Genomic DNA, 107,156 nt, shown 5'->3' with positions numbered 1-107,156 from the left:
AGGCGCCCGCAGGGGTCTCGCGATCAGGCGCCCGCAGGGGTCTCGCGATCAGGCGCCCGCAGGGGTCTCGCGATCAGGCGCCCGCAGGGGTCTCGCGATCAGGCGCCCGCAGGGGTCTCGTGATGGGGCGCCCGGCGCTCGGCACCGAGGGCAGTAGATGTCCATCGCCGCCGGCCCCCGGATGAATACTGCTGGGTGCGCCGGACAAGGCCGGCGAGCTCCGTGACGATCCGGCCGGCCCGCCGGCGGAGTTGTGGCCCGGCTGATCGAGACCATGCCGCCGTTCGCAGGCAGACGGGGCCGGGCACCAGCGCGCCCGACCGACGGGTTTTCCAGCAGCAACAGGGTGTCGGTGCCGCGGCTTCCGGCGCGCTCGGCGGCGAGATCGAACCATGACACATCTCGCCGGGGCACCGCCTCTCGAGGGGTGGCGCAGTCCTGGAACGGCTCGGGGTCGCAGGCCTGAGCCCTGCCGTGGCTCTGCTCGACGAGGCCGGGATTCCACGCCGACAACTCGACAACAGCGATCCCCACCGTTACCGACGCGGCCTCGTGGTGGAAACGGCGGGGACAGGCGCGGTCGCATGCGCCCGACCGGCGTGGGACTCGGAGATCTGGCCACAGGGAGAGGACGATGGCCTTGTGTCCGATGATTCAGTAACCCCCGCTACCCCCGATATGAAACCCCGCAGCCGCGATGTGACCGACGGCTTGGAGAAAACCGCCGCGCGCGGAATGTTGCGCGCGGTCGGTATGGGCGACGACGACTGGGGGAAACCCCAGATCGGTGTCGCCTCCTCGTGGAACGAGATCACGCCGTGCAACCTGTCGCTGGACCGGCTGGCCGGCGGTTGTAAAGACGGTGTGTTCGAAGCGGGCGGGTTCCCCATGCAGTTCGGCACCATCTCGGTGTCCGACGGTATCTCGATGGGGCATGAGGGGATGCATTTCTCGCTGGTCTCCCGCGAGGTCATCGCCGACAGCGTGGAGACGGTGATGCAAGCCGAACGGCTCGACGGTTCGGTGCTGCTGGCCGGATGCGATAAATCGCTGCCCGGCATGCTGATGGCGGCGGCCCGGCTCAACTTGGCCAGTGTGTTCCTCTACGCCGGATCCATCCTGCCGGGGATCGCGAAACTCTCCGACGGCAGTGAACGCGAGGTGACCATCATCGACGCGTTCGAGGCCGTGGGCGCCTGCGCGCGCGGGTTGATGAGCCGAGCGGACGTGGACGCCATCGAGCGCGCCATCTGCCCCGGTGAGGGTGCGTGCGGCGGGATGTACACGGCCAATACGATGGCCAGCGCTGCCGAGGCGCTCGGGATGTCGCTGCCCGGCAGCGCGGCGCCGCCGGCGACGGACCGCAGGCGCGACGGTTACGCCCGGCGCAGCGGGGCGGCGGTGATCGAACTGATCCGGCGGGGGATCACCACCGCCGATATCCTCACGAAGGAGGCGTTCGAGAACGCCATTGCGGTGGTTATGGCCTTCGGCGGCTCCACCAACGCCGTGCTGCATCTGCTGGCGATCGCGCACGAGGCCGGGGTCGCGCTGAGCCTCGACGATTTCGCCCGGGTCGGCCGGCAGGTCCCGCATCTGGCCGATGTCAAACCGTTCGGCCGGCACGTGATGACCGATATCGACCGCGTGGGCGGTGTACCGGTCCTGATGAAAACCTTGCTGGACGCCGGGCTGCTGCACGGTGACTGCCTGACCGTGACGGGCCGCACCGTCGCGGAGAACCTCGCCGAGATCGCGCCACCGGATCCGGACGGGAAGGTCGTGCGCGCGCTGACGTCCCCGATCCACCCGACGGGCGGTATCACCATCCTGCACGGTTCGCTGGCACCCGGCGGCGCCGTGGTGAAATCGGCCGGATTCGATTCCGATGTCTTCGAAGGCACCGCCCGGGTTTTCGACCGGGAACGCGCTGCCATGGACGCCCTCGCCGATGGGACGATCACGGCCGGTGATGTGGTGGTCATCCGCTACGAGGGCCCCAAGGGTGGCCCGGGTATGCGCGAGATGCTCGCGATCACCGGTGCCATCAAGGGCGCCGGACTGGGCAAGGATGTGCTGCTGCTGACCGACGGACGATTCTCCGGCGGCACCACCGGCCTCTGCGTGGGCCATGTGGCCCCGGAAGCGGTGGACGCGGGACCCATCGCCTTCGTCCGCGACGGTGACCGTATCCGCCTCGACGTCGCGGCCGGAACCCTCGACCTCTTGGTCGAACCGGTGGAACTCACCCGCCGCCGCGACGGCTGGTCGCCGCTACCGTCCCGATACACCCGCGGAGTGCTCGCGAAGTATGTACGCCTGGTCGGTTCGGCGTCGAACGGTGCTGTCTGCGACTGACTCCGGCATCTCCGGCCACTGGTGGGAGAGCTGAGCGCAATCGCGTCACGATGTCGTCCATCCGTGCAACTGTCCCGACCTGCAGGGCCCGGCAGTGGTACTCGCTGCCGGGCCCTCGAACGATTACCGGGCCGAAGCCGACCAGCCGTAGTGGGTCGCGGTGTGGCCCGCGGGGACCGTTGCCACGGGCACCCCGGTGCAATCCGGGGTGTTGTATACGCGGAAATCGCGAGTGCTTCGGTTCTCGAAGCGGATATCGCGCTGGAAGCCACTCGCCCAGCACGCATCGAGATCGCTGAGTTCGAGTGTGTTGTCGACGATCACCACGTCCCGGCCGTCGCCGAAACCGGCCGATCCGGTGGGGAAGGCAGCTGCGGCGGGCGCCACCGCGGTTACCGCAGCGACGGCGAGAACACCTGCGAGGGAGTATCTTTCGCTTCTCATCTACAGAATCCTAGCTGCGCTCCCGCGGACACCGCTCGGCACTACCATTTGACGTTGATCGGCCCGGGCGACCACAGACCGCCGTGCGTCTCCTGGTCGACCGACGGTTGCGCCGGACGTGCCGCGCGGTCGATCGGCGTGAACCGCTGCAGCTGACCCCAATCGTGGCTCCAGTCGTCCTTCAGGTAGGTCGCGAGGGTTTGTGAACGCAGCAGCTGGCGGGTCCAGCCCAGCGGGCCGCCGCCGTCGTGGCTCTGCCACAGCGAGGTGGTGTGCGAGGCCGGGCGGTTGGGCAGGATGCGCCAGCCGGGTGGCTGGGCGATCCCGTCCTTGTGGTCGTAGGGCCGCTGGCACGGGAACTGGAGGCCCACGGCCCAGTCCAGCAGCACCGGCTGGTCCGACCCGATCAGGTCGTTGAGAGTTTGCGTCCGCGGGATACGCGGTGGGGTGAGCGCCATCCACTCCTGGGCATCGACGGACAGATCCTTGGCCTTGATGCGGACCACATCGGCCTGCTCCGGGATCTGGTCCAGCGGCACCCGCAGGTTCCGCCAGGACGGGGTCGGGCCGATATCGATGGGCAGCACCTGGCCGAGGGGCCGGGCGCCGGTCGCCGATTCCGCGGTGCCGTATTCGATATCGATCGGCTGGCCGGGCATCACCGAACCGTCCTGGGTGGTCGCCCGGAAGCGGCCCGCCGCGGTGATCGCCATGATGCCGTCGCGGTCCTGCGGTTCGGGCAGCCGGTACCAGCCGGTGGTCAGTTCGGCCGCCTCCTGCCGGCCGGCGGTCCCGAGTACCGGGGTGGTGGCGGACAGGCCGAAGGGCAGGGGAGCGCCGCCGGTCTGCGTCCGGGAACTACCGTCGGAGCCCTCGTCTTCCAGAGCGTCGGCGATACTGCTCTCCTCGTCCTTCGACTGGTCGTCGTCGGAGGTCACGTTCGCGACGCCGTTCGGTACGAAACCGGCGCTGTCACCGGCGAAGGTGCTCTCGGCGTCGCCGGACAGCGGGGTGAGCATCGCGGCATTCGGATCGGTTTCGACGAGCACATCGTTGGCCATCCCGCACGGTTCGCCGCGGACCGCGTCGATATTGGACCGGGCCAGCGAGAACGCCGGGTATTGCGTGGCGGCGGCGGTCGCGAACGAGCCCACCTGGAACACCACGATCACCGCTGCCGCCACCGTCAGCGGCGGGATCTTCGCCAGCCGCCAGGCGCGGCGCGATACCCGATGCGGTGTTCCCGGTTCCGGGGCGCGCAGATGCCACCAGCCGGCGAGTATCAGGCACACCACGGCCACGGTCAGGAAGATCTCGCTCATCCCGAGACCGGCGATCGAGGGCGGCTCGTTCCACCACGGGATCCCGTGATCGGAGGCGTAGAACCATTTGTTGACGCCGGTGAAGATCTGCGCCATCGCCACCGCGACAACCGCCGCGAACAAGGCCCGGTAGCGCGGGGCCCGCATCACCTTCGGTCCCACCGCCACCGCGGTGACCACGGCGACGGCCCCGGCGAGCCCGGCGAAAACACCGTTGTGGTGGGTGAACTTCGTCGGGACGGTCGCCATCAGCAGCATCGCGCCGAAGGTGATCCCGAGCAGCCGTTTCGCCGGGCCGGGCGCGACGAACGGGATCCGGCCGCCCTTACGCAGCATCACGAACGCGCACACCAGCAGCCCCAGCCACATCGCGACCATCCCGAACCGGCGCCCGATCGAACCGTCGGCCGTGGGGGTGAACAGTCGCTGGTAGGCGACATAGTCGTCGTACCAGGGAATGGAGGGGCCCACCTCGTTGTGCACCCGGGTCATCTCGAACATCGCCGACAGGGGCTGGACGGCGAAAGCGAACACCAGGACGAGGGTTCCGGCGGCGGCCAACGGTGCCAGTAGTGCGCCGTAGGCCATGATCCGCGCGGACCAGGGCGGTCCGGCCGACATCTTCCGTGCCCGGGCGATACCGAACCGGACGACCGATCGCGCCCCGGCCGCCAGCGGCGCGAAACAGATCACGCCCGACGGCGCCGCGGTCAGGCTGAACGCGGCGATCAGAATGGCGATCGCATATGGCAGCAGCTGCCTGGTCGCGATGGCACGTTCGACGAAGCACCAGGTGAGCAGCACCGCGACCGCGATCACCGGTTCCGGGCGCAACCCGTTGTTGTACGGCAGCCACACCGCCAGGAATCCGAGCGCACCGGTCCAGACGACGACCTTGTCGTGCCGCAGGACGACACCGAGCCGGGGGATCACTTCCCGGCTCAGGGTCAGCCAGGCGAGGAACCCGGCGAGCAAGGTCGGCAACCGCACCCAGGGGCTGGCGATGCTGAGTTCGGTCATATGGGCGATCACGTCGTAGGGCGGCGTGCCGACCGGGTTCTCGGGGACGCCGAAGAACCGGAAATAGTTGGCCATATAACCGGATGCCAGCGAGGTGCGGGCCATCCCGAACTGGTAGCCGTCGTCGGAGGTCGTGGATCCGATGAAATGCCAGACCACAAGGGTCGTGAGCACCGTGGCGTCGACAGCGGTGAAGGTCAGCCAGCGCTGCGGTAGCAGGCGGCGTATGCGCCGTCCTGCCGAATGGTCCAGCCGGAACAGTGCCACGAGGGAGACCAGCGCACACAGCACCGCCAGCACTCCGGCGGCCCGTTTGACGAAGGTCGGGACGACCGAGAAACGGCTGTCCACCTCCGCGGTCACCGTCGTTCCGGCCGAATCGGTGAGATCGCTGAAAACACCCACCAGCTGTGGCCGGAAATCGCCCGCGAGGAACACCGGCTCGGTATCGGTTCCGGTGAGCTCGGCGGTGGTGCCGGAATTATCGGAGTGCACGGTGAGGGTCGCGTCACCGAGTTCGGCGACCGGGACACTGAACATCGACTGGCTGCGCAGCACCACCTCGAGGCGGGCGGGCGAGCCGTCCGCCGCGGGCTGGACCCGCGCAACGAATCCGTACTTCTCCAGATCGGGCGCGTCGGCGGGCATGGTCGCCGCCGCCAGGCCGCCCTCGTCGGTCAGTTGCTGTAGTGCCGGGCCGGGGATGTCGGCGTCGAACGAGACCGGTGCGTAGGAGATCAGCGGGGCCGCGATGCTGTCCGTGGAACCTTGCTGCGGCCAGGTGAGTGTCGTCTTGTCGACATGGACCGGCAGGAGCGGGACAGCGAGGGCGAACAGGGTGGCGAGGAGGCCGGCGAGCAACGCCACCGGGCTCGCCCATTGTCCGCGTGCGGACCGGGTGGCCCGAGATTGCTCCGGGGGCGTCAGGTCCGCCCTCACCATGGTGTCGGTCACGGGGGGCGATGGTAACGTGACGCATTCGTTACCGGCGAAGTCGGGCAAAACATCCACCGTGGTCCCGTTCCTCTGCGGCCGTGTGAGCAGGGACGATTCCGGATCGGTGGTTTTGCGGTCGGAATGCTCCCCGCAAACATGGGCCTGAAACGAAACTATTTCTGTTCGGGCCGGTTTCTTCCGGAACGGCCCCGTTGCCGTCCATGTCCCGCCGTTGTCGCGGAGCCGGAGTCTTGCGCCTCGCAGGCGGTCGGTCGGCCGGGTGGTCGGGTGCGCGGAGCGAGGTGGATCCAGACAACTATCGCAATCCGCAGGCATGGAGTCGGCACAATGGGTAACGTCGTTACCGAATGATAGAAATGGGGTTCTTCTCGCCGTGATGCTCCCGATCGTGGAACGTCGCAAGACCCCCGCAGCGATCGAAGGAGCTCGCCGTGGCCCGTGCAGACCGGATCTATTGGGACCCCTTCGATCGTGATATCGCCCGCGACCCTTACCCGATCTACCGCCGGCTACGCGACGAAGCACCGCTCTACTACAACGACGAGCATGATTTCTACGTGCTGAGCCGCTACGACGATGTCGATCGCGCCCTGCTGGACTGGCAGACCTTCTCCTCGTCGCGCGGACCGATCCTGGAGATCATCAAGGCGGGAGTCGAGATCCCGCCGGGCACCCTGCTGATGGAGGACCCGCCGGCGCACGATATCCACCGCGCGCTGCTCGCGCGGGTGTTCACGCCGCGGCGGGTGCTCTCCCTGGAACCGCAGATCCGGGACCTGTGCACCCGGTCGCTGGACCGCCTCGCCGGCACGGGGCGTTTCGACCTCATGACCTCGTTCGCCAACGAGGTACCGATGCGGGTGATCGGCATGCTGCTCGGTATCCCGGAATCCGACCAGCAGGGTGTCCGCGATCGGGCGGACGCGAATCTGCGCACCGAACCCGGACAGCAGATGCAGGTATCGGAGCAGGCGATCCCGCATACCGATACGTTCGCCGAATACATCGACTGGCGCGCCGAGCATCCTTCCGACGATCTGATGACCGAGCTGCTGAACGCGCAGTTCGAAGACACCGAAGGCGTGACGCGCACCCTGACCCGGCAGGAGATCCTGACCTACATCACGGTGGTCGCCGGCGCCGGCAACGAAACCACCGCCCGGTTGCTCGGCTGGCTGGGAACACTACTGGCCCGCCACCCGGAGCAGCGTGCCGAACTCGTCGAGGATCCGCGGCTCATCCCGAAGGCGATCGAGGAAACCCTGCGTTTCGAACCCACCGGCCACGCCATCGCCCGCTACGTCACCACCGATATCGAACTGCACGGCACCACGGTGCCGGCCGGCAGCGCCATGATGCTGCTGGTCGCCTCCGCCAATCGCGACCCCGGCCGCTGGGACGATCCCGACACCTTCGATATCCACCGCCGGATCAGCAATCTGCGGACCTTCGGCTTCGGCACCCACTACTGCCTGGGTGCCTCGCTGGCCCGGCTCGAGGCGCGGGTCGCGCTGGAGGAGTTCCTGAAACGCTTCCCGGCCTGGGAGGTCGACTGGGACGCGTTGGAGCTCTCGTCCACCTCGACCATGCGCGGCTGGGAAACCGTGCCGATCACCGTCGACCTGCCCGCCGTGCACGCCTGAATCCGGCGCGATATCGGCAAGCGGCCGGGGCTCTCGGAGAATGCCGAATACGCTACGCAGCGATACGGGACGGGCGTAGGCTTCGGATTCGATCGACCCGAATCTGGAGTGCAACATGGCCGGTGCTGCGGAAATGATGTCCCGAGGAATGAGCGCAGGCGATCAGCTCGCCCGCCACGCACGGAAGGCGCCGGACACTCCGGCCTTGCGATTCGGTGGAATATCGCGTAACTACCGCACGTTGGACGAGCGGGTTTCCCGGTTGGCGAACGCATTACGGGACCGTGGCGTCGGCCCGGGGGACCGGGTCGCCGTACTCGGCCTGAACTCGATGGAGGTCGTGGAGGCGTTTCTCGCACCGATGCGAGCCGGTGCGATCTGCGTCCCGATCAACTTCCGGTTGACCGCCGCCGAAATCGCTTATCTCCTGGAGGATTCCGGCGCGGTCGCGGCCGTGGTGGACGCCCGGTTCGCGAGTGTCCTGGCCGATGCGCGGCGCAAGGCGCCCGGATTGCGGACCTGTCTGGTGAGCGGCGGCGAACCCGGCGCCGCCGGGGAGTACGGCGACGATTACGAGACCGCGCTCGCCGCGGCCGATCCGGAGTGCCGGGCGAATCCCGTCGACGAGAATTCGGCGGCGTACATCATGTACACCTCGGGCACCACCGGCCGCCCGAAGGGTGCGGTGCTGACCCATACCAACCTGCTGCTGCACGCTTTCAGCGTCAGCCTGCACCAGGGCACCGCCGGCGATGTCGACCCGGTGGCGCTCAACGGCGCACCGCTGTTCCACATCGCCGGGTTGTCCAGTTATCTGATGTGCCTGCTGCCCGGCGGTACCTTCGTGATCACGGCCTCCGGTGGATTCGATCCCGCGGCCTCGGTGGAACTCCTGGCGCGGGAACGTGTTTCCAGCTGTTTCTTCGTCCCGGCGCAATGGCAGGCGATCTGCGCGCTCCCGGATATCGGGAAGTACGACCTCTCCGCGCTGCGACAGATCTCCTGGGGCGCAGCGCCCGCCTCGACCACGTTGTTGCGCACCATGATCGAGACGTTCCCGCAGGCATCGGTGTCGACGGCATTCGGGCAGACCGAATGCAGCCCGGTGACCTGCACCCTGCGCGGGGACGACGCGATACGCAAAATCGGCTCGGTGGGGATGCCGATCCTGAATGTCGAGATGCGCATCGTCGACGACGAGATGAACGATGTGCCGGCCGGGGAGGTGGGCGAAATCGTCTACCGGGGTCCGACGGTGATGAAGGAATACTGGAACAAACCCGAAGAGACCGAACGGGCCTTCGCCGGCGGCTGGTTCCACTCCGGTGATCTGGTGCGCCAGGACGAAGACGGCTACCTCTTCGTCGTCGACCGGAAAAAGGACATGATCATCTCGGGCGGGGAGAACATCTACTGCGCCGAAGTGGAGAACATCCTCGCCGCGCACCCCGGGATCGCCGATGTCGCGGTGATCGGTGTCCCGCATCCCACCTGGGGCGAGGCACCGCTCGCGGTGCTCGTCGCGGCGGACCCCTCCACACCGCCGACCGCCGCGGGAGTCGAGGAATTCGCCCGCACCCAGCTGGCCGGATACAAATGCCCCAAGCAGATCGCGGTGGTCACCGAGCTCCCGCGCAATCCCAGCGGCAAAGTACTGAAAACCGTTCTTCGCGAGACGTATGCACAGGGTGTTCCGGAAGGTTCGGAGCATGAGACCCGGAGGTGATCGGCCGGTTGTGACTGCGCGGTGGGTGGGCATCCGACAGAGCGTGATCGCCGGCGTTCCGCACGCGGGTATGAAATCACTGCGATGGTAATGGGTCACGGCAGCACGGGGCATGGGATCGCTGCTGGTGCGACAGGTATATCCCGCCGCGGCGCGGGATCCGGTGCCCCACCCACCGCGTGCCGTACCCGGTCAGGTGCCCGGATTTCGGTTAGTGTGGCGACTCACGCGTCTGTGAATTCGCGCGGGCCGGTGCCGGGCCGATCCGCCGTCGACGAGGGGAATCCCCGTGAATCTGTGGAGTTACGTCCAGGGGCGAGGTGAGACGCTGGCGTTCCTCACTTATCAGCATGCGTCGCTGGCCTTCCAGACCGTGCTGGCCGGCAGTATCGTCGCGGTCCTCATCGCGGTCGCGGTCTACCGGCTGCCGCTGCTGTCGGCACTGTCGCTGACCTCGAGCCGGGTCGCGCTGACCATTCCCTCCCTGGCTCTGCTGGCGCTGCTGCTGGTGCCGTTCGGGCTCGGTGTGGTGCCTTCTTTCCTGATGCTGGCGTTCTTCGCGGCGCTGCCGGTGATCGGCAACGCGATCGTGGGATTGCGTTCGGTCCCGGCCTCGGTCGTCGAATCGGCCCGGGGTATCGGCTTTTCCCGGTGGCGGATACTGCTCACCGTCGAACTGCCCATCGCCTGGCCGGTGATCCTCACCGGTATCCGGGTGTCCACGCAGATGATCGTCGGCGTCGCCGCCATCGTCGCCTACGTGCTCGGTCCGGGCCTCGGCTCGCTGATCTTCAACGGCCTGTCCCGGCTCGGCGGTGCGAACGCGCTGGAAATGGCGTTGACCGGCACCATTCTCATCGTCGCCATCGCGCTGGTTTTCGACGCGCTGCTCGTCGGGCTCGGGCGTTTCACTATCGCAAAGGGATTGTCATGAGCGAGGCTGTGACCGGCCGGCCCGCGCCGGCGACACCGGAACGGGCGGTGACCGGCGCGTCCATCACCCTGGATTCGGTCGTCAAACGCTACCGGGGCCAGGAGACTCCCGCGGTGGCCTGCCTGGACCTGGAGATCGCGGCGGGGGAGATCGTCGCCTTCGTCGGGCCGTCGGGTTGCGGTAAGACGACCACACTGAAGATGATCAACCGGTTGATCGAACCGACCGAGGGCCGGATCCTCATCGGCGACCGTGATGTCACCCGGGAGGACCCGGACAAACTGCGGCAGTCCATCGGCTATGTCATCCAGTCCGGTGGGCTGTTCCCGCACTGGACGGTCGCCAAGAACATCGGCGCGATTCCGCGGGTTCTGGGCTGGGACAAACAGCGGATCGCCGAACGTACGGAATACCTGCTCGACCTCGTCGGTCTCGACCCGGCGGAATTCGCCGGCCGCCTGCCGAAGGATATGTCCGGCGGGCAGCAGCAGCGCGTCGGGGTAGCGCGCGCACTGGCGGCCGATCCGCCGGTACTGCTGATGGACGAACCGTTCGGCGCGGTCGACCCGATCACCCGGGCCCGCCTGCAGGACAGTCTGCTGGCCATCCAGCACGAACTGGGGAAAACCATCGTGGTGGTCACCCACGATTTCGAGGAGGCGACCAAACTCGGCGACCGGGTGCTCATCCTGTCCGAGGGCGGTCATATCGAGCAGTACGCGACCCCGGAGGAAATCCTCACCGACCCCGCGACCCCCTTCGTCGAGGAATTCGTCGGCTCGGGGGCGAAACTCGCGTATCTGACCGTATCCCGGGTGCGCGATGTCGAAACCCACGACGTGATCACCGCCCGCGTAGGTGAACCGGCGCCCGCCGTGATCGAACGCGCGAAAGCCGCCGGGCACAGCTGGGTGGTGGTGGTCGACGGCGCCGGGCGACCGCGGTCCTGGCCGACACTCACGGAAATGGAGACCAAACCCGTGATCTCCGATTTCCTGGACCGGCGGCTGCCGGTGGTCGCCCGGTCTTCGACCCTCAACGACGCACTGGACGCCATGCTCGCGACCAGCCAGGGCGCCGCGCTGGTCACCGACGGCCGCGGGGCGGTGGTCGGATCGCTGAGTATCGGTTCGGTGACCGAACTGATCCGGGACAAACTCGCCGAAGTGCGCGAGGAGGACGCCGAGGTCTCCTACACCACCTACGTGGACGGTACGGATCCGGCGCCGACTCCCGTGGTCGCGGCCGACGACGAAATCCCCGCCGCGCCCGGTGGCGAACGCTCCGCACCCGGAACGGGCGCGCAGTTCCCGGCGACCGGCACCGCGCCCGAGTCGGCCGGCTCCGCGCGTCCCGAGTCGACCGCAGGCGGCACCGCGGAATCCGGTGGCGAAGACAGTGATTCGGCCGGGCCGTCATGAACCGGCTACGCCGCGTGCCGTTGGATGTCTGGTTCGAACCGCTCATCATCGTGGTCATCGGCGCCGGTTACCTGCTGTGGTACCGGTCGACGACCTTCACTCCGACCGAGCAGGCGTCGCTGAGCTGGGCGAACCTGCAGACCACCATTCTCGAGCACATCAAACTGACCGTGGTGGCCACGGTGATCGTGGTCGTGGTGGCGATACCGCTGGGTATCGCGCTCACCCGGCCCGCGCTGAAACGATTCGAACCTCTCGCCGTCAATATCGCCAATATCGGCCAGGCCGCGCCCGCGGTCGGCCTGCTGGTGCTGTTCACCTTCTGGCTGGGCACCGGATTCCGGACGGCGATCGTGGGCCTGGTCGTGTACGCGGTGCTGCCGATTCTGCAGAACACGATCGTGGGGCTGCGGCAAGTGGATCAGCGCACGATCGAGGCATCACGCGGGATCGGCTTCTCGGGCGCCCGCACCCTGCTGCAGGTGGAACTACCGCTGGCGGTGCCGGTGATCCTCAACGGGGTGCGCACCGCACTGGTGATCCTGGTGGGCACCGCGACACTGAGCACCTTCATCGGCGCCACCAGCCTCGGCACACTGATCACCACCGGGGTCACCCTGTTCCTGCCGAAACTGCTCGTCTCCGGCGCGATCCTGGTCGCGCTGCTGGCGTTGATCATCGATTGGCTGGGCCGGCTCGTCGAACTGGCCGCGACTCCGCGAGGTATCTCATGACCGCGCCACGCGCCCGGCTGCTCGCCCTGGTCGCCGCGCTGGCGCTGCTGCTCACCGGGTGCGGGCTGGTGAGTTCGTCGGGGACCTTCCACGATGCGACCCTGCCCGGCGGTGCCCGCCCGCTGGACGGCGCGCGGCTCACCGTCACCTCCAAGAGCTTCACCGAAGGGGTGCTGCTGGGCAAGATCACCGCCACCTATCTGGCCGCGGCGGGTGCCGAGGTCACCGATCTCACCGGCGCCCCGGGATCGGCGTCGTCGCGGCAGGCCCAGTTGAACGGTGACGCCGATGTGCTCTGGGAATACACCGGCACCGGCTGGGTGAATTACCACAACCAGACCGAGATCATCCCCGATCCACAGGAACTGTGGCAGGCCGTCCACGATATCGAGAAAAGCGAATACGACCTGGAATGGTTGCCGCCGGCCAACTTCAACAACACCTACGCATTCGCCGCGTCGGCGCCGGCAGCCGAACGGCTGGGTGTGCGCTCACTGTCCGATGTGGCCGCGCTTCCGGTCGCCGACCGCACCTTTTGCGTCGACGACGAATTCTTCAGCCGCTCCGACGGGTTCCTGCCGATGCTGGAGAAATACGGGATCCCGTACAACGATCCGAACGGTGTGCCCGCCGCGAACGTCACCCGGATGGACGCCGGCGTCGTCTACACGGCAACCGCCCAGAGCGCCCCCTGCAACTTCGGCATGGTCTACACCACCGACGGCCGGGTGAAGAACCTGAAACTGGTGGTCCTCGAAGACGACCGGAAATTCTTCCTGCCCTACAGCGGCACCGCGGTGGTGCGCGGCGAGATCCTCGAACGATATCCACCGGTGCGCGCGCTACTGGGCACCATCTCCGAACGCCTCACCGACGATCTGATGCAGGACCTCAACGCCCGCGTCGATATCGACGGCGAGGACCCGGCCGATGTCGCCTACGACTGGCTGAAGAGCGAGGGGCTGGTCGAATAGTCCGGCACGCGACCTGCCGGGCGTCCGGACCCGTCGCGGGATTTCCGTGCGCCGACGATATTCACGCCGCGATCCGCGTGGTGAAGGATCCGTGCAGTCCCAGGGGAAGATGATGGCGTAACCCGCCCACATAGACCGGCCCCCGCTCGGGATATCGCGCATCCAGCACCAGCAGCCGCGACCGGTGTTCGTCGCGCAAGTACTCGACGGTGAGCAGCCAGCCGTCTCCTTCCGGAGCGCCAGGAAACCGCGGCGCGAACACCGTCTCGCAGACGGAACCGTAATTCGGTATCTCGTAGGTGGCTTCGGCGCCGCGCTCGTGGTCGAGGACGGTGACCCCGCTGGGGACCACCTCATAGCCGGCGTCCTGGTCGCCGGAGACCTTGCGGTGGTGGGCGACATCGACGGAATAGGAATAGCGGTGCCGGCGGCCGGTCATCCGGGCGTCGATCTGCGGAAACTCCGCGATCCGGTCGGTGAGATCCTCGCGGATGACCCGGCCTGTCCGGGTGACCCGCAATCTGGTGAGCGGTCCGCCGACGGCCGGCTGTTCCGGTGCGGTGCGGAACCCGTGCTGGAAATGATCCCAGAGCGTATCGAAATCCGCTGTGTAGCGGATTAATTCGATCACGGTATCGGCGCCGTCGTCGTAGCAGTTGGTGAGATGGAAATGCAGCATTGCGTCGGTGTGCAGATGTATCCGGCGGCCACCGTCGCGCGGGACCAGCACGATCTCGGTGCCGATTTCGGGTCGGAAGCCGAGGGCACTGCCCAGCGGTCGCAGGCCCAGGAAAACCGGCAGCATACCGGCGGGTGAGACCGTCATGGGAGGCACGACGAAGACCAGGTACCTGTCGGTGAGCCCGATATCGTGATTGAGCCGCGGCACCGGGGTGCGCCAGCGTGCGAGGGTGTGCAGGGTGCCCGTCGTATCGACCCGGTAGGCGGCGAGCCCGGGAAACGGCAGGAAGGTGGTGCCGAAATTGAACAGTTCGCCGGTGCGTACGTCGATCTTGGGGTGGGCGGAGAAGGATCCGAAACCCCGCAGGCCGCCCGCGAAATCGTGAATACCCTTGGTTTCGAGGGTGTCCGGGTCGATGGCGTGCGGTTTCCCGCCCTCCCACAGCGCCAGCAGCTCACCGGCGTGCCAGACGACGTTCGTATTCGCCTGATTCGACAGCGGCCACCGAAAGGCGTTCGCGCGAAAGCTGCCGTCACCGCGCAGGGTGCCCGTGCCGCGGCCGGCCGGGCCGCGGCTGTGCTGCCCGCGAAGAAAGTGGGTGGTGCGGACATAGCGATTCCGGAACCGGACGCGCTGCCCGTCGAAGGCGAATACCGATAGCATGCCGTCGCCGTCGAAAACATGCCCGACCGGTGAGCCGCCCGATTCCCAGCGTCCCATTCCGTTGCGATAGAGCGTTCCGCGCAGACCTGCCGGTAGGGTGCCCGATTCATCGGTGAGCACATAGTCGTGCTCGGCCTCGAGGGTGTCGAACTCGCGCAGCGGCATGCCGGGAACCATCGGTTTTCCGGCGGTGGTCGTTGGGGTGTGCGGGGCCATCTCGGCCTCCCTCGCTACTCTGGTAACAGGTGTTGCCAGAGTAACCCCGGAGGCGGGGCTCGGCAAGGTGATCCGTGCGCACAGAAATGAGGAGGTCCGCGAGATGACCGGTCCCGAGGTATCCGGCCAGTCGTACGGTGGCGTTCCTTTCTCCGATCGGCAGCACTCCCGCCGTGAACGGTTGCTGGACGCCGCAGTGCATCTGCTGGACTCCGCAGGAACCTCCGGCGTGACCGTCCGCGGCGTATGCCGGGAAGCCGGGCTGAACAATCGCTACTTCTACGAGAACTTCGCTGATCTCGACGCTCTGCTGGACGCGGTGGTCGATCGGCTCGAACAGGGCATCGTCCGGCGGGTCGCCGAACTACTGACACCGGGTGAAGCGGCGGCCGCCGACGAGGCCATCGCCATCATGGTGTCGGCGTTCGTCGACGATCCGCGGCTACTGCGCATCCTGCACACCGCGGGAGATCCGGCGCTGGCCCGCCGCCGGGAGGCGCTGCTGCTCCGTTCGGTCGCCGCCCTGGGGCCTTACCTCGCGGCGGCGGCCGGTGAGTTCGGGCGCGCGGATCCCCGCATGCTCGAAACTGCGGGGTATCTGCTGGTCGGCGGCTGGTCCGATACCTTGTGGGCGTTCTCCGTGGGGGAGTTGGCGCTGGACCGATCCGAACTGGTCGAGCAGTTGACGGCATTGTTCGTGGGGGTTGCGCGGAGTATCGCCCGGTAATCGTGACCGACCGGCCCGTTCGGGTTCGTTCGGGCGAAACGCCGGTCGCAACCGGCCCGTCCGTAGTACTTTTCAATCAGTTGATTGAACGAAGAAGGATCGGGTGCCAGTGGGTACAACGGATCGGTTGTTCGGCATGCTCCGGCCGGAGCTTCCGGTGGTGGATTTGGACGAGTGGGGCCGCGGCACCAGGGCGGAGAAGATCCGGCCGATGGCGCGGCACTGGGCCGAGGTGGGTTTCGGCACGCCGCCGTCACTACACCTGTTCTACGTGGTCAAGATCGCCCTCTACATCCTGGGCGGAATGCTGTTCGCGCTGACCACCACCGGCATCGACGGGTTCACCGCGGTCGGGTCGTGGTGGTCGGAACCGATCGTGTTCCAGAAGGTCGTGCTGTTCACGATGCTGTTCGAAGTCGTCGGCCTGGGCTGTGGTTTCGGACCGTTGAACAACCGCTTCTTCCCGCCGATGGGGTCGATCCTGTACTGGTTGCGGCCCGGCACGATCCGGCTGCCACCGTGGCCGGGGCGGGTGCCGCTGACGCGGGGCACGACCCGGACCCCGTTCGACGCCGCGCTGTATGCGGCGCTGCTGATCATGCTGCTGGTCGGGTTGTTCTCGGACGGTACCGGGCCGATACCCGAGATCGGGTCGTCGGTGGGCCTGCTGCCGGCCTGGGAGATCGCGGCGGTTCTCGTCCTGCTGGCCGTGCTCGGCTTGCGCGACAAGGTGATCTTCCTGGCGGCGCGCGGCGAGGTGTACGGGGCGCTCACGGTCACCTTCCTGTTCGGTGGTGCCGATACGATCGTCGCCGCGAAGGTCGTGTTCGTCGCCATCTGGGTCGGCGCGGCGGTATCGAAGCTGAACAAGCATTTCCCGTTCGTGGTGTCGACAATGATGTCCAACAGTCCGGTGGTGCGGCCGCGCGCGCTCAAACGCCTGTTCTTCGAACGGTTCCCGGACGATCTGCGACCGGGACGGCTGTCGCGGCTGTTCGCCCACGGTGGTACTGCGGTCGAGATGCTGGCCCCGCTGGTGTTGTTCTTCAGCGATGGGGGCCTGCCGACCACGGTCGCCGCGATCGCCCTCATCTGCTTCCACCTGGTGATCCTCACCGCGATTCCGATGGGAGTGCCGCTCGAGTGGAACGTTTTCATGATCTTCGGGTTGTTGACGCTGTTCGTCGGGCATGCGGATGTGGGCCCGGCCGATCTGGGTAATCCGCTACCGGTGGTGCTCCTGTTCGTGGTCCTCGCGGGAACGGTCGCGATCGGGAACATGTTCCCGCGCAAGGTCTCCTTCCTGCCTGGAATGCGGTACTACGCCGGCAACTGGGACACCACCCTGTGGTGCATCAAACCGTCGGCCGATGCCAAGATCCGCGCCGGAATCACCGCCGTGGCCGCCATGCCGGCCGCCCAGCTCGAGCGCTACTACGGCAGCCGGGAGGCGGCCCAGATCCCGCTGTATCTCGGATATGCCTTCCGCGCATTCAACACCCACGGCAAGGCGTTGTTCACCCTCGCGCATCGGGCGATGGCCGGGGGTGACGAGAAGGACTACGTCCTCACCGACGGTGAACGGATCTGCTCCACCGCACTGGGCTGGAACTTCGGCGACGGCCACCTCCACAACGAACAACTGATCGCCGCCCTGCAGCAACGCTGCGGTTTCGAACCCGGTGAGGTGCGGGTGGTGCTGCTGGACGCCCAGCCGATCCAGCGGCAGCAGCAGAACTACCGCCTGGTGGACGCCGCGACCGGTGAATTCGAACGCGGGTACGTGCGGGTCGCCGATATGGTGGTCCGCCAGCCGTGGGACGACGACGTACCCGTCTATCCCGAGGGCAGGAGCTGACGACCCCGGTTCAATGGTCGGGCGTGAGCCGGCGCACCGCCTCGTCCAAGGTTTCCGGGCGCTTGCAGAAGGTGAACCGGACGAGGTGGCGCCACGACGCGGGATCATCGGTGAAAACACTGACCGGCACCGCCGCCACACCCAGCCGTTCGGGCAGTTCACGGCAGAACCGGATATCGTCGTCCGCGCCGAGCGGGCGGATATCGGCGCAGACGAAATAGCTACCGGCACTCGGATGCACACGGAACCCGGTATCGGCCAGCGCCGCGGACAACCGCAACCGGCGTTCGGCCAGCGAATCCCGAAGCGCGGCCACCCACTCGAGTTCGTGGGTGAGGGCATGGGCGACAGCCGGCTGGAACGGGCCACCGCCGACGAAGGTGAGGAATTGTTTGGCGGCCAAGACGCCGTCGATCAATGCGGCCGGTCCGCAGATCCAGCCGATCTTCCAGCCGGTGACGCTGAACGTTTTGGCCGCGCTGGAGACGACCAGTGTCCGCTCCGCCATCCCCGGCAGGGTGGCGATACTGATGTGTTCGGCGCCGTCGTACACCAGATGCTCGTACACCTCGTCGGCCAGGACCAGCAGATCGTGCTCGCAGGCGATCTCGGCGATGGCGGTCAGATCGGCGCGATCCAGGACGGTGCCGGTGGGATTGTGCGGTGAGTTCAGGATCAGCATCCGGGTGGCCGGGGTGATCGCGGCGCGCAGACTGTCGTGGTCGAGAACGAACCGGTCGCCGTCGGCGGTGAGCCGGGCGGTACGGCGGCGGGCACCGGCCAGCGCTATCGCCGCGGGATAGGAGTCGTAGTACGGCTCGATCAGCACGACCTCGGCACCCGGCTCGACCAGCCCGAGGACCGCAGCGGTCACGGCTTCGGTCGCGCCGACGGTCACCAGCACTTCGCTGTCGGGGTCGTACCGGGTGCCGTAGCGCCGGGCCCGGTCCGCGGCGATCGCGCGCCGCAGCGCCGGCACACCCCGGCCCGGCGGGTACTGGTTACCGCCACCGGCGATGGCCTCGCGGGCGACCTCGAGCATGGCCGCGGGGCCGTCGCTGTCCGGGAAACCCTGCCCGAGATTGACCGCCTCGTGCCGGACGGCGAGTTCGGTCATCTCGGCGAAGATCGTGGCCGCGAACGGCCGCAACCTGGTGACGGTGGGGGACGGGTCAGGCATGAGACGAGGGTAGACGGCGGTTCGGATGCCGCGGTCGGCTCGGTGCCGCCGAGCGTGGTTGCGACCCGGCGGCGTAGCGGTGTGCGGTTCGGCGCCGCGGTTCCCGTCGCGACGCGTAAGCGCCGTTCGGCAGGGATGCGACGTGTCGCCGGGCCGCGGTCGATACAGTCGCAGGTGATGCGTATCGATCGGAAAGTCCTCGTACTGCTGACGATCCTCGGCCTGGCCCTGGCCGGTTGCTCCTCCGGGCCGCCCGAGCCCGAAACCACGGCCGGCAGTTTCGCCGACGCGCTCAACCGCGACGACATCGCCGCGGCGGCGCAGCTCACCGACGACCCCGCCCGCGCGGAGCAGACCGTCGGCGCACTGTACGAGGGTCTGGGTAAGGAGGTGACCTACACGGTCGCCGGGACCGAAGACGATACGTTCACCCTCGAGGCCACCTGGAAGCTGGGGAAACAGCGCGCCGAGTGGAAGTACACGACCACCGGCACCGCCGTGGAGACCGATGCGGGCCACCGCATCCGCTGGAACCCGGCCGTGCTCGCACCCGGTCTCGACCAGGGGGAACTGACCTATGCGCCGGTGTATCCGGAACCGGCGCGCGTTCTCGACGCGTCGGGCGGGGAACTGCTGACCGAGCAGGTGGTGACCCTGGTCCAGCTCGCACCCGGCGCCGATACCGCGGCCGTGGCGAATCTGGTCTCGCCGATCGCGCCGGGCATCACCGCGACCTCGCTGGACGCCGATCTGGCCGCGGCCCACGGCGGCTCCGTGACCGCGATCAGTTTGCGTGAATCCGATATCGCGCCGATCCGCGAGGCGCTGACCGCCACCGCGGGGGTCACGCTGGCCCCGCAGACCCGGCTGCTCACCACCGACCGCGAACTGTCTGCGCAAACCCTGTCCGGTCCGGCCGAACTGTGGCAGGAGCAGGCCGACGCTGCCGCCGGCTGGGTGGTCCAGGCCCGCACCCCGGAAGGCCCGGTCCGGATCGCCGGCCGGGACCCCGGGCAGACCTCCGATATCCACACCACCATCGACGCGGGCCTGCAACGCGCCGCGGAAACCGCGCTGGACCCGATCGGCCGGACAGCGGCCATCGTGGCGATCCGGCCGTCCACCGGTGAAATCGTGGCCGCCGGTCAGAACTCCGCCGCCGACGCCGAAGGACCCATCGCGTTCACCGGCCTCTACCCGCCCGGTTCGACCTTCAAAACGGTAACCACCGCCGCGGTCCTGGATGCCGGTATCGCGAACCCCGATACCGTGCTGCCGTGCCCCGGCGTCGCCGATATCGAGGGCCGCCGGATCCCCAACGACGACAGTTTCGACCTGGGCCAGGTCCCGCTGCACACCGCCTTCGCGCAATCCTGCAATACGACCATGGCCGGCCTGGCCGTCCAGTTGCCGCCGGAAGCGCTCACCACCACCGCCGAACGCCTCGGCCTCGGCGTCGACTACGTGACACCCGGACTGACCACCGTGACGGGCAGCGTGCCGGTGCCGGCGAATTCGGCGGAGCGGGTGGAGGCCAGTATCGGCCAGGGTGCAGTTACGGCCTCCCCGTTCGGGATGGCGCTGGTCGCCGCCTCGATCGCCGACGGCGCGACCCCGGCACCGGTGATGGTGGCCGGCCAACCCGGCACACCGGACCGCACCCCGCCACCGCTGCCCGCCACCGTGACCGACCAGCTGAAAACCATGATGCGTGAGACCGTCACCGGCGGTACCGCCACCCAGCTGGCCGATATCCCCGGCCTGCTCGGCAAAACCGGTACCGCCGAATACGGTGACAACACGAACGCGCACGGCTGGTTCGTGGGTATCCGCGGCGATCTCGCCTTCGCGGTCTTCGTCGCCGATGCCGGCAGTTCGGGCCCGGCCGTCGAGGCCGCGGGCCGCATGCTGCGCGGTTCCTGACCGAACGGATCGGGAACAGGCTCAGGCGGCCTGTTCTCGTGCGGCGCCGAGCAGCAGTTCTACCGCGTAAACCACGACCTGATCGAGGATCTCGGCGGGTTCACCGTCGAAAATCCGATGGTGCGTCCGCACCGAGCCGTCCACGGATACGGCGAACCACACCGACCCCGGCTCGTGCCCGTCCTGCGGATCGGGACCACCGGCACCCGTGACACCAACAGCTAGGGACGCTTCGAACAGTGTGCGCACACCCTCCGCCATCGCGGCGGCTGCCGGCGCACACACCACCGGCCCGTCCGGCACACCCAGCACATGATGTTTGACCGCTCTGCTGTAAGCAACCACGGCCCCCCGGAACCACTCACCCGAGTGGCTCGCCGCGCCCAGTGCCGCCGCCAGCTGCCCGGAGGTCAGCGATTCCGCGACCGCCACCTGCAACCCGGCCCGTCCGGCAATCTCCGCCAGTTCTTCGGCCTCTTCATGCGCTCGCCCCAAGACAGCCGGCACCAGCAGCTCCTCGGAATCAGATTCGGATGGCATCGGCATCCTCCGGCCGGGACCGGCGCACCACCACGCCGCCGGCCTGCTGCGTTCGGTCGCAGATCATGAACGCCATCGTAACGGCGCCGCCATCTGCCGGCGTCCCACATCGCCGGGCCCGCCTGTCCTGTCCCAGGAAAACGCCATCCGATGTCTATCGGCCGGTTCGCAGCGAAGCTCGCGAACTGCCGACCACCGGCTCGCAGCGGCCGATTGCGCAACAGTCATGCCGGGGCGCTGGGTGGCTCGGCGAGGGCAGCTTCGGCGGCATCGAGGATCGTGTCGAACGCCTTGGCCACCACTGGCCCGAGCAACCGCATCGCTGCGGCGCTCAGGGCAGGAAAGGGAAGCGGGAGCTCGGAGGTCGTGCTCCAGACGACTCGGGTCCCGCCCGGCACCTCGATGAAGGTCATGCTGCCGCCTTCATGGCGTGCGGGCGGAAAGCTGCGCTCGACGAGGTAGTCGAAGCCGTGCGGGGCGTTGTACGCGGTGATGCGTTCGCGGAACCATCCGATCAGCCAGAGGTGAACCCGAACCGCACCGACGCCGTACGGCCTCTCGTCTCCCAGGCGGGTCCAGCGGTTGCTCAGCACTACCGGCGAGCGAGCGTAGTTTCGTGAATCGGCGAACCAGGCGAAGACCTCGCCTCTCGATGCCCCGATAATCCGCTCGACTGTAATCGTATGCATGGCACGCCCTCCCAATGTCTACTACAACTGATAGTAGATGGTGGGTATGGCTGCCACAATAGAAATTTCAGTGCTTTGGTTGCGTTCGTCGCCGCACCGCGAGCGTCGCAGAGCGGATCTGACAATGCATGGTCACTGGCGCGAGCCGTGGGGCCTGAAGTCGCGCAGCCTGCTATACACAGCGCATGCCGGAGAATTTCTTCGACGCTCTGATCGCCGCGGCCGACCCGCCGGTGTTCGTGGTGACACTCGCCGCCGATGGGCGGCGGGCCGGGTGTTTGGTGGGGTTCGCCGCGCAGGTGGCGATCGAACCGCGGCGGTTCCTGGTGTGCTTGTCCGAGGTGAACCACACCTACCGGCTCGCGCAGCGCACGGAATTCTTGGGCGTGCATCTGATCGGCAGCGACCATGCCTCGCTTGCGCTGCTCTTCGGCGGGGAGACAGGCGACGAGATCGATAAGTTCGCGCACTGCTCGTGGCGGGCCGGTCCGCATGATGTGCCGGTGCTGGACGATGCCGCGGCCTGGTTCTGTGGCCGTGTTCTCGCCCGGCACGATTTCGGTGATCATATGGGATTCGTGCTTGCGCCGGAGGTGGGAGAGGTTCGGCAGTCGCAGCCGGGGGCGCTGCGTTATCACCACGTCGCAGATCTGGAACCCGGGCATCCGGCCTGATTCCGTCGGCACCGCTTGTTTACGTGGCCGGTCGATGGTTACCCGCGCCGCAGACCGGCCGGATCGGGCAGGCCGGTCGCCCCGACGAGAGGAGTCCGGCTGTGAGCGGAACCGACAAGGTCAGCAACAAGGCCGAGGAGCTCGCCGGTCAGGCCAAGGAGAAGTACGGCGAGGCCGCCGGTGACGAGGACAAGAAGAACGAAGGCAAGGCCGATCAGGTCAAATCGAATCTGAAGGATGCCGGCGAGAAGGTGAAGGACGCCTTCCGCGACTGATCGCCTCGCCTGCGGTGGCCGGGATCGGCGGCGGCTCGTTCGATCCCGGCGCCGTCGTCGCGGATATCGCCTGTGCTGTCTGCCGTAGCAGGCCGTGACCGTGATCGGTCGAACGGGATGCGTGTGCGGCTTCGATGGTCGTGGCAATTTCGCGGCGAATAGCATTGCGGCGAACTGTCTTTGCCGCTTCCTGTGAACACCGCGCCTCCAGCCGTATTTCATGCTACTTTTCGTTACATATACCCCGGCTGGTGTGGAGGTCCAGTGCCGTACAGCGTGCACGAAATGATCGGGCGGTCGCTTGCCCAAGGGAACGAGGGCGGTGGCGCGGCGCTGGATCAAGTCGCCATCATGACCGGGTCGGCCGGAGTGATCGCCCTCGGATTGATGTGGGTGGGCTACCTCCACCGCACCCGCCGCATCACCTGGTTACAGCGGACGGCGGACCGGCTCGGAAGCTGGTTCGATCAGCCGGGCTGGGTGGCGCTACCGCTGGCGATGTTCCTGGCCACCATCCTCACCGCGCTGCTCGGCTTCATCTGGGATGTGAGCCTGCACATCGGTAACGGCCGGGACGAGGGTCCGCTGGCCAATCCGGCGCATTATTTCATCCTCGCGGGCCTGTTTTTCCTGTTCACCGCCGGTATGGCGGCGATTGTGCTGCCCCTCGACGAGAAGCCCGGTCCGGCGGCGGTGCGGATCACCCGCACCTGGTACGCGCCTGTCGGCGGGATCCTGCTGGCCGGTGCCGGACTGTATGCCTTGATCGGGTTCCCGCTCGACGATCTGTGGCACCGCATATTCGGGCAGGACGTCACACTGTGGGGTCCGACGCATCTGATGCTCATCGGCGGAGCGGGGCTGTCGCTGGTGGGTGTGCTGCTGCTCGAATTCGAGGGCCGGCGCAGCCGGCCGGACCCGGTCGAGCCGCGGCCACGCCGGATGTGGTGGATGCGGGCCTTCGCCTTCGGGGGCCTGCTCATCGGGCTGTCGGTATTCCAGGTGGAGTACGACTTCGGCGTCGAACAGTTCCGGCTGGTACTGCAGCCCATGCTGATGGTGGCGGCGGCGACCGTTGCGCTGATCGCCGCCCGGATGACGCTCGGAACGGGCGCGGCACTGGTGGTGGCGTGTTTCGCCGCCGTGGTCCGTCTCGTGGTGGCCTGGCTGGTCGGCGGGCCGATCATCGACGCGCCGCGTAACGTCTTCCCGCTCTATCTCGGGATCGCCGTCGTGGTGGAGGTCCTCTGCCTGCTGCCGGCGGCCCGGCGCCGGATCCTGTGGGGCGCGCTGACGGGTCTGGTGGCCGCAACGGCCGGGATCTGGCTGGAATCCCTGTGGGTCGCTGCGGTATTCGTCGATCCCTGGCCTACGGCGATGTGGCCGGAACTGTTGCTGATGACGATCCCGACCGGAATCGCAGGCGGTGTGGTCGGCGCGATGCTCGCGACCGTACTGCTGGGTGAACCGTTACCGCGCCCGGCGGTGCGGCGCACACTGATCACCGCGGCCGTGGTCGTGGTCGCCGCGGCCACCGCCAACGGTCTCATCATCGATATCCCGCAGGACGCCCGGGCAACGGTGCAGTTGCGGGAAGCCCCCGCGGACGGCGGCCGCATGGTGCACGCCGATATCCGCATCACACCGGCCGACCTGGCCGGCGACGACCCGGAATGGGTGCAGATCCTGGCCTGGCAGGGCGGTGCGGGCAGTGACAGTCCCGGGCGCGGGCTCGTGGTGGATCAGCTGCGCCGGGTGGGCGAGGGACATTACGTGACCACGGAGGCCGTTCCGGCCCACGGCACCTGGAAGACGCTCCTGCGCGTCCAGGACGGGCGCACACAGACCGCGCTGCCGCTCTTCATGGCCGCCGATCCCGGTATCGGTGCGGAGGAGGTGCCGGCGCTGGACGAGTTCACCCGCCCGTTCGTCGCCGAGATCACGGTGTTGCAGCGGGAGCGTTCGTTCGATCATCCCGCCTGGCTCTTCACCGCGGCCTCCCTGATCGTGCTGCTGTGCAGCCTGACGCTGATTGCCGCGTTGTGCTGGGGCGCTGCCCGGATCAACGACCGCTACCCGCGGTCGTCCGGGGTACGGGTGCCGGAGCAGGCACCGGTGTCGTGAACGACCGGTACGACGATGTGGTGGTCCTGGCGGACCATTCGATCCTCTTGGCGATCCCCGCCTTCCTGCCTGCCTTTCTCATCGCCGGAGTCGTCCTTTTCATCGCGGTGCGCGACCGCAGGAACGGCGGGGACGAACCGGCTCCGCCGCACGAGGCGGAGACCGCGTCCGATACCGACGAGGAGAACTGATGCCCCTATCGCGGCTATGCCTGCCACTGCTCGTGGCAGGGCTGCTCACGGCCGGTTGCGCGGCCTCCGAACCGCAGGGCCCCGGCGCGGAGAAGACGCCCGGCGTGACGGAATCCGCGGCGAGCGTGCGCCTGACCGTGCGGATCGCGGACGGGGTGGTGTCGCCGGTGGACAGCAGGCTCGACGCACGTGTCGGTCAGCCGGTCGAAGTGATCGTGGACAGTGATATCTCCGACGAACTGCATGTGCACGCGAATCCCGACCATACGTTCGCCGTCGCCCCGGGGACGGGCCGGCGTTTCCGGTTCGCCGTCGAGGTGCCGGGCCGGGTGGAGATCGAACTGCATCATTCCGGGGTCACGGTCGCGACCCTGTTCGTCCGCCCGTGACCACGCTGGCCCACGGGATCGGCGGGGCGTCGGATCTGCCGATCCCACTGACCTACGCGTTGATCGGCGCGGCCTGGGCGCTGGCCTTCTCGTTCGCGGTGCTCGCCTTCGCCTGGCGCGAACCCCGGCTGGACCCGGCCGCGCGCGGGAAACCGGTATCGGAAACGGTGCGTGCGGTCGTCGATTCGCCGGTTGTCCGTGCGGTTGTCGCCGTGGTGAGTGTCGCCGCGACCCTGCTGGTCCTGGCGGTCGGCGTATTCGGTTCCGCCGATCCCGCCGCGAACCCGGTGCCCGGTGTCGTCTACGTACTCGTCTGGGTCGGGGTGATGGTGGCTTCGCTGGTCGCCGGACCGGTGTGGAAGCTGCTGTCCCCGGCACGGGCCGTGCACCGCATGTTGTGCGCGCTCACCGGTCGCGCCCCCGAGTCCGGACGGCTGCGTTATCCGCGGGCGTGGGGCCGGTGGCCGGCGGCGTTCGGGCTGTTCACCTTCGTCTGGCTGGAACTGGCGTCCCCGGACCCCGGTTCGGTGACCACCGTGACTGTGTGGGTGGCCGGGTATCTGATCGTCACTGTGGTGGGTCTGTGCGTTTTCGGCACCGAATGGGCCGAACACGCCGACCCACTGGAGGTGTACAGCAGCCTGCTCGGCCGGTTGAGCCCGCTCGCCCGGGGCTCCGGCGGTGCCTTCGTCGTGCGCTCGCCGCTGGCGAACCTGGCCGGCACTCCGGTGGGCCCCGGGTCGGTGGCTGTGGCGGCGACGCTGCTGGGTTCTACCGCGTTCGACAGCTTCTCGCTGTTCGAATGGTGGCGGGGACTGCTCGCCGAGGCGGGCGGCGCCCTCGGGCGCACCCTGGTCAGTACTGCCGGTCTGCTGGTGTTCATCACCGCCGTCGGGGTGAGTTTCCGGGTCGCCGCCGCAGCCACCGGTGGGCTCGCCCGCGCCGAACGCCGCCTGCTCCCGACCCGCCTCGCGTACACCCTGACACCGATCATCGCGGGCTATGTGGTCGCGCACTACCTGAGCTTTCTGGTCGAGAAGAGCCAGGCCACCGTGATCCTGTTCGCGGATCCGTTCGCCGCCGGGTGGAACCTGTTCGGCCTGGCCGACCGGGAGGTCGCCTACCTCCTGTCGGCGCATCCGGCGGTGCTGGGCACCCTCAAGGTCGTGGCCGTGGTGACCGGTCATGTGCTGGGTGTCGCCGCCGCCCACGATCGTTGTCTGCGAGTGTTGCCGCCGGCGCATCGGCTCACCGGCCAGCTCGCGCTCATGCTGCTCATGGTCGGCTACACCTTCACCGGTCTCTATCTGCTCTTCGACGCCTGAATCCGCGACAGACCCGGTCGCGAAGTGGACCGGTACCCGGGCTCAGCCGATCAGTCGCCGTTCGGGCACCGGGTGCGTGCCGGATATGTCCCGCAGGACCGCGCCGGGGGCGCGCTCATGCAGCGGGCGGATTGCTTCCACGGCATTGACGCAGGTCAGATGGTCGGCGGGATGGACGCCCGCCATACATTTGAAGCGGACGTTCGCCGTTCCCTTCGCGGTATCGGTGGTCGTGGTGAGCCGGTAGCGCAGGGGCGCCCGGTCCGCGGTGGCCGCCGACCAGATGGAACGGTAGCTCAGCACGGGGCCGAGATCACGGTCCACGATCACCTTTTCGGCCCTGCCCGTCGCATCGGTGACCACATCCACCGTGCAGGCCGGTGATTCGGTGGTGCCGGTCGTGCTGCCGAACACCGCCTCGTCCAGAACATGGAGCCCGGCCGTGTAATAACCGTCCACCAGCGCCGCGGCCCGCGTGGCAACGGCGGTGTCGACGGCGCCGATCCCGACCGCAGCCGGTGGGCCCCACGGGTAGACACCGGCACCGGTGAAGTCCAGTTCCTCCACGAGTTCCACCCGGCGGATATCCCGGGTGACCTCGGTGATCGACCGGATGAGGCGGGCCGGCACGGTGGTCTGGAAGGCGCCTGTCGCATGAAAAGCCGAGTTCCCGCTGTGGCAGGCATCGGCGAGCGCGGCGTCGGGACCGTGGCTGTCCTGCGGTGCCGTGGAGATCACGTCGTACCCCGCGCGGAGCAGGCGCGGCAGTAGTGCGGCCGGTGCGTCCGCAGCGATCTCGGCGAAAGACGGTACGTAGACGAGGCATCCGGTGCCCACGGGCGGTACCTGCGTATCCGTGATCAGTGCGGTGAGCTCCAGATCGGCCCGGGCGGCGATCCGGTCCGCGATCGGTTCGGCGAGCAGGCCGGCGCCCAGCACCGCGACGGCGACGGTGGATGAACTCATGCGGACTCCAGACGGTTGTGCGGACGCAGGTCCGGTGTCGGGGCATTTCGATACCGGTCGGGCCGCCGTCGAGGGGACCCACCGGCGAGGCTGCTTCCCGTACAAAGCGTAGGCAACCGGCGCCGAGTACGGCATACGAATGGGCGGGTTGTCCCGAACTGATCGCGTGGACGGAATCGACTGCGTGCTGCGGTATTCCGGTCCCGGAGTTCGCCGGTCCGTACCGTCGGGAGTCCGTGTGGCCTCGACCGCAGGCCGAGGCCACACGCGCCGCCCGGGTCGTCAGACCTCGGCGACACAGGTGACGAGTTTGCGTTCGTCGTAGGTGTAGTAACTGGTGGCGTCTGCGGGGCAACCGGCCTCATCGGTGGTGCCGGGCAGGATCGCGAGCACTCGCACCGTATCGGGCTTACCCGCGGTGCACGGGCTGTGCGTGGGGCTGTCCATACCGGCCGGAATGGTCATGCACTGTCCGACGACCCAGTCGATATCGAGGCACAGGGCACCCTGTTCCTCGCCGCCGAGGGTGACGTAATAGGTCTGGTCGACGTCGGCGGCGCAGTCGTCCTGGGTCGGCGCCTTGGCGACGACCTTGTAGTTCGACTTCTCGCTACCGCATTCGGCATGGTCGATCTCGGCGTCCATCATGGTCCCCGACAGGGTCACACACTGGCCGATCTCGGCGTCGAAGGATACGTCGCCGCCCGCGTCGGTTCCGTTCTGGCCCGGAACGGTGGTCGCGGGTGCCGGGCTCGCGGAACTCGACGAATCCGTGCCGGAACACCCCGACAGTGCGAGTACGGCGCAACCGGCCACGACGAACCCGGTGAACAGGTTCCGGACCCGGGATACGGGCGCGCGTCTGGACATGACAATTCCTCCATCGATATCGATCGCATGAGTGGATAGGGGGAGAACTCATGAATCGCTCGACGAGGCACCATGATGTACGCACTACTCGCCGCCCCCGACCCGATCAAGATCATATCCGGTGGGCGCGCAGCGTGATTGTGGACCGGCAAACCGGGCGTGACCTCGGTATCGCACCAGGTCGCGCCACGGTTTCGGAATCGGTGGATCCGCCGGGTGGCCGGCCCGTGCGGGCAGGCCACCCGGTCGATCACCGAGTGGTCCCGCGTGGACTATTCGGTATCGGCCGATCCTTTCGGATCCTTGGCTTCCCGCAGGGCGGTTTCCAGTTCCCGCCGGAGCCGGGCCGCGGTGGCTTCGTCACCTGCGTCCTCGGCGGTGGTGATGTCCTGGTTCAGCTGGGCGATCGTATCGCGGGTGCTCATCGAACCTCCCTTCTCGTCGGGGCGCCGGGCCGTGGGGTCCGCTCCGGCATCCTCCACCGACCGCGTGTCCGATTTCCGGCGGTCGAAACATGCCCGTGGCGGCGTTCGGGTAGCTGCGCCCGGCGCCGCGGGGTGCGAGTATCTGCCGTATGAGTGGAGCCAAGCGCATGCGGTGGCAGCCGGTCGCCCAGGGAGCCGCGGTCACCCAGCTCGAACTGTTCTTCGATCTGGTGGTCGTCTTCGCCCTCACCAAGGTCACCGATCTGGCCGCCGAGGACACCTCGGCCGTGAACATGCTGCGGGCGCTGCTCGTCCTGGCCGTGATGTGGTGGGTCTGGATCGCCTACAGCTGGCTGGGCAATGTGGTGCGCGCCGACGAAGGCTTGGCCCGGGTGGCCATGTTCACGGCCATGGGCGCCGCGTTCATCGCCGCACTGACCATTCCCGAGGCCTTCCACGACCTGCCCGGCGGTTGGTCGGGACCGCTGGTGTTCGCACTGGCCTACCTGGTGGCCCGCCTCGTCCATCTGGGAATGTTCTGGCTCGCGAGCGCGCAGGATGCGCAGTTGCGCGCGCAGGTGATCCGCTGGGGGCTGGGGTCGATCACGATCGGCACCGCCCTCCTGGTGGTCGCGGCGACCACCACGGGCGCCGTGCAGATCGGGTTGTGGATCGCCGCGGTGGTGGGCGATATGGCCTGGACCCTGTTCTCCGGTAACGGCTGGCGGGTCAACTCGGCCAAACATTTCTCCGAGCGCTACGGGCTGATCGTCATCGTGGCACTGGGCGAATCCATCGTCTCGATCGGTATCGGGGTGGCCGCGCTGCCCATCTCATGGCCGATCACCGTGGGCTCGCTGCTGGGCCTGGCGATCTCCGGCCTGCTGTGGTGGGCGTACTTCGACGTCGCCGCACTGTCGGTGGAACATGCCCTGGCCGCGGCCGCGGGGGAGCGGCGGATCAAGATCGCCCGCAACTGCTACACGTACCTGCATTTCCCGATGATCGCCGGCGTCATCGCGCTGTCCCTGGGCCTGAAGAAGGTGCTCTACTACGTCGGGGACAGTTCGCATCACCGGCTCACCGACGCGCTGCACGGCATACCGTTGTTCGCGCTCTACGGCGGTGTCGCGCTGTTCCTGATCGGCCTCGTCGGTGGTAAGGCCTACGCCACCGGGCAGGTCACCGTTTCCCGCGTTGTCGCGATCGTGGTGCTGCTCGCCCTGATCCCGCCGGCGGCGGCCCTGCCCGCTCTTGCCGCCCTCGCGATCCTGTGCGCGGTCCTGCTCTTGCTGATCGTCTGGGAGACCGTCCGCTTCGCCGCGCCGCGCGACGAGATCCGGCACGGCGAGCATCATTCGTAACGATTGCGGCACAGGCAGTCGCCGTCGCCGCCGGGCGGCGCCCCTCTTCGGCCGGAGTTCGCGGCGCCGGCCGACAGCTGTACCGGCGCAGCGTGCCCGGAGTATGTTCGCCGGAAGGCGGCCGGGAACCACGACGCGTTCCGGCCGGCACCCGACCGTGTACCGGAACGAAGGAGCCTGCTGTGCCGAGGGAACTGGACCTGACCACGGACGAACTGCTGTCGACCACGCGAGCGGTACGTAAACGGCTCGACCTCGAACGCGAGGTCCCGCTCGAGGTGGTCCGGGAATGTATCGAACTGGCGGTGCAGGCGCCGAGTGGGTCGAACCGGCAGGGCTGGCACTGGGTCGTCGTCACCGACCCCGCGCAGCGCCGATCCCTCGGTGAGCTCTACCGCAAGGCATTCGAGGAATACGCGTCGTCCCGGTATTTCCCCGGCAACCAGCTCAGCGGTGAGACCGAAGCGGACGCGGCCCGGCAGCGAGTCGCGGATTCCGCGCGCTATCTGGCCGAGAAGATGGGGGAAGTGCCGACTCTGGTGCTCCCGTGCCAGTGGGGCCGGCTGGACAACGCGTCGAGTGCGGAGAGCGCCTCGTACTGGGGGTCGCTGTTTCCCGCGGCGTGGAGCTTCTGCCTGGCGGCGCGTTCGCGCGGTCTCGGAACGTCCTGGACCACACTGCATCTGCGATACGAGCGGGAAGCGGCGGAAATTCTCGGGATTCCCTACGACAAGGTCTCCCAGGGCGCGCTGCTCCCGGTGGCCTATACGCTGGGCACGGATTTCAAACCCGCCGCGCGGACCGATCTGGATCGGATCGTGCACATCGGCGGCTGGTAAGCCGGCGTCTCGGCCCCACCGCCCACGGCGTCCCGGTTCCCCGGATGGATGGCGAAACGTCGCTGGATACAGCGTATTTCGCGAGGTCGTCGACCGGTCTGCGGACGCCCGGTGACGGGTACCGGCCGGTAGGTCACGTTTCGATCACGTCGAATCGGGTAGTCCTGAAGGAAGTCGAGCCGATCAGCGAGCCGATTGGGAAGACCCGAGGAGCCACCGATGAACGAAACGACCGCAGTCACCATCGACAAGCCCGCCGTGCGCCGCAACCCCCGACCCGGACGGGTACGCGGCGGGGACAGCTACGACAATCTCGAACCCTGGTTCGACAAGCTGGCCGGCCTGGAATCCGACGATCCGCGCCGCCAGGAGATCCGCACCGAGATCGTGCACCTGGGCCTGCCGCTCGCCGACCATATCGCCCGGCGCTTCAGCGGTCGCGGCGAGGCGTTCGACGATCTGCTCCAGATCGCCCGGATGGGTCTGGTGCAGGCCGTGGACCGCTTCGATGTGAGCCGGGGCAGTTCGTTCCTGTCGTTCGCCGTGCCGACCATCATGGGTGAGGTGCGCCGCCATTTCCGCGACCACACCTGGGCCGTGCGGGTGCCGCGCGGTACCAAGGAACTGCATCTGCGTATCGGCCCGGCCTCCGAAGTACTGTTCCAGCGGCTCGGCCGGACGCCGACCGCCCGCGAGATCGCCGCCGAACTCGGGGCCGAACTGACCGAGGTCACCCAGGCCCTGATCGCCGGTAACGGGCATACCAGCAACTCCCTGGACGCCGCGGTCCGCGAGCACGACGACGACACCCCGCCTCCGGCCGTGCTCACCAAACTGGGCACCGAGGAACCCTGCTTCGGGCTGCTCGAGGACGCCATGGCGGTGCGCCCGCTCATCGAACAGTTGCCGCGGCGCGAACGCCAGATCCTGGTCTGGCGCTACTTCGGCGCGATGACGCAGAACCAGATCGCGCAGCGGCTGGGTATTTCGCAGATGCAGGTTTCCCGGATTCTCGGCAAAACCCTGGAAACTCTGCGCGAACAGGCCCTCGCCGAACCGGACACCGCCGCCCCCATGGCCGCCTGAGCGAACGCGACCCGGCGGTTATCGGGGCAGCGGGATCGACACCACGAAACGAGCCCCGCCCGGTACGCCGTTCTCGACCCGGATCGACCCGCCGTGCCGTTCGACCACATCGCGGACGATGGCCAATCCCAGACCGGCCCCGCCCTCGTCACGGCTGCGGGCCTCGTCGAGCCGGACGAAACGCTGGAAAATCCGTTCCCGATCCGCTTCGGGCACCCCGGCCCCGTCGTCGGCGACCACGAGCACCGCGACCCCGTCCGCATCCTCCAGCGAGACCCGGACCAGCGTCGCGGTATGCCGCTGCGCGTTGTCCACCAGGTTGCCCAGTACGCGGGCCAGCTGGGTGCTGCTTCCGGTGAGTACGACCGGTTCGTCCGGGAGCACGGCCTCGACCGGCACGCGGTCGCCGGTACGCCGCGACAGTTCATCGGCGATGAGGGCCGCCATATCCACCCGGCCGGGCCGGGGGCGTTCCCCGGCGTCGAGGCGGGCCAGCAGCAGCAGGTCCGTCGCGAGATGTTCCAGTCGCACGGTATCGCCGACCAGCCCCTCGAACTCGAGCAGCTCCGGATGCGCCTGCGCGACCTCGAGCTGGGCGCGCAGACTGGCGATCGGGCTGCGCAATTCGTGCGCCGCATCGGCGATGAACCGGCGCTGCCGGTCGGCGGACTGCTCCAGCGCCGCCAGGGTGTCGTTGGTGGTCGCCGCGAGGAGCGCGATCTCGTCCCGCGCCGGCGGTTCGGGTACGCGCCGCGACAGATCGCCGTGCATGATCTCGGCGAGTTCGCGGCGAATGGCTTCCACCGGGCGTAAGGCGCGCCGGGTCACGAACCAGGTCACCACCGACACCACCGCCAGCACCGGGAGCAGGCCGAGCAGCATGGCGCGCCGGGCGTCGGCGACCGCACTGTCGGCGGTATCGAGTGCGGCGCCCGCATAGACGGTGACCGGTTGCCCGTCGGCGGTGGTTGCGGCGAGTGCGGCGACCCGGAAATGGTCGGGGGTCGAAGCATCGCCGACACGCAGATAGGCCTCGCCCAGGACGGCGTCGGTGGTCGACGGCGCCGCCGCGACAGCGCTTCCCGCGGATGCGGCGATACCCGCGGCGGTGGCGGCGTCCGGAGTGGCGTCGCCGCCGGATTCCTCGTCCGACCCCTCGTCCGAATCGTCGTCCGCTTCGGCTGCGTCCACTTCGGCTGCGTCCGCTTCGTCGTCGTTCTCTTCCTCGCCGTCCTCCGGTCCGTCGTCCGGACCGGATTCCTCCGCCGCGTACGGACCGAAATCGGCCATCGGCCGCCGGCCCCGCAGTTCGTCGTCGGCGGCCAGCACCCGGCCGTCCGGCGCGACGATCTGCACCGGTTCGTCGTCCGGATCGGGGAACCGAAGTGCCGCGAGATCGGTGCCGCGGCCGATCCGGTCGGCGATATCACGGGCGGTGTGCTCGGCCTGTGTGCTCGCACTCTCGACGAGGTTGTCGCGCAGCACCACGAGCACGATCAGGCCCGCCGCCACCAATGCCACGGCCACGACAGCAGTGGCGGCGGTGGTGGTGCGGGCCCGCACCGAACTCCACCACCGGCGGCGGCGGTCGCGCTCAGCCACGGTCGCCCGCCAACCGGTATCCCGCGCCACGAACGGTATGGATGGTGCGGCACCCGAAGGGCGCGTCGATCTTGCGGCGCAGGGCGCTGATGTAGACCTCCACGATGTTCGGGTCGCCGTCGTAGGCGAAATCCCAGACATGGCAGAGGATATCGGCCTTGGAGACCACTTCCCCGGCCCGTACCGCGAGGTGTTCCAGTACCGCGAACTCCTTGGCGGTGAGTATGACATCCCGGTCACCGCGGCGGCAGGTGTGACTGCCCGGATCCACCAGCAGATCACCCACGCGCAAGACCCGGGCGCCGCCGCGGGTCCGGCGGCGCAGCAGCGCCCTGATCCGGGCCACCAGCACCACATACGAGAACGGTTTACGCAGATAGTCGTCCGCGCCGGTATCGAGCCCCTCCGCCTCGTCGTATTCGCCGTCCTTGGCGGTGAGCATCAGCACGGGCGTCTCGTGCCCCGCGGCGCGCAGTGTTTCGCAGACCCGGTAGCCGTTCATCCCCGGCAGCATGATGTCGAGGACGATCAAGTCGTAGTCGGTACTGGTGGCCCGGTGCAGGCCGGAGACACCGTCGTGCACCACATCCACGGCGAATCCCTCGGCGCACAGGCCCTTTGCCAGTGTGTGGGCCAGACGCTTCTCGTCCTCCACGATCAGCAGACGCATTCGTCAAGAGTGTCAGATCTTTGCTGAAACGATCTTCAGGTGGCTTCAGGCGGGTTTCAGCATCCACTTGCCACAGTGGTGAAACATTCGCTCATACAGGAGGTTTGCACCATGGGAACATTTTTCCGCCACGCGGCTTCGGCCCTGCGCTGGTTACTGGTAGGCGCGGTGGTGGCGTCGGTGGCGGCCGGCGCCTGCCTCGGTGTCGCCGCGGTCGCCACCGGTCCCGGTGCCCATGACGACAACGCGCCGTGGTCGCTGGTGGCCGACCCGGGGATCGATCGGCAGACGGCCATGGATGCCGCGGTCGCCGCGGTCCCCGGCAGCACGGCGGTTTCGGCGGAACTCGATTCCGAGCGGCGCACCACGGTGTGGGAGGTGGAGGTCGCGACCCCGGACGGGGTGGAGTACGAGGTATCGGTCGATGCGAATACCGGTGTCGTCCTCGGGACCGCCGAACGCGACTGATGCCCGGGCTCGCGTCGCGGTAGCCCTCGAATCGGCGCCCGTTTCCCCGGTTGCTGCACCGATCGGGCGAAACGGTGGAGCCCGGAAACGAGCCGAGGACCTGGTATCCGGCAATACGGATACCAGGTCCTTTCCTCGCGGTTTTCGGCTGGATACAGAGGATGCGGGAGCCGACGGTGACCGCTCGCGCTGCGTTGCCCGGATACGGGGCTGGAGTGCAGGTGCTTACCGTCACGGGGAAGGCGATCATGATTTCATATCGGTAAACAACGTACCGTTAGGTGACGGTATGAAAGCCCCGCAGGATGCGGCGCTCCGTGGATGGCGATAGGAGAGCGCGATGGGATCCCGATTCCTGGGTTTCATGATGTTGATGTTCGGCGCGATGATGCTGATGTAGTGGACCCTGTGGCCGGAGCAGCTCCCCGACGCGGCGGCCGCGGTCCGCGGGCGGGGTCAGTCCTCGGGCTCGGGCTCGCGTAAATGCGCGTCGAAGAATGCGGTGATGCGGTGCCAGGCATCCTCGGACTCCGGTTCGGAGTAGGCCAGCCCCGCGGTACGTTCCACCACGCGCAACGGTGCCGGTGTCGGCCAGTTGTTCATGAACGAGTGGCCTACGCCCGGGTATTCGTGCACATCGTGCGGTACACCACCCTCGGTGAGTACCTTCTCCAGCTTCGCCGCGGCGCCGGGAAGCATGCGGTCGCGCGCCCCGTAACTGGCCACGGTCGGGCACGCGTCGCGTAATGCGTCCAGACCCCGTGGCGCGACACCGTAATTGGGTGCGGTCGCGTCGAATACCCCGCGCGGCGCCAGCAGCAGGCAGAACCCGCCGCCCATACAGAACCCGGCCGAGGCCACCCGGCCGGTGCACCGCCGGTCGGCGGCCAGATGATCGCGGGCGGCGACGATATCGTCGACGGCGTCACCGTCCCCCGCGGCCAGGGCCTGGAAGGTGCGCACCACGCAACCGACCCGGTTACCCCGCCGGAACAGCGCGGGCGCAAGTGCCAGGTAGCCGTGCTCCGCGAAGCGGTCGGCGATCCGCCGGATATCGTCGCTGAGCCCGAACGCGTCGTGCACGACCACCACCGCCGGCCACGGCCCACCGCCCTCGGGCACCGAGAGATATCCAGGCAGCGGACCACTCGGTGCGGGAAATTCGATCATCGGCACAGGTCTGCTCCTCGCGGACGGGGATCGTCGAGAGTTCCGATGCTCCCATATCGCGTCGCACCCCGCGCCCGCAAAGTATCCGCCGAGTCGCCGCCGGAATGTTCAGCCGGGCGCCGGACCACCGCACTTGCCCGACTCCTCGGCGGCGGCCGGGACTTCGATACCGCCGGGCCACGCCGCTCAGGGCCCGTTCCCGAGCCCGTGCCGGTACTTATCCTGCGCGGTGAAACCCTCCGCACGCGGTTGCCGCGGTGACTGCTACTCGCCGCAGCGGTGGGCGCAGCTTCCCGACGAGGCGAGGTGGGGCATCGACACCCGTATACCCTCGACAGATGGGTGACGAGAAGTCGATGCGGGAGCGCATGCTCGCCGGTGAGCTGTACCTGGCCGACGATCCCGAGATCAGGGAACAGAGCCTGCGGGCGATGGAACTGATGGAGGCCTACAACAGCACCCCGCCCCGGGATACGGCGCGGCAGCGCAAGGTACTCACCGAACTGCTCGGGGCGGTGGGGGCGGACACCGAGATCCGGCCGCCGCTGCGGGTGGACTACGGCAGCAATATCACGATCGGATCGGGGTGTTTCGCCAATTTCGGGCTCATCGCCCTCGACGTCGCGACCATCACCCTCGGTGACGATGTGCAGATCGGGCCCAACGTCCAACTGCTGACGCCCACTCATCCCTTGGATCCGGACCTGCGACGTGCGAAATGGGAAGCGGCCGAACCGATTGCGATCGGCGACAATGTCTGGCTCGGCGGCGGTGTCATCGTGCTGGGCGGGGTATCGATCGGGGAGAACACCGTGGTGGGCGCCGGTGCCGTAGTCACTCGCGACCTGCCCGCGAACGTCGTCGCGGTGGGAAATCCTGCGCGGGTGATCCGCGCCCTCGACTGAGCGGGTGCCGGACCGCGCCGGCACCCGCCCGGACTACATCTGTGGTAGCCGGTCGCCCTGCACCACCTGGATATCCAGGTCGAGCTTGACAGTCGTCCCCACGGCCGCCACGCCGGCCCGCACCATCGCGTTGTAATCGATCGCGAAATCGTCGCGGCGTAATACCGTTTCGGCGTGGAACGCGGCGCGGACACCACCCCAGGGGTCGGGTCCGAAGCCACCGTAGGTGATATCGAGATCGACGTTCCGCCGCTGCCCGTGCAGGGTCAGTTCACCCGGCATGATCCAGGTATCGCTGCCCGTGCGCCGCAGGCCGTTCCCGGTGAACGAGATCAGCGGGAAACGTTCGACATCGAGGAAATCGGCCGACCGCAGATGGTCGTCACGCATGGCGATACCGGTATCGATACACGACGCCTTGATCTCGGCGTAGCCGGTGGACCGTTCGAACGGCTCACCGATATCGAGGCGTCCGCTCACCTCGGCGAACCGCGCCTTGATACTCGAGATACCGAGATGGCGGGCGGTGGCGATCACGGTCGAATGCACCGGGTCGATCGTCCACGGCCCCGACAGCGGCAACGCCACCGTTTCCGCGACGGCCACCAGCGTGATATCGCCGAGCGTCCCCGTACCGCTGGACGAGATCTGGGCGGTCCGGGCCACCGGCTGGTAGCCGGGCGCGGTGAGCACGGCGGTGTGCAGACCCGGCGGCAGCGAGGCGGTGGTGACGGCACCGGTATCGTCGGCGACCGCGCGGCCGATCTGGCGGCCGGTGCTGTCGGTGACGGTCAGTACCGCCTCCGGTACCGGCCAGTTCTCGGCATTGCGAAGACGAGCGGTGAGTCCGGTCATGAGTGCTCCTCGGTGTCGTAGCCGAGCCGCACGTCGAAGTCCGCTTGCGCGCCGGTCACCGACACCTGGCCGGTGGCCGGCGGATAACCGCGGGCAACGACCGTGTACTGCCCTTCGGGCAGATCGGTCACGACGTAGCGGCCGTTTTCGTCGGTCCGCACGGTGGCGTTCACCTCGCCCGCGGCGTCGAGCACGGTGATCTGGATATCCTCCAGCGATCGGCCGCTGTCCGACCGCGCCGATCCGGTGAGCACGGCCATCGGCGAGAGCTCGATATCGTGGCGCAGCAGGCCGCTGTCCGGCACGGTCAGGGCGGTGGCACTGGGTCGCATATGTCCGGCGACGGCGACGAGGGTATAGATCCCCGGGACCACACCGTGGCAGAGGTAGGAACCGGTGCCGTCAGAGGTGGCCGAGGCCACGACCTCACCGCGCTGATCGGTCACCGTCACGGTCGCGCCGGCCAGCGGTTCCCCGGCGGGCGCGCGGCGGACGGTGCCCGACAGTTCGCCGAGCCCGGTGAGGGTGAGATCGGTGCGGACCGCACGATCGGCGACGGTCACATTGACCGCGATGGGCCCGTGTCCGGTGGCGGAGGCGATCAGCACATAGTTCCCGGGGCCGGGTGCGTCGATCGAATAGCCGCCGTCGGAGGTTCCGATCGCCCGGGAGACCTGCTGGCCGCGCTGGTCGATCAGGGTGAGCGCGACGCCCGGCACCGGCCGGCCGTCCTCACGCAGGATCCGCCCTTCGGCCGCTGACCGGCCGGATCCGCCTTCGGAGAAGCCGGCGACGGGCAGCGTCTTCGCCAAGCCTGCGGCCGAGTAGCCGCCGTGCCCGTTGCGGTCGGCCGGGACGGGCCCGGCCGGCGCGCCGACGGCGACGGGCACGCGGTCGGTCCGCGGCGCCTCGTCCTCGGCGTAGCCGGTATCGCGGGCGGCGGGCTCGGTCACGGCGTACGCCGCGGTATCGAGCTCGGCGATATCGTCCGGGATCTCCGCCTTCGCCTCCATATCGGTGGCGGTCGCGGGGTCGGTGGCCGGCTGGATATCGATCGTGCGGCGCAGCGGGCGGTTCGGCAGCAGGATGGCCGCCAGCAGCGCCACGGTGGTCGCGCAGGCCGCGATCAGGAAGATCCGGCCGGTGGCATCGCCGTAGGCGAAGCGCACGATCTCGGCGATCGGTGCCGGCAGGGCACCGAGGTCGAGATTGCTGCCACCGGAGGAATCGGCGTGGATGCCGAGTTCGGCGAAGCGGGCACTGGACAGCTCGCCGACGCGACTGGCCAGCACCGAGCCGAGCACCGAGACGCCGATCGCGCCACCGAAGGTGCGGAAGAACGCGACGCTACTGGAGGCGGCGCCGATGTTCTGCACGCTCACGGTGTTCTGCACCGCCAGGACGAGGTTCTGCATCATCATGCCGACACCCATGCCGGTCACGGTGATGAAGGCGCCGAGCAACCAGATGTTGGTGGCGTGGTCGACCGTCGACAGCAGCGAGAACCCGATGACCAGCAGCGCGGCACCGGAGACGACGAACGGCTTCCACTTGCCGAAGCGGGTGATCAGCAGACCGGACGTGACCGAGGCAACCAGCATCCCGGCGACCATCGGCGAGGAGAGCAGCCCGGCGGCGGTGGGGGAGTAGCCCCGAGCGGTCTGCAGGTACTGGCCCAGGAACGTGGTGGCGCCGAACATCCCGATACCCACGGCGATCGAGGCCAGGATGGCCAGCGCGGTGGTGCGTTCGGTGACGATCTTCAGCGGGATGACCGGGTCCTTGACCTTGGCCTCCACCAGCACGGTGGCGATCAGCAGCAGCACACCGCCGCCGACGTACAGGGCCGATTCGGTGGACCACCAGTCGTAGTAGCCGGCCTTACCGGCGAACGAAACCCAGATCAGCAGAACCGAGACGCCGGCCGTGAGCAGCGTGGCGCCGAGCCAGTCGATGGATACGTTCTCCTTGCGGGTGGTCGGCAGCTTCAACGTGCGCTGCAGCAGGAACAGGGCGATCAACGCCAGCGGCACGCAGATGTAGAAGCACCAGCGCCAGCCCAGCGGGCTGTCGACGATAACGCCGCCGAGGATCGGTCCACCGGTCATCGATACGGCCATCACCGCACCCATATAGCCGGAATAGCGGCCACGTTCACGGGGCGGGATGATGCTGCCGATGATCGCCTGCACGAGCGCGGTGAGCCCGCCCATGCCGATACCCTGCAGGGCCCGGGCGGCCAGCAGCAGAGCGACGTTGTGGCTGAGGCCGGCGATCACCGATCCGATGACGAAGATGATGATGGCGGATTGCACCAGCGTCTTCTTGTTGAACAGGTCGGCGAGTTTGCCCCAGATGGGAGTCGAGGCGGCGTTGGTGAGCAGCGCCGTGGTGATGACCCAGGCGTAGGCAGTCTGTGATCCTTGCAGGTCGCCGATGATGGTGGGTAGTGCGTTGGCGACGATGGTGGTGCTGAGTAGCGCCGTGAACAGGGCGGCCAGCAGTCCGGTCATCGCCTCGAGGATCTGGCGATGGCTCATGGCGAGCGGATCGCGAGATGGCGGTGCCTCGGTGTCAGACATCAGTTCTCTCTTTCGGAACCTGCGGGTTCTCGCTCGTCGAGGCGCAGCGGGAACGGGCGTTGAGGGAATTACGGAGTCGTCGTACGGCCAGATAGGCCTGTTCGGCGTCGTCCTCGGACCAGTCGTCCAGGGTTTCCTGAAGATGCCGGGTATGGGTTTCCCGCGCCCGGTTCAGGAGATCCAGGCCCTCGCCGGTGAGTTGAACCAGTGCGGCACGGCCGTCGCTGGGGTCGGCCCGGCGGACGATATATCCGGCGGCGACCAGTTCGGTGATATGCCGGCTCAGGGCCGACTGCGTGATGCGCATATCGGTGGCGAGGTCGACCTGCCGGCAGGGGCCGGACGCGTCGAGGGTGGTGAGAACGGCGAGCCCGCCGGGCGGTAGCTGACCTGCGTCGGTGAAGAACAGGGCGCTGCGGAGGGCACGGCCGATATGGAACATCTCACCGAGGAGGTGCTGAGCGGTATCGGATGAGATGGGCACTCGGACTCCAATGGGGGAATAGTTTCTTTCGCTAATCAACTTTAGAGCAGTTGCTTTCGCTAATCAACTAACCGGGTCCGGTGAACGAGCGCGCGAGGGTGTGGCGTTGTGCACAATGGAGAAGCCCGGGACGGCCGCCGCGCAATACTCGGGCGGGGTTCTCCGGAGAGGCCAGATTAGTACTCGGCCCGGACGCGCACGGTGCCGGGGTGGCATGAAAGCGCGGCGACGCGTGGTGGCGGTGATTTCCGGGCGCCATGTGAAAAACCCGGCATCCCACAGTAATTGGACATTCGAGACATTTATCCCGCGCGGGAGAATCCGTGGGTGCAATCGTTCCCGTGCGCCGGTCCGGCTATACGAGACATCTGCCGGTGTGGTTCGGTCGACGATGCCTGAGCCGACACGGCGGGCTCCGCGAGAATCGCGCAGGGGGCCCGTTGCCTACGGGCGCCGCGGTCTCGTCGGGCCCGGCCGGGAAATCGAGGTTCGGCCGGACGTACCTCTGGCCGGCCCGCGCCGTGGTCCCCATCGGGGCGGGAGGCAAAGCCTGTGAACGCACCGACTGCGCACAGCGTGCGTTCCCGCAACACGGCCGCGCGCTCGCCGTCGACGAGCACCGCGCCGCCGATATTCCGTACCTGCCCGCGTGGGGGAGCGCACCGCGCTGAACCGGCATCAGTGTGTCACCGGTCCGGGCTAGCATCGGCGGTCATGGTGACCGACGCAGCGGGCCCGGCCGGGCCGGATTTCCAGATCCTGGTGATCGGGGCCGGTCAGTCCGGTTTGTCGGCCGGTTATCACCTGCAGCGGCGCGGGCTGGTTCCCGGACGCGATTTCCTCATCGTGGATCATGCCCCGGGCCCCGGCGGCGCCTGGCAGTTCCGCTGGCCGTCGCTCACCCTCAGCACCGTCAACGGGGTGCACGATCTACCGGGTATGCCGTTCGCGGAGAACCTGCCGCCCGGTGCCACCATGACCTCCGAGGTACCGGCCGCGACAGCCGTCCCGTACTACTACCGCCGCTACGAGGAACGTTTCGATCTGCGCGTACACCGGCCGGTGACCGTCCGTGTGGTCTGCGATCGCCGCGAACGCGACGGGCTGCTGCACGCCGAAACCGATACCGCCGGCACCCTGCGCGTCCGGGGCCTGATCAACGGCACCGGCACTTGGGAACGCCCGTTCATACCGCATTATCGCGGTGCGGAAGTCTTCGCCGGCCGCCAGCTGCACACTCGCGACTATCGCGATGCGCAGGAGTTCGCCGGGCAGCATGTCGTGGTCGTCGGGGGTGGTATCTCCGCGGTCCAGTTGCTCGACGAGATCTCCCGGGTCACCACCACCACTTGGGTGACGCGGTCCGCGCCGGCCTTCCGCGAAACCCCGTTCGACCAGGACGCGGGCCGGCGTGCGGTGGCCATCGTCGAAGACCGGGTGCGCCGCGGGCTACCGCCGGGTTCGGTGGTATCGGTAACCGGACTGGTCCTGACCGAACGCCTGCGCGCCGCCCGTGACCGCGGCGTCCTGCACCGCCTGCCGATGTTCGAGCATATCGAGCCGGACGGTGTGCGCTGGTCCGACGGGACGTTCCAGCCGGCGCGGGTGATCCTGTGGGCCACCGGTTTCCGCAGCGCCCTCGACCATCTGGCCCCGCTGACGCTACGGGGCCCCGGCGGCGGGATCACCATGACCGGCCGTTCGGCGACCCAGGTCGCGGCGGACCCGCGGATCCATTTGATCGGCTACGGCCCGTCCGCCAGCACTATCGGCGCGAACCGGGCCGGTCGTTCGGCGGCCGTCGAACTCACCGCACAACTCGGTCTCGTGGACCGTCCTGTCCGAAGGTGACCGCCGAATCCGCGGCCGGAATCGCGTCGGGCACGAGGTGCCGGGGGCGTCGTGCCGGGCACGGGTACCGGGCGCGATGTTCGTGTGCCGGGACTGCTGAGGCGATCCGGGGTGGGCTCGATCGCGTCGACGCGACGATCGTGGACGAGCCGCAGTCACGGCGAGGGGTGGCACCTGCGCGGTACCGGCCGGGACGGTCGCTCGGACCGTGGCACAGAGCGGTGGCCCGGCCCGTCCGGCGGCGCGGAATCCGCCGGCCTGTCGGATTTCGGGTAGCGCCGATCGTCTAATGGGTGAAGGAGGTGTTCGAGCATGAAATACGTGCTGATGTTCTGTGAAACCGAGCAGTGGGAGAAGGACTGGGAGGCCATGGACGATACCGCGCGCGAACAGGGGTTCGCCCGGGTCCAGGCCTGGCTGTCGGAATACGGCGACCAGATTCTGCACAACCGTAAACTCGCCGGCGGCGATACCGCGACCACGGTCCGGCTCGACGCGGCCGGTGGGCCCCTCGTCACCGACGGCCCGTTCGTCGAGGGCAAGGAGATCGTCAGCGGATATGTGGAGGTGGAGGTCGCCGACCTGGACGAAGCGCTCGCCATGGCCCGGACCTGGCCGGGCTGCCCACTGGTGGAGATACGACCGGTCCTGATGTGACCGGCGCCGACCCCGGCCGGGTCCTCGCCGCGGTGCTGCGCGAGCACGGCAGTCGGCTCGCCGCGTCGCTGGTCACCCTGCTCGGTGATTTCGCCGCCGCCGAGGACCTGGTGTCCGATGCGGTCGAGAAGGCGCTGCGCACCTGGCCGGTCGACGGTGTCCCGGACGATCCGCAGGCGTGGTTGTTCACCGTCGCCCGTCGCCGCGGCCTCGACATACTGCGCCGGGAAGCCAACTATCGCGACAAACTGCGGCAGTTGCGGTGGCCGGTGCAGGCCGCGGCCGACGACCGGCTGCGACTGATGTTCATCTGCTGCCATCCTGCGCTTGCGCGTGAAGCGCAGGTGGCGCTGACCCTGCGGATGGTGTGCGGGCTGGATACCCGGCAACTGGCGCGGGCGTTCGTGGTATCGGAAAGTACTGTCGGCCGGCGGATCACCCGCGCCAAGCGCAAGATATCGCAGGCCGGTATCCCCTTCCGCACCCCCTCGGACGCTGAACTCGCCGAACGCCTGGACGAGGTACTGGCGGTTGTCTACCTGCTCTTCAACGAGGGCTACCTGGCGACCGAAACCGCCGGCGACCCCAGCCTGGCTGCCGACGCCGAATGGCTGGCGGCCCTGCTGGATCGGTTGCTACCCGGCGAACCGGAGGTGATGGGTCTGCTCGCGCTCGTCCGCTTGCATCGCGCGCGTGCCGCGGCGCGTTTCGACGATGCGGGCCGTATCGTGCTGCTCCGCGACCAGGACCGCGCCCGCTGGGATCATGCGGCGATCGGGCGCGCGATCGATCTGCTCCTCGCCGCCGGCCGCCTGCGACGGCCGGGCCCGTACCAGGTGCAGGCGGCGATCGTGGCCTGCCACGCCGAGGCGCCGGACTGGACCGCCACCGACTGGCCACAGATCGTGGTCCTCTACGACCTGTTGTCGGCGATGACGCCCTCGCCGGTGATCCGGTTGCATCAGGCGATAGCCCGCGCGCAGGTGGAAGGTCCGGACGCGGCATTGGCGACCGTGGACGAGCTCGCCGGACGACTCGGCGGCTACCACTTGTTGCACGCCACCCGGGCCGAGTTGCTACGCGAACTCGGTCGCGCGGACGATGCCGCGGCGGCCGACCGGCAGGCGCTGGAACTCACCCGGAATCCGGCCGAACAGGCGCTACTGGAACAGCGCCTGCACCGGGCTCACACGTCGCAGGCGGAAGGAGAAGCGCGATGAACGTCATGACTATGGCGCGTGCCGAACGCGACGATATCGCCGCGCTACTGGCGAGCTTGACATCGGACCAATGGGAGGCGCCGACCCTGTGTGTGGGGTGGCGAGTGCGCGATGTGGTCGCGCATATGGTGAGTTACGACCACCTGGATGCGCGGGGTCTGGCCGGGCGGTTCGTCAAAGGCCGTTTCGTGCACGCCAACGAGGTGGGGGTCGACGAGTTCCGCGCCTACAGCACCGGCGAACTACTGGAATTCTTTGTCCGCCACCGGCAGCCGCGGGGACTGACCGCCGGCTTCGGCGGAATGATCGCGCTGGTCGACGGCCTGATCCATCACCAGGACATCCGCCGCCCGCTCGGCGTACCGCGCACCGTTCCCGAGGACCGGTTGCGTTATGTGCTGGCGCGGACACCGGGCAACCCGCGGCTCGGCGCCCACCGGCGGATCCGCGGGCTGCGGTTGTCGGCAACCGATCTCGAGTGGTGCCACGGCCGGGGCGCCGAGATCTCCGGACCGGCCGAATCGCTGCTCATGGCGATGGCCGGACGGCAGGGCATCACCGGTGAACTCGCCGGCCCGGGGGTTCCGATCCTGGCGGCCCGGCTCGGTGACTGACCGGTGCGGACACTGTCGGCCCGGAGGTCCGAATCCGGCAAAAGCCGCCGGAATTCCCGATTACGCAGTGCTGTGAGCCGCTGAGCGCTACTTTTCCGTGGCGCCGCGAACTGTTCTGTCCGCGTCCGCCCCCGTCTGCGAATGGCGCACTCGGGACGCATTACTGCGTTCGCACGACATAGTTCGCAAGGTCTGTGTAGTGTCTCAGCAATCTGAAACACGGATGAACAGATTGAGGCGCAGTGATCGGTATCGATGGATGTCTGGAACGGATCATGGACATCCCGGGGGCGCGCAGCGTGACCTTGGTCGACGGGGCGAGCGGGCTGGCAGTCGCCGGGGCCGGGCGCCATGAACTGGTCGACCAGCACGAGGACGCGGCCGCCACCACCGATATCGTGCGCGCCGTACTCGGTTGCCCGGCGCTCGCGACCGGCGCGGACGAGGACGACATCACCGAGATCATCGTGTGCGGCACCGGGGGATACCACCTGATCGACCTGGTCCGCGGTGATTTCGAGGGCCGACTGTTCGTGCACGCGCTGTTCGACGAGGATTCGGGCAACCTCGCCATGGCCCGATTCCGGTTACGCGGCATCCTCGCGGAACTGACCGGGGGCGGTGGGACGGAACCGGACCAGGGCGATCGTGAGGCGGCGGAACCGGACGGGGGCGTTCGGCCGGCGGCGGCGCCGACCGGGGTCGGGCATGAGGCGAAACCGGCCCAGGGCGGTCGCGAGGCGAAACCGGCCCAGGGCGGTCGCGAGGTGGAACCGGCCGAGGACGGTTATGGGAACTGAGCTCGCGGACGAGCTGCGGCGCCTGGAAGACGAGGGAAGCACCGGCGTGCTGCGCGCGGGCGACGGGGTTTTCCATCTCGCGGACGGTGCCATAGCCTCCGCCGAATGCCGCCGCACCACCGGCCTGGATCGGCTGGCCGCGGAAGCCGGGGTGGCCGGTGCCGACGAGTGGCAGCGCGCCGCCGCGGGCACCGCCGGGCCCGCGCTCGGCGGCCCGATGTTCGAGACCTTGGCGCTGCTCTCGGTTTTCGACGCCGCCTATTTTCTGCTGTCCGCCCCGGTCGTCGCCGAATTCCGGCCCGCGCCGCCGCATTGGCTGGCCCCGGTCTGCCGTATCCGGCCGCGGGTTCTGATCCGCGAATGCGCACGGCGCGGGGACCCGAATTCCGGGCCGTGGCCGGCGCGGCTGGCCGACCGGGTGCCCGTGGTCCCGGCCCGCCGGGTTCGCCGTAATCGTGTCGTACTCACCGGAGGCCAAGCCGAGGTGCTCGCCGCCGCCGATACCCACCGCAGTGTCACCGTTATCGCTCGCGACCTCGGGCGCACCGTGTACGGCTGCCTGGAGGCGGTGCGCGACCTCACCGCGGCGGGGTTGATCGAACCGCCGCAGGACCCGCGCGCGCAGACCGCGCCCCGGCACGCCGCCGAACCGGCCCTGCGCCGGCGGGTGCGGCAGGCGGTGCCGATTCCTGAGGACGGCGAGTGGGAGCCGGTGGATCAGCAACTGCTCCTGCGGCTGCGCACGGCACTGGAGGATCTCGCGTGACGGCGCGCAGGAAATTGCTCGGCGATCTGAGGGGGAGGTTGACGAAAGTGCCGATGCCCGAACCGGACCCGGCGGTACACGCGGAGCTCGCAGGGCTACGGGCCCGAGTGCCCGGACTGATCGGGGCGCTGGTGGCCTCCAGCGACGGCCTGCTGGTCACCCACGACCTACCCGGACATATCGAACCCACCGGAATGGCCGCGCTCGCCGCGGCACAACTGTCGCTATCGGACCGGCTGGCGGGTGTCGCGCACGGTGGCGGGTTCCAGGAGGTCGTGGTGGACGGGTCGCGCGGGCATATCGTCATCTACGCGGCGGGCTGGGCATCGCTCACCGTGCTCGCGGAACCGGACGTGAACATCGGCCGGTTGCATCTCGAATCCCGTCCGGTGGCGCGCAGTATCGCCGAACATCTTGCGGGCACCGCCCGCGAAACCGGCCGAACCGACGGAAGACCCGGATAACCGATCGAAAGGAAACACCTGTGTCCGATATGGACTTGGCGCTGAAGGACATGATGTCGATCGACGGCGCCGTCGGCGCGGCAGTCGTCGACTACAACAGCGGTATGGCGCTGGGGACACTCGGCAGTTCGAAAGCGCTCGACCTGAATGTCGCCGCCGCCGGTAACACCGAGGTGGTGCGCGCGAAACTGCGGACCATCGAACAGCTCGGCCTGCAGGAGGATATCGAGGACATCCTGATCACGCTGAGTTCCCAGTACCATCTCATCCGCCCGATGACCGGCCGGAAATCGAAAGGTTTGTTCCTCTACCTCGCGCTCGACCGCGGCCGCGCGAATCTGGCCATGGCCCGGCACAAGCTGCGCGGTATCGAAGAAGACCTCGAGGTGTGATCCGTTGCCGGGTCGCGGTGCGCCACCGCGACCCGGCAACCGGTTCTAGCGGTTCGCCGGTACCGCCGCGGGTTCGCGGACTTCAGCGGGTGGTTCGGTGCGGTAGAGATCGGCGATCCGGCCGGCGTATTTCTCGGCCACCACCGTGCGCTTCAGTTTCATGGTGGGCGTGATCTCGTCGCCGCCGGCTTCCCAGAAGACCGGCAGGACGCTGAAGCGTTTGATCTGTTCGACGCGGGCCAGCCGTGCGTTCCCGGCGGCGATACCCGCGGCGATCGCCGCCAGTACCGTGGGGTCGGCGGCGAGTGCGGCGGGCGAGGCATCGGTGAGACCGTGCTGTGCGGCGTAGGCGCCGGTGGTTTCGGCGTCGAGGACGACGAGCGCAGTGTTGTAGGGGCGGCCGTCACCGATCACCGCCATGGCGCCGATCAGCGGGGTGGCCGCCTTGACGGTGTTCTCGATATGCGTCGGCGACATGTTCTTACCGGACGCGTTGATGATGATGTCCTTCTTGCGGTCGACGACGGTGAAATAGCCGTCCGCATCGACGGTCACGATATCGCCGGTGGCCAGCCAACCGCCGGCATCGATCGCCTCCGCGGTTTTCTCCGGCAGTCCGCGGTATCCCTTCATCACCAGCGGCCCGCGCACTTGGAGCTCACCGTCGGGCGCGGTCCGGGCTTCCATACCGGGCAGCAGCGTCCCGACCGTACCGAGCCGGACATCGCGGGGGTGACTGACCGTGCAAATACACGACAGTTCCGACATTCCCCAGATTTCGGTGATCGGCACCCCGAGGCCGGCGAAGAAACCCAATGTCCCCGGCGGGATCGGCGCGGCGCCCGACATCGCCCAGCGCATCCGGTCGAAGCCGAGTGCCGCCCGCAACCCCCGCAGGACCAGTTCATCGGCGCGCTGCCAGTCGGCGGCCAGGTCGGCGGGGAGTTCGCGGCCCGACAGGGCGTATTCGCCGCGGGTGGCGGCCACCGATAGTGCCCACTGCAGGGCGGCGCGTCGTTCGGCGTCGGGCTCGGCGGCGACCCCGAGTTCCACCGCGGCCCGGACCTTCTCCCACACCCGGGGCACCGCACCCCAGATGGTCGGGTGCAGATCGGCCAGTGCGGCCGCGATCCCGGACGGGTCGGTGACACAGGTCACCTGGACGCCGAGCACCTCCTGCGCGTAGAGCGCGGTGAGCCGATCGGCGATATGCGCCGAAGGCATATACGAGGTGATGGTGTCGCCGAATTCGATACCGAGCACCTCGGCGACCCCGTAGACCTGGAACAGGAGGTTGGCGTGGGTGGTTTCCACACCCTTCGGGGCGCCGGTGGTGCCGGAGGTGTAGATCAGGGTCGCCACATCGCCGGGTCGCACCGCGCGCCAGGCCGCGTCGAAATCGAAATCCGCTGCCCCCGCGGCGCGCAACCCGCTCACCGGCAGAGTGCCGGCGGGGACGTCGTCGAGGCAGATCAGATGCTCGAGCGTGATCCCACAATCGCGTAACCGCGGCACATACTGTGGTTCGCAGATCACCACGCGGGCTCCGGCATTGCCGAGAACGTACCCGAGCTGATCGGGCGGCAGGGTGTTGTACACCGAGAACGAGGTCGCGCCCAGATGCTGGGCGGCCACCTCGAGCGGGTAGAAGTCCGGCCGGTTACCCATCATCAACGCGACCGTGTCCCCACGGCGCACGCCGAGCGCGGCGAGCCCGGCGGCGAATTCGCGGACCTGTTGCGCGTATTCACGCCAGCTGACTGTGTGGGTGTCACCGGGTGTGCGGAGTGCGACGGCGGCCGGGTCCACGGCGGCGATATGCTGGAACGCGGCGGGCAGGGTGTCGAAACGAACTGTGCTCACGGGGGAGTCTTTCGGATCAGACCGCGGCTGCGGTGGTATCGAGAACGGCGGCGGCGAAACGGCCCGCGGACCGGTAGGCGAGCCGCGATTCCGGAATGAGAACGGGCAGCACCTGGAAGGCATGGATCTGGTCGGGCCACACCTGCAGTTCGCAGACTGCGCCGGTGGCGGTCCACCGCTGGGCGAGGACGACGGCGTCGCCGCCGAAGAATTCGGTATCGCCGGCGTGGATGAGCGCCGGTGGCAGCGGTGTACCGTGGGCGGGCAGCAACTCGTAGGGGTCGGGGGTGAAATGGGTGACCGCGCGGCGCGACAGGCCGGCCGACAGCAGGCCACACGCCTGCGCCCCCTCGTAACCGGTGGCCACCCCGAGGCTCAGATCCGCCATCGGCGAGAACAACACCACTCCGCAGGGTGCGGGCAGACCGGTGCGTGCCCGGGTGAGGACGAAATCGGCGGCCAGGAACCCACCCGCGGAGTCTCCCGCCACCAGGATCCGGCCGGGGGCGTAACCGCGGCCGGTGAGCCACCGGAACGCGTGGTCGATATCCTGCGGCGCCGCCGGATACGGGTGTTCGGGCGCGAGACGGTAGTCCAGGGTGAGAACCGGCAGCCGGGTCGCGGTGGACAGTCGCGAGGCCACCCCGCGATACCCGGCGGCGGATCCGGCGACGAATCCGCCGCCGTGCACGTACAGCACGACGGCGTCGGAGCGGCAGGCCCGTGGACCGCGCACCCATTCCCCGGCGACCCCACCGTCGCGAATCTGTTCGACCGTGGTGCCGGACAACGCCGGTGCGACCGTCCGCAACGCCTGATCGATCAGCGTGCGGGCGAGCGGGAGCGTGCAGGCGTTCACCGGCGCGGCCGCCGCCAGCCGGCGCGCGGTGAGCGCCGACACCTGCCGGACGGTGCGGGCCTGCCACGAACCCCGCACCGGCAGTGCGGTCATCGCCTCTTCTCGATCGCGCGCACGATATCGTGCACCGACGAATCGGCGGCCAGCCGGCCGTCGAGAACGGTATTGATCACCCCGCGCAGCAGCGCGTAGGGCTGCCATCCGCTGGGCGCGATGGTGCGCGGCGCGCGCCGGGAGATCCCGTCGGCGATGGTGCGCGCGGCCTGCGCGGCGGTGATCCGCACGCTCAGCGGCCACGGCAGCAGATCGTTGATCCGGCGGCCGAGATCGTCGGCGTCGAGCACGGCATGGGTCATCGGTGTCTCGACGAGACCGAAATAGGCGATCCCCGCGGTGGCGCCGGAGGCGGCCAGTTCGACCCGCAACGCCCGGCCGAGCTGTTCGACCGCGGCCTTGCTGATCATGTACGGCGAACCACCCATCCCCGGTGCGAACGCCGCACACGACGACACCACCACCACATGCCCGCCGCTGCGGACGATCTCGTCGAGCGCCGGATGCACGGTATTGAACACCCCGGTGAGGTTGATGTTCAGCACCCGGTCGAAATCGCCGGGTTCCATGGTGCGCAGTGTCGCCGGTACCGGGGTGACCCCGGCGTTGGCGACGACGATATCGAGCCGGCCGAACCGGTCGGTCACCTCGCCGATCACCTGTTCCATCCGGTCCCGGTCGGTGACATCGGCGCCGATACCGCAGGCCCGCGATCCCAGCTCGTCGGCGGCGCGCCGCGCGGCGGCCGCATCGATATCGACCGCCGCGATCACGGCACCACGCCGGTGCAGAATACCCACGAGTTCGCGGCCGATACCCTGCCCGGCGCCGGTGACCAGCACGACTTTGTCCCGGATATCGAATACCGGCCCGGTGAGCCGGTCCAGCGGGGCGGGTAGCGGCGGCTTCATGTACTCACCTCGTAGGATTCGGCATCGAAACGTTTTGTGCGGCGGCGGTATTCGAAACTCCAGCTCGGGTACAGACCGGCATTGCGGCCGTCGGGCGTGGTGTAGTACGTCTGGCAGCCCCCGGTCAGCCACACCGTATCCGCGCTGCGCCGTTCCATTTCCCCGACGAAGGCGTCCTGGGTTTCCCGGCGCACCTCCACCCGGCGGGCGCCGCGTTCCCGCAGGGTGCTCAGCGCGTCGACGATATAGGCGATCTGCGCTTCCAGCATGAAAATGGCGGACTGGTTGCCGGCCGCGCCGAACGGGCCCAGGGTGCAGAAGAAGTTCGGGAATCCGGCCATCGCGGTGCCCAGGTAGGTCTGCGGTTCCTCGTAATAGAGCTCGGCGATGGAGCGGCCGTCGCGTCCGGTGATCCGCTCGAATGCGGTCGGGATGGGGGTGAATCCCGTGCCGTAGATGATCGTGTCGACCTCGATCTCGTCGCCGTCACGAGTGACGATCGATCGTGGCCGCACCTCCGCGATCCCCTCGGTGATCACCTCGACGTTGCCCTTGTCCAGTGCCGGCAGGTAGGCGTCGGAGAAGATCGCCCGCTTACAGCCGATGACGTAATCGGGGGTGGCCTTGCGGCGCAGCCGCGGATCCCGGATCTGGCGCAGCAACTGGAGGCGGCCGAGTACCTCGAAGGGGTGCCGGAACCGGTTGTCGACGAAGCCGACCAGGCCGAAACTTTCGATCAGACCGTACCAGGTACCGCGAACGGCCTTCTGCGCCAGCGGGAGACGGCGCAGAAGACGCCGTTCCAACCCCAGGGTGGGACGATCCATCCGGGGCACGATCCACGGCGCCGACCGCTGAAACACCGTCAGCGCGGCCACCCGCGGCTGGATCTCCGGAATGAACTGCACCGCGGACGCCCCGGTGCCGATCACCGCGACCCGCTCACCGGCCAGATCGTGGTCGTGATCCCAGTGCAGGGAATGGAACGCGGTACCGGTGAAGCTGTCGCGGCCCGGCAGATCCGGGTACTTCGCTTCCGCGAAGATACCGGCGGCAGACAGGAAGTAGTCCGCCGTGAGCGAACCGCGGGAGGTGTCGATCCGCCAGACGGCGTTCGCCTCGTCCCAGTGCGCGCCGGTCAGTTCGGTGTTCAACCGGATAGCGCGCACCACATCGTGCTCGGTGGCGACGCGGCGCAGGTAGTCGAGGATCTCCGGCTGCCGCCCGTAGGTTCGCGACCAGTCCGGATTCGGGGCGAAGGAGTAGCTGTACAGCTGGGACGGGACATCGCAGGCACAACCCGGATAGGTGTTGGCCTGCCAGGTGCCACCCAGATCGGCGGCGCGTTCCAGCAGCACCACATCGTCGAAACCGGCTTGCCGCAGTGCGATGGCCAGCCCGATACCGCCGAAACCGGCCCCGAGCACGACGATGCTGTGATGTTCGGATACCGCGCCGGGCTCCGCCGCGCTCATCGTCGCGCCCCCACCGCGTCGCGCCGGACCCGGCCGGTGATGCCTTCGGCGATGGATTTGGTGACCAGGCGGTTCACCGGGCTCGCCGCGGCCAGTACGGGCCGCAGCAGCGGAGTGCCTTCGAGGGCGAAAGTCCAGACCAGCCGGGTCGCGGTGCCCAGTGACAGGAGGGTGAGGTCCTCGGCGAAACGGTGCAGGCCCGGTACGGACGCGGAATCGACGGTGAAGGTCATCCGGGTGTTCTCCTCCCAGCGGTAGAAACGCTCGTCGAGGCGGAGTGCGCCACCGAGGGTCACCTGCCGGGTGGTGCCGGCGCCGAACGGGCGCGGCGAGGTCCAGCGGGCGGATGTCACCACCGGCGACCACGACACCAGGGCGTCGTCGGCGGTCAGGGTTTCCCAGACCTGCGCCCGCGAGGCCGGGATATCGACGATATGGGTGTAGCGCCGGTCGGTGGTGTTCAGGAAGGTGTCATCCGCCGGTTCGAGCGGGAAACTGGGAGACATTGTGCTGGTGGGCCTTTCGCTTCAGAGGTCGAGAACCAACGGCCCGCCCGCGGACCGGGAGACACACGGAAGCATGTGGCCGGGGCGTTCGGCGTCGGTGAGGGTGCGGTCGCGATGGTCGATATCGCCCGCGACGACCCTGGTCTTGCAGGTTCCGCAGAACCCTTGGCGGCAGGAGAACACGGCGCCGGGATGTATCCGGCGGATCGCGTCGAGCGCGGATTCCGCGGCACCCACCCGCACCTGCTTACCGGAGGCGGCGAGGGTCAGGTCGAATTCCCGGCCGTCGACGATCGGTGGCGCCGAGAATCGTTCGGTATGCAGCGAGCCGGTCGGGTTCAGTGTGAAGAAGCTGCGCTGCGCGGCTTCGAGAACCGGCGGCGGGCCGCAGACGTACACCGCGGCCCCCGGGGGCGCGTCCGCCAGGATCGCCGGGATATCGGGGATGCCGAATTCGTCGTCGGGCCGGATATCGGTGCCGGTCGGGAGCTCGCCGAGGAACGGCATAGTGTCGCGGGATCGGCCCAGATACACCAGCCGCCCGCGGTCGCCCGCTGCCCGCACCATGGGCAAGATCGGGGTGATACCGATACCGGCGGCGACGAACAGGTAGGCGGGCGCGGTCTCCACGAAGGTGAACGCATTACGTGGACCGCGTATCCGCAGTACATCACCGGGCGCGAGCGTATGCACCTCCGTCGACCCGCCGTCACCGCCGGACAGCCGGCGCACGGCAATGCGATAACGCGAGAGATCCCGCGGGTCACCGCACAGGGAGTACTGGCGCTGCCGCCCGGAAGGCAGGAATACATCCAGATGGGAACCGGGACGCCAGGCGGGTAGCCGCTGCCCGTCCGGACGTCGCAGGGTCAGCGAAACCACGTCCGATGCCTCGGCGTGGACCGCTTCCACCGTGACATCCATATCGAAACCGCTGCGCCGCACCGGGTTCGACGGGGAGAGCGCCGGTGTGGTGAACACCTTCTTGTAGAGGTCCATGACAACGCCCAGCACCTGCAGGCTGCGCGACGGCGCCGGTTCGGTGGTGTTCATCGGCGGGCCGCGGGGGAGTGCGCCAGATAGCGCAGGGCGTTGTCCATCGAACCCAGCTGTGAAGGATGGAACCCCGGCCGCAGATAGCGCGGCATCTCGGTGAAGAACGTGGTGAAACTGGGAATCACACCGCGCACCGTCGCGCTGAGGAACTGCTGTCCCCAGAAACGTCCCTTCGCCGGGCTCGGATCCTTGCGGTAGAGGTAGGCGGTGGACACCACGAACAACGGCAGCAGCAACCCACTGGCGAGCAGACCGGTGCGGACCCGGCGCGCATAGCCGCCGTCGAGGTGCATATAGGCGTCGAATACCACGCTGCGGTGCTCGACTTCCTCGGCGCCGTGCCAGCGCACCAGGTCCAGCATGGTCGGGTCCATGCCGAGTTCCTCGAGCACCTTCGATTCGAGTAGCCATTCACCGATCACCGCCGTGAAATGTTCCATCCCGGCGAACAGGCCCATCCGTTCCTTGAGCCACTCCTGTTCGGCGCGGCCGGTGAGCCCGTGGTCGCCGAGTACCCGGTCGACCAGCCAGGCGACCTTGGTGACATAGGATTCGACATCCAGCCCGATCGACTGCAGATGGTGACGTGCGCCCTCGTGGCTGCCCGCGTGCATCGATTCCTGGCCGATGAACCCGGTGACCTCCTCGCGGAGTCGTTCGTCGTCGATATGTGGCAGTGCCTCGGCCAGGCAGGTCGCCATGGCGCGTTCGCCCTCGGGGAGCACCAGGTGCATCACATTGGTGACATGGGTCGCCAGCACTTCCCCGGGGATGTAGTGCATCGGGACGCCGGAGAAGTCGAAGTGCACATCCCGCGCGTGGATCGCGTGGGCTTCCTCGCGATAGGTGCGCGGCGGTGCGCTGTCATCAGCCATGTCCTGAACCGTACAATGCAACATATTGTCTTGCAATGTGGTCGCAACAAAATCTTCTGGATTGTTGCCGATCGGGTGCGCACTGCTAGCGTGTCCGGCGTGCCCGCTACCGCCCCCACCTCGAAAGACCCCCTTCCGGACGATCTCGAAGAACGTATCCTCGACGCCGCGCGACGACAGTTCGAACGACTCGGCGTGAAGAAGACAACGATCGGAGATATCGCCCGGGAGGCGGCTGTCGACCGCGGGACGGTCTACCGGCGCATCGGGTCACGCGACGAACTGGTCCGTGCGGTCACCACGCGCGAGGTCCGCGCGCTGCTCGACGAACTACACGGGATCCCCGCGCGGCACACGACGGTCGACGCCGTCGTGGCCGACCTCTTCGTCACCGTGATCGACCGGTGGCGCGGCCACCCCATGGTCAACCGGGTACTCGCGGTCGAACCCGGCCGGCTGCTACCCCAGCTCACCACCGAGGGTGGTGCATTCTTCGCCATGGCGATCACCACCGCCACCACCGTGGTGGGTGATGCGCTGCGCCGGTTGCGGCTACCGTATATCCCCGATCTCGCGACCCGAATCGAGATCGCCGCCCGGATTGTGCACTCGTTGATTCTGCAGCCGATCGGTGCGGTCGATCTCGAATCCCGGGACCGGCTCACGCAATTCGCCCACCGGCATATCGTGCCGCTGATCACCGGCGGGTATCCCGCCCACTGAAGGTCCCGGGCCGGTACCTCGCACGACACCGGAACAAGAGTGTGCGCCGGCCGAATCCGGCCGGCGCACACCCCGATGCTGCGATACCGGCCGCGTATGGTGCGGCCGGTATGATTCAGCGGCTTGCGTAGACGACGAGAAGGTCGCGCATGGCGCGGATTTCGCGATTCGCCTCACTCAATGCGGTACGCAAACGGAGATTCTCGTCGAGAAGATCGTCGAGATCGCCCGTGGCCTCCGCGGTCCGGTCGGCGGTGCGGATATGCACGAGTTCGGCGACGGACGCCGTTGCGGATTCCGTCAGCGATTCGGCCTGGGCGCCGGTGTCGCCGGTGGCCTCGGCCGCCGGAACCGCAGCGCTCTCGGTCACCGGAATCTCGGACTGTTCGGCGGGTGCTTCGGGCACCGTATTCTGTTCGGCCTCCGGTACTTCGGGCTCCGATTCCGGCTCCGCAGTCACGGCGGCCGGCGCCGATTTCCGGGTGGCGGTCCGGCGGCGGCGTTTCTTCGGTGCTGCCGGAGCGGCCGGTGCGGCCTCTTCCTGGGTGGGCTCGGCTTCGGGGAGCCCTGCCGCCTTGAGCCAATTCGCGAGTGTGTTCGCCGCGGGCTGCCCACCTTCACGTTCGGAAACCGAAGTGCACGCGGCATTGACCGTTTTGCCCTGGGCGATAAGTTTTTTCACCCGATTGACGAGTTTGGTCTGTTCCCTTTTCGAGTAGCGCACTGCCATCCTCTACCTCCTGCACTCCGAGCGCTTGCTGCGAGAATTGAACCATTGTGCAGTCGTTCTCGTTCGGCCGGGGGCAATGGATTTCCACAGAAGGGTGTGCTGTCATTCGGCCGGCCCCCGCCGAGGACCTTTTCCGGCAATGATTTACGAAGGCAATCCGGCCACCGGCGACGCGCTGCGGATCGGCCGGGGCCGATGAATTTCCCGGCGGCGACGAGATGCCATTCGGTCCGGCAGCGATCGGGATCCGGGCGCACCACGTCTCGTCTTGGCAACAGACGTTCACGCGATCCCGCCGCGGCTGTTAGTTTGGGGCTGCTTTCCGTCGATTTCCGGCACCACGAGCGTGCAGAGGAGGCAGGTGGATGCACAGCCCGGAACGCACGATGATCACCCGGCTGGTGGTGTTCGGCGGAACCGGTGATCTCGCCGGGCGTTATCTCCTGCCCGGGTTGGCCGCACTGCGCGCCGCGGGCTATGTGGACGACGATTTCGAACTGGTCTGCGTGGACCTGAAGGATTGGGACGATTCGCGCTTCGAGACCTGGGCGCTGGACCAGCTCGATCGGCACGCGGCCGGGATACCGATCGAGGCGCGCCGGGCGCTCGTCGGCGCCGCCCGGTACCGGCGTTCCGATATCGGCAATGCCGTCGAGGTGGCCGAACTGGTCACCGGCGAGGGGCCCGTCGCGGTGTATCTCGCGCTGGCACCGAACCTATTTCCGGTGGCGATCCGCACCCTGCATGCCGCGAGGATGCCGGCCGGTAGCCGGATCGTGCTGGAGAAACCGTTCGGCGAAGACCTCGCCACGGCGCAGAACCTGAACCGTCTGCTCGCGGATCTGGTCCCCGAACGGGCGGTGTTCCGGGTGGACCATTTCCTGGCCATGACCACCGTGCAGAATCTGCTCGGCAGCCGGCTGGCGAACCGGGTGCTCGAATCGATCTGGAACAGCGCGCATATCGCCAGGATCGAGATCGTCTGGGACGAGACCCTCACCCTCGAGGACCGGGCCGGCTATTACGACCGGGTGGGAGCGCTCAAGGATATGGTGCAGAACCATCTGCTGCAGTTGATGTGCCTGGTGGCCATGGAACCACCGATCTCGTTGTCCGAGCGTGATCTGCGCGACCGCAAGGTGGATGTGCTGCGCACGGTGCGGCCACTCGCGGAAGCCGATATACCGTACCGGACCCGCCGCGGCCGCTACCGCGCGGGCACGATCGGCACCCGGGAGGTCCCGTCCTATGTCGACGAGCAGGGCGTGGACCCGCAGCGGGATACGGAAACCTTCGCCGAAATCGAACTGAGCCTGGACAACTGGCGTTGGTCGGGCACCAGCTTCGTTCTGCGCAGCGGTAAGGCATTGGCCGAGGATCGCAAGGAAGTCGCGGTCCACTTCCGGCCCGTCCCCTCGATGCCGTTCGGCCGCGACGGCGCCACCCGGCCGAATGTGCTGCGGTTCGGGCTCGACCCGGAATGCCTGACGCTGGCTCTCACCGCCGCCGGTACCAGCGCGGACACCCTGGAACCGTTGACCATGACGGCGCAGATGGAGCCGCCGGAGCTTCCCGCCTACGGAACCCTGCTGCTGAACGTCCTGGCCGGCGATCCCGCCTTGTCGATCCGTGCCGACGAGGCGGAGGAGGCGTGGCGGGTGGTGGCCCCGGTGCTCGCGGGCTGGGCGCGCGATCTCGCGCCACTGGAGAATTATTCTGCGGGGTCACGCGGCCCCGGCGATATCGACCGGGGTGGATGAAGCCGGTGGACGTTGCGGGGGCTTCGCCGCATTCGCCGCTGCCGTGTGTCGTCGTGATGGGCGTTTCGGGCAGCGGGAAGAGTTCGACGGCTCGGTTGCTCGCCCTGCGCCTCGACGTCCCGTTCGCCGACGCCGACGATATGCACCCACACGCCAATATCGCCAAGATGCGGTCCGGCCGCCCGCTGGACGATACCGACCGCGAGCCGTGGCTGGCGGAGGTCGGTCGCTGGTTACGCGATCGGGCGGCGGACGGAACCGGGGGAGTGGTCGCCTGCTCGGCGCTGAAGCGGCGTTACCGCGACAGCCTGCGAGCCGCCGCGCCGCGAATATTCTTCCTGCTGCTGACCGCGGACCGCGGCGAACTGCTGGAGCGGTTAGCGCAGCGAGGCGAGCACTTCATGCCCGCCTCGCTGCTCGACTCCCAGCTCGCCGCACTGGAACCGCTGGCACCGGACGAGCCCGGTACGGTCCTGCACGGCACCCGCAGCCCCGGCCAGGCCGTCGATCTGGCGATCTCGAGCCTCGACGAGGTCATCGCGAGTGATCAGGGCTGATCCGAGCGCTCGGTCAGCGCGATCAGCAGCCCATCGGAACATCCTCACCGCGGAACCGGGCCTCCACGAATTTCCAGGCATCGGCGAATCCCGCGACCGCGGCCGTCATATGCTCGGCGATATCGTAGGTGGTCAGTTTGACCGGTGCCCCCGCCTTGCAGGCGCGGTCGGCATATTCGGCCACCCCGTCGTACGGGGTCAGCGTGTCGAAACGGCCGTGCCACAGGTAGGTGGGCATCGCCGGTACACCGTCGAAATAACGCAGGCTGTTCTCGTGCAGCACCTCGCGCGCCTCGGGACTGTCCATCAGGCTCTTCGACGCCGCCATCTGCTCCGCACTGCGGAACGCACCGTGGAACAGCAGGAATCGGCGGCAGGCGTCATGGGTGAACTCACGGAACCACAGGCCGTTCTCGTTGAGCTGATCCGATATCGGCAGCCGGTGCGGGTATTCGCGTTCCAGCCCCATGGCCGCGGCGAACGCCAGCCCGAACCCGGGATGCGGGGCGAAACCGAGGCCCAGCGCCATCTGCTCCAAATCCGCCGGGATCCCACCGGCCACGGCCGCGTCGATCTTCAGCTCCGGGGCGTAGGACGGCTGCAGCGCCGCGGCCCAGCCGGTGGCGAGGCCGCCGCCGGAATAGCCCGCGATGGCGACCGGGGCATCCGCCAGGCCGAGCTCGGCGACCTGCTGAACGGCGCGGATACTGTCGAGGGTGATCATGCCGCTGAGCCGGCCCGCGGCGTAGGCAACGGTCGGCCCGAGGTAGTCGGGTACGGAGATGGCCCAGCCGCGGCCGATCGGGAGCATCGCCCCGACCGCGTCCTGCAGTTCGCCGTTGAACAGCGACCGCGACGGATTGCACCGGGTGCCGAGCGAATTGATCAGCGCCTGATAGGAGACCAGCGGCGGATTGTCGACACCGACCGGCATGAGTACGGTGGTGACACCCAGGATGGGCTGGTTACGGGAATTGGTGGACCGGAAGGCGATCTGATGGCCCTTGGTCCCCAGGTAGAGGCCGGTATCGATGGTGCGGGTCCGGACCACATCACCGGGCTGGAGATCGCCCAGGTTATCGGGTTCGGCGTAGAAGGGGTCCGGATCGGGCTGGGGATACAGCGGTTCGGCTTTCGCCTCGACGCCGAACAGCGCGACCGAGACGAGGGTCAGCAGCAGGATCAGGATTCGGGTGGAAACTCTGAACACGATCTTCTTTCGGACAGCAGGAAACGACCCGGCGACGGGCCGGGCACTCGTGATGCCGTTCGGCCCGTCGCCGAGGGATAGGCGAGGTATGCGGGCGACTGCCGTCGCCGCGAAACTGCCGCCGCGGCGGCCCGGAGGCAGCGAGCGCGGTGATCGCTCGAACGAACTGTCTCCGTTGGCTTGTGGCCGTGGCCCCAGTTCCGCGCGTGGCGGCTTACTTTACGACGCGCACCGATCGTAGCGGTCGGCTCCGGCCGCGTATACGCCCGATTCTGCGTGAGGTCACAAGGAAGTGGCGGGACCTTCTCCATCGGTCCCAAGATCATCGGTGCGCGCCGGTGCCCCCTGCGACAGGCACGGCCCAGGGGCGCGCCGCGCCTGCTTCCCGGTGAAATCGCCGGTGCGGCCGGGCGAGGCCTGATCTACGTGGATTCGCACGACCACCGTGCACCCGGAGGCGCCGATCCGGGTGGGCCGATCAGGTGGTGGCGCCGTAGGCGTAGTCGTCGAGCGGGAACCGTACCGCTTCGCGGTGGGCGTTGACGGTACTGGTAGGACGCAGTAGCGCGGCTTCGCCGTGCTGATTGAAATAGTAGCTGCGGGCGGTGGCGCAGTCGCCGCCGTAGAACACCGAGGAATCGAGTTTCCCGGTCACCCGTTCCAGGAATTCGGTGTTGGCGCGTTCGGTGACCTCGAAGGTCGTTTCGCCGCGGCGCCGCAACTCGCCGAAGAGCCGGCCCATATGCTTCATCTGCGCTTCGATGGTCGTGAAATACGATAATCCGCTGTAGGAGTACGGGCTGTTCAGGCTCAGGAAGTTCGGGAATTTCGGCACCGTGATTCCCTCGTAGGCCTGGAAGCGGTTCTCGCGCCAGAATTTTCCGAGGTCCACCCCGTCGCGGCCGACGATCTCGAAGGCCGGGAAGTTGGCGTCCCACAGGTTGAATCCGGTGGCCAGGACCAGGGTATCGATGGGGGTCCGGCCCCCGTCGGCGGTGACGATACCGTCCGCCTCCACCCGTTCGATCGGGTTCGTTTCCAACCGGACGTGCGGTTTGTTGAACGTGGCGAAGTAGTGGTTGGAGAACGTCGGCCGCTTACACCCGAAATCGTAGTGGGGTGTCAGTTGCTCGCGGAGCCGTTCGTCGCGGACCTGAGCGCGCAGATGTGCCTTGGCCAGCAGTGCCGCGGCCTTGTTCAGCGGCCGGGCCTGTTTGTAATGCAGCACGCCGACCACCATCAAGGCCTCCAGCATGGTCGTATTGACCATCCGGGCCGCCTTCTGCGTCGCGGGTATCCGGGCGAAGAGCCGCTGCACCGCGTCCGGAATAGCCGTATCGATCTTGGGCACCACCCAGATCGGGGTGCGCTGGAAAACGGTGAGTTCACGGGCGCGGGCGGCGATCTCGGGCACCAGCTGCACACTCGTGGCGCCGGTGCCGATGATCGCGACCCGCCGATCGCCGAGATCATAGGATTCGTCCCAGGCGGTGGTGTGGATGATCTTGCCGGCAAAGGTGTCGATCCCCGGGAAGGGCGGCGTGTAGGGCTGGGAGAGGAAACCGGTCGCGGTCAGCAGATAGCGGGCGGTGAGCGTTTCCCCACCGGCCACGGTGGCCACCCAGTGCTGCTCTGCGGCGTCCCAGTGGGCGCTCTCGACCGTGGTGTCGAAGCGCATCCGTTCCCGGAGCCGGTACTTGTCCGCGACGTGGTCGGCGTACTTCTTCAGTTCGGCACCGGGGGCGAACAGGCGCGACCAGAACGGGTTGGGTTCGAAGGAGTACGAGTAGGTCACCGAGGCGATATCGACGGCGAGACCGGGGTAGTGGTTGACGAACCAGGTACCGCCCAGATCGGCTTCCCGTTCGAGTATCACGAAATTGCCGAGGCCGAGACGGTCGAGCTCGATACCCGCCCCCATACCACCGAATCCCGCACCGATCACGACGGCGTCGTACCGAGGTGCCACGTCGAACCTCCCAGCGAACTGAATCACACGTCACGGAATGACACCTCATTCCGTTTGTGATGACCGTATCATCGGGAGCGTGACGAAGCCACAGACGCGGGCCGAACGCCGTAAGGCCGAACTACGGCGCGAGATCATCGATACCGCTTTCGTCTGCTTCGCGGAGAAGGGCTACCACGCCACCGGTATCGCCGATATCGCCGCCGACCTCGGTATCGGGCACGGCACCTTCTACCGGTACTTCAGCAACAAACGCGACATCATCGACCACGTGATCGACGATCTGTCCGCGCGTATCGTCGAGGCGCTCGGTACCGACAACGCCCCGGACGCGGCGAGCACGCTGGACGAATACCGGGACCAGATCGAACGGATCGGGGACGCGCTCACCCGCATCCTGCTCGCCGATCGCCGGGTGGCGCAGTTGCTGCTGTTCCACGCGCCCGGTATCGACGACGAGCTGACCCGGCGCCTGTACGGCCTGCTCGACACCGCCGACGCGCTCACGGCCGGATATCTCGATCACGGGGTCGAGCTCGGCTATCTACGTGCCGATCTGGACACCCGAAATACTGCCCGCGCGGTCACCGGCATGCTGCTGGCCGGGGTCGTCCACGGTCTGCGTGACCCGGACGAACAGGCCATCGCGGAGTTGAACGAGGCCATCCGCCGGTTGCTGATCGAGGGGGTCGCCAAGGGGTGACCGGCGCCGCTACGGCCGATCGGCGCACCGGTCGCGGACCCGATGGACGCATACAGTGGAGTCCATGTCGCCGATGGACGAATGGCATCCGTCCACCGTCGCGGACTGGAGCGATGAACGCCGCCGGGCCCGGTTGCGCGAAACGCGCCCGAGTTACCGGTGGAAGGCATTGTCGCGCACCAGACAGGCGTTGCTGCGGGTTGCCGTACTACTGACGATCGCCCTGGTCGCCTTCGCGCAGTACTGGGAGCACGATGTGGCGCCGGAGCGGCAGCGCCTGGCCCGCACCGAACCCGCGCTGCTGCCGGTCGCCGGACCGGCCGAACCGGCTCTGCGGGATACCGCGGTCATCGATTTCGTCGGGCTGGGCGGTCTGAACGCCAGCGATACGGCCGCCGCACTGCCCGCGCTGCGCGAGATGGGTTCGGTGTGGGCGATCCGCTACGACAATCGCGGTATCGATACCGAGGTGATCGCCGAACTGGTCATTCGCGCCGCCGTCATGTCGGGGGTGCGCAATATCGTGCTGGCGGGGCACAGTATGGGCGGAGTGATCGCGCTGGAGGTCGCGCGGCATATCCACACCGGCAGCGACCGGCGGCTGCTGGCGGTACTGCTGGATTGCACACCCCTGGACCTCGATGCCGTACGCCCCGAAAGCCGGGGTCTCGGTGAGGATATGGTCCGGTGGATGGGCTGGCTGCCCGGCGCGCGGGAAAGTCGCGGCCTGCGGATCGCGGTGGAGACCTATGCCCGGCGCGAACGGTTTCTCGACTTCACAGGCGTCCCGGGAATCCGGTTCGACCAGTTGGGTGCCGCGGTCGAACAGGTGTTGCGGGACAAGATCTTCAACGCCGATGCCGCCAGCAACGGGCTCATCGAATCCCAGTTCCTGGCCATTGTCGCCGGCGGCGCCACCGACGACCTCCGGCACCTGTCCGGTGCGGCGCGCGGTAAACCGCGCCCGGCCATCGTCTTCCTCCGGCCCCACAACGCCACCCGCGACCGCGTGGTCGACGTCGCCCGCACCCATCAGGTGCTGATCGACCAGGTCGGTGGGGTGAACGGCAATCTGCTGGTGGTGAAGCCGCGTGGCACGGGGCACGCCGATCCGCGGCAGCATCCGGCCGAATACAACAAGGTGATCGGCCAGCAGGTGCTGCCCTTCGTGGAGCGGTACCGGGCGGAGATCACCGCTGCGAGTTCGGCAGCGCCGCCACCGCGGTGACGTCCGATTTCGCGGTGCCGGTGAGGTAGCGCTGAACTGTCGGGCCCAGCCAGGCGATCACCTCGTCCCGGGGCATGGTGACCAGCGGCGGAAAGCGCAGAACGAACCGGCACAGGGCCATACCGAGGATCTGGGTGGCGGCCAGGCCGGCGCGGATCGGGGCCTCGTGCGGGTCGTTGCCGGCTGCCGTGATCACGGGTCCGAGCTGGCCGGCGAAGATCGCGCGCATCCGTTCGGCGACGGCCTCGTTGGTGACACCTGCCCGCAGCAGGATGAGCAGGGCCTCGTCGCGTTCCCAGCGCTCCAGGAAGTGGGCGACGAGTGCGGTACCCATGTGTTCGCGTGCGACGGCCGACAGATCCGGTAGTTCCAGATCGAATTCGGCGGCCGCGGCGAAGAGCCGCTCCTTGTTGCCGAAGTAGCGCATGACCATGGCCGGGTCGATCGAGGCGTCCGCGGCGATCGCACGGATGGTCGCGCGTTCGTAGCCGTCGGCGGCGAAACGCTCACGCGCCGCCGCGAGGATCAACTCTTTCGTTTCCGCTGCCGATCTCTTCATGTCAACAAGTGTAGGCCAACAAATGTTGACATAGCTTTCCGGGTCGCTCTATCGTTGATGCCAACAGTTGTTGACTTCACGGAAGCGCAGGTGGGAGACATGTCCACACCCGAAATCGACGTGATCGTCGTGGGCGCCGGGCCGGTCGGCCTCACCGCCGCGATCGTCCTCACCCAGCACGGGCACCGCGTTCGGATGGTCGACGATCAGGCCGCCGGCGCGAACACCTCCCGCGCCGCCGTCGTGCATTCGCGCACCCTCGAACTCCTCGAGCCCTACGGCGTCGTCCCGGCACTGGCCGGTCGCGGAATACCGATCCCGCGCTTCACCATCCGCGACCGGGACCGGGCGCTGGTATCGGTGCCGTTCGCCGGACTGCCCACCGCCTACCCCTACACGCTGATGATCTCGCAGGCCGATACGGAGAAATTCCTGCTGGCACGGGCGACCGAACTGGGCGTTGTCGTGGACCGCCCGGCCACGGTGAGGGCCATCGCCCAGGACGACGACTCGGTCACCGCGACGCTGTCCACCGGCGCACCGGTATCCGCCAGGTATCTGATCGGCGCGGACGGGATGCACAGCACGGTACGCGAGCAGGCGGGGATCGGATTCACCGGCGGCAGTTACGCGGAATCGTTCGTCCTGGCCGATATCCGGTCGACCGGAGGTATCCCACGCGACGAGGTGATCCTCTACTTCTCCCCGGCGGGCCTGGTAGTGGTGGCACCGCTGCCCGGCGATATGTACCGGGTCGTCGCCGTCGCCGTCGCCGACGACGCACCGCACGATCCGGATACCGGTTTCGTGCAGCGGCTGCTGGACGACCGTGGCCCGCGCGCCGTTCCGGCGGCGGTCACAGAGGTGGTGTGGGGGTCGCGCTTCCGCGTCCACCACCGCCTCGCCGACAGCTATCGGCGCGGCCGGATCCTGCTTGCCGGTGACGCCGCCCATGTCCACTCGCCCGCCGGCGGACAGGGAATGAACCTCGGTATCGAAGACGCCGTCACCACCGGCCGGGTCCTGTCCCGGGTCCTGCAGGGCGAGACCGCGACACTGCTCGACGAGCATGCCGCCGCGCGGCGCACCACCGCCCGCTCGGTGATGTCGACTGCCGGGCGGCTCACCGATGCCGCCACCATGCCGGCCACTGCGCGGCCGTTACGCAATATCGGGCTACGCATCGCCGGTGCCGCCCCGACCGTCCGGCGCCGGCTCGCCTACCGGCTGTCCGGGCTCGACCGCCGCTGAACCGAACCACTCGAGGAGTCCACCATGCGCGTCGTCAACCAACAGCACGCGAGCAAAGCCCGTCTCGCCGCCCCCACCGGCAATGGGTTCCTGCTGCTCGCCGCCGAGATCGGTGACTGGGCCGGGGCCCTACCGCGGCCTTCGGCGGCGCGCCGCCGGACCCTGGCACGGATCGGGCGGCCGGTCGAGCGGCTGGCCGCCCGGCACGATGTGCTCGAGGTGACGGCCTTCCGCGCCGCGCTGCGCCCTCCGGGGGAGGGCGCGGAGATCCTTCACGGCGCCGGTATGACTCCCGCACGTTTCGACGTCGTCGTACTCGTCAGGTCGGAATCGGTGGCCGATCTCGCCGCCATTCGCGCCGATCCGGCCTGGCTCGAGCTTTCCGGCCTGCTGGGAGACGCGGCCCGCCGTACCCATCTCGTCGCGGCGAGCGGTCCCGCCCGGATCGCCGATGTCGACCACGGCCCCGACCACTGGTTTCTGTTCAACTACTTCTACGGCGACGATCCCCGGACGGTGCACGATATCTGGGAGTGCACCGCCGGCTGGTTCCAGCGGAAGACGGCCTTGCCGAATTCGGCGCCCATGCGCCCGCTGCCGGGTGAGCCCGCCGACTATACGCTGATCAACCACGCCTCCTGGCCGGCGCTGCGCACCTTTCTTCCCGGGCTGCTCCTGCGGCCCACATTCCGTTCCTTCGTCCTCGCGAATTTCGCGGCGAACGGTATCGCCGCTCAGCCGATCATCTACCGGCGACTGCCCTGATCCGGAACCGGTGCTCGCCGGGCGCGGTAGCCGGCGATAACGCCGCCCGCACGGGCCGGGATTCCGAAAATTTTCCGGCGGCCCTGTTTGCCCGGAAATAACCCGGGTAGTTGCCGGGGATGTAGCCGATCGGCACTCCGCACTGAGTGCCCGCCGGTTACCCGAGAAGAGCCGAAGCCGCGCCCGATGCGGAACCGAACACCGGGAGCGGCGAGCACGCCGAATCGCGGCGGCGACCGGCACCCGGGTCCGGGGACAGCCACCCCCGAAGCGCCCGGATCCGGGAACGGTCCGCGTGACGCGACTCGGTTCGCCGATCACGTATCGGACGAGAAGCTAGGAGGAGCCATGGCTCAACAGGTGGAAGAACTGATCGGAGACGCCGTCTACGACCTGGACGGCGACAAGATCGGCAAGGTGAAGCGGGTCTACGTCGACAATTCTTCCGGCGCCCCGACCTGGGCGTCGGTGAGCACCGGACTGTTCAAGGACGATTCACTGGTCCCGCTGGCCGGAGCCCAGCTGCGACAGGACACCAGAGAACTGCAGGTCCGGGTGCACAAGGAAGCGGTGAAATCCGCGCCGCATCTGGAACACGACGGCCTGATCAGCCGCGAATCGGAGGACGAACTGTTCGTCCACTACGGAATCGACCCCGGCCACCCCGGCTGGGACGACTACGGGCGCCACGCCGAACGACCCGGCGGCGAGACCACCGGTACAGGTACAGCGGCCGGTATGGGCACCGCCGCAGGTATGGGCACCGCTGCAGGGATGGGCGGGACCACCGCGTCGCCCGCGGATCGGGAGTCCATGGTGCGCTCGGAGGAACAGCTCGACGTCGGCACCGAACAGCAGGAGTCCGGCCGGGCGCGGATGCGTAAATACGTGGTCACCGAGGAACAATCGGTCACCGTGCCCACCAGCCACGAGGAGGTGCACGTCGAGCGGGAACCCATCACCGATCCCAGTTCGGTGAACGCGGACCTGGGCGACGAAGAACGCGAGGTCACACTGCACGAAGAGCGGGTGACCGTGAACAAGGAATCCGTCCCCGTCGAACGAGTCCGGCTCGCGGTCGACGAGGTCGAGGACGAACAGACCGTCTCCGATACCGTCCGCAAGGAACGGATCGAGACCGAAGGGACCGACCCCGACGACCGTCGCTGAGTGCTGCACTCCAAGGGATCCCGGGTGACAGGCCCGGGATCCCTTCTCGTCTCTTGCGGCACCGATGACTTTCGGGTGGACCTGTCGTCGATATCTCCGGATGAACCGGCAGACAGGAGTTCAGGAATGACAGGACCGTCTCGATCGGGCATGACCTCGGTGCGGGCAAACGGTGTCGAACTCGGCGTCGAGAGCTTCGGCCGTGCCGGGGATCCGCTGGTCCTGCTGGCCGGTGGCACAACAATGTTGTCCTGGCCCGACGCACTGTGCGAGCGGCTCGCCATGGAGGGACGGCGCGTGGTCCGGTACGACCTGCGCGACTCCGGCGCATCGACAACCCTCGACCCGGAGAACCCGGCATACGACCTGCGGGATCTCGTCGCCGACGCGGTTGCTCTGGTCGAGGTGCTCGGCGCCGGGACCGCCCACCTCGGTGGGGCCGGCGTCGGCGGGATGGTCGCTCAGGTCGCAGCGCTGGACCACCCGGACATATTCTCCGCGCTGACCCTCGTCGGCACCCGGCCGGTGGCGCCGGGCCCGGTCGACAAGGACCTGCCCGACCACGACCACGCGGTCATGGGCGCGATATTCGCCCGCCCACGGCCGGACTGGACCGACCGGGACGCTGTCGCGGCGTTCGCCGCCGAGGGCGCCGAGCCGATGGGCAACGATCCGCAGCAGGCACGGGCGACGGCGACCCGGATCTGGGACCGGACACCGTCGGGCGATCCCGCGGTGCACCAGGCGAACCAGCTCGGGATGGTGTTCTCGCGGATCGACTGCACCCCGCGCTGGCGGGAGCGGCTCGGGCAGCTCGATATGCCTGCGCTCGTGGTGCACGGCCGCGCCGACCCGTTCTTCCCGCTCGGCAACGGCGAAGTCCTCGCCGCCGAGATCCCCGGGGCGCGGCTACTCGTCCTCGACGACATGGGCACCGCCCTGCGCCACGCTTCGGCCGACCGGATAGCGGCCGAAATGCTCGCCCTGTAACCACACCCGGACCCCGAGACATCTCGCGCCTGCACCGACCGCATCGTGTCTCCGGCCGGCGCGCTTCGGCGCATGCCGTCAGGTGATCCGACGAGGTCGGCAGAGCGCTCGAGCCGTTCCGTGCTCATGGCCCTTCGGTGGGCGGCGAGACCGGTTTCGCGTCCTACTCGACCTCGGCCGGTTCGGCGTTGTCCGCCGCGGTGAGCGATTCCTGTTCGCAGTCGGTTAAGGCCGGGGTGTCGGCGCGACCCGTTTCCACGCCGGGAAGCAGTCGGGGGAGCAGTGCGGATCCCGCGGTGGCACCCGCGGCCGCGGTGGTCGCGACGGACCAGCCGATCGGGCCGAGTGGGGTACAGCCGAAGTAGGCGCCCAGCCCCGGTGTCATGACGACGATCCCCAGCACCGCACCGCTGGCGGCGGTAGTGAGCCAGACCAGTGGACTGCGGTAGCCGGCGACCAGGGTCTGGCCCAGCTGGGTACCGATCAGCGCGACCAGCCCGATGGTGTCGGCGCGCCGCTGAGTGCCGGTGTAGCGGCCGACCAGCCAGGCGGCCGACGCGCCGGTCGCGGTGGCGACACCGCGGACGGCGATCGTCCGGATCAGATCGGAGCCGAGGCTGGCCGGTGGGATCGCGGCGAGCTGACGTGCCCGCTCCTCCACCCAGTCCGGGTCGTCCTGCGTTTCGACACCTTCCTGGCCGCCGGCCAGCGCGAGCGCCAGGGCCGGGAACATATCGGTGAGCAGATTGACCAGCAGGAACTGGCGGGTGCCCAGCGGTGCCCGGCCGCCGACCGCGGTCCCGAACAGGGTGAACGCGATCTCGCCGGCGTTACCGCCGACCAGCACCGCGACCGAATCGGCGACCCGCTGCCACATACTGCGGCCTTCGACCAGCGCGTGTAGCAGCGCCCGCGGGTCGGGTTCGGTGAGCACCAGGTCGGCGGCATTGCGGGCGGCCGCCGAACCGTGCGCGGCGATACCGATCCCGATATCGGCGGTGCGGATCGCGGCGGCATCGTTGCTGCCGTCACCGGTCATTCCCACGACATGGCCGCTGCGGCGCAGCGCTGTGACGATCCCGACCTTCTGCTCCGGGTCGATCCGGGCGAACACGGTGCTGCGTTCGATCAGCTCCCGCCGCTCGGTGTCGTCGAGTTCGTCCAGGTCCGCGCCCGTGGTGACCGTGCCCACGGTGATCCCGAGCTGCCGGGCGACCGCGGCCGCGGTGACCGGGTGGTCGCCGGTGATCATGCGGACACCGACCCCGTTGTCCTGCAGCGCGCGTACGAGATACGGAGTCTGCGGGCGCGGGGTATCGGCGATCCCCAGGAAGCCGAGCAGGGTGAGTTCCTCGACAGCGTTCTCCATATCCTGCGGATGCTCCGGCAGGTCGCGGCGGGCCACCACGAGGACCCGCAGCCCCTGTTCGGCGAGGTCGTGCACCTTGGCATCGGCGCGTTCACGCAGCTCGTCGGACAGGGCGGGATCCGGTTTCGTACCGGTGCGCACCCGCGTGCAGCGCGGCAGGACGACCTCCGGTGCGCCCTTCACCATGAGCCGCAGTTTGTGCGCGGTCTGGCCGAAAGCCGCGGCATATCCGCGGTTGGATTCGAACGGGATCTCGTCGAGGGGGTCCCAGCGGTGTGCGTCGGACCCGAGCGTTTCGGCGGCGGCGTCGAGAACGGCACGGTCGGTGGCGTGCAGCACCGGCCCGTCGTCGGGTTCGGGGCAGGCCCGGGCGGCGGCCCGCAACAACCGTTGCGCCGTGGCGGATTCGCTGTCGGGCCGCCATTGCTCGTCGAGATCGGCAAGTGCGGTGAGCCGCAACCGGCCCTCGGTGAGCGTGCCGGTTTTGTCGAAGCACAATTCGTCGATCCGGCCCAGGGCCTCCACCGCGCGGTTGGAACGGACCAGGACCCCGTAGCGGGACAACCGCCGCGCCGCCGCGAGCTGCGCCACCGTCGCCACCAGCGGCAACCCTTCGGGCACCGCGGCCACTGCCACCCCGACACCGTCGGAGATCGCCGCGCGCAGGGTGCGCCCGCGGAGGCCGCCGAGCGCGGTGACGATCGCGCCGCCGGTCAGCGTCAGCGGTAGCGCCCGGTCGGTGAGTGAACGCAACTGTGCCTGCACCCCACCCTTGTCCGGGGGGACCGCACCCGCGGTCGCGCGGCCGGCCTGCGTATCGGCGCCCACCGCAACGACCACCGCCACTGCGGAACCGCTGACCACGGTGGTGCCTTCGAATACGAGGCAGGCGCGGTCGCCGACAGCGGTGCCGGGAGTGGCCTCGACCCCCTTGGGAACCGTCACCGATTCACCGGTCAGCCCGGATTCGTCCATCTCCAGGTCTTCGGTGCGCAGCAGCCGCGCGTCGGCGGGAACCACCTCGCCCGCGCGGACGACGAATACGTCCCCGACCTCGAGGCAGTCGGCGGGGACCTCGGTGCCCGCGGGTTCCGCGGCGCCGATTTCGGCCCGGTCGATCACCCGGCCGGTCAGCCGCTCACCTTCGAGCAGTTCCTGCAGTTCGTTCTCCGCGGCCTGCCGCTGACGGGCGGAGATCATGGCGTTCACGGTGAGTACCGAGGACAGCAGCACGGCATCGGAGGGGGCGCCGAGAATCGCGGTCGCCACCGCGCCCACGCCGAGCACCGGAGTCAGCGGGTCGGCCAGCTCGCGCCGCATATGGCCGAGATAGCCGGTGACCGGCGCGAGCACGCTCGGTATCGCGCCGCGGCCGGCGGGCTCGTCGGTCTGCCGTTCCGCCGGGCTTGCGGGCTCCGGCAACCGGGACAGCACCTCGTCGGGTTCGAGGGCATGCCAGGGCAACAGTGGTGCGGGCGCGCCCACGACCTCCGGCTGGGCGGCCCGCAGACCGGTGACCGCGCCGTTGAACAGTCCCGCGAAGTTCGCCGCGATCATCGGTGCGGTCCGGGACCGGGCGGCCGGTGCGGCGGCCAGGATCAGCCCCGTGAGGCTGCAGGCCGACAATGCCAGGGTGCGACCGCGTTCGCTGACCTGCCGCGCCGGTCCGACCGCCGCCAGCGTGCGCCGCACCTGCTCCAGGTTGCGGCACAGCAGATCCGCCGACCACGGCACATGGATACCGCCGCCTTCGCACCCGATGAGACCGATCGCGACATCGGCGTGATCGAGCGCCTTGTGCGCCCGGGTGCTCAGCACCGCCACCGCGTGACCGTCCTGCTGCAGGCGTTCCACATGCCCGCTCAGCGATCCGCGCGCGGCGACGAATTCATCCGCGAGACCGCGTAATTCGGCGGCATCGCGGTGACCGGCGAGCACGATGCGCAAGCCCGCACGCCGGGCGGCGTTGAGCACACCATGTGCGCGCGGATCCAGTTCGCGGCCGACCACTACCCGTCCGACGACCCGGTCGCCGTCGCGCAGTTCCCGCTCCACCGGGCGGCTGGTGGTGCCGCGGTCGCGGGTTCCGGAATGCGGGTGCACCAGCCGCAGCGGATGGCCGTCGGCGCCGGTGTTGTCCTGCGGTTCCCACAGCAACCGTTGCGCCGTACTCCAGACCCGCGCGTCCGGCCACTCCGCATCGGCACTCTCGGCCTCGAGCACCACCCGCCGGGTGGTGGCCAGCGATTCGGCGTCGACGACCACCGCCGTCAGCCTGTCGAAGCGCCGCCACGCGGCCGGGTGCAGCGTCAGGACACCGGCGGCGGACAGGGTGGTGGATACGGTCGCCGAGTAGACCTCCCGCCCGGCCCGCGCCGCTTTCGGCGCGCCGAGGATGAGAGCGTCGGCGATATCGCCCGCCCGGCCGAGTCCGGCGAGGGTGGTGGCACCGGCGAGCGCCGCGGCGGAGGTTTCGTCGGCGACCCGCTCCACCGGCCCGCGCGGCATATCGGCCGGCCGGGTGAAACGCGGTAGCGGTTTGTCGACCCGGAAATGTTCGGCGTCGACGATATCGGCCTCCCATTCGCGCCACTGCGCGTGCCGGGCCACGGCTTCGGTGAGGGCGAAACCGCGCTGGACGGTATCGGCCACCAGATTGGTCACGCCGCCGGCGGCGCCCTCGCCGAGCGCCGAACCCGCGGCATTGGCCACCGCCAGCAGGAGGTCGGTGCGGGTACTGCCGAGCCGCTCCTCGAGGTGCCGGCGTAGCCGGGGCTGGGCGTCGGTGAACGCCGCCACCGAGCGCACACCGCGCATGACCCCGCGCAGCGGGGGTACGGTGCCGGCGGCGGAGATCGCGATCGCGCAGATATCGCCGGCCACCTCGATCGCGGCCGCGATCACCGGTTCCCGGTCGGCCGGGAATTCCACGGCCCGGCTCCAGCCGGCGTCGGCGACCTCGGATTCGCGCTCGACCTCCTCGATCTCCGCCAGCAGCCGGTCCAGGTCGGCGCCGCTGGACAGCGCCGTCACGATCCGCCCGGTCACCGCGTTGACCCGCCACCACTGCACGCCGCGCAACCGGCCCAGATGCTGTTCCAATGCCCCGGTGACCGCGGATCGGTGGCTGTCGTCCAAGCCCTGGATCTCGATGGTCGCCATATCGTCGGAGAATGCGACCCGGCGTTGCGCGCGCCGGTCCCGCGGGTCGAGCAGTGCGGTCAGATCGTCACGAAGCCCGCTGTTCTGGCCGGGTAGCAGGGGCGCGATCCCGGAGGCCACCGTCGTGGCCATCTTCTCCGCGGTCCGCACCGGGGTTTCCACCACCTGCCACCCGGTGTCGACTGCCCGCTGTGCCCCCGACCGCATCGCCCCGGTCACCGTGGCGACAGGTGTGGTGATCAACCGGGGAGAAAGCAGTGAGCGCACAGTCGGGGCCATACCGGGGCGCTACCCTGCAGACGCCGCCGCAAACGCGCCCGACGGGTTTGCCGGGATGTCGGAGGGCGTCGATAGTCTCGCCGCATGTCTTCGGCATGGTTGCGCGCGAACGCGGTGTCCTGGTCCCTGCCCCGTACTCCCGAAACGCTCGCCGGCGCCCTGGCCGATATGGAGTTCGTCCAGGCCGATCCGATCCGCGCACCGGCGCGCGCCCAGGATCTGATCCTGCGTCAGCGGGTCCGCGGTTACCGGGCCGGGGATCTCGATCGCCGCTATCGCGAACTCGGCATCGACGAAGATATCGTGTACGCCTACGGCTACACCGTGCCGCGGCTGCGCCCGATCCTGCACCCTCGGCGACACCCGCGGGCGACGAACGGCGCCTACCCGCACGACACCCATTCGGCAGAGGTCCTGGAATTCGTCAGGGAACGCGGGGTGGTGCACCCGCGCGAACTACAGGAGCATTTCGGTCATCGCGGGGTGGTGAACGCCTGGGGCGGTACCTCCTCGGCGACCACCGTGCTGCTCGAGGAGTTACATCGCTACGGGCTGCTGCGGGTGGCCGACCGGGTCTCCGGGATCCGGCGTTACGAGGCGGCTCCGGCCCCCGAGGAACCGGAATGGGATCCGGCGGCGCGGCGCCGGGCGCTGGCGCTGCGTATCGCCCGCACCCTCGCCCCGGCGGCGGAATCGACGCTCACCGCGACGGTCAACCGGGCGGTACGCCCGATCGGCGACGCCACCGGTTCGGCCACGATCCGGGAACTCCGTGCCACCGGCGAACTCGCCGCCCGCACCGTCGACGGCGTGCGGTACCTATGGCCGGCCGATCTGGTACCCACCGACCGCCCGGCACCGGCCCGGGTGCGTTTCCTGGCACCGTTCGACCCGCTGGTGTGGGACCGGAAGCGGTTCGGCGCGATCTGGGGATGGGATTACCGGTTCGAGGCCTACACACCCGTCGCGAAGCGGGTCCGCGGCTATTACGCCATGCCGATGCTGTGGCGCGACCGGGTGATCGGCTGGGCCACCTGCGCGGGCGCCGGCAGCGAATTCGACGTGGGTTTTGAAAATGGCGCGCCCAAGGGCAAGGGATTCGCGACCGCCCTGGACGCGGAGATATCCCGGCTACGGGACTTTCTCGGCCCGGGCCGGAAAAAGAGCCCCACCACGCGCTGACTCGAATGCATGGGTGTCTGAGGTTGGATCGGCTGGGTATGCCGGTGCCATGACACGCACGAAATTGCCCGCTCCACCGCCCACCACCCCGGCGCGCACGGTCGGTCGGTTCGCTCTGGCGGCCGCGCTCGTATTCGCAGGTTTCAGTCATCTGTTCTGGGCGCGTGACACCTTCCGCGTCCAAGTGCCGAAATCGGTACCTCTTGATGAAGACGGCGTGGTCATGGCCTCCGGGGGGATCGAGATCGCGTTGGGGTCCGGTCTGGCCTTGATCACGCGCGACCGTGTTATGGCAGGTCGTCTGCTCGCGGTGTTCTTCGTCGCGGTGTTTCCCGGGAATGTCGCGCAGTACGTGCACAAACGTGACGGTTTCGGCCTGAACAGCGATAGGAGCCGGTTTGTGCGCCTGTTGTTCCAGCCGGTACTGGTGGCATGGGCATTGTGGTCGACAGCTGTTCCCCGCGAGCGCCACAGAACGGGCCCAGCGTGAACGGGGCGGAACACAGCGGCCCGCCCGACGTTGCAGTGCCTCCGATACTTCGTGGGCTCGGGTCCCGACTCGCTCGGTACGCGCAACCGTGGGGATTGCTCGTACCCGTGACGTTTGTGACAGTCCGCCCCGGGTAGACCGCCGACCGGACCAACCGGCAGTCGCCGCGGCCGCTCGACCGCGCCGTGTTTCAGCCGGAACAGCGTAGGCGTCGGTCGAGGGAGCGGATATGAAGGCTGTGACGTGGCAGGGCAAACGCGATGTGCAGGTATCCGATGTGGCCGATCCGCGGATCCAGGAACCTGGTGATGCTGTCGTCCGGGTGACCTCCACCGCGATCTGCGGATCCGATCTGCATCTGTACGAACTACTCGGCCCGTTCATGTCCGCGGGCGATGTGCTCGGGCACGAGGCGATCGGGGTGGTCGAGGAAGTCGGTGCCGGGGTCACCAACCTCTCGAAAGGCGACCGCGTGGTGGTGCCGTTCCAGATCAGCTGCGGTGGTTGCGTGATGTGCCGGCAGGGGCTGATGACCCAGTGCGAGACCACGCAGGTGCGGGATCAGGGGTGTGGCGCGGCGCTGTTCGGTTACTCCAAGCTCTACGGTCAGGTGCCGGGTGGTCAGGCCGAATACCTGCGGGTGCCGTATGCCGATTTCACTCATATCCGGGTGCCCGACGGTCCCGCCGACACCCGGTATCTGTTCCTGTCGGATGTACTGCCGACCGCGTGGCAGGCCGTCGAATACGCCGCCGTGCCGGACGGTGGATCGGTGACCGTCCTCGGGCTCGGCCCGATCGGCGAGATGGCGGCGCGGATCGCGCACCATCGCGGGTTGCGGGTGATCGGCGTGGATCTGGTGGCCGAACGGCTGGACCGCGCTGCCGCGCACGGTATCGACACCATCGATCTGGGTGCTGTGGGTGGTGGGGTGGCGGACGCGGTACGCGACCGCACCGACGGCCGGGGTAGCGATGCGGTGATCGAGGCGGTCGGTATGGAGGCGCACGGGTCGCCGGTGGCGGCCGTAGCGCAGCGGGTCGTCTCGTACCTGCCCGACGCGGTGGCCGCGCCCGCGATGAATGCCGCGGGCCTGGACCGGCTCGCCGCGTTGCATACCGCGATCGATATCGTCCGGCGCGGCGGCACGATCTCGATCATCGGTGTGTACGGCGGGATGGCCGATCCGATGCCGATGCGGGTGCTGTTCGACAAACAGATCCAGTTGCGTATGGGCCAGGCCAATGTGAAGCGCTGGTCCGACGATATTCTGCCGCTGCTGGACGACAGCGATCCGCTCGGTGTGGAAACCTTCGCGACCCACCACCTGCCCTTGTCCGCGGCGCCCGAGGCGTACCGCATGTTCCAGGCCAAGGACGACGGCGCGATCAAGATCGTGCTGGACCCCGCTGCCTGAGGAGGCTCGGCAGCGCCGAGGAATTTGCGACTCAGGATGAAAATGTCTCAGTTCGGGTTGAACTCCGGGACGAAGTGCGGAATACCTATTAGCGGAGTGGCGATGTCGCGACAGCGCGCGGCACGGAATCGAAGGAGACATCTGTGCGCACATTCACCGGCAAGGACGAAGTTCTCGCAGCAGTGGGGGAGACGCTCGGCACCAGCGACTGGGTGGAGGTCACCCAGCAGATGGTCGACCAGTTCGCCGAGGCGACCGGAGATCACCAGTGGATCCATGTCGACCCGGAAAGGGCGAAGCGGGAGAGCCCGTTCGGCGGGCCCATCGCCCACGGCTATCTGACCCTGTCGATGCTGCCGCTGCTCGGTTCGCAGATCTTCGCGTTCGAGAACGCGAAACTGGGGATCAACTACGGCTCCAACAAGGTCCGGTTCCCGAGTCCGGTGCCGGTGGGCGCGAAGGTGCGCTCCACTGCCGTCCTGGTGGATGCGACCGAGGTGTCCGGCGGTGCACTGCAGCTGGTCGTCCAGCACACCGTCGAAACCGAGGGCGGTAGCAAACCCGCGCTGATCGCGGAGGCGGTGAGCCGCGTCGTGTTCTGATCTCCGGTGGTCCGGCGCCGGTCAGCGATCGGCGTCGGTGAACCGGATGATCCCGCGGATATTGCGGCCTTCGAGCATATCGGTGACCCCCTCGTTGATCTGCTCGAGCGAGTATTCGCGGGTGATCATATCGCCGAGCCCGAGATCGCCCAGTTTGTAGAGCGCCAGCACCTCCGGGATCAGCAGTTGCGGGTTCCCGCCGCCGAACAGGGTGCCGCACAGGCTCTTCTGCTGGAAGGTCAGCGCCGACAGGTTCATCCGGGGATTGGTTTCGGCGGCATCGCCGGTGGCGGCGAGTACGCAGGTACCGGCCTTGGCGGTGATCCGCATCCATTTGGCCAGATCGTGGCCGTCGCACCGGCCGACCGCCACGATCACCGTCCGGCACATCTGCCCGCCGGTGATCTCCTCGATCGCGCCGATCGCGCTATCGATATCGGAGTAGGTGTGGGTGGCGCCGAACTTCGCGGCCTGCGTGCATTTGGCCTCGACCGGATCCACCGCGAAGATCCGCCGCGCCCCGGAGATCACGGCGGCCTGCACCGCGGCCGTACCCACCGCGCCGGCGCCGATCACCGCGATATCTTCGCCGGGCCGCACCGTGGCGGTGTTGACCACGGCGCCGTATCCGGTGGTGACGCTGCAACTGGCCAGGCAGGCGATATCGAACGGGATAGTGGGGTCGATCTTGACCACCGAACTCTTGTGCACCACCGCGTAGGGGGCGAAGGCGCCGATCAGGGAGGTGGGGTGCACATCGTGGCCGCGGGCGCGGATGCGGAAGGTGCCGTCGGATACGGCCCCCCGGGTGAGCAGCTCCTGTCCGCGGTCGCACAGGTTGTGATGGCCCGATAGGCAGGATTGGCACAGCCCGCAGGCCGGGATGAACGAGAAGACCACATGATCGCCCACGGCGAGCTGATCGACTCCGGCGCCCACTTCGACGATCACTCCGGCGCCCTCGTGCCCGCCGAGGATCGGGAATTCGGCGGTGGGGACGTCACCGCTGGCCAGCCGCTGATCGAACTGGCACAGGCCCGCCGTTTCGACCCGAACCTTCACCTCACCCTGCTGGGGATCGCCGATCTCGATCTCCTCGACCGACCACGGCTGCGCGTAACCCCAGATCAAAGCACCCTTGGATTTCATCGGCTTCCCTAACTGTCGTGACGGTCGTGCCCGCGGTCCACGGCAGTACCCAGATTGCCTGATAATGCCGTTCTCGGAAAGTGTTATATCGAATTTTCCTACCGGTTTTCCGCGCGACCCCCACGAGAACCCGCCGCGCCGCCGCGTGACTGCGCCGCGGCGGGCTGCTGTCAGTACTGCGCCGAACCGAGATCCACCGAGATACTGCCGGCCGTGACGAACCGGGATTCCTCGCTCGCCAGCCAGCACACCGCGTCCGCGATATCCTCCGGCATCGCGATCCCCTCCGGCAGCAGCGGGGTGTTCATCCCGGTCAGCTGTCCGTTGGTTTCGGCGGCCCGGGTGAGGGCGCCGACCATATCGCCCGAACCCATCGGCGTGGCCACCGGTCCGGGGGCGACGCTGTTGACCCGGATCGAATGCTTACCGAGTTCGGCGGCGAACGCCCGCGCCATCCCGGTGACGGCATGCTTACTGGAGGTGTAGTGGACCATGAACGGCTGCATGGCCACCCCGGATGCCGAACTGATGAGCACGATCGACCCGCCGTGCCCGCCGTCGATGATGTGCTGCGCGCCGGCCATCACCGTATTCCAGGTTCCCGTGACATTGGTGTCGATCACCGCCTGGAACGATTCCGGCGTGATGGTGTCCCAGGGTTCCGGCGGACAGATCCCGGCGTTGGCGACGATCACATCGAGGCGGCCGAACCGCGCGACCCCCTCGTCCACAACGGTGCGCAACGCCGCGAGGTCACGGGTATCGGCGACGGCGGCGAAGATCTTGCCGCCGGCCCCCTCCACCAAGCGAACGGTTTCGTCGAGGTCGTCCGGGGTCGCGGAATCGTAGGGCACCGCGGGCGGCAAGGGGGCGCACAGGTCGACCGCGATGATATCGGCGCCCTCCGCCGCCAGTCGCTGCGCGTGCGCGCGGCCCTGGCCACGCGCCGCCCCGGTGACGAAAGCTACTTTGCCGGATAGTCGACCGCTCACTTGCTCTACTCCTGTCGTTACGGGAAACGTCCGACCATTGTGGGCCGACAGGTGTTCCCCGCGCACAGGCCGGGGCGCCGACAGCTGCCCGCAGTAGCACTGCGGGCAGCGCCCGCTGCTCGGAGTATCTACTCCGACAACGCTTTCAGAGCGATCTCGGCCAGCTCCGGCCGGCAGATGAGCAGATCGGGCAGGTACGGATCGGGCCGGTTGTAGCGCAGCGGGGAGCCGTCGAGCCGGGACACATGAAGCCCGGACGCGAGCGCGACGGCGACCGGCGCGCACGAATCCCATTCGTACTGCCCACCCGAATGGGCGTAGATATCGGCCTCACCGCGCACCACCGCCATCGCCTTGGCACCGGCCGATCCCATCGGAACCTCGGTGGCCGACAACCGGGCCACGAGTTGGCGGACCTCGAAGGAGGGGCGGCTGCGCGATAGTGCGACCCGGACGGTGCCCGGCGGCGGCGGGGGAGCGAGCACCGGTGGCCGGCCGGTGTGCAGGACCATGCCCGCGGCCGGGAGCGCGACGGCGCCGGCCACGGGTTCGCCGTCCACCGCCAACGCCACGTGCACCGCCCAGTCCGGCCGCCCCGGTTCCCCGAATTCCCGGGTGCCGTCGAGGGGATCGACGATCCATACCCGGGAACAGTCGGTGCGGGCCGCATCGTCGGGGGACTCTTCGGAAAGCACGGCATCCGCCGGTCGGAGTTCGGCCAATCGGTCGAGCAGCAGACGGTTGGCCCGCAGGTCACCGACCCGCCCGCCGAGTTCGCGGATCGACAGGAGCAGTTCGCCGGCCTCTTCGGCCAAGGTCGCGGCGAGGGTGTGATCGTCCATGGGGATCCTTCCTGGCGGGCGTTGCCGTCCGGATCCATATAACACTCCTGCGTCCGGCGGCGCGTCGTGCGGTCGCCGTACGGCCGGCGGCGAGGCGGCCCGTGTCCGGCCGGGGCCGGCGGCCGGTACGGGCGCGACAGGCCTGGCTCAGAAGGCCATGAACAGGATCTGATCCCGGGTGTAGTCGTGGCCGGGATGGTTCTCGGCCAGGTGTTTGCGCACGTTGTCGACGAGTTCGTCCTCGTTCGCGCCGGTCAGGTGTTCACCGCAGGGGCAGTTCAGCTGGGTCTTCATCCGGCTGTCCTTTCGTCATGGGGAGATAACGCCGCTCAGCGTAATAGCCGGGGCGCCGCCATGACGACCGATCAGGCCCGCTGCACCGGCATCCGCTTGATGCCATGGATGAAATCGCTGTGCACATACTCCGGGTTCCCGAGCACCACCTCGGGAACCCGGGTCAGCAACTCCTGGAACAGCAGCCGCAACTGCATCCTGGCCAGCCAGGCGCCGAGGCAGAAATGGGCGCCGCCGCCCCCGAACCCGGAGTGCGTATTCCGGGTGCGGGTGATATCGAAGATATGCGGATCGTCGAGCGCGGACTCGTCGCGGTTGGCCGAACAGTAGAACAGCACGAGCTTCTCACCGGCCCGGATCCGGGTGCCGGCGACTTCGGTATCGGCCACCGCGTGGCGCGCGAAATGCAGTACCGGTGTCGACCAGCGGATGAATTCCTCCACCGCGCCACCGATTCGCGCATCGAAATCCTCCAGCAGCCATTCCCGCTGCGCGGGCCGGTCCACCAGTGCCTCGAAAGCATGGGAGGTGGCCTGTTTGGTGGTGTCGTTCCCGGCCGAGGCCAGCAGCACCATGAACGCCCCGATCTCCTCGTCGGTGAGCCGATGGCCGTCGACCTCGGCGGCGACGATGGCGGACATGAGATCGTCGCGGGGCGCCGCGCGCCGCAACCCGGCCAGATCGGTGCCGGCGCGGTGCAGAATCCCGAACTGCGCCATGAAGAATTCCGCGCGTTCCTCCAGGGCGGCGTATTCCTCGTCGCTGGATCCGAACATGGCCTCGGCGGCATGGGCGACGGCATCACGTCCGGCGGGATCGATACCGATCATGTCCGAAATCGTGCGCATGGGAAGTTTGCGCGACACGCTGTCGACGAAATCGACCGGCGCACCCGAGGACAGATCCGTGAGGAATTCGCCGACGATCTCGGCGGCATTGCCCCGGATCTGGGATTCGATACGCCGCACCTGTTTCGGCGTGAACGCCGAACTGATCAGGCGCCGGTAGCGAGTGTGCTGCGGGGGATCCATGGTGAGGAAGAACGTGGTGGGCCGCTGCAGCTCGATGGGCATCGGATCCATGCTGATACCCAGCGCCGACGTGAACAGCTCGGGATGGCGGCTGACGAAGGCGATATCGTCGTGCCTGGTCACCGCCCAATACCCGGGCTCGGAATGCGGGAACAACGCGGGCGGCGGTGCGTGCCAGCTGAGTCCGGGTTCGGCACGCAACTGCGCGAATACCTCGTCGCGGGTGCGGAAATCCCGGGCCCAGAACGCGGGCTGGGAAATATCGAGCCGGTGGTAGCGGCGCGAGGTGGCGGGCGCGCTGTCGATAGGGCTCATGAGCGACTCCGAGCTCGGTGATCCATGGTGCGCGCGGCACAGGCTGAGTGCGCGCGAGTCGTAGAAATACTCTAGAGCGCCACTCCTTCCCGGGCGGCTGCTTCCGGCGAATCCAGATGCGCCCGGCGCACCCGTTGCAGGAAATCGTCGAGCGGCGCGTCGTCCGGTGCCTGCGGTAACACGGTGACGGCGGTATCGAAACGGTGTTCGTAGTCGGCGACGAGCCGGCGAACGGCCTCGGCGCCGGGGTCCGTCGCGATCGAGGCGCCGAGTGCGTGGTATCGCTCGGGGTCGGGAACACGGATCGGCAGGCGTCCGGTGGTGTAGAGCTCGTAGCCCTGCCAGAGCAGGCGCAGGGTGTGCCGGGCGTGCTTGGCCCGGCGGGCGGCCGCCGCCTGCGGCCGGGGGCCGGTCAGTCGCCGGAATTGGCTCGTGGCGTAACCGAAGAACGCCTCGCGCACCCGGTCCGCGGATAGGAAGCAGGCCCGCAGCCCGACCAGTTCCCGGCCGAAGGCGGACTCGGCGGTGTAGTCGTCGAGCCAGAGGATTTCGGTCGCGGTGGGGTTGCACGAGAGCATGAGCCGCATGGCCTTGCCGACCTCGTGATAGGTCGCATCGGCACCGTCGCGGCCCTGCCGGGTCTGCCGGGTGGGCGGGTACAGGCCCAGCAGGTTCCGGGTCGGCTCCACATAGATTCCGGCGTAGTCGATATCGCTGGCGGGGCCGGCGAGACCGTAGGCCGTCGAACCCACCACCCCTTCGAGCAGCAGGCCGTGCGGGTGGTTCATCCGTGGTCCTCCCTCGTATCCCGCCCGATTGCGCGAGCGCAGCTGTTCCCGCCGCCTGTCCCCAAATGATCATGATCGACCGGACATCTTGTGGCCAACGATTTTCGGCGGCTACCTGCACAGATGAGTGCCGCGGAAATATTATTCGAATGTTTTCCCCGGCCGGCGATTAATTCGCGGCGGCGCTTCCGTCACCACTGTCGAGCCCTACGTGTCGACGTCGCACCATCCCACAACCGGATAGAGAGAAAACCGATGCCAGATTCGTCGTTCAGCTCGCCGGAGCCCGGCCGTCCCCCGGCCGGGGCCGATACCTCCCGCGCCGGTATCGCCCGCGTCTACGATGCCAGCCTCGGCGGCAAGGACAATTTCGAGGCCGATCGCCAGGCGCTCGACGCGGTCCTGGAGATCGCACCCGGTATGTGCGCGGTCTCGCGGCGGAACCGGGCCTGGCTGCGCCGGGTGCTGCGGTACCTGGCCGGGGTCGTCGGTGTGGAGCAATTCCTGGATGCCGGTGCCGGATTGCCCACCGTGAGCAATACCCACGACATCGCCCAGCTGGTGAACCCCTGGGCACGGGTCGTCTACCTGGACAACGATCCGATGGTCAGTGCGCACGGCCGGGTGCTGCTGGAAACCAACGAAGACACGGTCTACCTCCACGGCGACCTCACCGATCCCGGTGTGCTCGGGGCGGATTCGGCGGTCTGGCGGTACCTGGACCAGGACCGGCCGGTCGCGGTGATCCTGGGCTCCGTACTGCACCACCTGCCCGATTCCGCGGACCCCGCGGGCATCGTGGCCCGGGTGGTGGATGCGCTGACCCCGGGGTCGTATGTGGCGATCACGCATTTCTGGGATCCGGGCGAGGATTCACCGGACCACGAGCTCGCGCGGGAGGTGGAGCGGCGTTTCGTGGAGAAGGGGCTGGGGTCGGGCTGGTTCCGCACGCGCGCCGAGATCGAATCATATTTTGCGGGGCTGGAATTGATCGATCCGGGCGTGGTTGCGCTCGACGAGTGGTGGCCGTCGGGGCCGGTGCATCCGCCGGAGACCGTCGAGGAGCGTCTGATCCTGGGCGGAGTAGGCCGTAAGAGTGGGCTCGTAGCGGTGCAGTAGATGCGCGGCACCACCGCCGATGAAAACCGGGTTCTCTTGAACGGAGAATTGACTTATACTTCCGCTGGACCGGCTGTCCGGCGGAAGGCGACGCAGCACGACCCCGGACGGCGCAGCACCCGCCGGAACTGGATAGATGCCGTGAGCTCGTCGAACCAACCGTGGACAGTGGCCGAGGCGCCCGATCAGTCGGGCCGTACCGCAATGGTGACCGGATCGAATACCGGTATCGGCCTGGAAGTGGCGCGCGGGCTGGCCCGCCGGGGCGCGCGGGTGATCCTCGCCTGCCGAAACGAGACCGCGGCCGCGCAGGCCAAGCGGAATATCGAGGATTCGGTCCCGGGGGCCGATATCCGCACGACCCAGGTCGATATCGGCAATCTCGCCTCCATCGCCGAGTGTGCGCGCCGCCTGCACGCCGAACTGCCCCGGCTCGACCTGCTGATCAACAACGCCGGTGTCGTCACCGGTACCCGGACGTTGACCGTCGACGGTTTCGAAAGCGATTTCGGGATCAACTTTCTCGGCCATTTCGCGCTCACCGCGCAACTGATCGATCTGCTCACCGCCGCGCCCGCCGGGCGGGTGGTCAGCGTCGGCAGCCTGAGTCACGGTCGCCGCAATGCCGAACTGGATTTCGACGATCTGCAGTCCGAGCACAGTTTCGGCCGTCTCATCACCTATTCGCGGTCGAAAATGGCCACCACGACATTCATGGTGGAACTGCAGCGCCGGCTCGCGGCCGCCGGTGCGCCGGCCCTGTCGGTCGGCGCCCATCCCGGCGGCGTGCGGTCCACCATCCTGCGGGAACAGAGCCTCGTTGCCCGGATCGCCTACAGCGGTGTGGTGATGACCCTGGCACGCTTGTTCACCCAGACTCCGGAACAGGGCGCCCAGCCGATCCTGCGGGCCGCGCTCGACCCCGCGGTCCGGGGCGCCGGCTTCTTCGGCCCGGCACACCGCTGGGGGCTGGTCGGGCCCCCGATCGCCGTACCCGCCGCGCCGTCGGCGCACGACCCCGAAATCGGCCGGCGGCTGTGGGCGGTGGCCGAGGAACTTACCGGTATGGAATTCCCCCTGGGCGCAAAGGCTCCGGCGACGTCGGACGATACCCTGCCCGACCGGTCTATCGGATCGTCCACGAGCCAAGCGGCAGGCGACGGCGCGGCGCTGGACCGGGGCCGATAGCCGCGGACGATCCGGCCGTCCGCGGCGGGTTCACCGATTCACTTGGGAGCGAACCGCATACCGGCGTCCAGGCGCAGGCACTGGCCGTTGAGCATGGGGTTGTCGACGATGGAGCAGGCCAGCTTCGCGTATTCCTCCGGCCGGCCCATCCGCTTCGGGAAGGCGTTGCCCGCGACGAGCGGTTTCACCATTTCTTCCGTCGCACCGGCCAGGATGCCGGTATCGAACAGGGACGGCGCGATGGCCAGCACCCGGACCCCGACCGAACCCAGATCGCGGGCCATGGTCAGCGCCATTCCGGCGATACCGGCCTTGGCGGCCGTGTAGGCGACCTGCCCGATCTGGCCCTCGAATGCCGCGATGGAGGCGGTGTTGACGATGACGCCGCGCTCGCCGTCGGCGTTCGGCTCGCCCTGGCTCATATGCCAGGCCTGCAAACGGTTGAGGTTGAAGGTGGAGACCAGGTTCAGGTTGATGATCTGCTGAAACGATTCCAGATCGTGCGGCCCGGTCTTGGACAGTGTGCGCTTGGCGATACCGCCACCGGCGGTGTTGACCGCGATATCGAGCCCGCCCAGCTGTTCCACCGCTTCGGCGAGTACCGATTCGACACCCGCGTGGTCGGTGACATCGGCTTCGAAGAAGGAACCACCGAGGTCGGCCGCGACCTTGCTGCCCTCGCTGGCGGTGCGGTCGACGACGACGACCTTCGCGCCGCGGGCGGCGAGCAGTTCGGCGCTGGCCCTGCCCATTCCGGAGGCGCCTCCGACGACGACTGCACGTGCTCCCTGAATCTCCATATTTCCTGTCCTTCTCGGTGTACGGCACAGCCCATCGATCGCCGATGGGGCCCGGTTACGTTATATCCGTCCGGGGAGCCTGTACCCAAGTATTTCGTAGAAGTATCGGTGAAAGCGCTGATCAACCGCTCAGCCGATGGCTGCGGTGGCGTGCAGGTGGTGTGCGGACATCCCCACGTCCGCCGGACCCGAACCCACGAGCATCTTCTTGAACGCCGCCTGTTCCCGCAGTCCGCGTTCCTCGGCACGCTGCCGGGCGGCGGGGCTGACCCGGGTGGCCGCACTGCGCGCGAGGTTCACCGGTACGCGCAGCACCGGATACCACGGTGGCATATACGGCCACAGGCCGAGTTTGCGCATGGCGCGCGGCCCCAGGTACATGCTGGAGATCGACAGATGCTGGGCGCGGGCGATCCGGCCGCGCAACCACGGCAGGTTCGGATAGTTCCAGGTGAGCGGATCGTTGGCCATCGGCAAGGCGAGCTGTCGGGTGGTCTCGTCGGGATTCGTGATCGCTGTCATGGTGTGGTAGAGAATCCGGACGCTGTCGCGGAATCCGGTCGGCAGCCACTCCTCCGCAACACCCATCAGCCGGCCCACGTAGCGGGCGAGGTGGGCGGCGGCCTCCCGGTCCTCGCGGGACGGCACGATCCCTATCACCAAACCGCCGACGAACGGCGCGATGAGCGCACCCACCAGGGTGGCGGCCATATCCGTCTGGTTGATCGGCAGCCCCCACGCGCGCTGATCCCAATCGGGCATGGCGCCCACGTGCCGGCGGACCAGTGAATGGACGAACCGCACGTGGAGGGTGGAGCGGTAGCCGGGTTCGAACTTGCCCATGCCGTTCTGGACGTCGAGCGCCCACTGCATCGTCTCGGCGAATCGCTGGGCGGACCCTTTCTCCAGCGCGCCGGTGCGCAGCAGCGTCTTGTTGAATCCGGAGGCCAGGTATCCGCCGAGGAAGGATACGTCGCGCGCCAGGTACAGCCCGTCGTAGCCGCCGCGGCGCAGGACCTGTTCGCCGCGTCGCAGCATGTCCTCGTCCAGCCAGTCCGGGGGAGTTTCGACGGCGGTGAAGAACTCGCGCAGCGGCTGCGGCGCGTCGGTGACCGAGTCGATACCGCCGGCCACGGCCTGTTCGAACAGTGGCCGGGTATCGGCCATCCCGGTACTGATCATCCAGTCGACCAGGTCGTCCATCGGCTGGTCGCCGGTCAGCAGTGATTCGCCCATGGACGCCCAGCGCCGGGCGTCCGGTGCGCCGATGCCCATCAGCATGGCGAACGGTTTCAACCCGGGCACGGCTACCGGGCCGGCGGGGTGCCGGGTGGGGATCGCGGCGCCCATGTCTTCAGAACCCATGAAACGAATGTATTGAGTGCGTTACATTGTGTCAATGATGAGGTCTATGGTGAGGCGGAGCACAACATGAACGATTCCCGGCGATACGTCGTGATCGGGGGCGGGCTGGCGGGTCTCGCCTCGGCGGTATGGCTGGCCGAGACCGGTAAGCGGGTGACATTGCTCGAACGCCGCGCCCGGCTGGGCGGACGCACCCAGGCGATGCAGGTCCCCGAGGTGGGGGATGTGCCCGACAACGGCCAGCATGTGCTGGCCAGCGGCTACCGCAGTCTGTTCCGGTACCTGGAGAGCGTGGGTACGCGCGACTGTGTGGAGTTCCCGGGCGGCGGCACATTGCGCTGGCCGGGGGGTCGTGCGGTCCCGTTGCGCACCTCCGGTCCGGGGGTCGTGCGCACACTGCTGGGTGCCCACCCCGATGCCGGACCGCTGGACCGGCTGCGGGCATTGCGGGCCACCGCCCGCCTCGGCCGCCAGGCGCTGTTCCAGCCCGCGGGCCTGGCCGATATCACCACCGAGCAATGGTTCGAACGCATCGGTATGCCCGCGAAGGCCCGGGAGGCGCTGTGGGATTGGCTGGCACTGGGGATCGCCGCCGAACCGGTGCAGCGGGAATCGGCGAAGGTGTTCGCCGATGTGCTGGCGACCGGTATCCGGATCGGTGTGCGGGAGCGGACCGGCGTCACCATCGGCTACCCGACGGTCGATCTGGACACGCTCTACATCACCGGCGCGGAGCGGGTTTTCCAGAAGCACGGCGTGGACGTCCGGTATCGGTCCGTTGCCCGCCGGATCGTCGTCACCGACGGTCTGGTGACCGGTGTGCAGTTGGTCGACGGTACCGAGATCGCCGCCGATGCCGTGGTGTGCGCGGTCCCCAATTCACGGATCCACGGCCTGCTCGACGATCTGCCCGAGCACGCCGAAATCTATGCCGCCGCGGACAAACTGGGGGTCACCCCGATCGTCAGCACCAACCTGTACCTGGATCGCCCGCTGGGGACGCAATCGGCGATGGAGGCGCTGATCGGCGGTACGGGTGTGATCGACGAGGTCTTCGACCGTCAGCGTATGCACCGGCGCACCCCGGACGGCGCCTGGCTGTACTGCCTCACCACCAGCGGCGCCTACGAGCAGATCCACAAGAGCAACGACGAGATCGTCTCGGAACAGCTGGCGCTGCTCCGCCGCTACTACCCGGAGGCCCAGGCGGCGAAGCTGGTGCACGCGCAGGTCGTAAAAATGCCCAAGGCAACCTTCTCCCAGGTCGTCGGCACCGCCGGTTTACGCCCGGACCAACGGACCTCGGTGCCGAATCTGATGCTGGCCGGTGATTGGACCCGCACCGACTGGTCGGCCACGATGGAGAGTGCCGCGCAGAGCGCGGAGCGGGCTGTGCGGGCCCTACTTGCCTATACCGCGCACGAGGGCCGGGACACAATGCAACGCGGACTATAATTCCGCTACATGTTCCGTACTTACGACGAAGTCGACGAGCGGATTCTGGACGCGACCCTCGGGCGGATTCTGCAGGTCGGCATCCGGCGGAGCAGTCTGGACGATATCGCCCGCCGCTGCGGCCTGAACCGGGTCACCTTGTATCGCCGCTTTTCCGGTAAGGACGCGTTGATCGAGGCGGCGCTGTCCAGGGAGATCTCGCGAGTGCTGGCGGAGGCGACGGCGATCGCGTCCACGACCGAGGGCACCGATGCGCAGATCGAGGAGACGGTTCTCTTCGTGCTCCGGCTCACCCGGACCCACCCCCTGGTCACGCAGCTGCTGGCGGTGGCGCCGGAGGAGGCGCTGGGCTTCTACACCGTGCGTGGCGAGGAAATGGTGTCCCAGGGTATCGAGTACATCGCCGGTGTGCTGACGGCCGGTCAGGAGCAGGGGGTGCTGGCCCGCTACGATCCGCGACCGGTCGCCGAACTCGTTGCCCGGATGGCGCATTCGCTGATGCTCACGCCCACCGCGGGGATCGACTTCGACGATGAGCAGGCGGCGCGGGCGTTCATCCGGACCACCATCGTGCCGCTGATGAAATACGGCATCCGATCCGGGGCCGACGACGCCGATAGTGAGGGGTCGTCCACGTCGGAGCGTACGGTCGGCTCGTAGCACAGCGGCGGGTACACGTGCGCCGGGCACCTCGGCTCCGTCACCGCTACCGCGCCTCCCGGACCGGCAGTACCTTGGATCGACAACGACGAGGACCGACAAGGAGCTGGCGCCGTGGGGAAGATAAGCCGGACCACCGAGGTATCCGACAGCATCGTGGTCGGCACCGATCCCGGTACCGCCTACGACGCGGTGAGCGATGTGACGCAGATGGGGCGGTGGAGCCCGGAAAATACGGGCGCGGAGGTCGCCGAACCGGGCCGGCCGGTGTACCCGGGAATGACCTTCGTGGGTGCCAACCGGCGTGGGCCGATGCGGTGGCATACCGAATGCATTGTGACCGTCGCCGAGCGGCCGGGCCGGTTCGCCTTCCAGGTGCGCCGGTGGGGAGTGTGGAAACCGCTGCTGCCGGTGGCCGTGGCGACCTGGGAGTACCGGTTCGAGACCGTCGCCGAGGGGACCCGGATCACCGAAATCTGGTACGACGATCGCACCCGATGGCCGGATACCCCCGCCCTGTGGTTCGACCGGGTGGCTACCGGCAAGCGGGGTTTCGCCGAATTCCAGAAGGGCAATATTCGCCGCACTCTGGAGCGGTTGAAAGCGGAACTCGAAACCGCCGGCTGAGCCCGGGAGGGCTTCTACCTGCGATGGACAGCTGTCCATAACACTGTTTGGGGGGCTGTCCATGTGGGCCCTGAGCTGGTGTGATAAGGCTGATCAAGATCGTGTCGGTGTTGCTGGGCAATCGACCGATAGGTTCTTGACACTCGATGTGACATCTATCTACTTTCGAACCCGCCCGCGGAAAGCGCCTCGGGCACTCGGCTTGCCGGCTCTTCCGGCCGCCCGCGCGCCGGCGATGCCGCGGCGGCCGGCTGTTGCGGCGAGTCGTAGGCACAGCTGTTCGGAGGTCGCTCTTGTCCGCAATATCTCGACGCGTGTTCCTGGGAGGTGCCGCGGCGGCGGCCGGCATCACGGTTGCCGGTACGGCCGTCGCGGCGGCGGACAACACCCTGCGAATCCCGCGGCGCCGGACTCCGGTCGTCCGCGAGGACCACCGGGTGATCGTGGTGGGCTCCGGATTCGGCGGCGGTATCGCGGCCCTGCGGCTGGCGCAGGCCGGTGTTCCGGTCCTGCTGCTCGAACGCGGAAAACGCTGGCCCACCGGACCGAACGCGAATACGTTCGGCAACCCGCTGAACCCCGACAAACGACTACTGTGGCACGGTTCCGACCCGCAACTGTTCGGCAGGCCGGTTGCCTTCGAGCCCTACACCGGCCTCCTCGACGCCGTCGCCGGTGAGAATATGACCGCGCTGTGCGCGGCCGGTCTCGGCGGCGGTTCCCTGCTCTACCAGGGGATGTCGCTGCAACCGACGGAGTCGGTGTTCAACACCCATTTCCCGCAGGAACTCGACTGGCGGCTGATGGACCGGGTGCACTATCCGCGAGTTTCCGCCATGCTGCAACTGGCGGTGGCCCCGGACGAACTGGTCGCGCACCCGAACTACAAGGCCGCGCGGATATTCGCGCGTAATGCCGCGGCGGCCGGGCTGCCGGTATCGAAGATCCCGATGCCCATCGACTGGAACTACGCACTGGCCGAAACGCGCGGTGAGATGACCGCCTCCTACACCAACGGCGCCGGGGCATTCGGTGTGAACAACGGGGGCAAGCATTCCGTCGACGTCACCTATGTCGCGGCGGCCGAAGCCACCGGATCGGTCGACGTCCAGGTGATGCACAACGTCACCGATGTGGAACGCGGTGCGGACGGCCGCTGGATCGTGCACGTCGACCAGACCGACGAGAACGCACGGGTCCTGGCGAAAAAGGTGCTCACCACCAAGGCGCTCATCATGGCCGCGGGCAGTCTCAACACCACCGATCTGCTCATGCGGGCCGGTGGGAAGGGGCTGATCCCGGATCTACCCGACGCGCTCGGCGCGGGCTGGGGGACCAACGCCGACCGGATCTACACCTGGACCAACCTGGCCGAGGATTTCGGCACGGAACAGGGCGGGCCGGTCGTCTACGGCAGCCTGAACTGGGACGATCCCGCCACCGCGCATACCGTGATCCAGGCCTCTATCCCGCCACTGGGTATGGATGCCCGCACCACCATGCTCGTCGGGTACGGCGTGAGCGATGCGCGCGGCCGCTTCGTCTACGATTCGGCCGCCGACAGCGCCCGGTTGTCCTGGCCCGCGGACGGTGACGCAGCGATCCAGTACGGCCATATCGAGAAAACCGTGCAGACGATCGCGGGCCCGGCGTCGGTGCTGGGCGATACCAATCGTGGCTTCCCGTCGACCTGGCATCCGCTCGGCGGCGCCTGTATGGGGTCGGTCTGCGATCTCGACGGGCGAGTGCTGGGCCAGCGGGGTCTCTACGTTCTCGACGGTGCGCTGCTGCCCGGTAACGCCGCCGCCTGTAATCCGTCGATGACGATCGCGGCCGTGGCCGAACGGGCGCTGGACAACCTGGTCGCGCAGGATGTGGGCACCGCGATCTGACGGCGGCCGGGCCGAGCGGGCGGCCGGTCCGCGGCGCGGCGGTCGTCCGGATTTGCCACGGGACAAGTAGAACGTGTTCTAATCTGGATATCCCGCACCGAACCGGGATCGTTGCCCGACACCCACGACCGGAGTGATAGCCGTGCCCGTTGCCCTGACCGCCGACCAAGCGGCGCTGGCCGAAACCGTCGCCGGATTCGCGGACCGGTATGCCGCCCGCGAATACACGCGTAAGCACACCGATCGCCTGAAACAGGGGAACCTGCCGGAATTCTGGCCGGAGTTGGTTGCGCTGGGGCTCACCGGGGTGCACCTTCCGGAAGCAGTCGGCGGCCAGGGGGGAACGCTCGACGAGCTCGCCGTGGTGCTCGCCGAATCGGGCCGGGCGCTGCTGCCCGGCCCGCTGCTGCCCACCGCGGTCGCCGGTGCCGTACTCGCCGACGCCGGCGAGTCCGCCGGTGGGGCACTGCGGCGGATCGCCGAGGGCGCACCCGGTGCGGTGATCGGTCCGGAACACCGGGTCGGATGCACCGCCGAAACCGGCGGCGGTGCAACGCGGCTCACCGGTGACACCGGCGTGGTCCTGGGTGCCGCGTCGGCCGAGCTGTTCGTGGTGGCGGCCCTCGCCGGCACCGAGACCCGGTGGTACCTGGTCGAGCGCACCGCCGACGGTGTCGAGGTGGAGGCGAAAGACGGCGCCGATCTGGGCCGCGACCTCGGTGTGGTCCGGTTCAGCGAGGTGGCCGTGGCCGCGCCGCTCGAACTGGACACCGATCGGGCCGAAGCCGTCGCCACCGCATTCCTCGCCGTGGAGGCCGCCGGGGTCGTCCGCTGGTGCAGCGATACCGCCACCGAATACGTCAAATCCCGGGTCCAGTTCGGACGGCCGATCGGTGCCTTCCAGGCGGTGCAGCACCGCACCGCCCGGTTACTGATCACCAGTGAACTCGCCGCGGCCGCCGCCTGGGACGCCGTACGAGGCCTCGGTGACGAACCCGGGCAGCGGACCCACGCCGTCGCGGGTGCGGTCCTGACCACGCTCGGCACCGCGGTGCACGCCGCAGTGGAATGTCTCGGACTGCACGGGGCGATCGGCTTCACCTGGGAGCACGATCTGCATCTGTACTGGCGGCGCGCGATGGCGCTGGCCGGACTGGCCGGACCGGTGGAATCGTGGGAGCTGCGGCTGGGTGATGCCGCCCTGCGGGGGCCGCGCACCTTCGCCGTTCCGCTGCCGGAAACGGATTCGGCATTCCGCGATTGGGTCTCGGAAATCCTGGACCGCGCGGCGCAACTGGACAATCCGAACCCGTCGAAGGTGGGCGACCACGATGCGGTGAACACCGGCGCCCGCCGTACCCTGCTGGCGGACAGCGGCCTGGTATCGCCGCCGATGGCCAAGCCCTTCGGTATCGAAGCGGGACCGCTGGAACAGCTGATCCTGCAGGACGAATACGACCGGCACGGTATCGCCCAGCCCTCCATGGGGATCGGGCAGTGGGTGGTACCGATCGTGCTGCATCGCGGCACCCCCGAGCAGCTCGCCCGGCTGGCCGGCCCGGCGCTGCGCGGCGAGGAGATCTGGTGCCAGCTGTTCAGTGAACCCGAAGCCGGATCCGATGTGGCATCGCTGAGCCTGCGCGCCACCCGGGTCGACGGCGGCTGGCGGTTACAGGGCCAGAAGATCTGGACCACCCTCGCCCATCGCGCGGACTGGGGTCTGCTGCTGGCCCGCACCGACCCCGAGGCCGGTCGCCATCAGGGGCTGACCATGTTCCTGGTGGATATGCACGCCGAGGGTGTCGAGGTACGCCCGATCGTGCAGGCCAGCGGCGATGCCGAATTCAACGAGGTGTTCTTCGACGATGCGTTCGTACCGGACGAGATGGTCCTGGGCGAACCCGGTCAGGGCTGGGCGCTGACCCTGGAAACCCTGGCACAGGAACGCCTGTTCATCGGCGGCGTCCGCGATCCGGGACACAACGAACGGATCCGGGGCATCATCGAACGCGGCGAATACGCCGGCACGCGGGACGATGCCGTGCGCACCCTCGGCCGGATCAGCGCGCGGGGTGCTGCCATCTCGGCGATGAATCTGCGGGAGACGATCCGGCGCCTGGACGGTCATGCCATCGGCCCGGCCACCAGTGTCGCCAAAGCGGCCGCCTCGATTCTGCACACCGATGCCGCGGCCGCGGCGCTGAACCTGATCGGCCCGGCGGCCGCGCTGGGTGAAGCGGTATCCGAACCCGTGCATCACGAACTCGACATCCCGACCTGGGTGATCGGCGGCGGCACCCTCGAGATCCAGCTGAACACCATCGCGACCCTGGTCATGGGGTTGCCGCGGAAGTAGTAGTCCTGGCCGCGGCACCCATCTCGGGGCCGCGGCAGAACCCCTCCGGGCGAACGGGTAATCATCGGGCTCGAACCGGGAGACCCGTTCACGACCAGCCGGAGGGGTGGACAGTCACGGTTCCCGACGCGAACTCGTCGACGAGCCGCGCCCAGCTCTTCGGGAACGCTGTCTCAGGACCGCGCGGTCTCTGTGCCTTCGGGTGCGCCGGTACCGGCACGCTCCAGGAATTCGTCGAGATCTGCCGCCGTCATCAGACCGAAGTTCAGCGCCAGGCGTCCGATCGGGATCGACCCGGCCATCCGGGCCATATCGATACCCAGATCGGCACCGGCGGAACCGGAATCGCCGAACAGTGGTTGTAGGCGCCCGCTGAGCTCCGGTCCGGCGATCGGATGGGCCAGCACCTCGGCAAGGCTCGAATCGCGGGTCAGCGGCAATACCACCTGGTCTCCGGTGAGCGTGACCGTCGTAGCCGCCCGGAGGTCCCGGCTGGAGGAACCCACCTGCACGGTGTAGTCGCCGCCTTCCACCGTCCAGCGGTTCGCGGCTTCGTTCCAATAGGCGAATTCGGCACGGGGGACCGGCACGGAGACCTCTCGGGTATCACCGGGGTCGAGCGCGACCGTGGTGAACCCGCAGAGCTCCCGGGGTGCGCGCATCACCGTGGAGGAGTCGAGGCTGCGGTAGACCTGCACCACTTCCCGGCCCGCCCGGCTGCCGGTATTGGTGATCCGGACGGTGACCGTGACGCCCTGCTCGTCGGCGACCGCCCGTGCGTCGGCGTACTCGAAGGTGGTGTAGGACAGGCCGTGCCCGAACGGAAAGGTCACCGCGAGTTCGCGTCGGTCGTACCAGCGGTAGCCGACGAAAATCCCTTCGCCGTAGCGGACGTGCCCGTTCTCGCCGGGGAAATTGTCGTAGGCGGGGACATCGGCGAGCCGGACCGGGACGGTCTCGGTGAGCCGGCCGCACGGTTCGGCGATCCCGAACAGCAGATCGGCGACGGCGCCGCCGCCCGCCTGCCCGAGCAGAGCGGTATCGAGGACGGCATCGGCGGAGTCGACGATCGGCGCCAGGCGCAGGACGCCACCGTGCGCCAGCACAACGACCACCCGCGACTGCACCGCCCGCACGGCGCTCAGCAATTCCACCTGGTCGGCAGGGATTTCGATATCGTCGCGGTCGAAGCCCTCGGACTCCTGGGCGGCGGCCAGGCCGAGGAACAGTACGGCGATATCGGCGCCGGCGGCGGTGTCGACGGCCTGGGCCCGCAGGTCCGCGCCCGCCGCCGGGTTCCCGGTATCGAATCCGCGGGCGTAGGTGACGGTGGCGGAGCCGGCGAGCGCGCGGATCTCGTCGAGCGCGATATCCACCCGGGTCGCGTTCACATGGGACGACCCACCACCCTGATAGCGCGGCTCGGTCGCGAATTCCCCGATGACGGCGAGGGTTCCGCGGGGCGCCAAGGGGAGTACCGCGTGATCGTTCTTCAGCAGTACCGCGCAGCGGGCGGCCACCGAACGGGCCAGCGCATGGTGCTCGGCGATATCCCAGGAGGTCTCCGGGCGGGCGCTACCGGCGGCTTTGGTCGCCAGCGCGGCCATACGTCCCGCTGCGGTCGCCAGGACGGAATCGGCCGGCGACCCGTCCGCGACCGCCGCGGCGAGCCGCTGGTCACCGCCCTCGTCCGGACCCGGCATCGTGAGGTCGAGGCCGGCGGCCACTGCCGCCACCCGGTCGTCGACCGCGCCCCAATCACTGACCACCACGCCGTCGAAACCCCATTCGCCGCGCAGTACCTCGGTGAGCAACCAGTGGTTCTGGGAGGCGTACACACCGTTGATCTTGTTGTAGGAACACATCACGGTCCACGGCGCCGCCTCGGTGACCACGCGCTGGAATGCGCGCAGATAGATTTCCCGCAGCGGCCGCGGATCGATATCCGAACTCGACCGCATCCGATCGAACTCGGCATTGTTGGCCGCGAAATGTTTCAGCGAGGCACCGATGCCCTGTTCCTGTAATCCGCGCACCCAGCCGGTGGCCAGGGCGGCGGTGAGATGCGGGTCCTCGGAGTAGTACTCGAAGTTGCGGCCACAGCGGGGGTCTCGTTTGATATTGATTCCGGGCCCCAGCACGATGTGCACACCGGCGGCCTGGGCTTCGCGGCCGATCGCCGCGCCCACCCGGGCGGCGAGCCCGGGATCCCAGCTCTGGCTCAATCCCACCGCGGGCGGGAAACAGGTCGCCGGGATACTCGGGCCGATACCCAGTGCGTCGCCATGGTGCGCGGGATCCTGGTACCGCAGACCGTGCGGTCCGTCCGTCAGTGCGAGCGAGGGAATGGCACCGACCGCTTCGGTGGACCAGAAGTCTCGTCCGCTGCCCAGCCGGGCGCGCTGCCCGGTGGAGAGATCCGCGATCAGATCGTCGGTGGTGGGGACCGGGTCCGGCATACGGCTCCTCCTGGTTGTTCGGCGACTGGTGTCGAACATAGTCGGTGGCCGTCCCGGATCGGGTGGCGCGCGCCGGTCCCGCGGGCGCGCCTCAGGACTGTGCGGGCCCGTAGTCCAGGTGCACCACGCCGTTGGGGTAGACGTCGTGGGCTTTGAGTTCGAGCTTCGTGGTGTCGGCACCGTCGGTGAACAGTTTCTCGCCCTTGCCCAGGACGATGGGATAGACGAACAGGTGCAGATCGTCGACGAGTCCCTCCGCGAGCAGCGCCCGGACCAGGGTGCCGCTGCCGCTGATGTAGATGGTCCCGTCGATATCGGTCTTGAGCTTGCGGATCTTCTCGGGGTCGTAGGCGCCGAGGGAGGTGCTGTTGGCCCATTCGGCCTGCGGCTCCCGCGCGCCCACCACGTATTTGGTGGTGTCGTTGAAGAACGGGGCGCCCGGATCGTCCTCGACGGTACGGGTGGACCAGGCCGGCGCGAACATCTCGAAGGTGTTGCGCCCGAGCAGGATGGCTTCCGCCGCCCCGGTGATCGCGGCGAGGGTCTCGCCCATCTGCGGATCGAAGCCGAATTCGAAGGTGAACGACGGATCCTCGTACGACCCGTCGAGGGAGATGAACTCGTGTACGGCGATGGTTCCCATGCTGATGTCCTTTCCGCAGCCGCTCGGCTGCGGCCGGTCTGCGCTGTGGTGCGGTGCTTGTTGTGTCTCGTTCGGGTAGACGGGGCCCGGCGGGTTTTCTCATCGGTCCCGGGACATGACTGTCGAATCCCTGTGCTGCCGGACCGGTTCGATGCTGCGTACAGTAAGTGCGCCGCAAACAGTGTTAACAGCACGGCGTCGTGGGGAAATCAATGTGAGGACGCGGCGCCGAACCCCGGCTCCGTGCAGGACAGCAAGGGAAACAGGACTTCCGAATGGGTCACCCGCAACCACCCAATCCGTACCAGCATCAGCCTGGTCAGCCCGTACCGCCGGGTCAGCCTTATCCGGGACAGCCCATGGGAGGACAACCCATGGGAGGGCAGCCCATGCCGGGTCAGCCGTATCCCGGCCAGCCGTACCCCGGTCAGCCACAGTACGGCCAGCAGTATCCGGGCCAGCAGCCGCAGATGGGTGCGCCCATGGGCTACGGTCAGCCGCCGCGCTCGTCGGGGGGTGGCGGCGGCAAGATCGCGCTCATCATCGGCGGTGTCGCCGTGGTACTCATCGCGGTCGGGGTCGGCGCGTTCTTCGTCTTCGGCGGCGGGGGCTCGGCCGTGGGCGGCGGCTACGACGATCCGCGTGATGTAGCGCAGGCCTGGGTGGACCAGGACGGTAACCCCGAGGATCTGGTCTGCCAGGCCGATCTGGACGAGATCTCGCAGTACGAGCAGGACAACCCCGTCCAGCCCACCGATGTACCGTCCGGTGTGTCGGCGCCGGAAACCACGCTGAAGAGCGTGGATGTGCCCGCGGGCAGCGATTCCGGGACGTTCACCATGGAGATGACCATGGACATGATGGGTGACGAGACCACCACCACCGCGACCTACGATCTGGTCGAAGAGGACGGCGGCTGGAAGGTGTGCGGGATCCTGAACCCCGATATCGACGTCGATATGCCGGGTTTCTGATCAATCGCTCGATAGTTGGCCGGTCGCCGGGGCAATCCCCGGTGGCCGGCCACTGTCGTCTCTCGGGTATGCGTATCGCCCGGGCTGAGCTGCGATGTCATCCTCTGGCGGTCAAGGGTTTTCGTGAACCGGCGTGTACGAACGTAAAGCTGCGGCGCACCCCGCAGCGCCGCAACCATACCTTCGTACACACAGAATCCGCCGGAAGGTTCACAGCGGGATCATCGAATGCGCACCCGGAACCCGCCCGGCCGCGGTATCCGGCCGGTCGTCCGGAGGGGTGCGGTGCGGAGACAGGTGCGCCGTAGACCTCGTTCACGCGCCCGGACAGCGGGTCGCGCACTGCTCATATCCGGCGGTTCACCTCGATCTCCCGTGCTCATACGAACGACGGTGGGGTCGCCGGACGCGACAGCACCGTTGCCCCTCGACGCTACTGTGTGGGACAGCCTGATCGGAGGGGCGGAAGCGACAGGATGCGATGCGTTTGCGACAGACGCAGTGCGTCCGGCCGAGGTAAAAGACCGATCGGTTTTCATAGGACGTTTTACGATCCGTATCCTGCCAGCGTGGATGTGGGTATTTTCGTCGTGGACGGCGTGGGCGAACTCGGCCTGGGCGCCCTGCACGGGGCATTCAGTACTGCGAACGTCCTGCGCAGTGAGCTCGAACATCCACCGGCCGCGTGGAACGTGCATACGGTGTCACACGGTACGTCGGTGCGGTCGGGTAGTGGAAACACCGTGCAGACCATCCCGCTGAGCGAGGTATCGACATCGTTCGACGCACTCGCGGTGGCCGCGGTGAACGTTCTCGAGCCCGAGCCGCTGGTCGCACTCGTCTCGGACCCGGGCAACGCGTGGCTTCTCGACCGGATCCGCAGCGCACGTGAACAGGGTGTCCATCTCGCCGCGGCCTGTACCGGGACATTCTTCCTGGCCGAAGCCGGCGTACTCGACGGCTCACCGGCGACGACGAGCTGGTGGCTCGGGACGAGCTTCCGCGGGCGGTACCCGAAAGTGGATCTGGACGAACGGAGCATCGTCTGCCACGGCGACGGCATCACCACGGCCGGTGCCTCGCTGTCACATGTGGATATGGCGCTGTCGCTGGTGTACCGCACCAGCCCGGAACTGGCGGAGCAGGCACGGCGGTATCTCGCCTTCGAAGGCCGCGCCAGCCAGGCGCCCTACGTCATTCCCGAGGTGGTCGCCCGCGGTAACCCGCTGATCGTCGCGTACGAACGCTGGGTGCGCGAGCATATTTGCGAGCAGTTCCTGATCTCGGCCGCAGCGCGGGAACTGGGCGTCACCGAACGCAGTCTGCAACGCGCCACCCGCGCGGCGCTCGGAATGTCACCCAAGGATTTCGCCGACGATATCCGGCTCGACCGGGCCACCCGGCTCCTGCGCACGACCGGTCTCACGGTCGAAGGGGTGGCCCGCGAGGTCGGCTATGTGAACGCCAGCGCGTTGCGTGCGCTCATCCGCCGCCGCCGTGGACTGTCACCGGCGCAGATCCGGGCCCACGGTGGTGTGTGAGGCCCCGGCGGCCATAGCGGTGGCGGCGCCGCAAATCCTCCCTACACTGACCGCATGTATGTTCGACGGCTGATCGCCGTAGCCGGGTTCTTGGCCACACTGTCCCTGGGGGTTTCCGCCTGCACCGCCACCGGCGCGGGTGCTACCAGCGAATGCGATGTGCAGGGCTGCACCGTGACCTTCGACCGGGGCGTGGACGCGAAGATCAGCGTTCTCGGCGTGGACGCCGAACTCGCCGCGGTGGAAGGCAATGTGGTGACACTGAAGGTCGCGGGCCAGGAGGTCACCGTGCCGATGGGCTCCACCGAATCCGCGCAGGGCCTGGACCTCACGGTCCGCGAGATCACCCAGGAGAAGGTCGTGGTGCAGTTGTCCACCGGACTCTGACGTAGGCCTGCCCCTCACCGGTGGGCTACCGACCCCACGTCGCGCCGCCTGGCGGTGGAATCCGCGGCGGTCCAGGCACGGTCGTATCACCCGATGACCGGTCTGCTGCTCCGGGGCGTGGAGGCAGCGGATTCGCCGCGGGGGACCGTGGCCGGTCCGGGCCGGGGGACGGCCTGGGTGGGCGGTGGTGCGGCCGGTCCGGTGTCCACCCGGACCGGGCCGGATCACTGCGGCTCGCGAACCGGTGTTTCGGTCCAGCGCGGTTCGGCGCGACCGTAACCGGGCGCCGGGAACGGGTAGTCGGGGAATTCGGCCACTGCGGGTGCGGCGGTGACGGTCCGCCCGTGTGTCACCGTGCAGTGTGGGCCGGGTATCGCGGGTGCGGGATGGCCGGGGGTCCGGCCGCGTTCGGACAGCAGCCAGGTGGCGGTGCGGGCCAGGGAGCCCCGGACGTCCCGGCCGAAACCGTCTCCTGTCCGGGCGGCGAGCGCGTCGACGATACCGGCGGCCAGGAGATAGCCGGAAGCATGGTCGAGGGCCTGGGCGGGTAAGGCTCCGGGGATCGCGGAGGCGCCCTCGATCACCGAGATCCCGGTGGCGGCCTGCACGATACTGTCGAAACCGCGCCGGCCCGCCCAGGGACCGGTGAACCCCCAGGCGCTCACGCGGGCGTGGATCAGCCCTGGCCGGCCGGCCAGACCCAGCCGTTCGAGCGCACCGGGCCGGTACCCCGTCACCAGGACATCCGCGGTGTCGAGCAGCCTCTCCCAGCGCGCATTCGCTGTCCGTAGATCCAGCAGTGCCGACGATTTGCCCTGCCCGGTATCGGTGAACTGCCACGGGATCTCCGGCAGTGCGGGCGGGTCCAGCCGCAGCACTTCGGCCCCGAGCAATGCCAGCGCGCGGGTGGCCACGGGGCCCGCGATCACCCGGGTCAGATCGAGCACCCGCACACCCTGCAGCGGCTGATACGGGGTGCCGGATACCGGCAGCGTGTAGCGGCGCCGGTCCGTCCGTTGCACGACAGCGACCAACGGACCGGCCGCGGCCGAACCCGATTGCGGATGGGCCCGCCACTGTGCCTCGTCACGTACCTGTACCGCGATCGCGCCGCGGGCGGCGGCCAGTTCCTCGAGGTCCGCGGCCCGGATCACGGCGATCTGGGATTCGGCCTGTTCCACGGGCGCGTCGGCGGGTAGCTCGAGCGCGGCCAGCAGGCGGGTGCGATGATGCGGATAATTCGCGTGCGTGCGCACCCAGCCGTCGAAGGTGGGGAAGAAACCGGACAGATCCGCGAAACCGGCTACGGGGGCGCCGTCGATCCGCAACAGCCGGTCACTGGTGAAGGATGCGGCGATCCGTTCCGGGTCGAGGCGGTGCCGGATCGGTGCAGTTCCCGCCGCCGCGCGATAGCGGTCGGCCGCCGCGAGGAAGGCCTGGACGGATCCGGCGGCCAGTCCCCACACCGGCAGGGTGGCGGCCAGACAGCGCCCGGGGTCGGGCCAGTCCACCGGCGCCGACGCGGCGACGCCCGCACCGTCCTCGTAATCACGAACCAGCCGTGCTCCCACGTCCACTGCTCCGAGCGTACTGGCGTGCGGCGCGGGCGATCCTCGGGTTACCGGTTGGCACAGCGATTTTCATCACACCGTCACCCATGGGTGCGGACAGTTCAGACGAGGGTGCGCGCGGTGGACCGCCCCGGCTGGTGCCGGACCCGCCACCACCAGCCGGCCCACGACACCAGCACGCAGATCGCGACCAGTATGCGCACCTCGGCGAGCATGCTCTCCGGATAGATGACGCCCGTCAGGTAGTAGTCGATGAACCCCTCCGGCGGCAGCCCCTGCATCCCCGCCCGTTCGCGCGCCCAGTTCTCGGCGTAGGTCAGCGGGCAGTCGTAACCGACCAGGACCGTGCCGAAACCCCAGGCTGCCGCACCGGCGTGCAACCAGATGGTGCGCGGCAGCCGCCAGGCAACAAAACCTCCCGCCACCACATAGCCGATGAACAGCACATGCACGGCGGCGGTCAGATCGGCGAGCAGCCGGTACCACACCCTTCCAGGGTATGTGCTGATCGTGATTGCTGCGCCGGATTCGCCGGCGGAGCCGGGTTCACCAGGGTGAGGGCCGGTAGTCCTTCAGGAAGCAGCCGTAGAGGTCTTCACCGGCTTCGCCACGCACGATCGGGTCGTAGACCCGCGCCGCGCCGTCCACCAGGTCCAGCGGGGCGTGGAAACCCTCGTCGGCCAGCCGGACCTTGGTGTAGTGCGGTCGTTCGTCGGTGATCCAGCCGGTATCCACGGCGGTCATCAGGATCCGGTCGGCTTCGAACATCTCCCCGGCGCTGGTACGGGTCAGCATGTTCAGCGCCGCCTTGGCCATATTGGTGTGCGGGTGCCCCGGGCCCTTGTAGCCGCGGGAGAACTGGCCCTCCATGGCCGAAACATTCACCACATACTTGCGGCGAGCCCCCGCCGCGGCCAGCGCCGGGCGCAGCCGCGACACCAGAATGAACGGTGCCACCGAATTGCACAGCTGCACTTCGAGCAGTTCGGTGGGATCGACCTCGCCGACCGTATGCACCCAGCTGTTGGTATGGGCGAGATCGGGCACCAGGCCACCGGCGTCGATGGCGACCCCGCGAGCGATCCGGTCCGGCGTGGCCGAACCGGCCACCAGTGCCAGCTCGGCCACATCGGCGCCGGTGAGGGCGGGGGTGAGTGAGGCGGTGAGGGCGGTCGGATGCGCGCGGGTGGTCTGGCCGAAGGTCACCGTTTCGGGGAGTGCACCCGCGGGCAGCGGGTCGGATTCGGCGGCGGCCAGGGCACTGTAGGCGCCGGGGGAGCGGCGGACGGTCTGCGCGGCGTTGTTGATGAGGATATCGAGCGGTCCCTGGGCCGCCACATCGTCGGCGAGCGCCACGACCTGGGCGGGATCACGCAGATCGATTCCGACGATTCGCAACCGGTGCAACCAGTCGGCGCTGTCGGGCCGGTCCGCGAACCGGCGGATCGCATCGTTGGGGAACCGGGTGGTGACGGTGGTGTGCGCGCCGTCGCGCAGCAGCCGCAGCGCGATGTACATACCGATCTTCGCGCGGCCGCCGGTGAGCAGCGCGCGGCGGCCGGACAGATCCGTGCGGGCGTCGCGGCGGCTGTGGCTCAGGGCGGCGCAGTCCGGGCACAGCTGGTGGTAGAAGGCGTCGACGCGGGTGTACTTCTCCTTGCAGATATAGCAGCCGCGCGCCCGCAGCAGGGTTCCGGCCGACGCGCCGGTGGTGGCCGAGCTGATCGGGATCCCGGCCGTTTCGTCGTCGATCCGATTCGGTGATCCGGTGGCGGTGGCGGCCACCACCGCGCGATCGGCCTCGAGTGTGGCCTGCCGTGCGGCGATGCGGCGCTGCCGTTTGAGCTCCTTGAACATGCCGCCGACGGCCCGCTGGACCGTGACCGAGTCCGGGTGGCCGGGGTCCAGCCGGCCTGCTTGTTCGAGTACGCGCAGACAGGTGGTGAGGTCGTTCGGATCGATGCTGGTCGCGGCCATCGGTGCGGGGATGTCCTTCGTGAGCTGGGAAAGCGTGCCCACCATTGTGGCAAGGCGGGGAAGCAGGCCTGCGACCGGGCGCGAACGTCCCCGCGACCCCGTCGTTGACATCACGCCAATAGTGCGGGAAAGTCGTTCCCGAACGATCCGGCACCCCTGTGCCGGATTGATGATCACGAACCGAAGGATGCGGATATGGCACGCCCCGCGTGGAGTGACGACGAGGTCGAGGCGGTACGGGAACTCGCCCGCACCTACTTCGAAAAGGAAGTGGTGCCGCACGAGGAGCGGTTCATCGAACAGGGCCACCCGGACCGGGCGCTGTACCGGCGGGCCGGCGAACTGGGCCTGCTCTGTCCCGCGGTGGCCGAGGAATTCGGTGGCGGTGGCGGCACCTTCGCCCACGAGGCGGCCATCATCGAAGAGCAGGTGCGCGCGGGCGACGGTGCGCTCGGCATCCCGGTGCACAGTTCGATCATCGCGCCGTACCTGGCCGAATTCGGTTCCGACGAGCTCAAGAAGCGCGTCCTGCCCAAGGCCTGCAGCGGCGATATGGTGCTGTCCATCGGGATGACAGAACCGGGCACCGGTTCGGATCTGCAGGCGATCAAGACCCGCGCGGTGCGCGAGGGCGACGAATACGTGATCACCGGCTCGAAGATCTTCATCTCCAACGGCTGGCTGTGCGACGGGATCATCATCGCCGCCAAAACCGACCCCGAGAAGGGCGCGGCGGGGGTCTCGCTGCTGTTCGCCGAGGTGAGCGACGATACTCCCGGTTTCACCCGGGGCCGGATTCTGTCCAAGATCGGCGGGAAGGGGCAGGACACCGCGGAGCTGTTCTTCGACGGCCTGCGCGTTCCCGCGGCGAACCTGCTGGGCGGGGTCGAGGGGCAGGGCTTTTACCAGATGATGCAGCTGCTGGCTCAGGAGCGGCTGGTCACCGCGATCATGGCGGTGGCGATGATGGAACGCGCGGTCGAACTCACCGTCGAGTACACGAAGGGCCGCGAAGCGTTCGGCAAACCGCTGTTCGCCATGCAGAACACCCGGTTCGAACTGGCCGAATGCGCGACCATCGCCCGGACGAACCGGGTTTTCCTCGACGACTGCCTCACCCGGCATCTGAGGGGTGAACTCGATATCCAGACCGCGGCCATGTCGAAGTACTGGTCCACCGATCAGCTCGGCGTCGTCGTGGACCGCTGCCTGCAGCTGTTCGGTGGCTACGGGTACATGACCGAATACCCGATCTCGCAGCTCTACACCGGAGCCCGGGTACTGCGGATCCTCGCGGGTAGCAATGAGGTGATGAAGGATCTCATCGCCCGTGGGCTCTGACCTCGAAGCCGTCACCGGCCCCGGCCCTGTCGCGAACGGGGCCGGGGCACCGGTGCGGCGGCGCCGCCTCGAACCCGACGAACGCCGGGCCCAGATCCTGGCCAAGGCGATCGAGATGTTCGGGGAGCGGCCCTACGCCGCGGTCTCCACCGCCGAACTGGCGCAGCGCGCCGGGGTGGCCCGGGGGCTGATCAACCACTACTTCGGCAACAAACGCGACCTGTACCTCGCCGTGGTGCGCCGGATGGTGACCCTGCCCCGGGCCGACGACCTCCGTGTTCCGGCGGGCACCGCCCGGGAACGGATCGACGCCAGCGTCCGCTGGCTGCTCGATACGATTTCCGAGCACGGCAGCACCTGGGTGAAGGTCACCAGCCACGAAGGGGTCGGCGACGATCCCGAGGTGCAGCAGATCCTGGACGCCGCCGACGATGCCGCGGCCCAGCGACTGCTCCTGATGATCGGCCTCTCGGGCGACGAGGCGGCGGAGCCGCGCCGGGCGATGGTGCGGGCCTACGGCGGGATGGTGAAGGTCGCCGGTCGCGAATGGCTCACCCGCGGCACGATGACCCGCGAACAGGTGCACGCGCTGCTGGTCGATGTCCTCACCACACTCGTCACCGATTCCCTTCCGCGAGTGACCGAGAAGTAACCGCCCGCGTCGGGTCTCGTTATGGAAAACCACGGCGTGTCGGATGGACATCTGTGATCCGGGCAACTCCCGTTTCCCGCAACGGCTGGGCCGATCCCGCTTATTCTTGGCGCAATGCCGGGCGGGTCGACTGCTCCGGGTACCCCCGGCAGCAGTTCGAAGGGATTCGCGCATGGCATATTCGCAGCGCTGGGGCGAGCAGCGCTGGCCGGAGGTACCGCAGGACCGTGACGCCGACCCACCCGCGCGGGCGGGCCGGCGTCGGGCGGAACCGCAGCAGGAACCCGAGGAGTTCGACTACCCCGACGATTCGCCGTTCGACATCGACCGGCCGATCGTCAACCCGTACGCCGTCGTCGCGCTGGTGGCGGCGCTGGTTCTGCTCTTCCCGGTCGCCCTCGTATTCGGGCTGATCGCCTTCACCCATCCCCGCGGCCGCTTCATGGCCTTCGCCGCGTTCCTGCTCGGCGCGGTCGAGGCGGCATTGCTGGTGGCATTCGTCGTGCTGCCCCATGGCCGGGTATCCGATATGTACGCCCGAGTCGGCGATGCGCTAGGGGTGAGCGCCGAATCCGAGGCCGCCGCAGATGGTCCGGCCGAGAACACAGTGGGAAGTGCCACCGCCGTCTCGATCCCGGCACCACCCAGCACCCCGCCGGCACCGCCCACCCGGCCGCCGGTCACCCGGGCCGCGCCTGAGATCGCGGCACCGGTCGCCGCCGAACAGGACACTGCCTGCCCGGAGCCCGCCCTGATCGGGGCGGCCGCCGACGGTACCACCCTGCTGTGCCTGGCCGGCGCCGAGTCTGTCACCGGATATCAGTGGTCCGGGCCGTACCGGGTCGACGCGGCGGTACGTGCCGAAGGCGGGAAGTGCAGTACCGGGGGGGGGAATACCCACCGCACCGCCCCCGGGCAAAAACTCGGCCTCCAAGGAAAGACCCGGGGGGTGTTGGGTTTCTTGGGCGCATCTCCCACAGGCAG

General features: G+C 68.3%; 95 protein-coding genes and 1 pseudogene. 56 read left to right on the top strand and 40 right to left on the bottom strand.

Annotated elements, in window-relative coordinates; all coding sequences use genetic code 11:
• Positions 1 to 678: 678 nt before the first annotated feature.
• Positions 679 to 2,358, top strand: coding sequence for a dihydroxy-acid dehydratase (ilvD, locus tag ACFWPH_RS18975; RefSeq protein ID WP_378752696.1), 1,680 nt, complete (start codon positions 679 to 681; stop codon positions 2,356 to 2,358).
• A 123-nt stretch (positions 2,359 to 2,481) separates the two neighbouring features.
• Here ilvD and ACFWPH_RS18970 read toward each other — a convergent pair whose 3' ends face one another.
• Positions 2,482 to 2,802 (bottom strand): hypothetical protein, encoded by a 321-nt coding sequence (locus ACFWPH_RS18970; RefSeq protein ID WP_378752646.1) that lies wholly within the window; start codon positions 2,800 to 2,802, stop codon positions 2,482 to 2,484.
• Positions 2,803 to 2,843: 41 nt separating this feature from the next.
• Positions 2,844 to 6,086: an arabinosyltransferase domain-containing protein gene (locus ACFWPH_RS18965; RefSeq protein ID WP_378752694.1), complete on the bottom strand. Its 3,243-nt coding sequence runs from the start codon at positions 6,084 to 6,086 to the stop codon at positions 2,844 to 2,846.
• Positions 6,087 to 6,532: 446 nt separating this feature from the next.
• Here ACFWPH_RS18965 and ACFWPH_RS18960 point away from each other — a divergent pair, with 446 nt between their 5' ends.
• From ACFWPH_RS18960 to ACFWPH_RS18935, 6 genes are all read left to right on the top strand, one after another.
• Positions 6,533 to 7,744, top strand: a complete 1,212-nt coding sequence (locus ACFWPH_RS18960; RefSeq protein ID WP_378752644.1) for a cytochrome P450 — start codon at positions 6,533 to 6,535, stop codon at positions 7,742 to 7,744.
• A 115-nt stretch (positions 7,745 to 7,859) separates the two neighbouring features.
• Entirely contained in the window at positions 7,860 to 9,470 is a 1,611-nt protein-coding gene (locus ACFWPH_RS18955) for a long-chain-fatty-acid--CoA ligase (RefSeq protein WP_378752642.1), read from the top strand.
• A gap of 289 nt (positions 9,471 to 9,759) precedes the next feature.
• Positions 9,760 to 10,404, top strand: coding sequence for an ABC transporter permease (locus ACFWPH_RS18950; protein ID WP_280418178.1), 645 nt, complete (start codon positions 9,760 to 9,762; stop codon positions 10,402 to 10,404).
• Complete coding sequence (locus ACFWPH_RS18945) at positions 10,401 to 11,825, top strand: ATP-binding cassette domain-containing protein (RefSeq protein WP_378752640.1); 1,425 nt, start codon at positions 10,401 to 10,403, stop codon at positions 11,823 to 11,825. Before ACFWPH_RS18950 ends, ACFWPH_RS18945 begins: the two co-directional genes overlap by 4 nt.
• Entirely contained in the window at positions 11,822 to 12,559 is a 738-nt protein-coding gene (locus ACFWPH_RS18940) for an ABC transporter permease (RefSeq protein ID WP_378752638.1), read from the top strand. The genes ACFWPH_RS18945 and ACFWPH_RS18940 overlap by 4 nt, the downstream gene beginning before the upstream one ends.
• Entirely contained in the window at positions 12,556 to 13,533 is a 978-nt protein-coding gene (locus tag ACFWPH_RS18935; protein ID WP_378752637.1) for a glycine betaine ABC transporter substrate-binding protein, read from the top strand. Before ACFWPH_RS18940 ends, ACFWPH_RS18935 begins: the two co-directional genes overlap by 4 nt.
• A 61-nt stretch (positions 13,534 to 13,594) precedes the next feature.
• On the opposite strand, the gene ACFWPH_RS18930 is transcribed toward ACFWPH_RS18935, so the two are convergent.
• Complete coding sequence (locus tag ACFWPH_RS18930) at positions 13,595 to 15,094, bottom strand: carotenoid oxygenase family protein (protein ID WP_378752635.1); 1,500 nt, start codon at positions 15,092 to 15,094, stop codon at positions 13,595 to 13,597.
• A 103-nt stretch (positions 15,095 to 15,197) separates the two neighbouring features.
• On the opposite strand from ACFWPH_RS18930, the gene ACFWPH_RS18925 reads away from it, so the two are divergent.
• A complete protein-coding gene (locus ACFWPH_RS18925) occupies positions 15,198 to 15,821 on the top strand; it encodes a TetR/AcrR family transcriptional regulator (protein WP_378752633.1) in 624 nt (207 codons plus the stop codon).
• Positions 15,822 to 15,957: 136 nt separating this feature from the next.
• Positions 15,958 to 17,679, top strand: coding sequence for a DUF3556 domain-containing protein (locus tag ACFWPH_RS18920; protein ID WP_378752692.1), 1,722 nt, complete (start codon positions 15,958 to 15,960; stop codon positions 17,677 to 17,679).
• Positions 17,680 to 17,689: 10 nt separating this feature from the next.
• Here the strand turns inward: ACFWPH_RS18920 and ACFWPH_RS18915 are convergent, their stop codons facing one another.
• Positions 17,690 to 18,859 (bottom strand): pyridoxal phosphate-dependent aminotransferase, encoded by a 1,170-nt coding sequence (locus ACFWPH_RS18915; protein ID WP_378752631.1) that lies wholly within the window; start codon positions 18,857 to 18,859, stop codon positions 17,690 to 17,692.
• 177 nt (positions 18,860 to 19,036) lie between these two features.
• Here ACFWPH_RS18915 and ACFWPH_RS18910 point away from each other — a divergent pair, with 177 nt between their 5' ends.
• Positions 19,037 to 20,782: a penicillin-binding transpeptidase domain-containing protein gene (locus tag ACFWPH_RS18910; RefSeq protein ID WP_378752629.1), complete on the top strand. Its 1,746-nt coding sequence runs from the start codon at positions 19,037 to 19,039 to the stop codon at positions 20,780 to 20,782.
• A gap of 21 nt (positions 20,783 to 20,803) precedes the next feature.
• On the opposite strand, the gene ACFWPH_RS18905 is transcribed toward ACFWPH_RS18910, so the two are convergent.
• The gene (locus ACFWPH_RS18905) at positions 20,804 to 21,322 is read right to left on the bottom strand and encodes a CinA family protein (protein ID WP_378752627.1); all 519 of its coding nucleotides are present in this window, start codon (positions 21,320 to 21,322) and stop codon (positions 20,804 to 20,806) included.
• Between the two features lie 224 nt (positions 21,323 to 21,546).
• The gene (locus tag ACFWPH_RS18900) at positions 21,547 to 22,011 is read right to left on the bottom strand and encodes an SRPBCC family protein (protein ID WP_378752625.1); all 465 of its coding nucleotides are present in this window, start codon (positions 22,009 to 22,011) and stop codon (positions 21,547 to 21,549) included.
• Positions 22,012 to 22,196: 185 nt separating this feature from the next.
• Here ACFWPH_RS18900 and ACFWPH_RS18895 point away from each other — a divergent pair, with 185 nt between their 5' ends.
• The 6 genes from ACFWPH_RS18895 to ACFWPH_RS18870 all read left to right on the top strand — a co-directional run bounded on the left by ACFWPH_RS18895 (position 22,197) and on the right by ACFWPH_RS18870 (position 26,989).
• Positions 22,197 to 22,685 carry a flavin reductase family protein gene (locus tag ACFWPH_RS18895; RefSeq protein WP_378752623.1) on the top strand — a complete coding sequence of 163 codons (489 nt, stop codon included), beginning with the start codon at positions 22,197 to 22,199 and terminating at the stop codon, positions 22,683 to 22,685.
• A gap of 101 nt (positions 22,686 to 22,786) precedes the next feature.
• On the top strand, positions 22,787 to 22,960 hold the full coding sequence (locus tag ACFWPH_RS18890) for a CsbD family protein (RefSeq protein WP_195053695.1): 174 nt from the start codon (positions 22,787 to 22,789) through the stop codon (positions 22,958 to 22,960).
• A 285-nt stretch (positions 22,961 to 23,245) separates the two neighbouring features.
• On the top strand, positions 23,246 to 25,084 hold the full coding sequence (locus ACFWPH_RS18885; protein ID WP_378752621.1) for a hypothetical protein: 1,839 nt from the start codon (positions 23,246 to 23,248) through the stop codon (positions 25,082 to 25,084).
• Complete coding sequence (locus ACFWPH_RS18880) at positions 25,081 to 25,275, top strand: hypothetical protein (protein ID WP_378752619.1); 195 nt, start codon at positions 25,081 to 25,083, stop codon at positions 25,273 to 25,275. Before ACFWPH_RS18885 ends, ACFWPH_RS18880 begins: the two co-directional genes overlap by 4 nt.
• Complete coding sequence (locus ACFWPH_RS18875; RefSeq protein ID WP_378752617.1) at positions 25,275 to 25,664, top strand: hypothetical protein; 390 nt, start codon at positions 25,275 to 25,277, stop codon at positions 25,662 to 25,664. The genes ACFWPH_RS18880 and ACFWPH_RS18875 overlap by 1 nt, the downstream gene beginning before the upstream one ends.
• A complete protein-coding gene (locus tag ACFWPH_RS18870; RefSeq protein WP_378752615.1) occupies positions 25,661 to 26,989 on the top strand; it encodes a hypothetical protein in 1,329 nt (442 codons plus the stop codon). Before ACFWPH_RS18875 ends, ACFWPH_RS18870 begins: the two co-directional genes overlap by 4 nt.
• 42 nt (positions 26,990 to 27,031) lie before the next feature.
• Here ACFWPH_RS18870 and ACFWPH_RS18865 read toward each other — a convergent pair whose 3' ends face one another.
• The 3 genes from ACFWPH_RS18865 to ACFWPH_RS18855 all read right to left on the bottom strand — a co-directional run bounded on the left by ACFWPH_RS18865 (position 27,032) and on the right by ACFWPH_RS18855 (position 29,250).
• Positions 27,032 to 27,955: a hypothetical protein gene (locus tag ACFWPH_RS18865; protein ID WP_378752613.1), complete on the bottom strand. Its 924-nt coding sequence runs from the start codon at positions 27,953 to 27,955 to the stop codon at positions 27,032 to 27,034.
• Between the two features lie 282 nt (positions 27,956 to 28,237).
• Entirely contained in the window at positions 28,238 to 28,825 is a 588-nt protein-coding gene (locus tag ACFWPH_RS18860) for a hypothetical protein (RefSeq protein ID WP_378752611.1), read from the bottom strand.
• 272 nt (positions 28,826 to 29,097) lie between these two features.
• Positions 29,098 to 29,250 (bottom strand): hypothetical protein, encoded by a 153-nt coding sequence (locus ACFWPH_RS18855; protein ID WP_280418165.1) that lies wholly within the window; start codon positions 29,248 to 29,250, stop codon positions 29,098 to 29,100.
• 149 nt (positions 29,251 to 29,399) lie between these two features.
• On the opposite strand from ACFWPH_RS18855, the gene ACFWPH_RS18850 reads away from it, so the two are divergent.
• From ACFWPH_RS18850 to ACFWPH_RS18840, 3 genes are all read left to right on the top strand, one after another.
• Entirely contained in the window at positions 29,400 to 30,614 is a 1,215-nt protein-coding gene (locus tag ACFWPH_RS18850) for a low temperature requirement protein A (protein WP_378752609.1), read from the top strand.
• A 182-nt stretch (positions 30,615 to 30,796) separates the two neighbouring features.
• Positions 30,797 to 31,453, top strand: a complete 657-nt coding sequence (locus ACFWPH_RS18845) for a nitroreductase family protein (RefSeq protein WP_378752607.1) — start codon at positions 30,797 to 30,799, stop codon at positions 31,451 to 31,453.
• A 219-nt stretch (positions 31,454 to 31,672) separates the two neighbouring features.
• On the top strand, positions 31,673 to 32,539 hold the full coding sequence (locus ACFWPH_RS18840) for an RNA polymerase sigma factor SigF (protein WP_378752605.1): 867 nt from the start codon (positions 31,673 to 31,675) through the stop codon (positions 32,537 to 32,539).
• An 18-nt stretch (positions 32,540 to 32,557) separates the two neighbouring features.
• Here the strand turns inward: ACFWPH_RS18840 and ACFWPH_RS18835 are convergent, their stop codons facing one another.
• Positions 32,558 to 34,141: a sensor histidine kinase gene (locus ACFWPH_RS18835; RefSeq protein WP_378752603.1), complete on the bottom strand. Its 1,584-nt coding sequence runs from the start codon at positions 34,139 to 34,141 to the stop codon at positions 32,558 to 32,560.
• Positions 34,134 to 34,811, bottom strand: a complete 678-nt coding sequence (locus tag ACFWPH_RS18830; protein WP_378752601.1) for a response regulator — start codon at positions 34,809 to 34,811, stop codon at positions 34,134 to 34,136. Before ACFWPH_RS18830 ends, ACFWPH_RS18835 begins: the two co-directional genes overlap by 8 nt.
• A gap of 111 nt (positions 34,812 to 34,922) precedes the next feature.
• Between ACFWPH_RS18830 and ACFWPH_RS18825 the strand changes: the two genes are divergently transcribed.
• Positions 34,923 to 35,279: a PepSY domain-containing protein gene (locus ACFWPH_RS18825; RefSeq protein ID WP_378752599.1), complete on the top strand. Its 357-nt coding sequence runs from the start codon at positions 34,923 to 34,925 to the stop codon at positions 35,277 to 35,279.
• A gap of 456 nt (positions 35,280 to 35,735) precedes the next feature.
• On the opposite strand, the gene ACFWPH_RS18820 is transcribed toward ACFWPH_RS18825, so the two are convergent.
• Entirely contained in the window at positions 35,736 to 36,449 is a 714-nt protein-coding gene (locus ACFWPH_RS18820; RefSeq protein WP_378752690.1) for a dienelactone hydrolase family protein, read from the bottom strand.
• Between the two features lie 338 nt (positions 36,450 to 36,787).
• On the opposite strand from ACFWPH_RS18820, the gene ACFWPH_RS18815 reads away from it, so the two are divergent.
• Positions 36,788 to 37,354: a sugar O-acetyltransferase gene (locus ACFWPH_RS18815; protein WP_378752597.1), complete on the top strand. Its 567-nt coding sequence runs from the start codon at positions 36,788 to 36,790 to the stop codon at positions 37,352 to 37,354.
• 33 nt (positions 37,355 to 37,387) lie between these two features.
• Here ACFWPH_RS18815 and ACFWPH_RS18810 read toward each other — a convergent pair whose 3' ends face one another.
• From ACFWPH_RS18810 to ACFWPH_RS18800, 3 genes are read right to left on the bottom strand one after another with little or no spacing between them, the layout of a single operon-like run.
• Positions 37,388 to 38,209, bottom strand: coding sequence for a YceI family protein (locus ACFWPH_RS18810; protein WP_378752595.1), 822 nt, complete (start codon positions 38,207 to 38,209; stop codon positions 37,388 to 37,390).
• Entirely contained in the window at positions 38,206 to 40,791 is a 2,586-nt protein-coding gene (locus ACFWPH_RS18805; RefSeq protein WP_378752593.1) for an MFS transporter, read from the bottom strand. The genes ACFWPH_RS18810 and ACFWPH_RS18805 overlap by 4 nt, the downstream gene beginning before the upstream one ends.
• On the bottom strand, positions 40,784 to 41,275 hold the full coding sequence (locus tag ACFWPH_RS18800; RefSeq protein ID WP_280418156.1) for a MarR family transcriptional regulator: 492 nt from the start codon (positions 41,273 to 41,275) through the stop codon (positions 40,784 to 40,786). Before ACFWPH_RS18800 ends, ACFWPH_RS18805 begins: the two co-directional genes overlap by 8 nt.
• A gap of 440 nt (positions 41,276 to 41,715) precedes the next feature.
• On the opposite strand from ACFWPH_RS18800, the gene ACFWPH_RS18795 reads away from it, so the two are divergent.
• The 9 genes from ACFWPH_RS18795 (at position 41,716) to ACFWPH_RS18755 (ending at position 48,039) form a co-directional block, all read left to right on the top strand.
• Complete coding sequence (locus ACFWPH_RS18795; RefSeq protein WP_378752590.1) at positions 41,716 to 41,946, top strand: short-chain fatty acyl-CoA regulator family protein; 231 nt, start codon at positions 41,716 to 41,718, stop codon at positions 41,944 to 41,946.
• 43 nt (positions 41,947 to 41,989) lie between these two features.
• A complete protein-coding gene (locus tag ACFWPH_RS18790) occupies positions 41,990 to 43,126 on the top strand; it encodes an NAD(P)-binding domain-containing protein (RefSeq protein WP_378752588.1) in 1,137 nt (378 codons plus the stop codon).
• 312 nt (positions 43,127 to 43,438) lie between these two features.
• Positions 43,439 to 43,783, top strand: coding sequence for a YciI family protein (locus ACFWPH_RS18785; RefSeq protein WP_378752586.1), 345 nt, complete (start codon positions 43,439 to 43,441; stop codon positions 43,781 to 43,783).
• Positions 43,780 to 45,003: an RNA polymerase sigma factor gene (locus tag ACFWPH_RS18780; protein ID WP_378752584.1), complete on the top strand. Its 1,224-nt coding sequence runs from the start codon at positions 43,780 to 43,782 to the stop codon at positions 45,001 to 45,003. The genes ACFWPH_RS18785 and ACFWPH_RS18780 overlap by 4 nt, the downstream gene beginning before the upstream one ends.
• Positions 45,000 to 45,617 (top strand): maleylpyruvate isomerase family mycothiol-dependent enzyme, encoded by a 618-nt coding sequence (locus ACFWPH_RS18775; RefSeq protein ID WP_378752582.1) that lies wholly within the window; start codon positions 45,000 to 45,002, stop codon positions 45,615 to 45,617. The genes ACFWPH_RS18780 and ACFWPH_RS18775 overlap by 4 nt, the downstream gene beginning before the upstream one ends.
• A gap of 242 nt (positions 45,618 to 45,859) precedes the next feature.
• Positions 45,860 to 46,417, top strand: coding sequence for a hypothetical protein (locus ACFWPH_RS18770; RefSeq protein WP_378752580.1), 558 nt, complete (start codon positions 45,860 to 45,862; stop codon positions 46,415 to 46,417).
• On the top strand, positions 46,407 to 47,183 hold the full coding sequence (locus ACFWPH_RS18765) for a hypothetical protein (RefSeq protein WP_378752578.1): 777 nt from the start codon (positions 46,407 to 46,409) through the stop codon (positions 47,181 to 47,183). The genes ACFWPH_RS18770 and ACFWPH_RS18765 overlap by 11 nt, the downstream gene beginning before the upstream one ends.
• Entirely contained in the window at positions 47,180 to 47,647 is a 468-nt protein-coding gene (locus tag ACFWPH_RS18760) for a roadblock/LC7 domain-containing protein (RefSeq protein ID WP_378752576.1), read from the top strand. The genes ACFWPH_RS18765 and ACFWPH_RS18760 overlap by 4 nt, the downstream gene beginning before the upstream one ends.
• 20 nt (positions 47,648 to 47,667) lie before the next feature.
• Complete coding sequence (locus ACFWPH_RS18755) at positions 47,668 to 48,039, top strand: hypothetical protein (RefSeq protein WP_280418388.1); 372 nt, start codon at positions 47,668 to 47,670, stop codon at positions 48,037 to 48,039.
• 45 nt (positions 48,040 to 48,084) lie between these two features.
• Here ACFWPH_RS18755 and fadD11 read toward each other — a convergent pair whose 3' ends face one another.
• Genes fadD11 through ACFWPH_RS18720 form a run of 7 tightly spaced genes read right to left on the bottom strand, consistent with a single transcriptional unit; the run spans position 48,085 to position 55,638 of the window.
• Positions 48,085 to 49,902, bottom strand: coding sequence for a fatty acid--CoA ligase FadD11 (gene fadD11 / locus ACFWPH_RS18750; protein ID WP_378752574.1), 1,818 nt, complete (start codon positions 49,900 to 49,902; stop codon positions 48,085 to 48,087).
• Positions 49,903 to 49,918: 16 nt separating this feature from the next.
• Positions 49,919 to 50,854, bottom strand: a complete 936-nt coding sequence (locus ACFWPH_RS18745; RefSeq protein WP_378752572.1) for an alpha/beta hydrolase — start codon at positions 50,852 to 50,854, stop codon at positions 49,919 to 49,921.
• Positions 50,851 to 51,726: a short-chain dehydrogenase/reductase gene (locus ACFWPH_RS18740; protein WP_378752570.1), complete on the bottom strand. Its 876-nt coding sequence runs from the start codon at positions 51,724 to 51,726 to the stop codon at positions 50,851 to 50,853. The genes ACFWPH_RS18745 and ACFWPH_RS18740 overlap by 4 nt, the downstream gene beginning before the upstream one ends.
• Entirely contained in the window at positions 51,723 to 53,201 is a 1,479-nt protein-coding gene (locus ACFWPH_RS18735; RefSeq protein ID WP_378752568.1) for a flavin-containing monooxygenase, read from the bottom strand. The genes ACFWPH_RS18740 and ACFWPH_RS18735 overlap by 4 nt, the downstream gene beginning before the upstream one ends.
• Positions 53,198 to 53,707 (bottom strand): SRPBCC family protein, encoded by a 510-nt coding sequence (locus ACFWPH_RS18730; RefSeq protein ID WP_378752566.1) that lies wholly within the window; start codon positions 53,705 to 53,707, stop codon positions 53,198 to 53,200. Before ACFWPH_RS18730 ends, ACFWPH_RS18735 begins: the two co-directional genes overlap by 4 nt.
• 21 nt (positions 53,708 to 53,728) lie before the next feature.
• Positions 53,729 to 54,760, bottom strand: a complete 1,032-nt coding sequence (locus ACFWPH_RS18725; protein ID WP_378752564.1) for a PDR/VanB family oxidoreductase — start codon at positions 54,758 to 54,760, stop codon at positions 53,729 to 53,731.
• Entirely contained in the window at positions 54,757 to 55,638 is an 882-nt protein-coding gene (locus tag ACFWPH_RS18720) for a metal-dependent hydrolase (RefSeq protein WP_378752562.1), read from the bottom strand. Before ACFWPH_RS18720 ends, ACFWPH_RS18725 begins: the two co-directional genes overlap by 4 nt.
• Before the next feature lie 99 nt (positions 55,639 to 55,737).
• Between ACFWPH_RS18720 and ACFWPH_RS18715 the strand changes: the two genes are divergently transcribed.
• On the top strand, positions 55,738 to 56,361 hold the full coding sequence (locus tag ACFWPH_RS18715) for a TetR/AcrR family transcriptional regulator (RefSeq protein WP_378752560.1): 624 nt from the start codon (positions 55,738 to 55,740) through the stop codon (positions 56,359 to 56,361).
• Between the two features lie 115 nt (positions 56,362 to 56,476).
• Here the strand turns inward: ACFWPH_RS18715 and ACFWPH_RS18710 are convergent, their stop codons facing one another.
• A complete protein-coding gene (locus tag ACFWPH_RS18710) occupies positions 56,477 to 57,091 on the bottom strand; it encodes a hypothetical protein (protein ID WP_378752558.1) in 615 nt (204 codons plus the stop codon).
• Between the two features lie 365 nt (positions 57,092 to 57,456).
• Here ACFWPH_RS18710 and ACFWPH_RS18705 point away from each other — a divergent pair, with 365 nt between their 5' ends.
• Together ACFWPH_RS18705 and ACFWPH_RS18700 are read left to right on the top strand one after the other, a co-directional pair.
• Positions 57,457 to 58,851 (top strand): glucose-6-phosphate dehydrogenase, encoded by a 1,395-nt coding sequence (locus tag ACFWPH_RS18705; protein WP_378752556.1) that lies wholly within the window; start codon positions 57,457 to 57,459, stop codon positions 58,849 to 58,851.
• A 56-nt stretch (positions 58,852 to 58,907) separates the two neighbouring features.
• Positions 58,908 to 59,408: a gluconokinase gene (locus tag ACFWPH_RS18700; RefSeq protein WP_378752688.1), complete on the top strand. Its 501-nt coding sequence runs from the start codon at positions 58,908 to 58,910 to the stop codon at positions 59,406 to 59,408.
• Between the two features lie 22 nt (positions 59,409 to 59,430).
• On the opposite strand, the gene ACFWPH_RS18695 is transcribed toward ACFWPH_RS18700, so the two are convergent.
• The gene (locus ACFWPH_RS18695) at positions 59,431 to 60,585 is read right to left on the bottom strand and encodes a lipase family protein (RefSeq protein WP_378752686.1); all 1,155 of its coding nucleotides are present in this window, start codon (positions 60,583 to 60,585) and stop codon (positions 59,431 to 59,433) included.
• A gap of 511 nt (positions 60,586 to 61,096) precedes the next feature.
• Entirely contained in the window at positions 61,097 to 62,587 is a 1,491-nt protein-coding gene (locus ACFWPH_RS18690) for a flavin-containing monooxygenase (RefSeq protein ID WP_378752554.1), read from the bottom strand.
• Between the two features lie 70 nt (positions 62,588 to 62,657).
• Here ACFWPH_RS18690 and ACFWPH_RS18685 point away from each other — a divergent pair, with 70 nt between their 5' ends.
• Positions 62,658 to 63,290 carry a TetR/AcrR family transcriptional regulator gene (locus ACFWPH_RS18685; protein WP_378752684.1) on the top strand — a complete coding sequence of 211 codons (633 nt, stop codon included), beginning with the start codon at positions 62,658 to 62,660 and terminating at the stop codon, positions 63,288 to 63,290.
• A gap of 64 nt (positions 63,291 to 63,354) precedes the next feature.
• A complete protein-coding gene (locus ACFWPH_RS18680) occupies positions 63,355 to 64,518 on the top strand; it encodes an alpha/beta fold hydrolase (RefSeq protein ID WP_378752552.1) in 1,164 nt (387 codons plus the stop codon).
• On the opposite strand, the gene ACFWPH_RS18675 is transcribed toward ACFWPH_RS18680, so the two are convergent.
• Positions 64,481 to 65,077 (bottom strand): TetR family transcriptional regulator, encoded by a 597-nt coding sequence (locus tag ACFWPH_RS18675; RefSeq protein WP_378752550.1) that lies wholly within the window; start codon positions 65,075 to 65,077, stop codon positions 64,481 to 64,483. The two genes, ACFWPH_RS18680 and ACFWPH_RS18675, sit on opposite strands and share 38 nt — an antisense overlap.
• A 99-nt stretch (positions 65,078 to 65,176) precedes the next feature.
• On the opposite strand from ACFWPH_RS18675, the gene ACFWPH_RS18670 reads away from it, so the two are divergent.
• The 4 genes from ACFWPH_RS18670 to ACFWPH_RS18655 all read left to right on the top strand — a co-directional run bounded on the left by ACFWPH_RS18670 (position 65,177) and on the right by ACFWPH_RS18655 (position 69,253).
• Positions 65,177 to 66,328, top strand: coding sequence for an FAD-dependent oxidoreductase (locus ACFWPH_RS18670; protein WP_378752548.1), 1,152 nt, complete (start codon positions 65,177 to 65,179; stop codon positions 66,326 to 66,328).
• Positions 66,329 to 66,352: 24 nt separating this feature from the next.
• Positions 66,353 to 67,093, top strand: coding sequence for a hypothetical protein (locus tag ACFWPH_RS18665; RefSeq protein ID WP_378752546.1), 741 nt, complete (start codon positions 66,353 to 66,355; stop codon positions 67,091 to 67,093).
• Positions 67,094 to 67,441: 348 nt separating this feature from the next.
• Positions 67,442 to 68,263: a DUF2382 domain-containing protein gene (locus ACFWPH_RS18660; RefSeq protein WP_378752544.1), complete on the top strand. Its 822-nt coding sequence runs from the start codon at positions 67,442 to 67,444 to the stop codon at positions 68,261 to 68,263.
• Between the two features lie 126 nt (positions 68,264 to 68,389).
• Positions 68,390 to 69,253, top strand: a complete 864-nt coding sequence (locus ACFWPH_RS18655; RefSeq protein ID WP_378752542.1) for an alpha/beta fold hydrolase — start codon at positions 68,390 to 68,392, stop codon at positions 69,251 to 69,253.
• A gap of 163 nt (positions 69,254 to 69,416) precedes the next feature.
• On the opposite strand, the gene ACFWPH_RS18650 is transcribed toward ACFWPH_RS18655, so the two are convergent.
• Positions 69,417 to 74,063 carry an HAD-IC family P-type ATPase gene (locus tag ACFWPH_RS18650; RefSeq protein WP_378752540.1) on the bottom strand — a complete coding sequence of 1,549 codons (4,647 nt, stop codon included), beginning with the start codon at positions 74,061 to 74,063 and terminating at the stop codon, positions 69,417 to 69,419.
• Between the two features lie 84 nt (positions 74,064 to 74,147).
• Here ACFWPH_RS18650 and ACFWPH_RS18645 point away from each other — a divergent pair, with 84 nt between their 5' ends.
• From ACFWPH_RS18645 to ACFWPH_RS18630, 4 genes are all read left to right on the top strand, one after another.
• On the top strand, positions 74,148 to 75,245 hold the full coding sequence (locus tag ACFWPH_RS18645; protein ID WP_378752538.1) for a DNA glycosylase AlkZ-like family protein: 1,098 nt from the start codon (positions 74,148 to 74,150) through the stop codon (positions 75,243 to 75,245).
• A 49-nt stretch (positions 75,246 to 75,294) separates the two neighbouring features.
• Positions 75,295 to 75,735: a hypothetical protein gene (locus tag ACFWPH_RS18640; RefSeq protein WP_378752536.1), complete on the top strand. Its 441-nt coding sequence runs from the start codon at positions 75,295 to 75,297 to the stop codon at positions 75,733 to 75,735.
• A 229-nt stretch (positions 75,736 to 75,964) separates the two neighbouring features.
• Entirely contained in the window at positions 75,965 to 77,152 is a 1,188-nt protein-coding gene (locus ACFWPH_RS18635; protein ID WP_378752534.1) for an alcohol dehydrogenase catalytic domain-containing protein, read from the top strand.
• Positions 77,153 to 77,295: 143 nt separating this feature from the next.
• Positions 77,296 to 77,754, top strand: coding sequence for a MaoC family dehydratase (locus tag ACFWPH_RS18630; RefSeq protein WP_378752532.1), 459 nt, complete (start codon positions 77,296 to 77,298; stop codon positions 77,752 to 77,754).
• A gap of 21 nt (positions 77,755 to 77,775) precedes the next feature.
• On the opposite strand, the gene ACFWPH_RS18625 is transcribed toward ACFWPH_RS18630, so the two are convergent.
• From ACFWPH_RS18625 to ACFWPH_RS18600, 6 genes are all read right to left on the bottom strand, one after another.
• Positions 77,776 to 78,903 (bottom strand): NDMA-dependent alcohol dehydrogenase, encoded by a 1,128-nt coding sequence (locus ACFWPH_RS18625; RefSeq protein WP_378752530.1) that lies wholly within the window; start codon positions 78,901 to 78,903, stop codon positions 77,776 to 77,778.
• A 170-nt stretch (positions 78,904 to 79,073) separates the two neighbouring features.
• Positions 79,074 to 79,895: a mycofactocin-coupled SDR family oxidoreductase gene (locus ACFWPH_RS18620; protein ID WP_378752528.1), complete on the bottom strand. Its 822-nt coding sequence runs from the start codon at positions 79,893 to 79,895 to the stop codon at positions 79,074 to 79,076.
• Between the two features lie 128 nt (positions 79,896 to 80,023).
• On the bottom strand, positions 80,024 to 80,737 hold the full coding sequence (locus tag ACFWPH_RS18615; protein WP_378752526.1) for a 3'(2'),5'-bisphosphate nucleotidase CysQ: 714 nt from the start codon (positions 80,735 to 80,737) through the stop codon (positions 80,024 to 80,026).
• A gap of 147 nt (positions 80,738 to 80,884) precedes the next feature.
• On the bottom strand, positions 80,885 to 81,031 hold the full coding sequence (locus ACFWPH_RS18610) for a DUF1059 domain-containing protein (RefSeq protein ID WP_063915790.1): 147 nt from the start codon (positions 81,029 to 81,031) through the stop codon (positions 80,885 to 80,887).
• A 71-nt stretch (positions 81,032 to 81,102) separates the two neighbouring features.
• On the bottom strand, positions 81,103 to 82,377 hold the full coding sequence (locus ACFWPH_RS18605; RefSeq protein ID WP_378752524.1) for a cytochrome P450: 1,275 nt from the start codon (positions 82,375 to 82,377) through the stop codon (positions 81,103 to 81,105).
• Positions 82,378 to 82,448: 71 nt separating this feature from the next.
• Positions 82,449 to 83,165: a DNA polymerase beta superfamily protein gene (locus tag ACFWPH_RS18600; RefSeq protein ID WP_378752522.1), complete on the bottom strand. Its 717-nt coding sequence runs from the start codon at positions 83,163 to 83,165 to the stop codon at positions 82,449 to 82,451.
• A gap of 255 nt (positions 83,166 to 83,420) precedes the next feature.
• Between ACFWPH_RS18600 and ACFWPH_RS18595 the strand changes: the two genes are divergently transcribed.
• Positions 83,421 to 84,284, top strand: coding sequence for an SAM-dependent methyltransferase (locus ACFWPH_RS18595; RefSeq protein WP_378752520.1), 864 nt, complete (start codon positions 83,421 to 83,423; stop codon positions 84,282 to 84,284).
• Between the two features lie 141 nt (positions 84,285 to 84,425).
• Positions 84,426 to 85,472, top strand: a complete 1,047-nt coding sequence (locus ACFWPH_RS18590; protein WP_378752518.1) for an oxidoreductase — start codon at positions 84,426 to 84,428, stop codon at positions 85,470 to 85,472.
• 38 nt (positions 85,473 to 85,510) lie between these two features.
• Here ACFWPH_RS18590 and ACFWPH_RS18585 read toward each other — a convergent pair whose 3' ends face one another.
• Together ACFWPH_RS18585 and ACFWPH_RS18580 are read right to left on the bottom strand one after the other, a co-directional pair.
• Positions 85,511 to 86,272, bottom strand: a complete 762-nt coding sequence (locus tag ACFWPH_RS18585; protein ID WP_378752516.1) for an SDR family NAD(P)-dependent oxidoreductase — start codon at positions 86,270 to 86,272, stop codon at positions 85,511 to 85,513.
• Positions 86,273 to 86,401: 129 nt separating this feature from the next.
• On the bottom strand, positions 86,402 to 87,622 hold the full coding sequence (locus tag ACFWPH_RS18580; RefSeq protein ID WP_378752682.1) for an oxygenase MpaB family protein: 1,221 nt from the start codon (positions 87,620 to 87,622) through the stop codon (positions 86,402 to 86,404).
• A gap of 81 nt (positions 87,623 to 87,703) precedes the next feature.
• Here ACFWPH_RS18580 and hpnE point away from each other — a divergent pair, with 81 nt between their 5' ends.
• The 5 genes from hpnE to ACFWPH_RS18555 all read left to right on the top strand — a co-directional run bounded on the left by hpnE (position 87,704) and on the right by ACFWPH_RS18555 (position 94,627).
• Entirely contained in the window at positions 87,704 to 89,092 is a 1,389-nt protein-coding gene (gene hpnE, locus ACFWPH_RS18575) for a hydroxysqualene dehydroxylase HpnE (protein ID WP_378752514.1), read from the top strand.
• 9 nt (positions 89,093 to 89,101) lie between these two features.
• Positions 89,102 to 89,752: a TetR/AcrR family transcriptional regulator gene (locus ACFWPH_RS18570; RefSeq protein ID WP_378752512.1), complete on the top strand. Its 651-nt coding sequence runs from the start codon at positions 89,102 to 89,104 to the stop codon at positions 89,750 to 89,752.
• A gap of 114 nt (positions 89,753 to 89,866) precedes the next feature.
• The gene (locus tag ACFWPH_RS18565) at positions 89,867 to 90,379 is read left to right on the top strand and encodes an SRPBCC family protein (RefSeq protein WP_378752510.1); all 513 of its coding nucleotides are present in this window, start codon (positions 89,867 to 89,869) and stop codon (positions 90,377 to 90,379) included.
• Positions 90,380 to 90,672: 293 nt separating this feature from the next.
• The gene (locus tag ACFWPH_RS18560) at positions 90,673 to 92,271 is read left to right on the top strand and encodes a GMC oxidoreductase (protein ID WP_378752508.1); all 1,599 of its coding nucleotides are present in this window, start codon (positions 90,673 to 90,675) and stop codon (positions 92,269 to 92,271) included.
• A 142-nt stretch (positions 92,272 to 92,413) separates the two neighbouring features.
• A complete protein-coding gene (locus tag ACFWPH_RS18555) occupies positions 92,414 to 94,627 on the top strand; it encodes an acyl-CoA dehydrogenase (RefSeq protein WP_378752506.1) in 2,214 nt (737 codons plus the stop codon).
• Between the two features lie 173 nt (positions 94,628 to 94,800).
• On the opposite strand, the gene ACFWPH_RS18550 is transcribed toward ACFWPH_RS18555, so the two are convergent.
• Together ACFWPH_RS18550 and ACFWPH_RS18545 are read right to left on the bottom strand one after the other, a co-directional pair.
• A complete protein-coding gene (locus ACFWPH_RS18550; protein ID WP_378752504.1) occupies positions 94,801 to 97,086 on the bottom strand; it encodes a glycoside hydrolase family 3 C-terminal domain-containing protein in 2,286 nt (761 codons plus the stop codon).
• A 91-nt stretch (positions 97,087 to 97,177) separates the two neighbouring features.
• The gene (locus ACFWPH_RS18545; protein ID WP_378752502.1) at positions 97,178 to 97,729 is read right to left on the bottom strand and encodes a dihydrofolate reductase family protein; all 552 of its coding nucleotides are present in this window, start codon (positions 97,727 to 97,729) and stop codon (positions 97,178 to 97,180) included.
• Positions 97,730 to 98,103: 374 nt separating this feature from the next.
• Between ACFWPH_RS18545 and ACFWPH_RS18540 the strand changes: the two genes are divergently transcribed.
• The 3 genes from ACFWPH_RS18540 to ACFWPH_RS18530 all read left to right on the top strand — a co-directional run bounded on the left by ACFWPH_RS18540 (position 98,104) and on the right by ACFWPH_RS18530 (position 100,631).
• Entirely contained in the window at positions 98,104 to 98,703 is a 600-nt protein-coding gene (locus ACFWPH_RS18540) for a hypothetical protein (protein WP_378752500.1), read from the top strand.
• A gap of 569 nt (positions 98,704 to 99,272) precedes the next feature.
• The gene (locus tag ACFWPH_RS18535; protein ID WP_378752498.1) at positions 99,273 to 100,244 is read left to right on the top strand and encodes a GlxA family transcriptional regulator; all 972 of its coding nucleotides are present in this window, start codon (positions 99,273 to 99,275) and stop codon (positions 100,242 to 100,244) included.
• Positions 100,245 to 100,298: 54 nt separating this feature from the next.
• Positions 100,299 to 100,631: a hypothetical protein gene (locus tag ACFWPH_RS18530; protein ID WP_378752496.1), complete on the top strand. Its 333-nt coding sequence runs from the start codon at positions 100,299 to 100,301 to the stop codon at positions 100,629 to 100,631.
• A gap of 224 nt (positions 100,632 to 100,855) precedes the next feature.
• Here the strand turns inward: ACFWPH_RS18530 and ACFWPH_RS18525 are convergent, their stop codons facing one another.
• The 3 genes from ACFWPH_RS18525 to ACFWPH_RS18515 form a co-directional block, all read right to left on the bottom strand.
• Positions 100,856 to 102,202, bottom strand: coding sequence for a CoA transferase (locus tag ACFWPH_RS18525; protein ID WP_378752680.1), 1,347 nt, complete (start codon positions 102,200 to 102,202; stop codon positions 100,856 to 100,858).
• Positions 102,203 to 102,303: 101 nt separating this feature from the next.
• Complete coding sequence (locus ACFWPH_RS18520) at positions 102,304 to 102,690, bottom strand: DUF2784 domain-containing protein (protein WP_378752494.1); 387 nt, start codon at positions 102,688 to 102,690, stop codon at positions 102,304 to 102,306.
• Positions 102,691 to 102,748: 58 nt separating this feature from the next.
• Complete coding sequence (locus ACFWPH_RS18515) at positions 102,749 to 104,179, bottom strand: SDR family NAD(P)-dependent oxidoreductase (protein WP_378752492.1); 1,431 nt, start codon at positions 104,177 to 104,179, stop codon at positions 102,749 to 102,751.
• A gap of 195 nt (positions 104,180 to 104,374) precedes the next feature.
• Between ACFWPH_RS18515 and ACFWPH_RS18510 the strand changes: the two genes are divergently transcribed.
• The 3 genes and pseudogenes from ACFWPH_RS18510 to ACFWPH_RS18500 form a co-directional block, all read left to right on the top strand.
• Positions 104,375 to 105,520, top strand: a complete 1,146-nt coding sequence (locus ACFWPH_RS18510) for an acyl-CoA dehydrogenase family protein (protein WP_378752490.1) — start codon at positions 104,375 to 104,377, stop codon at positions 105,518 to 105,520.
• Positions 105,510 to 106,172: a TetR/AcrR family transcriptional regulator gene (locus tag ACFWPH_RS18505; RefSeq protein ID WP_378752488.1), complete on the top strand. Its 663-nt coding sequence runs from the start codon at positions 105,510 to 105,512 to the stop codon at positions 106,170 to 106,172. Before ACFWPH_RS18510 ends, ACFWPH_RS18505 begins: the two co-directional genes overlap by 11 nt.
• Before the next feature lie 172 nt (positions 106,173 to 106,344).
• A pseudogene (locus tag ACFWPH_RS18500) lies at positions 106,345 to 107,156 on the top strand (hypothetical protein); the annotation flags it as partial.

This window comes from Nocardia sp. NPDC058499 (assembly GCF_042719915.1).
In the GTDB taxonomy this organism is placed as follows: domain Bacteria; phylum Actinomycetota; class Actinomycetes; order Mycobacteriales; family Mycobacteriaceae; genus Nocardia.
This window is presented reverse-complemented; position numbering and strand designations above follow the sequence as displayed.

Bases quoted from the DNA above. Each gene is read 5' to 3' on its own strand.
- ilvD (WP_378752696.1), top strand. From the start codon at position 679: ATGAAACCCCGCAGCCGCGATGTGACCGACGGCTTGGAGAAAACCGCC.
- ACFWPH_RS18970 (WP_378752646.1), bottom strand. From the start codon at position 2,802: ATGAGAAGCGAAAGATACTCCCTCGCAGGTGTTCTCGCCGTCGCTGCG.
- ACFWPH_RS18965 (WP_378752694.1), bottom strand. From the start codon at position 6,086: ATGGTGAGGGCGGACCTGACGCCCCCGGAGCAATCTCGGGCCACCCGG.
- ACFWPH_RS18955 (WP_378752642.1), top strand. From the start codon at position 7,860: ATGGCCGGTGCTGCGGAAATGATGTCCCGAGGAATGAGCGCAGGCGAT.
- ACFWPH_RS18945 (WP_378752640.1), top strand. From the start codon at position 10,401: ATGAGCGAGGCTGTGACCGGCCGGCCCGCGCCGGCGACACCGGAACGG.
- ACFWPH_RS18940 (WP_378752638.1), top strand. From the start codon at position 11,822: ATGAACCGGCTACGCCGCGTGCCGTTGGATGTCTGGTTCGAACCGCTC.
- ACFWPH_RS18935 (WP_378752637.1), top strand. From the start codon at position 12,556: ATGACCGCGCCACGCGCCCGGCTGCTCGCCCTGGTCGCCGCGCTGGCG.
- ACFWPH_RS18930 (WP_378752635.1), bottom strand. From the start codon at position 15,094: ATGGCCCCGCACACCCCAACGACCACCGCCGGAAAACCGATGGTTCCC.
- ACFWPH_RS18925 (WP_378752633.1), top strand. From the start codon at position 15,198: ATGACCGGTCCCGAGGTATCCGGCCAGTCGTACGGTGGCGTTCCTTTC.
- ACFWPH_RS18920 (WP_378752692.1), top strand. From the start codon at position 15,958: ATGCTCCGGCCGGAGCTTCCGGTGGTGGATTTGGACGAGTGGGGCCGC.
- ACFWPH_RS18915 (WP_378752631.1), bottom strand. From the start codon at position 18,859: ATGCCTGACCCGTCCCCCACCGTCACCAGGTTGCGGCCGTTCGCGGCC.
- ACFWPH_RS18910 (WP_378752629.1), top strand. From the start codon at position 19,037: ATGCGTATCGATCGGAAAGTCCTCGTACTGCTGACGATCCTCGGCCTG.
- ACFWPH_RS18905 (WP_378752627.1), bottom strand. From the start codon at position 21,322: ATGCCATCCGAATCTGATTCCGAGGAGCTGCTGGTGCCGGCTGTCTTG.
- ACFWPH_RS18900 (WP_378752625.1), bottom strand. From the start codon at position 22,011: ATGCATACGATTACAGTCGAGCGGATTATCGGGGCATCGAGAGGCGAG.
- ACFWPH_RS18895 (WP_378752623.1), top strand. From the start codon at position 22,197: ATGCCGGAGAATTTCTTCGACGCTCTGATCGCCGCGGCCGACCCGCCG.
- ACFWPH_RS18885 (WP_378752621.1), top strand. From the start codon at position 23,246: ATGATCGGGCGGTCGCTTGCCCAAGGGAACGAGGGCGGTGGCGCGGCG.
- ACFWPH_RS18875 (WP_378752617.1), top strand. From the start codon at position 25,275: ATGCCCCTATCGCGGCTATGCCTGCCACTGCTCGTGGCAGGGCTGCTC.
- ACFWPH_RS18865 (WP_378752613.1), bottom strand. From the start codon at position 27,955: ATGAGTTCATCCACCGTCGCCGTCGCGGTGCTGGGCGCCGGCCTGCTC.
- ACFWPH_RS18860 (WP_378752611.1), bottom strand. From the start codon at position 28,825: ATGTCCAGACGCGCGCCCGTATCCCGGGTCCGGAACCTGTTCACCGGG.
- ACFWPH_RS18855 (WP_280418165.1), bottom strand. From the start codon at position 29,250: ATGAGCACCCGCGATACGATCGCCCAGCTGAACCAGGACATCACCACC.
- ACFWPH_RS18850 (WP_378752609.1), top strand. From the start codon at position 29,400: ATGAGTGGAGCCAAGCGCATGCGGTGGCAGCCGGTCGCCCAGGGAGCC.
- ACFWPH_RS18840 (WP_378752605.1), top strand. From the start codon at position 31,673: ATGAACGAAACGACCGCAGTCACCATCGACAAGCCCGCCGTGCGCCGC.
- ACFWPH_RS18830 (WP_378752601.1), bottom strand. From the start codon at position 34,811: ATGCGTCTGCTGATCGTGGAGGACGAGAAGCGTCTGGCCCACACACTG.
- ACFWPH_RS18825 (WP_378752599.1), top strand. From the start codon at position 34,923: ATGGGAACATTTTTCCGCCACGCGGCTTCGGCCCTGCGCTGGTTACTG.
- ACFWPH_RS18820 (WP_378752690.1), bottom strand. From the start codon at position 36,449: ATGATCGAATTTCCCGCACCGAGTGGTCCGCTGCCTGGATATCTCTCG.
- ACFWPH_RS18815 (WP_378752597.1), top strand. From the start codon at position 36,788: ATGGGTGACGAGAAGTCGATGCGGGAGCGCATGCTCGCCGGTGAGCTG.
- ACFWPH_RS18810 (WP_378752595.1), bottom strand. From the start codon at position 38,209: ATGACCGGACTCACCGCTCGTCTTCGCAATGCCGAGAACTGGCCGGTA.
- ACFWPH_RS18805 (WP_378752593.1), bottom strand. From the start codon at position 40,791: ATGTCTGACACCGAGGCACCGCCATCTCGCGATCCGCTCGCCATGAGC.
- ACFWPH_RS18790 (WP_378752588.1), top strand. From the start codon at position 41,990: ATGGTGACCGACGCAGCGGGCCCGGCCGGGCCGGATTTCCAGATCCTG.
- ACFWPH_RS18785 (WP_378752586.1), top strand. From the start codon at position 43,439: ATGAAATACGTGCTGATGTTCTGTGAAACCGAGCAGTGGGAGAAGGAC.
- ACFWPH_RS18775 (WP_378752582.1), top strand. From the start codon at position 45,000: ATGAACGTCATGACTATGGCGCGTGCCGAACGCGACGATATCGCCGCG.
- ACFWPH_RS18765 (WP_378752578.1), top strand. From the start codon at position 46,407: ATGGGAACTGAGCTCGCGGACGAGCTGCGGCGCCTGGAAGACGAGGGA.
- ACFWPH_RS18745 (WP_378752572.1), bottom strand. From the start codon at position 50,854: ATGACCGCACTGCCGGTGCGGGGTTCGTGGCAGGCCCGCACCGTCCGG.
- ACFWPH_RS18740 (WP_378752570.1), bottom strand. From the start codon at position 51,726: ATGAAGCCGCCGCTACCCGCCCCGCTGGACCGGCTCACCGGGCCGGTA.
- ACFWPH_RS18735 (WP_378752568.1), bottom strand. From the start codon at position 53,201: ATGAGCGCGGCGGAGCCCGGCGCGGTATCCGAACATCACAGCATCGTC.
- ACFWPH_RS18730 (WP_378752566.1), bottom strand. From the start codon at position 53,707: ATGTCTCCCAGTTTCCCGCTCGAACCGGCGGATGACACCTTCCTGAAC.
- ACFWPH_RS18725 (WP_378752564.1), bottom strand. From the start codon at position 54,760: ATGAACACCACCGAACCGGCGCCGTCGCGCAGCCTGCAGGTGCTGGGC.
- ACFWPH_RS18720 (WP_378752562.1), bottom strand. From the start codon at position 55,638: ATGGCTGATGACAGCGCACCGCCGCGCACCTATCGCGAGGAAGCCCAC.
- ACFWPH_RS18710 (WP_378752558.1), bottom strand. From the start codon at position 57,091: ATGGCAGTGCGCTACTCGAAAAGGGAACAGACCAAACTCGTCAATCGG.
- ACFWPH_RS18705 (WP_378752556.1), top strand. From the start codon at position 57,457: ATGCACAGCCCGGAACGCACGATGATCACCCGGCTGGTGGTGTTCGGC.
- ACFWPH_RS18700 (WP_378752688.1), top strand. From the start codon at position 58,908: ATGGGCGTTTCGGGCAGCGGGAAGAGTTCGACGGCTCGGTTGCTCGCC.
- ACFWPH_RS18680 (WP_378752552.1), top strand. From the start codon at position 63,355: ATGTCGCCGATGGACGAATGGCATCCGTCCACCGTCGCGGACTGGAGC.
- ACFWPH_RS18675 (WP_378752550.1), bottom strand. From the start codon at position 65,077: ATGAAGAGATCGGCAGCGGAAACGAAAGAGTTGATCCTCGCGGCGGCG.
- ACFWPH_RS18670 (WP_378752548.1), top strand. From the start codon at position 65,177: ATGTCCACACCCGAAATCGACGTGATCGTCGTGGGCGCCGGGCCGGTC.
- ACFWPH_RS18665 (WP_378752546.1), top strand. From the start codon at position 66,353: ATGCGCGTCGTCAACCAACAGCACGCGAGCAAAGCCCGTCTCGCCGCC.
- ACFWPH_RS18660 (WP_378752544.1), top strand. From the start codon at position 67,442: ATGGCTCAACAGGTGGAAGAACTGATCGGAGACGCCGTCTACGACCTG.
- ACFWPH_RS18655 (WP_378752542.1), top strand. From the start codon at position 68,390: ATGACAGGACCGTCTCGATCGGGCATGACCTCGGTGCGGGCAAACGGT.
- ACFWPH_RS18650 (WP_378752540.1), bottom strand. From the start codon at position 74,063: ATGGCCCCGACTGTGCGCTCACTGCTTTCTCCCCGGTTGATCACCACA.
- ACFWPH_RS18645 (WP_378752538.1), top strand. From the start codon at position 74,148: ATGTCTTCGGCATGGTTGCGCGCGAACGCGGTGTCCTGGTCCCTGCCC.
- ACFWPH_RS18640 (WP_378752536.1), top strand. From the start codon at position 75,295: ATGACACGCACGAAATTGCCCGCTCCACCGCCCACCACCCCGGCGCGC.
- ACFWPH_RS18635 (WP_378752534.1), top strand. From the start codon at position 75,965: ATGAAGGCTGTGACGTGGCAGGGCAAACGCGATGTGCAGGTATCCGAT.
- ACFWPH_RS18625 (WP_378752530.1), bottom strand. From the start codon at position 78,903: ATGAAATCCAAGGGTGCTTTGATCTGGGGTTACGCGCAGCCGTGGTCG.
- ACFWPH_RS18615 (WP_378752526.1), bottom strand. From the start codon at position 80,737: ATGGACGATCACACCCTCGCCGCGACCTTGGCCGAAGAGGCCGGCGAA.
- ACFWPH_RS18610 (WP_063915790.1), bottom strand. From the start codon at position 81,031: ATGAAGACCCAGCTGAACTGCCCCTGCGGTGAACACCTGACCGGCGCG.
- ACFWPH_RS18605 (WP_378752524.1), bottom strand. From the start codon at position 82,377: ATGAGCCCTATCGACAGCGCGCCCGCCACCTCGCGCCGCTACCACCGG.
- ACFWPH_RS18600 (WP_378752522.1), bottom strand. From the start codon at position 83,165: ATGAACCACCCGCACGGCCTGCTGCTCGAAGGGGTGGTGGGTTCGACG.
- ACFWPH_RS18595 (WP_378752520.1), top strand. From the start codon at position 83,421: ATGCCAGATTCGTCGTTCAGCTCGCCGGAGCCCGGCCGTCCCCCGGCC.
- ACFWPH_RS18585 (WP_378752516.1), bottom strand. From the start codon at position 86,272: ATGGAGATTCAGGGAGCACGTGCAGTCGTCGTCGGAGGCGCCTCCGGA.
- ACFWPH_RS18580 (WP_378752682.1), bottom strand. From the start codon at position 87,622: ATGGGCGCCGCGATCCCCACCCGGCACCCCGCCGGCCCGGTAGCCGTG.
- hpnE (WP_378752514.1), top strand. From the start codon at position 87,704: ATGAACGATTCCCGGCGATACGTCGTGATCGGGGGCGGGCTGGCGGGT.
- ACFWPH_RS18570 (WP_378752512.1), top strand. From the start codon at position 89,102: ATGTTCCGTACTTACGACGAAGTCGACGAGCGGATTCTGGACGCGACC.
- ACFWPH_RS18550 (WP_378752504.1), bottom strand. From the start codon at position 97,086: ATGCCGGACCCGGTCCCCACCACCGACGATCTGATCGCGGATCTCTCC.
- ACFWPH_RS18545 (WP_378752502.1), bottom strand. From the start codon at position 97,729: ATGGGAACCATCGCCGTACACGAGTTCATCTCCCTCGACGGGTCGTAC.
- ACFWPH_RS18540 (WP_378752500.1), top strand. From the start codon at position 98,104: ATGGGAGGGCAGCCCATGCCGGGTCAGCCGTATCCCGGCCAGCCGTAC.
- ACFWPH_RS18530 (WP_378752496.1), top strand. From the start codon at position 100,299: ATGTATGTTCGACGGCTGATCGCCGTAGCCGGGTTCTTGGCCACACTG.
- ACFWPH_RS18515 (WP_378752492.1), bottom strand. From the start codon at position 104,179: ATGGCCGCGACCAGCATCGATCCGAACGACCTCACCACCTGTCTGCGC.
- ACFWPH_RS18510 (WP_378752490.1), top strand. From the start codon at position 104,375: ATGGCACGCCCCGCGTGGAGTGACGACGAGGTCGAGGCGGTACGGGAA.